The organism is Desemzia sp. C1 (assembly GCF_020882875.1).
Taxonomy (GTDB): Bacteria; Bacillota; Bacilli; order Lactobacillales; family Carnobacteriaceae; genus Desemzia; species Desemzia incerta.
The window spans coordinates 782,863-898,205 of sequence record NZ_JAJIZP010000003.1 but is presented as its reverse complement, the minus strand read 5'-3'; the positions used below and the strand labels follow the sequence as shown (position 1 = coordinate 898,205).

Annotated in this window: 112 protein-coding genes and 2 riboswitches (2 of these 114 only partly in view); of the genes, 80 read left to right on the top strand and 32 right to left on the bottom strand. The window is 37.5% G+C overall.

Features of this window, described 5'->3' with window-relative positions; genetic code table 11:
* The 3 genes in view from LMF32_RS04770 to LMF32_RS04760 are tightly spaced (at most 45 nt apart) and all read left to right on the top strand, a layout consistent with a single transcriptional unit that may run on beyond the window.
* Window positions 1-435 carry the 3' end of a carbamate kinase gene (locus LMF32_RS04770; protein ID WP_230524031.1) on the top strand. It extends 492 nt beyond the left edge of the window, so only the last 435 of its 927 coding nucleotides appear in the window; its start codon lies off the left edge, out of view; its stop codon occupies window positions 433-435.
* Window positions 436-480: 45 nt separating this feature from the next.
* The gene (locus LMF32_RS04765) at window positions 481-1,800 is read left to right on the top strand and encodes a solute carrier family 23 protein (protein ID WP_230524030.1); all 1,320 of its coding nucleotides are present in this window, start codon (window positions 481-483) and stop codon (window positions 1,798-1,800) included.
* A 12-nt stretch (window positions 1,801-1,812) separates the two neighbouring features.
* Window positions 1,813-2,685: an isochorismatase family cysteine hydrolase gene (locus LMF32_RS04760; RefSeq protein ID WP_230524029.1), complete on the top strand. Its 873-nt coding sequence runs from the start codon at window positions 1,813-1,815 to the stop codon at window positions 2,683-2,685.
* A 75-nt stretch (window positions 2,686-2,760) separates the two neighbouring features.
* Here the strand turns inward: LMF32_RS04760 and LMF32_RS04755 are convergent, their stop codons facing one another.
* Window positions 2,761-4,386 (bottom strand): PucR family transcriptional regulator, encoded by a 1,626-nt coding sequence (locus LMF32_RS04755; RefSeq protein ID WP_230524028.1) that lies wholly within the window; start codon window positions 4,384-4,386, stop codon window positions 2,761-2,763.
* 549 nt (window positions 4,387-4,935) lie between these two features.
* Here LMF32_RS04755 and LMF32_RS13585 point away from each other — a divergent pair.
* The 12 genes from LMF32_RS13585 (at window position 4,936) to LMF32_RS04700 (ending at window position 15,747) form a co-directional block, all read left to right on the top strand.
* A complete protein-coding gene (locus LMF32_RS13585) occupies window positions 4,936-5,247 on the top strand; it encodes a cysteine hydrolase family protein (RefSeq protein ID WP_278046263.1) in 312 nt (103 codons plus the stop codon).
* A complete protein-coding gene (locus LMF32_RS13580; protein WP_278046262.1) occupies window positions 5,232-5,597 on the top strand; it encodes an isochorismatase family cysteine hydrolase in 366 nt (121 codons plus the stop codon). Before LMF32_RS13585 ends, LMF32_RS13580 begins: the two co-directional genes overlap by 16 nt.
* Window positions 5,598-5,698: 101 nt before the next feature.
* Window positions 5,699-7,204: a hypothetical protein gene (locus tag LMF32_RS04745; protein WP_230524027.1), complete on the top strand. Its 1,506-nt coding sequence runs from the start codon at window positions 5,699-5,701 to the stop codon at window positions 7,202-7,204.
* An 11-nt stretch (window positions 7,205-7,215) separates the two neighbouring features.
* A complete protein-coding gene (locus LMF32_RS04740; protein WP_230524026.1) occupies window positions 7,216-8,106 on the top strand; it encodes a DUF2877 domain-containing protein in 891 nt (296 codons plus the stop codon).
* Window positions 8,096-9,649 (top strand): acyl-CoA synthetase FdrA, encoded by a 1,554-nt coding sequence (gene fdrA, locus LMF32_RS04735; RefSeq protein WP_230524025.1) that lies wholly within the window; start codon window positions 8,096-8,098, stop codon window positions 9,647-9,649. Before LMF32_RS04740 ends, fdrA begins: the two co-directional genes overlap by 11 nt.
* Complete coding sequence (locus tag LMF32_RS04730) at window positions 9,650-11,077, top strand: DUF1116 domain-containing protein (protein ID WP_230524024.1); 1,428 nt, start codon at window positions 9,650-9,652, stop codon at window positions 11,075-11,077.
* Entirely contained in the window at window positions 11,074-12,009 is a 936-nt protein-coding gene (arcC, locus tag LMF32_RS04725) for a carbamate kinase (RefSeq protein WP_230524023.1), read from the top strand. Before LMF32_RS04730 ends, arcC begins: the two co-directional genes overlap by 4 nt.
* A 277-nt stretch (window positions 12,010-12,286) precedes the next feature.
* Window positions 12,287-12,691, top strand: a complete 405-nt coding sequence (locus LMF32_RS04720) for a helix-turn-helix domain-containing protein (RefSeq protein WP_347401928.1) — start codon at window positions 12,287-12,289, stop codon at window positions 12,689-12,691.
* Between the two features lie 44 nt (window positions 12,692-12,735).
* On the top strand, window positions 12,736-12,990 hold the full coding sequence (locus tag LMF32_RS04715; RefSeq protein ID WP_230524021.1) for a hypothetical protein: 255 nt from the start codon (window positions 12,736-12,738) through the stop codon (window positions 12,988-12,990).
* A 160-nt stretch (window positions 12,991-13,150) separates the two neighbouring features.
* Window positions 13,151-14,389: an IS21 family transposase gene (istA, locus tag LMF32_RS04710; protein WP_230523700.1), complete on the top strand. Its 1,239-nt coding sequence runs from the start codon at window positions 13,151-13,153 to the stop codon at window positions 14,387-14,389.
* Entirely contained in the window at window positions 14,379-15,116 is a 738-nt protein-coding gene (gene istB, locus LMF32_RS04705; protein WP_047927680.1) for an IS21-like element helper ATPase IstB, read from the top strand. Before istA (LMF32_RS04710) ends, istB (LMF32_RS04705) begins: the two co-directional genes overlap by 11 nt.
* Window positions 15,117-15,201: 85 nt before the next feature.
* Complete coding sequence (locus LMF32_RS04700; protein ID WP_230524020.1) at window positions 15,202-15,747, top strand: IS3 family transposase; 546 nt, start codon at window positions 15,202-15,204, stop codon at window positions 15,745-15,747.
* A 256-nt stretch (window positions 15,748-16,003) separates the two neighbouring features.
* On the opposite strand, the gene LMF32_RS04695 is transcribed toward LMF32_RS04700, so the two are convergent.
* From LMF32_RS04695 to LMF32_RS04660, 8 genes are all read right to left on the bottom strand, one after another.
* Complete coding sequence (locus LMF32_RS04695; protein ID WP_230524019.1) at window positions 16,004-17,029, bottom strand: serine hydrolase; 1,026 nt, start codon at window positions 17,027-17,029, stop codon at window positions 16,004-16,006.
* A gap of 162 nt (window positions 17,030-17,191) precedes the next feature.
* Window positions 17,192-18,019, bottom strand: a complete 828-nt coding sequence (locus LMF32_RS04690) for a sulfurtransferase (protein ID WP_230524018.1) — start codon at window positions 18,017-18,019, stop codon at window positions 17,192-17,194.
* Between the two features lie 873 nt (window positions 18,020-18,892).
* Window positions 18,893-19,513 carry a hypothetical protein gene (locus LMF32_RS04685; RefSeq protein WP_230524017.1) on the bottom strand — a complete coding sequence of 207 codons (621 nt, stop codon included), beginning with the start codon at window positions 19,511-19,513 and terminating at the stop codon, window positions 18,893-18,895.
* Window positions 19,503-20,936 carry a 6-phospho-beta-glucosidase gene (locus tag LMF32_RS04680; protein WP_230524016.1) on the bottom strand — a complete coding sequence of 478 codons (1,434 nt, stop codon included), beginning with the start codon at window positions 20,934-20,936 and terminating at the stop codon, window positions 19,503-19,505. Before LMF32_RS04680 ends, LMF32_RS04685 begins: the two co-directional genes overlap by 11 nt.
* A gap of 94 nt (window positions 20,937-21,030) precedes the next feature.
* Window positions 21,031-21,771: a MurR/RpiR family transcriptional regulator gene (locus LMF32_RS04675; RefSeq protein ID WP_230524015.1), complete on the bottom strand. Its 741-nt coding sequence runs from the start codon at window positions 21,769-21,771 to the stop codon at window positions 21,031-21,033.
* 643 nt (window positions 21,772-22,414) lie between these two features.
* Entirely contained in the window at window positions 22,415-22,699 is a 285-nt protein-coding gene (locus tag LMF32_RS04670; protein WP_188205484.1) for a type II toxin-antitoxin system YoeB family toxin, read from the bottom strand.
* On the bottom strand, window positions 22,699-22,947 hold the full coding sequence (locus LMF32_RS04665; RefSeq protein ID WP_188205485.1) for a type II toxin-antitoxin system Phd/YefM family antitoxin: 249 nt from the start codon (window positions 22,945-22,947) through the stop codon (window positions 22,699-22,701). Before LMF32_RS04665 ends, LMF32_RS04670 begins: the two co-directional genes overlap by 1 nt.
* 292 nt (window positions 22,948-23,239) lie before the next feature.
* Window positions 23,240-24,277 (bottom strand): putative sulfate exporter family transporter, encoded by a 1,038-nt coding sequence (locus LMF32_RS04660; RefSeq protein ID WP_230524014.1) that lies wholly within the window; start codon window positions 24,275-24,277, stop codon window positions 23,240-23,242.
* 111 nt (window positions 24,278-24,388) lie between these two features.
* Between LMF32_RS04660 and LMF32_RS04655 the strand changes: the two genes are divergently transcribed.
* Together LMF32_RS04655 and LMF32_RS04650 are read left to right on the top strand one after the other, a co-directional pair.
* Window positions 24,389-25,273, top strand: coding sequence for a LysR family transcriptional regulator (locus LMF32_RS04655; RefSeq protein WP_230524013.1), 885 nt, complete (start codon window positions 24,389-24,391; stop codon window positions 25,271-25,273).
* A 585-nt stretch (window positions 25,274-25,858) separates the two neighbouring features.
* Window positions 25,859-26,638: an SPFH domain-containing protein gene (locus LMF32_RS04650; protein WP_230525078.1), complete on the top strand. Its 780-nt coding sequence runs from the start codon at window positions 25,859-25,861 to the stop codon at window positions 26,636-26,638.
* 211 nt (window positions 26,639-26,849) lie between these two features.
* Here LMF32_RS04650 and LMF32_RS04645 read toward each other — a convergent pair whose 3' ends face one another.
* Entirely contained in the window at window positions 26,850-27,644 is a 795-nt protein-coding gene (locus tag LMF32_RS04645) for a hypothetical protein (protein ID WP_230524012.1), read from the bottom strand.
* A gap of 410 nt (window positions 27,645-28,054) precedes the next feature.
* Here LMF32_RS04645 and LMF32_RS13575 point away from each other — a divergent pair, with 410 nt between their 5' ends.
* From LMF32_RS13575 to LMF32_RS04620, 7 genes are all read left to right on the top strand, one after another.
* On the top strand, window positions 28,055-28,186 hold the full coding sequence (locus LMF32_RS13575; RefSeq protein ID WP_262926741.1) for a hypothetical protein: 132 nt from the start codon (window positions 28,055-28,057) through the stop codon (window positions 28,184-28,186).
* A gap of 649 nt (window positions 28,187-28,835) precedes the next feature.
* Window positions 28,836-30,107 carry a group II intron reverse transcriptase/maturase gene (gene ltrA, locus LMF32_RS04640; protein WP_242597331.1) on the top strand — a complete coding sequence of 424 codons (1,272 nt, stop codon included), beginning with the start codon at window positions 28,836-28,838 and terminating at the stop codon, window positions 30,105-30,107.
* Between the two features lie 971 nt (window positions 30,108-31,078).
* Entirely contained in the window at window positions 31,079-31,213 is a 135-nt protein-coding gene (locus tag LMF32_RS13570) for a hypothetical protein (protein ID WP_262926740.1), read from the top strand.
* A gap of 230 nt (window positions 31,214-31,443) precedes the next feature.
* Window positions 31,444-32,511, top strand: a complete 1,068-nt coding sequence (locus LMF32_RS04635; protein WP_188205282.1) for an IS4 family transposase — start codon at window positions 31,444-31,446, stop codon at window positions 32,509-32,511.
* A gap of 398 nt (window positions 32,512-32,909) precedes the next feature.
* Window positions 32,910-33,797 (top strand): DegV family protein, encoded by an 888-nt coding sequence (locus LMF32_RS04630; RefSeq protein WP_072693701.1) that lies wholly within the window; start codon window positions 32,910-32,912, stop codon window positions 33,795-33,797.
* A gap of 1,247 nt (window positions 33,798-35,044) precedes the next feature.
* Complete coding sequence (locus tag LMF32_RS04625; RefSeq protein WP_188205276.1) at window positions 35,045-35,926, top strand: LysR family transcriptional regulator; 882 nt, start codon at window positions 35,045-35,047, stop codon at window positions 35,924-35,926.
* A 91-nt stretch (window positions 35,927-36,017) separates the two neighbouring features.
* Window positions 36,018-36,959, top strand: a complete 942-nt coding sequence (locus tag LMF32_RS04620; RefSeq protein ID WP_188205275.1) for an NmrA family NAD(P)-binding protein — start codon at window positions 36,018-36,020, stop codon at window positions 36,957-36,959.
* Between the two features lie 606 nt (window positions 36,960-37,565).
* Here LMF32_RS04620 and LMF32_RS04615 read toward each other — a convergent pair.
* Window positions 37,566-38,567 carry an NADP-dependent oxidoreductase gene (locus LMF32_RS04615; protein ID WP_230525077.1) on the bottom strand — a complete coding sequence of 334 codons (1,002 nt, stop codon included), beginning with the start codon at window positions 38,565-38,567 and terminating at the stop codon, window positions 37,566-37,568.
* A 210-nt stretch (window positions 38,568-38,777) separates the two neighbouring features.
* Here LMF32_RS04615 and LMF32_RS04610 point away from each other — a divergent pair, with 210 nt between their 5' ends.
* From LMF32_RS04610 to LMF32_RS04600, 3 genes are all read left to right on the top strand, one after another.
* Entirely contained in the window at window positions 38,778-39,119 is a 342-nt protein-coding gene (locus LMF32_RS04610) for a metalloregulator ArsR/SmtB family transcription factor (protein ID WP_188205274.1), read from the top strand.
* A 272-nt stretch (window positions 39,120-39,391) separates the two neighbouring features.
* A riboswitch (SAM riboswitch) is annotated at window positions 39,392-39,494 on the top strand.
* A gap of 77 nt (window positions 39,495-39,571) precedes the next feature.
* Window positions 39,572-39,793: a hypothetical protein gene (locus LMF32_RS04605; protein ID WP_230524010.1), complete on the top strand. Its 222-nt coding sequence runs from the start codon at window positions 39,572-39,574 to the stop codon at window positions 39,791-39,793.
* A 288-nt stretch (window positions 39,794-40,081) separates the two neighbouring features.
* Window positions 40,082-40,339: a hypothetical protein gene (locus LMF32_RS04600; protein WP_188205272.1), complete on the top strand. Its 258-nt coding sequence runs from the start codon at window positions 40,082-40,084 to the stop codon at window positions 40,337-40,339.
* Between the two features lie 93 nt (window positions 40,340-40,432).
* Here LMF32_RS04600 and istB (LMF32_RS04595) read toward each other — a convergent pair whose 3' ends face one another.
* From istB (LMF32_RS04595) to LMF32_RS04580, 4 genes are all read right to left on the bottom strand, one after another.
* A complete protein-coding gene (gene istB, locus LMF32_RS04595) occupies window positions 40,433-41,182 on the bottom strand; it encodes an IS21-like element helper ATPase IstB (RefSeq protein WP_230523475.1) in 750 nt (249 codons plus the stop codon).
* The gene (istA, locus tag LMF32_RS04590) at window positions 41,179-42,729 is read right to left on the bottom strand and encodes an IS21 family transposase (RefSeq protein ID WP_242597301.1); all 1,551 of its coding nucleotides are present in this window, start codon (window positions 42,727-42,729) and stop codon (window positions 41,179-41,181) included. The genes istB (LMF32_RS04595) and istA (LMF32_RS04590) overlap by 4 nt, the downstream gene beginning before the upstream one ends.
* 525 nt (window positions 42,730-43,254) lie before the next feature.
* The gene (locus LMF32_RS04585) at window positions 43,255-46,128 is read right to left on the bottom strand and encodes a DEAD/DEAH box helicase (RefSeq protein WP_230524009.1); all 2,874 of its coding nucleotides are present in this window, start codon (window positions 46,126-46,128) and stop codon (window positions 43,255-43,257) included.
* Complete coding sequence (locus tag LMF32_RS04580; RefSeq protein ID WP_230524008.1) at window positions 46,125-46,526, bottom strand: (deoxy)nucleoside triphosphate pyrophosphohydrolase; 402 nt, start codon at window positions 46,524-46,526, stop codon at window positions 46,125-46,127. The genes LMF32_RS04585 and LMF32_RS04580 overlap by 4 nt, the downstream gene beginning before the upstream one ends.
* Before the next feature lie 367 nt (window positions 46,527-46,893).
* Here LMF32_RS04580 and LMF32_RS04575 point away from each other — a divergent pair, with 367 nt between their 5' ends.
* The 7 genes from LMF32_RS04575 (at window position 46,894) to LMF32_RS04545 (ending at window position 52,804) form a co-directional block, all read left to right on the top strand.
* The gene (locus LMF32_RS04575) at window positions 46,894-48,627 is read left to right on the top strand and encodes a DUF262 domain-containing protein (protein ID WP_230524007.1); all 1,734 of its coding nucleotides are present in this window, start codon (window positions 46,894-46,896) and stop codon (window positions 48,625-48,627) included.
* Window positions 48,628-48,896: 269 nt separating this feature from the next.
* Window positions 48,897-49,289, top strand: a complete 393-nt coding sequence (locus tag LMF32_RS04570) for a DUF1398 family protein (RefSeq protein WP_230524006.1) — start codon at window positions 48,897-48,899, stop codon at window positions 49,287-49,289.
* 160 nt (window positions 49,290-49,449) lie between these two features.
* Window positions 49,450-50,049 carry a nitroreductase family protein gene (locus LMF32_RS04565; protein WP_230524005.1) on the top strand — a complete coding sequence of 200 codons (600 nt, stop codon included), beginning with the start codon at window positions 49,450-49,452 and terminating at the stop codon, window positions 50,047-50,049.
* Between the two features lie 183 nt (window positions 50,050-50,232).
* A complete protein-coding gene (locus LMF32_RS04560) occupies window positions 50,233-50,937 on the top strand; it encodes an FAD-dependent oxidoreductase (RefSeq protein WP_230524004.1) in 705 nt (234 codons plus the stop codon).
* A gap of 91 nt (window positions 50,938-51,028) precedes the next feature.
* On the top strand, window positions 51,029-51,358 hold the full coding sequence (locus tag LMF32_RS04555; protein WP_092480960.1) for a hypothetical protein: 330 nt from the start codon (window positions 51,029-51,031) through the stop codon (window positions 51,356-51,358).
* A gap of 222 nt (window positions 51,359-51,580) precedes the next feature.
* Entirely contained in the window at window positions 51,581-52,429 is an 849-nt protein-coding gene (locus LMF32_RS04550; protein ID WP_092480961.1) for an AraC family transcriptional regulator, read from the top strand.
* Between the two features lie 165 nt (window positions 52,430-52,594).
* Window positions 52,595-52,804 carry a hypothetical protein gene (locus LMF32_RS04545; RefSeq protein ID WP_092480962.1) on the top strand — a complete coding sequence of 70 codons (210 nt, stop codon included), beginning with the start codon at window positions 52,595-52,597 and terminating at the stop codon, window positions 52,802-52,804.
* Between the two features lie 54 nt (window positions 52,805-52,858).
* Here the strand turns inward: LMF32_RS04545 and LMF32_RS04540 are convergent, their stop codons facing one another.
* Together LMF32_RS04540 and LMF32_RS04535 are read right to left on the bottom strand one after the other, a co-directional pair.
* Window positions 52,859-53,797: a 2-keto-3-deoxygluconate permease gene (locus LMF32_RS04540; protein WP_230524003.1), complete on the bottom strand. Its 939-nt coding sequence runs from the start codon at window positions 53,795-53,797 to the stop codon at window positions 52,859-52,861.
* A 265-nt stretch (window positions 53,798-54,062) separates the two neighbouring features.
* On the bottom strand, window positions 54,063-54,245 hold the full coding sequence (locus LMF32_RS04535) for a hypothetical protein (protein ID WP_188205265.1): 183 nt from the start codon (window positions 54,243-54,245) through the stop codon (window positions 54,063-54,065).
* A gap of 475 nt (window positions 54,246-54,720) precedes the next feature.
* Here LMF32_RS04535 and LMF32_RS04530 point away from each other — a divergent pair, with 475 nt between their 5' ends.
* From LMF32_RS04530 to LMF32_RS04495, 8 genes are all read left to right on the top strand, one after another.
* On the top strand, window positions 54,721-55,242 hold the full coding sequence (locus LMF32_RS04530) for a GNAT family N-acetyltransferase (RefSeq protein ID WP_230524002.1): 522 nt from the start codon (window positions 54,721-54,723) through the stop codon (window positions 55,240-55,242).
* Window positions 55,243-55,260: 18 nt separating this feature from the next.
* A complete protein-coding gene (locus tag LMF32_RS04525) occupies window positions 55,261-55,557 on the top strand; it encodes a hypothetical protein (RefSeq protein WP_230524001.1) in 297 nt (98 codons plus the stop codon).
* A gap of 18 nt (window positions 55,558-55,575) precedes the next feature.
* On the top strand, window positions 55,576-56,184 hold the full coding sequence (locus LMF32_RS04520; protein ID WP_230524000.1) for a hypothetical protein: 609 nt from the start codon (window positions 55,576-55,578) through the stop codon (window positions 56,182-56,184).
* Between the two features lie 56 nt (window positions 56,185-56,240).
* Window positions 56,241-57,257 (top strand): hypothetical protein, encoded by a 1,017-nt coding sequence (locus tag LMF32_RS04515; RefSeq protein WP_230523999.1) that lies wholly within the window; start codon window positions 56,241-56,243, stop codon window positions 57,255-57,257.
* Between the two features lie 891 nt (window positions 57,258-58,148).
* Window positions 58,149-58,553 carry a hypothetical protein gene (locus LMF32_RS04510; protein WP_230523998.1) on the top strand — a complete coding sequence of 135 codons (405 nt, stop codon included), beginning with the start codon at window positions 58,149-58,151 and terminating at the stop codon, window positions 58,551-58,553.
* Between the two features lie 29 nt (window positions 58,554-58,582).
* Window positions 58,583-59,857 (top strand): Y-family DNA polymerase, encoded by a 1,275-nt coding sequence (locus LMF32_RS04505; RefSeq protein ID WP_230523997.1) that lies wholly within the window; start codon window positions 58,583-58,585, stop codon window positions 59,855-59,857.
* An 8-nt stretch (window positions 59,858-59,865) separates the two neighbouring features.
* The gene (locus tag LMF32_RS04500) at window positions 59,866-60,036 is read left to right on the top strand and encodes a hypothetical protein (protein WP_230523996.1); all 171 of its coding nucleotides are present in this window, start codon (window positions 59,866-59,868) and stop codon (window positions 60,034-60,036) included.
* Window positions 60,037-60,142: 106 nt separating this feature from the next.
* A riboswitch (SAM riboswitch) is annotated at window positions 60,143-60,246 on the top strand.
* Window positions 60,247-60,324: 78 nt separating this feature from the next.
* Complete coding sequence (locus LMF32_RS04495; RefSeq protein WP_230523995.1) at window positions 60,325-60,546, top strand: hypothetical protein; 222 nt, start codon at window positions 60,325-60,327, stop codon at window positions 60,544-60,546.
* A gap of 448 nt (window positions 60,547-60,994) precedes the next feature.
* Here the strand turns inward: LMF32_RS04495 and LMF32_RS04490 are convergent, their stop codons facing one another.
* Window positions 60,995-62,314 carry an IS1380-like element IS1678 family transposase gene (locus tag LMF32_RS04490; RefSeq protein ID WP_230523994.1) on the bottom strand — a complete coding sequence of 440 codons (1,320 nt, stop codon included), beginning with the start codon at window positions 62,312-62,314 and terminating at the stop codon, window positions 60,995-60,997.
* Between the two features lie 291 nt (window positions 62,315-62,605).
* Between LMF32_RS04490 and LMF32_RS04485 the strand changes: the two genes are divergently transcribed.
* The 6 genes from LMF32_RS04485 (at window position 62,606) to LMF32_RS04460 (ending at window position 69,569) form a co-directional block, all read left to right on the top strand.
* Entirely contained in the window at window positions 62,606-63,184 is a 579-nt protein-coding gene (locus LMF32_RS04485) for a YdhK family protein (protein ID WP_230523993.1), read from the top strand.
* Between the two features lie 423 nt (window positions 63,185-63,607).
* Window positions 63,608-64,081, top strand: coding sequence for a CopY/TcrY family copper transport repressor (locus LMF32_RS04480; protein ID WP_230523992.1), 474 nt, complete (start codon window positions 63,608-63,610; stop codon window positions 64,079-64,081).
* Window positions 64,082-64,084: 3 nt separating this feature from the next.
* On the top strand, window positions 64,085-66,544 hold the full coding sequence (locus LMF32_RS04475; protein WP_188204713.1) for a heavy metal translocating P-type ATPase: 2,460 nt from the start codon (window positions 64,085-64,087) through the stop codon (window positions 66,542-66,544).
* A gap of 16 nt (window positions 66,545-66,560) precedes the next feature.
* The gene (locus LMF32_RS04470; RefSeq protein ID WP_188204712.1) at window positions 66,561-66,824 is read left to right on the top strand and encodes a hypothetical protein; all 264 of its coding nucleotides are present in this window, start codon (window positions 66,561-66,563) and stop codon (window positions 66,822-66,824) included.
* Between the two features lie 75 nt (window positions 66,825-66,899).
* Window positions 66,900-67,103: a heavy metal-associated domain-containing protein gene (locus LMF32_RS04465; RefSeq protein ID WP_072695734.1), complete on the top strand. Its 204-nt coding sequence runs from the start codon at window positions 66,900-66,902 to the stop codon at window positions 67,101-67,103.
* Window positions 67,104-67,397: 294 nt separating this feature from the next.
* A complete protein-coding gene (locus tag LMF32_RS04460) occupies window positions 67,398-69,569 on the top strand; it encodes a copper-translocating P-type ATPase (RefSeq protein WP_230523991.1) in 2,172 nt (723 codons plus the stop codon).
* 78 nt (window positions 69,570-69,647) lie between these two features.
* Here LMF32_RS04460 and LMF32_RS04455 read toward each other — a convergent pair whose 3' ends face one another.
* Complete coding sequence (locus LMF32_RS04455) at window positions 69,648-70,250, bottom strand: TIGR01906 family membrane protein (RefSeq protein WP_242597330.1); 603 nt, start codon at window positions 70,248-70,250, stop codon at window positions 69,648-69,650.
* A 52-nt stretch (window positions 70,251-70,302) separates the two neighbouring features.
* Window positions 70,303-70,512: an adhesion protein gene (locus LMF32_RS04450; RefSeq protein ID WP_188204710.1), complete on the bottom strand. Its 210-nt coding sequence runs from the start codon at window positions 70,510-70,512 to the stop codon at window positions 70,303-70,305.
* A 326-nt stretch (window positions 70,513-70,838) separates the two neighbouring features.
* Between LMF32_RS04450 and LMF32_RS04445 the strand changes: the two genes are divergently transcribed.
* The 7 genes from LMF32_RS04445 to LMF32_RS04415 all read left to right on the top strand — a co-directional run bounded on the left by LMF32_RS04445 (window position 70,839) and on the right by LMF32_RS04415 (window position 77,069).
* Complete coding sequence (locus tag LMF32_RS04445) at window positions 70,839-72,158, top strand: IS1380-like element IS1678 family transposase (protein ID WP_230523990.1); 1,320 nt, start codon at window positions 70,839-70,841, stop codon at window positions 72,156-72,158.
* A 311-nt stretch (window positions 72,159-72,469) separates the two neighbouring features.
* Window positions 72,470-72,754, top strand: coding sequence for a hypothetical protein (locus LMF32_RS04440; protein ID WP_230523989.1), 285 nt, complete (start codon window positions 72,470-72,472; stop codon window positions 72,752-72,754).
* Entirely contained in the window at window positions 72,751-73,722 is a 972-nt protein-coding gene (locus LMF32_RS04435; protein WP_188204707.1) for a peptidoglycan DD-metalloendopeptidase family protein, read from the top strand. The genes LMF32_RS04440 and LMF32_RS04435 overlap by 4 nt, the downstream gene beginning before the upstream one ends.
* A 60-nt stretch (window positions 73,723-73,782) precedes the next feature.
* Window positions 73,783-74,616: a prolipoprotein diacylglyceryl transferase gene (gene lgt / locus LMF32_RS04430; RefSeq protein WP_223156055.1), complete on the top strand. Its 834-nt coding sequence runs from the start codon at window positions 73,783-73,785 to the stop codon at window positions 74,614-74,616.
* A gap of 47 nt (window positions 74,617-74,663) precedes the next feature.
* Window positions 74,664-74,897, top strand: coding sequence for an SHOCT domain-containing protein (locus tag LMF32_RS04425; protein ID WP_188204705.1), 234 nt, complete (start codon window positions 74,664-74,666; stop codon window positions 74,895-74,897).
* Between the two features lie 23 nt (window positions 74,898-74,920).
* A complete protein-coding gene (locus LMF32_RS04420; RefSeq protein WP_230523988.1) occupies window positions 74,921-75,352 on the top strand; it encodes a NusG domain II-containing protein in 432 nt (143 codons plus the stop codon).
* Window positions 75,353-75,545: 193 nt separating this feature from the next.
* Window positions 75,546-77,069, top strand: coding sequence for an IS1182 family transposase (locus LMF32_RS04415; protein ID WP_230523987.1), 1,524 nt, complete (start codon window positions 75,546-75,548; stop codon window positions 77,067-77,069).
* Between the two features lie 113 nt (window positions 77,070-77,182).
* Here the strand turns inward: LMF32_RS04415 and LMF32_RS04410 are convergent, their stop codons facing one another.
* Genes LMF32_RS04410 through LMF32_RS04400 form a run of 3 tightly spaced genes read right to left on the bottom strand, consistent with a single transcriptional unit; the run spans window position 77,183 to window position 80,793 of the window.
* Entirely contained in the window at window positions 77,183-78,580 is a 1,398-nt protein-coding gene (locus LMF32_RS04410; protein WP_230523986.1) for an ATP-binding protein, read from the bottom strand.
* On the bottom strand, window positions 78,577-79,260 hold the full coding sequence (locus LMF32_RS04405) for a response regulator transcription factor (protein WP_230523985.1): 684 nt from the start codon (window positions 79,258-79,260) through the stop codon (window positions 78,577-78,579). Before LMF32_RS04405 ends, LMF32_RS04410 begins: the two co-directional genes overlap by 4 nt.
* Before the next feature lie 30 nt (window positions 79,261-79,290).
* Complete coding sequence (locus tag LMF32_RS04400) at window positions 79,291-80,793, bottom strand: multicopper oxidase domain-containing protein (protein WP_230523984.1); 1,503 nt, start codon at window positions 80,791-80,793, stop codon at window positions 79,291-79,293.
* 648 nt (window positions 80,794-81,441) lie between these two features.
* Here LMF32_RS04400 and LMF32_RS04395 point away from each other — a divergent pair.
* The 3 genes from LMF32_RS04395 (at window position 81,442) to LMF32_RS04385 (ending at window position 84,128) form a co-directional block, all read left to right on the top strand.
* Entirely contained in the window at window positions 81,442-81,858 is a 417-nt protein-coding gene (locus LMF32_RS04395) for a YdhK family protein (RefSeq protein ID WP_230523983.1), read from the top strand.
* 147 nt (window positions 81,859-82,005) lie between these two features.
* On the top strand, window positions 82,006-83,379 hold the full coding sequence (locus tag LMF32_RS04390; protein ID WP_230523982.1) for an alpha-amylase family glycosyl hydrolase: 1,374 nt from the start codon (window positions 82,006-82,008) through the stop codon (window positions 83,377-83,379).
* A 92-nt stretch (window positions 83,380-83,471) separates the two neighbouring features.
* Window positions 83,472-84,128, top strand: a complete 657-nt coding sequence (locus LMF32_RS04385) for a class I SAM-dependent methyltransferase (protein ID WP_230523981.1) — start codon at window positions 83,472-83,474, stop codon at window positions 84,126-84,128.
* A 729-nt stretch (window positions 84,129-84,857) separates the two neighbouring features.
* Here the strand turns inward: LMF32_RS04385 and LMF32_RS04380 are convergent.
* From LMF32_RS04380 to istA (LMF32_RS04370), 3 genes are all read right to left on the bottom strand, one after another.
* A protein-coding gene (locus LMF32_RS04380) for an IS3 family transposase (protein WP_230523472.1) occupies window positions 84,858-86,371 on the bottom strand; the annotation gives its coding sequence in 2 pieces (ribosomal slippage) (window positions 84,858-85,753 and window positions 85,753-86,371; 1,515 coding nt in all).
* Between the two features lie 96 nt (window positions 86,372-86,467).
* Window positions 86,468-87,196, bottom strand: a complete 729-nt coding sequence (gene istB, locus LMF32_RS04375) for an IS21-like element helper ATPase IstB (RefSeq protein WP_188205306.1) — start codon at window positions 87,194-87,196, stop codon at window positions 86,468-86,470.
* 3 nt (window positions 87,197-87,199) lie between these two features.
* On the bottom strand, window positions 87,200-88,621 hold the full coding sequence (gene istA, locus LMF32_RS04370; RefSeq protein ID WP_230523980.1) for an IS21 family transposase: 1,422 nt from the start codon (window positions 88,619-88,621) through the stop codon (window positions 87,200-87,202).
* 385 nt (window positions 88,622-89,006) lie between these two features.
* On the opposite strand from istA (LMF32_RS04370), the gene LMF32_RS04365 reads away from it, so the two are divergent.
* Both LMF32_RS04365 and LMF32_RS04360 read left to right on the top strand, forming a co-directional pair.
* Complete coding sequence (locus tag LMF32_RS04365) at window positions 89,007-89,465, top strand: DUF305 domain-containing protein (protein WP_188204698.1); 459 nt, start codon at window positions 89,007-89,009, stop codon at window positions 89,463-89,465.
* Window positions 89,466-89,645: 180 nt separating this feature from the next.
* Window positions 89,646-89,972: a YdhK family protein gene (locus LMF32_RS04360; protein ID WP_223156051.1), complete on the top strand. Its 327-nt coding sequence runs from the start codon at window positions 89,646-89,648 to the stop codon at window positions 89,970-89,972.
* 158 nt (window positions 89,973-90,130) lie between these two features.
* Here the strand turns inward: LMF32_RS04360 and istB (LMF32_RS04355) are convergent, their stop codons facing one another.
* Window positions 90,131-90,868 carry an IS21-like element helper ATPase IstB gene (gene istB / locus LMF32_RS04355; RefSeq protein ID WP_047927680.1) on the bottom strand — a complete coding sequence of 246 codons (738 nt, stop codon included), beginning with the start codon at window positions 90,866-90,868 and terminating at the stop codon, window positions 90,131-90,133.
* Entirely contained in the window at window positions 90,837-92,096 is a 1,260-nt protein-coding gene (gene istA, locus LMF32_RS04350; RefSeq protein WP_230523979.1) for an IS21 family transposase, read from the bottom strand. The genes istB (LMF32_RS04355) and istA (LMF32_RS04350) overlap by 32 nt, the downstream gene beginning before the upstream one ends.
* Before the next feature lie 440 nt (window positions 92,097-92,536).
* Here istA (LMF32_RS04350) and gap point away from each other — a divergent pair, with 440 nt between their 5' ends.
* The 17 genes from gap to LMF32_RS04265 all read left to right on the top strand — a co-directional run bounded on the left by gap (window position 92,537) and on the right by LMF32_RS04265 (window position 110,085).
* Window positions 92,537-93,541: a type I glyceraldehyde-3-phosphate dehydrogenase gene (gene gap / locus LMF32_RS04345; RefSeq protein WP_188204697.1), complete on the top strand. Its 1,005-nt coding sequence runs from the start codon at window positions 92,537-92,539 to the stop codon at window positions 93,539-93,541.
* A gap of 31 nt (window positions 93,542-93,572) precedes the next feature.
* Window positions 93,573-93,767, top strand: a complete 195-nt coding sequence (locus tag LMF32_RS04340; protein ID WP_072695715.1) for a DUF308 domain-containing protein — start codon at window positions 93,573-93,575, stop codon at window positions 93,765-93,767.
* Window positions 93,768-94,059: 292 nt separating this feature from the next.
* Window positions 94,060-94,314: a hypothetical protein gene (locus LMF32_RS04335; RefSeq protein ID WP_188204696.1), complete on the top strand. Its 255-nt coding sequence runs from the start codon at window positions 94,060-94,062 to the stop codon at window positions 94,312-94,314.
* Window positions 94,315-94,816: 502 nt separating this feature from the next.
* Entirely contained in the window at window positions 94,817-95,707 is an 891-nt protein-coding gene (locus LMF32_RS04330) for a fructose bisphosphate aldolase (RefSeq protein ID WP_230523978.1), read from the top strand.
* Between the two features lie 561 nt (window positions 95,708-96,268).
* On the top strand, window positions 96,269-96,724 hold the full coding sequence (locus LMF32_RS04325; RefSeq protein ID WP_230523977.1) for a CopY/TcrY family copper transport repressor: 456 nt from the start codon (window positions 96,269-96,271) through the stop codon (window positions 96,722-96,724).
* Between the two features lie 12 nt (window positions 96,725-96,736).
* On the top strand, window positions 96,737-99,202 hold the full coding sequence (locus tag LMF32_RS04320; RefSeq protein WP_230523976.1) for a heavy metal translocating P-type ATPase: 2,466 nt from the start codon (window positions 96,737-96,739) through the stop codon (window positions 99,200-99,202).
* Between the two features lie 85 nt (window positions 99,203-99,287).
* Window positions 99,288-99,494, top strand: a complete 207-nt coding sequence (gene tcrZ / locus LMF32_RS04315) for a copper chaperone TcrZ (protein ID WP_002294571.1) — start codon at window positions 99,288-99,290, stop codon at window positions 99,492-99,494.
* Window positions 99,495-99,632: 138 nt separating this feature from the next.
* Complete coding sequence (locus LMF32_RS04310) at window positions 99,633-101,810, top strand: copper-translocating P-type ATPase (protein ID WP_230523975.1); 2,178 nt, start codon at window positions 99,633-99,635, stop codon at window positions 101,808-101,810.
* 131 nt (window positions 101,811-101,941) lie between these two features.
* Window positions 101,942-102,562 carry an adenylate kinase gene (locus LMF32_RS04305; RefSeq protein ID WP_188204692.1) on the top strand — a complete coding sequence of 207 codons (621 nt, stop codon included), beginning with the start codon at window positions 101,942-101,944 and terminating at the stop codon, window positions 102,560-102,562.
* Between the two features lie 71 nt (window positions 102,563-102,633).
* The gene (lgt, locus tag LMF32_RS04300) at window positions 102,634-103,479 is read left to right on the top strand and encodes a prolipoprotein diacylglyceryl transferase (RefSeq protein ID WP_230523974.1); all 846 of its coding nucleotides are present in this window, start codon (window positions 102,634-102,636) and stop codon (window positions 103,477-103,479) included.
* A 12-nt stretch (window positions 103,480-103,491) separates the two neighbouring features.
* Window positions 103,492-103,674 (top strand): hypothetical protein, encoded by a 183-nt coding sequence (locus LMF32_RS04295; RefSeq protein ID WP_002405058.1) that lies wholly within the window; start codon window positions 103,492-103,494, stop codon window positions 103,672-103,674.
* Between the two features lie 293 nt (window positions 103,675-103,967).
* A complete protein-coding gene (locus LMF32_RS04290; protein WP_230523973.1) occupies window positions 103,968-105,146 on the top strand; it encodes an IS256 family transposase in 1,179 nt (392 codons plus the stop codon).
* A 300-nt stretch (window positions 105,147-105,446) separates the two neighbouring features.
* Window positions 105,447-105,812 (top strand): arsenite efflux transporter metallochaperone ArsD, encoded by a 366-nt coding sequence (gene arsD / locus LMF32_RS04285; protein WP_072695138.1) that lies wholly within the window; start codon window positions 105,447-105,449, stop codon window positions 105,810-105,812.
* 15 nt (window positions 105,813-105,827) lie between these two features.
* The gene (arsA, locus tag LMF32_RS04280) at window positions 105,828-107,570 is read left to right on the top strand and encodes an arsenical pump-driving ATPase (RefSeq protein WP_188204689.1); all 1,743 of its coding nucleotides are present in this window, start codon (window positions 105,828-105,830) and stop codon (window positions 107,568-107,570) included.
* A gap of 134 nt (window positions 107,571-107,704) precedes the next feature.
* Window positions 107,705-108,049 carry a metalloregulator ArsR/SmtB family transcription factor gene (locus LMF32_RS04275; RefSeq protein ID WP_072695136.1) on the top strand — a complete coding sequence of 115 codons (345 nt, stop codon included), beginning with the start codon at window positions 107,705-107,707 and terminating at the stop codon, window positions 108,047-108,049.
* Window positions 108,027-108,356, top strand: coding sequence for an arsenite efflux transporter metallochaperone ArsD (arsD, locus tag LMF32_RS04270; RefSeq protein WP_072695135.1), 330 nt, complete (start codon window positions 108,027-108,029; stop codon window positions 108,354-108,356). The genes LMF32_RS04275 and arsD (LMF32_RS04270) overlap by 23 nt, the downstream gene beginning before the upstream one ends.
* 61 nt (window positions 108,357-108,417) lie before the next feature.
* A complete protein-coding gene (locus LMF32_RS04265) occupies window positions 108,418-110,085 on the top strand; it encodes an FAD-dependent oxidoreductase (protein WP_072695134.1) in 1,668 nt (555 codons plus the stop codon).
* A 163-nt stretch (window positions 110,086-110,248) separates the two neighbouring features.
* Here LMF32_RS04265 and LMF32_RS04260 read toward each other — a convergent pair whose 3' ends face one another.
* The 4 genes from LMF32_RS04260 to LMF32_RS04245 form a co-directional block, all read right to left on the bottom strand.
* Complete coding sequence (locus LMF32_RS04260; protein WP_188204688.1) at window positions 110,249-110,524, bottom strand: glutaredoxin; 276 nt, start codon at window positions 110,522-110,524, stop codon at window positions 110,249-110,251.
* Window positions 110,517-110,936: a MerR family transcriptional regulator gene (locus LMF32_RS04255; protein ID WP_072695132.1), complete on the bottom strand. Its 420-nt coding sequence runs from the start codon at window positions 110,934-110,936 to the stop codon at window positions 110,517-110,519. Before LMF32_RS04255 ends, LMF32_RS04260 begins: the two co-directional genes overlap by 8 nt.
* Window positions 110,937-111,049: 113 nt before the next feature.
* On the bottom strand, window positions 111,050-111,859 hold the full coding sequence (locus LMF32_RS04250) for an ABC transporter permease (RefSeq protein ID WP_230523972.1): 810 nt from the start codon (window positions 111,857-111,859) through the stop codon (window positions 111,050-111,052).
* Window positions 111,843-112,814, bottom strand: coding sequence for an ATP-binding cassette domain-containing protein (locus LMF32_RS04245; protein WP_188204686.1), 972 nt, complete (start codon window positions 112,812-112,814; stop codon window positions 111,843-111,845). Before LMF32_RS04245 ends, LMF32_RS04250 begins: the two co-directional genes overlap by 17 nt.
* Before the next feature lie 476 nt (window positions 112,815-113,290).
* On the opposite strand from LMF32_RS04245, the gene LMF32_RS04240 reads away from it, so the two are divergent.
* The 3 genes in view from LMF32_RS04240 to LMF32_RS04225 are tightly spaced (at most 28 nt apart) and all read left to right on the top strand, a layout consistent with a single transcriptional unit that may run on beyond the window.
* Entirely contained in the window at window positions 113,291-113,656 is a 366-nt protein-coding gene (locus LMF32_RS04240) for a metalloregulator ArsR/SmtB family transcription factor (RefSeq protein WP_072695129.1), read from the top strand.
* A 16-nt stretch (window positions 113,657-113,672) separates the two neighbouring features.
* Window positions 113,673-114,284, top strand: coding sequence for a CadD family cadmium resistance transporter (locus LMF32_RS04235; protein ID WP_072695128.1), 612 nt, complete (start codon window positions 113,673-113,675; stop codon window positions 114,282-114,284).
* A 28-nt stretch (window positions 114,285-114,312) separates the two neighbouring features.
* Window positions 114,313-115,343, top strand: partial view of a heavy metal translocating P-type ATPase gene (locus LMF32_RS04225; protein ID WP_278046260.1) — the 5' portion only. Its footprint extends 1,459 nt past the window's final position; only the first 1,031 of its 2,490 coding nucleotides appear in the window; it begins with the start codon at window positions 114,313-114,315; its stop codon lies off the right edge, out of view.

Genomic DNA, 115,343 nt, shown 5'->3' with positions numbered 1-115,343 from the left:
GAAAAAAAACTTATCCGTTCGTTATTAGATAAGGGTTCAGTTATTATAGCAGGCGGAGGCGGGGGGATTCCTGTTTTTGAAGATGAAGACTACTATGTTCCAGCTAACGGCATCATTGATAAAGATGCTGCCAGCTGTTTACTGGCGGACGCTGTGGACGCAGACTATCTGTTCATCTTAACACGTATTTCAAAAGTGGCACTTGACTATGGGACTGCGCAACAGAAAAATCTGAAGACTATGTCTATTCAAGAGGCTGAAGGTTGGATGAAGCAAGGGCAATTCAAAGAGGGAAGTATGCTGCCGAAGATACAAGCTTCTATTCAATTTGTCAAAGGCAAAACCGGACGTAAAGCGATTATTACGTCATTGGAAAAATCGCGGGAAGCTGTGTTGGGAGAAGCAGGAACCATCATTTATGACGCGTTTTTGTAATCGCATTCAGAATAAAAAACTCTTTTCTGAAAAGGAGTAGGTTTAATGGAAGAAAAAAAAAGCGGAATACAGCTGCTCTATGGACCTGAAGAACGGCCTAAATCAGTAAGGGATACTATTTTATACTCCTTGCAGTGGGTATTTATTATGTTTTACCCAGTCGTCTGGGGATACGCCATTGTAGGAGTAAGTGTCGACTTTAGTGAGAACGAGCTTTCAGCTTACATGGCACGCGTGGTACTGATGATTGGAGTATCTACGCTTGTGCATGTGTTATCTGGTCACAAACTTTCCATGGTTTCCGGACCTAGCGTTATCCCATCTCTTGCAATCGTTTCTGCATTTTCAATTGGGGGTAAGGAATATGCGCTGCATTCGTTTAATGCGTATATTATTGCAGGATTAATTGTGGCGATTTTAGGAGCTTTTGGTGTAATCAGTAAAATTAGTGCGGTTTGGACGCCTTTAGTACAAGGCGCTATGCTCTTAATGATTGGATTAACAACGAGTATTACAGGTATGAGTATGATAGCAGCCGATGGAGCTTCTTGGCCTTATTATGTGGGTCTTCTTTTAGCGCTGTTGTGCGGCTGGTTGTCTATAAAAGGTAAAGGACTGTTAAGTACGATTCCTGTTATGATAACGATTCTATTAGGTTACCTGGCTTTTATAGTTGGCGGAGATTTCAATTGGAACTTAGTAGACAGCATGCCGTTATTTGCAGTACCTCAGATTTTTCCATATGGATTAACTTTCCCACCCATGGATTTGATTCTGGTAATGGTCATCATCAATTTATTCAGTGCAGTCAACTTATATGGAAATATGCGCGGCTTTATTGGTCTTCTTGGCACTCTTCTTTCAACTAAAGATGAGAAGCGTTCCTTAGTCGTTTTTGGGCTAGTAGACGGAGTAATGACAGGAATAATGGGAGTACCTAGTTCTGTAGCACTTGGTGAAAATATGGGCTTTTTGCTGCTGACAAAAATAGCTTCTAAATTCTTATTGATCGTAGCGAGTGTTGTATTTATCGTTTTAAGCTTCTTCGGAAAAGTCGGCGGATTTATGGCTGCGATGCCCGAGCAAGTTGCAGGAGCCGTTTTGCTGGGAGTCGCTTCTACATTGATTGGGATTGGGATCAATTCTGTAAAAGAAGCATCAACTTTCGAAGCACGCGAGATTTTTATCGTTGGATTTGCAATTTTTTTCTCTTTAGGTACGCTCACTTTACCGCGGGAATTCTTCGAAGAATTCCCGCGCCTAATAGCTACTTTGCTAAATAATCCGGTCATCTTAGTGATTCTCTTAGTCATTATTTTAGAACAAACGCTATTCCGTACAGAACCAAAGAAAAATCCTTTATAGGAGGAATATATAATGGAAAAAAGTATTGAAAAAAAGAATCGCAGCTATGAATCTTATTTGACAAAAAACAGAGAAAATTATTTAGACAGGGTACAAAAAGACTATGAAGCGTTTCAAGAATCAAAAACATTTGCCTACCCTTCATGGTTGTATGGAGAGCCAAAAGGAAAATTATTCAAAGTAGAAGTGGAAGACAGTCCGAATTTTGGGGAAACAGCTTACTTGGAATTCGACTCTGGTCGTACGGCTTTCCTGATCATTGATATGCAGACAGACTTTTGTGGAGAGCAAGGGTATGTGGATGTGATGGGGTATGATCTTTCATTGACTGCAGCTCCTATTAAACCAATCAAAAAAATGTTGGATGCAGTTCGCGGAACGGACATTACGGTCGTTTATACACGTGAAGGGCATGAGCCTGACTTGTCTGATGCTCCTTACAATAAAGTATTGCGTTCCAAGATCATTGGAAATGGTACTGGATTAGGGGAAAAACCAGATGGCGGCTTAGGACGTCTGCTGGTAAGAGGCGAGGAAAACTGGGATATCATTGATGAGTTGTACCCAGAGCCAGGCGATTTTGTCGTGGATAAAGCAGGAAAAGGTGCCTTTGGTTCCAGTAATATTCACATGGTATTGAAAAATCTTGGAATCACACATTTGATTATTGCCGGTATCACTACAGATGTGTGTGTTCACACTATCATGCGCGAAGCTAACGACTTCGGCTACTGGTGTACAATGCTGAAAGACGGCGTTGGAGCTACAGATTACGGAAATCATTTAGCTGCGATCAAGTCTGTCAAAATGCAAGGCGGGGTGTTCGGTAATGTATCGGACTCAGAAAAAGTTCTATCCGCTTTAAAAGATTCTCAAATCAACTAAATGATGAACCTAAAAAAAGAAACCGCGGTGAGTGAAATAAATTCAGCAGCGGTTTCTTTTTTATTCAAAGTAAAGTTAATCTTCAGATCGTTTGCTGGCCTCGATCCAGAGATAAATATGATAAGCGACTGTGACATCAGCGATTCTCAATTCGTTGCGAATATCGATTCCCAAGTCTTTCAAGCGATTGACTCGATAACGTAAAGTGTTGTAGTGAATAAACAACTTGACAGCAGCTTCTTTTAGATTGAATCCAGTCTGAATCAGGACATAAAGGGTTTCTAGCAGCTGGCCATTATGTTCTTTGTCGTGCTGTATGACTTCGCCAAGAACATTATCAACAAAGTTTTCTAGGATGCTTTGATTTTTGATTTCTTTTAAGACACTGTAGATGAGGTTATCTTCAATATGGCTGACAAAAGAAGAGGTTTCTAATTTCCGTCCTATCCGAAGGCTAGTTTGAGCTTCTCCGTATGCTTCAGGGATGCTCTTGGTATCTAAAACAGGGCTGGAAATTCCAATGCCTGCATCGTAACTGGGACTTAAAATTTCTAAGATAAGCTGGCCGATTTCTTTCATTTTTTCTTTGCTGTCTTCTATAAAAGCAGCATTGACAAAGATAACCAGCGAGTCATCTAGAAAGGTCAGCATAATTTTATTGGGATCAGTAAACAACTTTCTGCTGATGATTTTTTGAATAGTCCTTTGAGTAAGAAGCTCTTCATAAGTAGAACGAACTAAAGAAGAATCAGAACTGTAAACTTTTAAAACAAGCAAAATCTGTGGGAACTCCATCTCCCAACCGTACAGTTTTGCAGTATGAAGGGCATCCATTTGAGAAATGTTAGAACCTTGCAAAAGATCCCGAACAAATGAATCTTGGAAGTTTCGTTCTTTCTCGGCAACTGCATAATTTTTGTAAAAAGCTGTCGCCAACAGTAACGATGCTTCTTCTACTACCATCATCAAATTCTTATTATTGTTTTCCGGCTGTAAAAGAATCAAGTAACCAAAGATCCGTTCGCTTGCTTCAATAGGATGTACAAGTAAATCATTGGGCAAATAATTATTTCCGTCTATTTCAATAGAAATCAATGAATTTCCGTGATAAGGAGTTTCGGTATGAATGTCCATTTTGCTTTCCTCGAGAGTTGGAGAAGTAGCGAGAACATTATATGTACTGTCTAATAGAAGTACAGGTGCTTGGATCAATCTTGAAAACTCGTTCACAAGACTGTCTATATCATGCCCTTTTAAGAATAATTTCATTAGTTGGTAGTGAACAGAATTAAGAAAAGAGATCTGATTTATATGCTCATCCAAAGAAATACTCAAAATGTCCATGGCAAGTGAGGATAAGTTGTCACTTCCATGTAATTCTACCAAAGGAAAATTCAATTCTTTCGCTTGCTGAATCATAGTTTCAGGAATTTTATCAATATACCGGCCAACTTTGATGCATAAACCTGTGGCATCTGACTGCAACAGACGAGGAATCAACTCATCGAGTGCTTCTTTATCGCTGCGGATTGGGTAAAGAGTCGTTAGAATAAAACTTTTTTCTTCAAGAAAAGGGAAGATATCTGGTACTTCCATTAGTGTAGCTTTTCTCACTTCATTGTCCATCTTCTTTTCTCCAGCTAATAGAATTGCATGTTCAAAGCCGTCCAGGGACAGAATATCTTTTATAGTGATTGCCATAGTATAGTATTTCTCCTTTAAAAAATGAGAGTGTGTCTATTGTAAGAGAAGAGACACACTCTTTTTTAACCGTTTTCAACATCATAACATATCTCTCTCAGCAAACATACCATGCTGTGTCTATTGTAAAAAAATAAGTATAAAATGAAATCGATCAATTTTCTGTTCTATTGCTTGTGGATTTGTAGACTCAAATAGACCGTCATTTTTTTAGTAATTTTATGATAAGGAAAAGTTTTTTTTATGTCACGTTTTGACAATGATAATCTTTTATTAGCGTGTTAATATTGCATTAACCAATAAATAAAGCGCTATCAAGGCTTGTGCATCAAGAGAAGTAAAATGATAGCGAATTTATGCATGATCCAGTTGGTTGTCAAAAAACTACTAACTGTTAGAGTACAGGTTGAAAGTTGGAGTCTCTGTTGCTGTTACAAAACAGAGAGAGAAAAAGAAAGAATAAATTGAGGGTGGTGAACAGAGAACGGTACGGACAGGTTTCAAAAGATGAGTGTTAAGTTCCAACAAAAAAGTGTGGGGGTAATTTTAATGTCAACTTATTCAGTTTCAGCAAAACCATATGCATTTGAATTTAATCTGGAGTCTACTGCATTAATGATTATAGATATGCAAAGAGATTTCTTATATCCAGGCGGATTTGGTGAAAAATTAGGGAATGACGTGTCTGCAACGAATTCCATCATTCCAAATATCGAGCAAGTATTAGAAGAAGCCAGAAAACAAGGAATGCTGGTTATCCATACAAGAGAAGGACATAGACCCGATCTTACAGATGTGCCATCAGTAAAGCTAAAAGAGGCGGAGGCATCGGTGAAGAAGGTCCTATGGGCAAAATATTGATTAGAGGAGAATACGGACACGGTATCGTAGATGAACTTGTGCCAAGAGAAAATGAAGTGGTGTTAGACAAACCTGGAAAAGGTGCCTTCTACCAAACGGATCTGGAATCTATCTTGAGAAACAGAAATATCAAGAGTCTTATTGTAACTGGAGTGACTACACATGTGTGTGTTCAAACAACTATCAGAGAAGCTAACGATAGAGGATACGAGTGCTTGATGTTGGAAGATTGTTGTGCAGCATTTGATCCAAGAGACCACGAAGATTCAATCCGTATGATCAACCAGCAAGGCGGGATATTTGGCTGGACTTCGCCATCTGAAAACTTGTTATCGGTTATAAAGAAATAATACTTGAAAGTATAAGGGGAGAAAGTAATGGAAAATCAACATTCAGGGACACCTTGGTTTGTAAAAGGTGATGTGACGGTTTCTTTGGATTGTTTAGTAACGTGCTGACTAATTTTCTGGCTGCAATCGGATTATTGGCAACGATAAATATGCCATCGGCGATTGTATATGGAAACATTGTTCCAGGAGCAGCGATTTCGATCGGATTGGGCGGAATTATTTTCGCAGTCCAAGCGAGAAGAGCATCCATCAAGCGAGGCGTATCTAATGTAACGGCTATGCCTTATGGGTTAAGCGTGCCTCACTACTTTATCGTGGCGTTCGGAGTCATGCTTCCAGTGTACGCACAAACGCAAGACTGGATGTTAGCTTGGGCAACAGGGATAGCCTGGAACTTTGTTCAAGGAATCATCATGACGATTGGAGCATTTGTAGGACCTTACATTCAAAAGTATATCCCAAGAAGTGCTTTGCTGGGATCTTTAACAGGATTAGCGTTGACGTATATCGCTATGAATCCGATGGGGGAAATATTTAGTACACCTTATATTGGAATGCTTACGTTAGTTATCGTTTTAGGCGGTTGGATCGCACACAAGAAATTACCGGGCAATATTCCAGCTGGATTGTTGGCCATTGTTATCGGAATGTTATTAGCATGGGGCACAGGGTATATGGATGTCGCAGCCGTACAAAGTGCTGCAAGCGGGTTCTCCATATCTTTACCATCTTTTGCCATTTCGCAATTGGTACAAGGATTTGCTTACTTATCTCCTTTCCTTGCCGCAGCTATTCCTTTAGCGATCTATGACTTTTTAGAAAGTCTGGACAATATTGAAAGCGCGGAAGTTGGAGGAGACAAATATCCGACTGGACTTTCTTTATTGGTTCCAGGATTGCTGACAATCTTTGGTTCTTTGCTAGGAAGTGTTTTTCCAACAATTTTATACATTGGTCATCCAGGCTGGAAAGCAGCTGGAGCTAGAGTTGGGTATTCTATGGCAACCGGAATAGGGGTATTGGTTTTAGCGTTTGTTGGATTGATGCCGTTAGTCATGTCAGTCATTCCGTTGGTAGCTTTACTGCCGATCTTAGTTTACATCTCTATGTCGATTGGGACACAAGCCTTTTCTACAGCCAAATCTAAGCATATCCCAGCGATGATATTAGGTTTGCTGCCTTTTATAGCTAGTTTTGTCACCTTGCAAGTAGACAATGCTCTAACAGCAGCCGGCACAAGTGCTGGAGAAGTTGGACTGAGTCTATTGAAAGATAACGGGGTTTATTACGAAGGTTGGAACACATTAGGAGCATCAGATATTTTAGTCTCTATGATGCTGATCAGTATCGTGATTTACTTGGTTGAGCGCAATTTCAAGACAGCCGCAGTGTATGCTCTAATTACAGCCGCGTTATCCTACTTCGGATTTATCCATGCAGGAGAAATCGGTCTGGGAACGGGTGCAAGTGCAGCTCTTGGGTACTTGACTATGTCAGCTGGATTGATGTTCTTCCACTTGTATAAACATCCTGAGGAAAAAGCTGCACTTGAACTAGAGTCTAAAGCTGTTGTTGAAGCCGATGAAAGTTTCGAGGCGAATAGTTAGAAGGGAACGTTATGGATATACGGATAAATCAAATGGACCATCAGCTGTTCGATAAAATCCGCGCACTGAAAGAACAAAACAGCCGGGGAAGAATCGTCAATAAATTCGATAAAGTCATCAATTTCGAATTTTCTTCTCCGCATTGTCTGATAGCTATTGCGATCGATAGTGTTGTGTCTTCTCCAGGGATGTTGAAAACAACCGACATGTTCTCTTTTACGCAATTGCGGGATTCATCGGATATAGGAGACCTTGTGTACTTTACACGAGGGGAAGGACTTCTTGTCGGGATGCATAAATTAAACTATGCAGATGCTGCAACTTGGCATTACCCGTTGCAGCCGATGTCCTTAGAAGTTCGTGAGATGGACAAAAAAGATCGTTCTTTACTAGCTTTTTTAAAAGAGAGTGGGAAATCCGATGGAATCTTAGAAGCTTTTTTAAAGCATCGGGATGTGCAGGGAAATACTGCTAAGCAAACGGTTTATGATCAGCACTACATTCAATTGCTAACGCAACTCGAAAACGAGCTGACCGTAGAAAATCTGTTGCGATTTATTGGATTGGGAATCGGTCTGACGCCATCCGGAGATGATTTTGCGACAGGCTTGTTAGCGGTATTGAGCTGCTATGGCCCGGGAGATGAAGGTGCAAAAAAGCTGCTCACTCAATTCAAAGCAGTGGAATTTGCGCACAGGACTACAACAGTGAGTTATTTTATGATCCAAAATATGTTGGAAAACAATATCAATCAAGCATTGTATGACTATCTAATCAGCTCTGGATCAGTTCAAGAGGTCCTCAAAATCGGTTCTACATCAGGAACAGATATGTTGTCGGGAGTAAGCTTTGGATTAGCCTATTTACTAAAAAGAAAAGAGGAAAAAGAATATGGAAACTAAAGTGATTATTGAAAAAAATGCTTACCATGACTCAGTTACACTGATGTCGTTATCTGGAAAAGTTTTGCAACAAGAAGGAGTTGTAGATGCGGTCGTATCTATGGCTACAGACATGAACAAAGATTTGCTGGAAAACGTAGGGATGAGCACAAAAGAAGCTCAAACTGCAACGGAAAATGACTTGATCATTGCTGTCAAATCAGAAGACGAAGATCACTTGGAACAAGCATTGGATTACATCAATGACCAATTGACATCTAAAAAATCTTCTAAGAACAAACAAGGAAATCAAAGTGTAACAACATTTAAAGCGGCTCTGAATGCATTACCTGAAGCTAACATGGCAGTGATTTCAGTTCCTGGTGAATATGCAGCCAGAGAAGCTAGACAAGCCTTGAACAACGGACTAAACGTTATGTTGTTTAGTGATAACGTTTCTATTGAAGATGAAAGAGAATTAAAATTACTTGGAGCAGAAAAGAAATTGCTGGTTATGGGTCCAGACTGCGGAACAGCGATGATCAATCAGACAGGATTGTGTTTTGCGAATGATGTAGAAAAAGGAGCTATTGGATTAGTAGCGGCTTCAGGAACAGGCTTGCAAGAAGTTGCTGTACAGATTGACCGCTTAGGCTATGGAATCACACATGCCATTGGAACAGGCGGTAGAGACCTGCACGAAAAAATTGGCGGTATCATGATGTTGGAAGGTTTGGAATTGTTGAATGAAGATGAAGGAACTAAAGTCATCACGTTGATTTCAAAACCGCCAGCTAAATCCGTTCAAGATAAAATCTTAAAGAGAGTCAAAGAAATCTCTAAACCAGTAGTAATTTGTTTCTTAGATGGAGACAAAGAAGCTATTGAGCAGTCAGGCGCTATTTTTGCACCAACACTAATCGAAGGAGCTCGTCAATCAATCTTAGCATTAGATGGAAGCGCTACGTTTGATACAGAGCTGCATGCAGATGAAAAAGCTTGGATCGACGAAGAAATCAAAAAATTAGCGGATTCTCAAAAATACCTAAAAGGACTATTTTGCGGGGGAACGCTGACAGCAGAAGCCTTATCATTGTTGAGAGAAGAAGTTGACGGCGTGAAAAGTAATGTAGCTAAACGCGAAGAAGAAAAATTAAAAGACGTCGGCACTAGTGACACACATATTCTATTGGATATGGGAGATGATGTGTTTACTAAAGGCAAACCGCATCCAATGATTGAACCAAACTTGAGAAACGAACGTATCTTACAAGAAGCAAGAAATGAAAATACAGCAGTTCTATTGTTGGATTTTGAAATAGGCTACGGTTCTCACGAAGATCCTGTCGGCGAGTCATTTAAAACGTTGAAGGAAGCACAAAAAATTGCTGAAGAGAATGGTCGTTCTCTACCGATCGTGGCGTACATTTGCGGTACGGATACAGATAAACAAGGACTAGCTGAGCAAGAAAGCAAACTGAGAGAACTTGGAGCATTTATTGCAGACAGCAATGAAAAAGCAAGTAAAGCAGCAGGAATGATCGCAAACAAGGAGGTTGTTTAAATGGGTAACAGCAAAGACATTTTAAATGAAGGATTACGCGTAATCAACATCGGAACATCAAAATTCAAAGAAGATTTAAATCTGCAGCAAGTAGAATCGGTGCAATATGACTGGAGACCGCCTGCAGGAGGAAATGCTAAATTGATTGATGCATTGGATTTCTTGCAAAATAAAGAACAAATCGAAGCAGCCAATCAAGAAGTAATCAAAATCATCAAAGATGCACATCCATTCTTGGTGGATATCGAACAAGCAATCAATGCGATTCCAGGAATGCACAAAAAATTGATCCTGCATGCTGGTCCTCCGATCAATTGGGACAGAATGGCTGGTCCGGTAAAAGGAGCTATCATCGGAGCTTTGATGTACGAGGGATTGGCATCGGATGAAAAAGAAGCTGAAGAATTAGCAGCATCTGGAGAAATCGAATTTTCACCGGCGCATCACTATGATGCAGTAGGTCCTATGGCTGGAATTATTTCCGCTTCAATGCCTGTACACATCGTTGAAAACCGCACACACGGAAATAAAGCTTTCTGTACAGTCAATGAAGGATTAGGAAAAGTACTTCGTTTTGGAGCTAACTCGCAAGAAGTACTAGACCGTCTAAAATGGATCGAAACCACTTTTGCGCCAGCGCTTAAGAAAGCCTTGGCTCTGACAGATGGAGTAGACTTGAAATCCATCACTTCCCAAGCTCTTCACATGGGAGATGAGTGTCACAATAGGAACAAAGCGGCTACCAGTTTGTTTTATCGTGAAATCAGCGATTACTTCTTGCAGACAGATTTATCAAGAGATGAAGTCAGAGACGTTACTCGCTTCATTCGTGAAAATGAGCATTACTTCTTGAACTTATCTATGCCAGCCAGCAAATCAGCTCTAGATGCTGCACAAGGTGTGAAATATTCTACAGTTGTGGCAACTATGGCTCGAAATGGTGTAGAATTTGGAATCCGCGTCAGTGGATTGGGCAAAGATGAATGGTTTACAGCACCTGCCAACTTTGTTAAAGGCATGTTCTTCCCAGGATACAGCCAAGATGACGCAGCACCTGACCTAGGAGACAGCACGATTACAGAAACGATGGGAATCGGTGGATTTGCAATGGGTGCATCACCTGCAATCGTTCAATTTGTTGGTGGTGAAGTGGAAGATGCTATCCAATACAGTGAACAAATGTATGAAATAACCGTTGGCGAAAACAGCAACTACTCTATTCCTACCTTGAACTTTAGAGGTGGAGCATACGGAATCGACATCATCAAAGTAATCGATACAAACATTCTGCCTGTTATCAATACAGGGATGGCTCATAAAGAAGCAGGAGTAGGACAAATCGGTGCAGGTATTGTTCACCCGCCATTTGAATGTTTTGAAAAAGCAGTTATTTCTTTCATGGAGACTTACAAGGGGGATATTAAATGAGTAAAATATTGATCGCTCTTGGCGGAAACGCTTTGGGCAATAACGCTGCAGAACAAAAAGCATTAGCCAAGAATGCAGCGGTCGCTATTGTTGACATGATCGAACAAGGTCATGAAGTAGTTCTTTCTCACGGAAACGGACCACAAGTTGGAGCCATCAACTTGGCGTTTAATGAGTATGCAAAAGTTAAAGGAGACGACAGTTACAGTATGCCGTTTCCAGAGTCTGGAGCTATGAGCCAAGGTTATATCGGTTACCATCTTCAAAATTCATTGAGAACTGAATTATTGAACCGTGGAATCCAAAAATCAGTTGTTTCTTTAGTGACACAAGTAGTGGTCGATAAAGAAGATCCTGCATTCCAAGCTCCATCGAAACCTATTGGTCCATTTTATACAAAAGAAGAAGCAGATCAACTAACAGAAAGTACAGGCGATACGTACATTGAAGATTCAGGCAGAGGGTATAGAAAAGTCATTCCTTCTCCTGAACCAGTAAGTGTGGTAGAAGCAGACCTGATGAAAGAATTAGTCAATAGCGGCCATATCATCATTGGAGCAGGCGGCGGCGGTATTCCTGTTGTTGAAGAGGGCAATGAATTGATTGGGATCGAAGCCGTAATCGACAAAGACAAAGCCAGCGAGAAGTTGGCAGAAGAATTGGATCTTGATTTCTTCTTCATCTTAACAGCTGTGGATAGAGTAGCCATCAACTTTGGCAAGCCGAATCAGAAAGAATTGGACCGACTAAGTGTTCAACAAGCTAGAGAATACGGAGCTGAAGGACATTTTCCAGCTGGCAGTATGCTGCCTAAAGTAGAAGCAGCTATCAAATTTGTTGAATCCAAGCCTGGCCGTCAAGCGATTATTTCTTCTCTGGAAAAAGCTAAAGAAGCGATCTTGAGCAATACCGGTACAGTGATCCATAATTAATATTTGTTAAACAGGTTAAAAGAAAAACAGTTCTTAAATAAGTATAAAAAGTTTTTTATGTTGGGGCTGGGAAAAACTCAGCCTCATAACAAAAAAAAACCTCTCAACTCTTTTAAAATGGACCCTATAGAATGGACACTAAAAAAAGTGCCCTCTATAGGGTCCATTTTTGTATACTTATATAGAGATTAATATGGCGATACTTAAAGTAACATTACCCAATCCGTTAAGACCATAGTTTATATCAACTGCACTACGTGCAGAAAGGAGCCGCTAAATATCAGAATTAACTTTTACGCTAGAACAAATCCAGATTTTGAAGAGAAATCCATATGTTAAAAATGTATCAGAGAAAAGCATTACTTATTCCGATGAATTCAAGCGTCATTTTGTTTCAGAATCATTGAACTTAAAAAGGGCTAAACAAATATTTATTGAAGCAGGATTTGGTCCGGAAATGATTGGTGAAACCAAGATAAAAGCATTCGCTAAGAAATGGCGGAAAAGATATCGTGATCATGGCGCTTTGGCACTGAAAGATACTCGACAAAGTCATTCAGGCAGACCGAGAAAGACAGAACTAACATCTGAGCAACAAATTGAGAAATTGCAAGCTAAAATTTCATTATTAGAACAAGAAAACGAATTATTAAAAAATCAGAATGGAGCGAAAGGAGGCTAGAAGACGACGAAAAGACTAGTGAAATTTTCGTAAGAATTTATAGTATGAAGACCGATGGTTCATATACAAGAACCATAGTAGATGCTTTTGGATTATTGGAAGTTTCTCGTTCAGGTTACTATAATTATTTAAAGGGAATAAACAGTAGAGCAGTACGTGAAGAAGCAGATCAGTTTTGGAGAATTCAAATTGAAGAAGCTTATCATTACCATGGTTACAAGAAAGGTTCTCGAGGCATTGTCATGTACTTCTGGCATATTTTGGGCATTACAGTAAATCTAAAAAAATACAACGTTTGATGAGAAAATTTAATATCTTCTGCCCCATCCGTAAAGCAAACCCTTATAAGAGTGTAAAGAACAGTTATAAAATGTAGGAAAATGACAATGTAAAATTGTTGGTTTTCCTACATTTTTTATATACTCTTCTTATCCCCTATAGAATTGGAGTGGAATAGGAATGAGAAGAGATATCAGAGAAGGAGTGAAAAAACATATGATTGATGGCATAAAGCCCAATTATACTGCGTTAGCGGAACAATACGGATGTGACTATCGTACGGTTAAAGCAGCGTATGAAGAAGCGTTACAAGGTAATAAACCTAAAACAAGGAGGACATATCCGAGTAAATTAGATTCATTCAAACAAATCATAGATATTAAGTTAGAAGATCAATGTACCGCTAAAAGTATCTTCAAATTCATACAAAAGAAAGGGTTCGATGGGAGTTACAGTCTTGTTAGAGACTATTGCCGAGAAGTGAAAAAAGAACGGATACAGAAAGCAACGGTACGCGTCGAATATACGCCTGGTCTTTCAGCACAAATCGATTGGAAAGAAGAAATGCGACTGATAAGCAGTCAGGGAGAAGTCTTCCGCTTTAATATTTTCCTTTATATATTGCCCTACTCAAAGAAGAAATTTATTACGCTTACCTTTGATCGTAAACAAGATACATTGTTTGAGTGCATGAATGATGCCTTTTATCACACCGGTGGTGTTCCAGAAGAAATATGGTTCGATAATATGAAAACTGTCGTCGACCGGTCACGAACTCAATTCTCTCAGGTTCATTTAAACGATCGCTTCTATTCTTTTAGTAAAGATGCAGGGTTCAGAACAATGGTCTGTCGTCCTTTTCGCCCCCAAACAAAAGGCAGCGTAGAAGCTCTCGCCAGAACAATGGACCGGTTACGGGTTTACAATCATGAATTTTATGATTCGACAGACCTCATTCGAATCGTTGACGAACTTTGTGATGAATTAAATTCGGAAGTGTCTCAAGCAACGGACGAGATTCCTGATATACTTTGGAAAATTAATGAAAAAGAGCACCTCCATAAGCTAAAAGATGACTTGTTAAATCCTTATTTTGAAGACTCTATTCGCCGTAAAGTCACAAAGGAAGCAATGGTCATTTTCCGCAAATGTAGGTACTCTGTAGACCCTCGTTATATCGGAAAAGAAGTTGACTTGGATCTTTCCGAAAACGAAGAGTACGTGCACATTTATTATAACGGAGAACAGATTCGTTCGCACCCACTTACCACAAAAAGATTGAACTATAACCAAGAAGATTTGGTTCAGATACTTAAATCAGATGTCATGAGCCACAAAGAAGAAGATGACATCCAAGAACATATTAAACGAAGTTTAAAGCAATATGATTTACTGGAGGTGCCTTCGAATGAGCAGTAACTATCAAAAGCTATTAAATAATCTAGAGGCCTTGAATTTAAAACATATGAGAGAATATGTGCCAAACTATATTGAAATTGCCAATCGGGATGAGCTTTCTTTAACAGAAGCTCTTCTAGAATTAACTAATCAAGAATTAGACTTTCAAACGAATCAGACTGTGGAACGTGTCATCCAGCGCGCACACTTTCCCAAACGGACATCACTTGAAGAATTTGATTTCAACTTTCAACCAAGCGTTAACAAAAAAGAGATTCTAGACTTGAAACATATGGCTTTTATGGAGAAAAAAGAAAACTTAGTTTTCATTGGAAACCCTGGTGTAGGGAAAACACACCTTGTCATTGCATTAGGCATTGAAGCATGTCATCAAGGCTACCGTACGCTGTTTATCAGTTGTCATGAATTACTTTTACGTCTTCGTTCTGCCTTTGAAAAAGGGACCGTCGATCGTGTTCTGAAACGATATGCCAAATATGATCTTTTGATCATTGATGAAATAGGTTATTTACCAATTCAAAAAGTTGAAGCTAACCTCTTCTTTCAACTATTAACGATGCGTTACGAAAAAAAATCAACAATGATTACGACAAATATTATCTTATCTCGATGGGGGGAGCTATTTCAGAATTCTGAAATAGCCGCCGCCATTCTTGATCGTCTGGTTCACCATGTTAAAGTCTTCAAGATTACTGGAAAATCATATCGTATGAAAGGGAAAATATAAATGGACTTCTAAATTAGACTGTCAAAAACCTACATTTTTATTCTGTCATAAACCTACAATTTTATACTGTCCTTGACATAAGAGAATGGCGAAAGCTACTAAAGAACACCAGACTGTTGAGAATAAGTTGGAACGTCATTTTGATCAAGGAATAGCTCATAAAGTTCTCTTAACAAATATCACTTATTTACCTGGAGTTGATGGGTTCATAGGTTATTTATCAACTATTAATGACGGTACGACAAAAGAGGTGCTCTCTCATTATGTGTCTGATAACCTAAAACTTGATATTTCTTTAAATTCTGTTGATTTATTAATGAGCGCCCACGGCGCAACGCTATACGCAGATGCCTTTATCCATTCAGACCAAGGTGTCCATTACACTAGTCCAAAGTTTCATAAAAAGTTGGCAGATAATCAGTTAGGCCAGTCCATGTCCAGAAGAGGTAATTGTTGTGATAACGCTCCACAAGAGTCGTTCTTTGAGCATTTGAAAGATGAAATAAAATATAAAGATTGTACAAATTTAGAAGAATTGCGAACAATTGTAGGTGACTACATTGACTATTATAATAATGAACGCGGACAATGGAATCTAAAAAAATTGCCCCCTGCTCAATACAGGAAGTAATTTTTTATGGGTGTTGCATAGGGTCTTTTTTTTTTAATGTCCTTGATATAGGGTCCATTTCAATATCTCAATAAAGACCAATCACCTTTATTCAACTTAAGGTGCATTGAAAGGAGTGTAATATTATTCCGTTAGGTTAAGTGCATTGTTATGAGGAATAAAACATTTGAAGGAGAGGGAACTGTATTTAAGTCCTTATTTTTGCCAACACATTAAAAAATCAGGACTAATCACAGAATCAGCCCTGATTGACACTCTAGTTATTCACTATTAAACGCTCTATTTCCTTCAGCATCTCATAAGCACCTTCTGAATGATTGGAGCAAACAATGATGGTAAGATCTTGATCTGGATAATAAACAGCACGATAATTTACTCCTGGGTCATAACCCATTTGTATATACTTTACGACGCCCTGTTCATTTGATTCCATGTACCCAACATAACCGTAAAAGATGTCTTCTACAACGTTTTCTTGAGGAGTCAATAACAGGCGAGTCATTTCTTCTGATAACAACTTCCCATTCATTAATGCTTCCCAAAATATGCCCATATCAGTTGCGGTAACATAGGCACCACCATCAGGTCCGCCTTTGGCAGGTAGAGAATAAATATTTGATTTCCACGTACCATCAGGTTTTTCTATATACCCGAGCGAAGTGCTTTCAGGCAGTTCATCCATTGAGAAGTATCCTGAACCAGTCATACCAGCTGTTTGAAAGATGTTTTTTTCGATATAGCCACTGAAACTCATCCCACTAACAGACTCAATAACAAGTCCCAAAATAATAAAGCCCGTATTATTGTATTCAAAAGGACTTCCTACTTTGTCTTGCATTTTTTCATACTGGAACATGGGCAAAAAATCTTCGGCACAGCGAACACGATACATTGGCACGCTTTCCCAAAGCACTTCATAATCATCCATTTCATCTTCATCGAAATAATCTGGAACACCAGAAGTATGCGTTAGTAGATGGTGTATGGTAATGTCTTTATCAAAATGCGGGAAATCAATATCCAAACAATCAATGATTTTCGTGTCAAACGTGAGTTTTCCTTCTTCGACCAACTTGCAAATCGCAATAGACGTAAAAATCTTACTGCCAGATGCAATTGAAAAACGAGTATGCGGTTGATTTGCAATTTTATCAGAGCGGTTAGCATGGCCAAAGCCCTCTGTAATGATTGTTTTACCACTCTTACGAACATGGATGCTCCCAGAGAATTGAAGTTCCTGTTGTTTTTCAATCAAACTAGTTCTGTTGATTTGATGAGCCATTATTTATTCCTCCTGAATGTGTTTTTTGCAAAAAATTCGATGCATGTTAAAACACATTCTCTTACCTTCTTCACAGTTGATAACGAATCATAGCTATCTCCTCCTTTATTATTTTGAGCATAGCATTTAGCTTAAGCGCTATCAATAATAAACCATTGTTTTTTAGTCTTTTACCACTTGATTGTTTTCGTAACTGACCCAGTCACTGTAGCCTCCTGGATATAACCTCGGTTTCAAGCCAGCTTCTTCCATAAACAACATATTTACTGTCCCGGTTATTCCAGATCCGCAATGAACAATAATATCCTCATACTCCTCCAGAGATTTGAACTTTTCATTTATATTTTTGATGTCTGCTATAGTACCTTCATTAACCAACTCCATCCAAGGATAGTTTAAAGCACTAGGAATGTGTCCAGGCAATCTATCTAAGGGTTCCACTTGTCCAGAATACCGTTCGTACGCTCTGGAATCGATTATGGCTGTTTGTTCTAAGTCAACAGCAGTCTTTACTTCAGAGAATTCTGCAATCATGGATTCATTTAAATTCAAGCTTAAAGTCCCAGAAGATTGCGGTTCTACAATATCAGTAGTCATTTCTAACCCATTATCGACCCATTGTTTTATACCGCCTTCTAATAAAAACACTTTAGCTTTGCCAGCATATTTTAACAACCACCACAATCTGCCTGCCATTGCCAGTTTCCCATCATCATAAATGATAACTGTGGAAGAATCAGAAATACCTAGCTGCATCATTTCCTTAATAAATACTTCCATATCTGGTAAAGGATGCCGACCGCCATGTTCGCTAACTTTTCCAGTCATTGTATCTTCTAAAGAGACGAATTGAGCTCTTTTGAGGTGTCCTTTTTTGTATTGATTATATCCGGCTTTTGGATCATTTAATTCTGCACGAGCATCAAGTAAGATTAAGTTATCATTTGAATAATTTTCTAATAACCATGATTGTGTAACGAAATTTTTCATAAAATCCTCCTGAATTAACAATTTTTTTAGAAAAAGAAGAGACATAGAATTTTCATTTTATTCCCGACTGCTTTTTTTATCAGGTTTAGCAGTAAATGTAAGTATCAAAACCATAAAAATAGGTAATAAACTCCATAAAAAGAATTTCCAATTAGATGTTAGTAAAGACAATACTAAAAAACCAACAAGTGTAGCAATTGAAATAGAAACAGTACGTTTTCGATATTTGTTCATCCTCTACACACTTTTCAAACAATTAGAGTATTTTGCATTCAGTTCAAACCTATTCTGATTAAGATTCCTCGCATCTCTATGATAACATCAATACTTTTTTATTTAAAATAAGGTTATTTTGAACCCAATCAAAAGCATTGTAGCCATCTAAATTCACTATGTTTAGTATGTTCACACAAATTATTGTCGTAGCTATTTTTAAATGTGTCAATTCGGCAGTTCAACTAATCAATGTGCAACGAACGATTAACTTCTCCAGATGGTTTACTGTAAGCAAATAAGAAGTACTCAGAATTTTGTGTGCCATTTGCATCTTAAACAAACCGTAAAGCTGATTTTTCATATAAGGCTGATACTGCTTCAAAATAAGATGAATAGCCTTTGCATTTTCATATTGAGCAAATTGGATAACTGAGAGAGATAAGAACTGATTAATAAAAAAACAGAAGGATAGAAGAGCTTATTCATGCTCTTCTATCCCTCTGTTTCAGTTTTTAATTCTTTTAATGCTAAGCTCCGTCTATATTGCACTGTACTTCGAATCATATTTAATGTTTATCCAATCTTTTGATCCATCATTTCTAGAAAGTAAGATAATAACATGATTTTTTGTTTAGTATCAGAAAATTTTTAAGCGCATTACTTAAATATCGTGTACTTACTCTTTTGTAAAGACGTATTAATTAAATTATACGTAGTGTTTAGAATGTAACCAATCAGAAATACGGAGATTAAAGGACCAATAATAAGATGCTGATTAAGCAACCAAGCAATAATAAAGAGACACAAATCTCCTAAACTTCTAATCAATCCAATTGAGCTGTTCGTGGCCTTACTAATCCAAAAAACACATGCATCATAAGGCACTTTCCCTAGATTTGCACTAGTATAGATACCGGCTCCAATCCCAAGTAATAAAATACCTATAATTAAGAAAAGAAAGTTGCCCGGATTACTGAGTCCTTGGTTTAATATATATTCGGCAGTTGCTCCAACAATATAAGGCTGGAGAATACTCCCAATACCTAATTGAGCGCGGTCATAAATTAAAGGTGGAATCAGCATTAGTAAAGTGATGATCATATTGGCTTGATTTAAAGATAAATTAGTATGAAGTGAAATACCCTGCCAGACCCAAGAAAGAGAATCACTCCCATAACCTGTTGATATGGATAATGAAACTCCCAAGCCCATGACTAAAGATCCGAATAAAAGAAGAAAGAAACGAAATAATGAGGTTAGATTAAATTTATTTTTCATTTAAATTTTCACCGTTATTTTTAATTACTTCTTGATACCAATAAAAAGATTTTTTCGGAATACGTCTGAATGTTCCTTTACCGGAATTATCTCGGTCAACATAAATAAAACCATAGCGCTTAGCCATTTCACCAGTTCCATTAGAAATAGAATCAATACATGCCCATGATGTATAGCCGATTAATTCGACACCATCTAGAGTGATTGCGTCAGACATGGCTTTGATATGTTCTTTATGGTATTCAATTCTATAATCATCATGAATCTCATCATTTTCTGTTAAATTATCGACAGCTCCTAAACCATTCTCTACAACAAACATAGGTTTGTTGTAACGATCATAAATTTCATTGATTGTAATTCGAAATCCTAGTGGATCAATCTGCCAACCCCATTCGCTAGTTTCTAAATAAGGATTGATTTCTGAAGCGAAAATATTGCTTTCAGTTTGATTCGCAGCATCAGGTTGGGCACTGCTTACTCTTGAAGAATAATAAGAAAAGCTGATAAAATCTACAGTGTGGTCTCTTAAAACTTCAATATCACCGTCTTTAATAGGAAGAGTGAGATTTTGTTGTTCGATTTGTTTTAAGTAATAATTAGGGTAGCTTCCTCTTACTTGGACATCTGAAAACATATAGCTTTCACGTGAATCTTGGATAGATTTCCATACATCTTCTGGACGCGGCGTCTGAGCATAATAACTTCCAGCAGCCAGCATACATCCAATTTGAAAATCTGGGTTTATTTTTTTAGCAAGCTGAGTTGCTTTAGAGCTGGCGACTAATTGATGATGGATCACATCAGTTGTAATCTGCTCTCTATTATCCTCTGGTTTAAAAGTTAAGCCCGTTGCTACAAAGGGGAAATGTAAGACCATATTGATTTCATTAAAAGTAAGCCAATATTTGACATAATCTTTATAATGATTAAACAACGTTTCGGTGAATTTTAAATAAAAATCAATAGTTTGGCGATTCTTCCATCCACCATATTCGTCAACCAAATGCATAGGGATATCAAAATGATTGATAGTTACTAAGGGTTCGATATTATATTTTCGACATTCTTTAAAGACATTCAGATAGTAATCAAGACCTAACGGGTTAGGTTTTGATTCATTTCCCTTAGGATAAATTCTTGACCAAGAGAGTGATAATCGATAGACTTTGAATCCCATTTGGGCCATCAGTGCAATATCCTCTTTGTAATGGTGATAATGGTCAATGGCGACTCTTGATGGAAAGAAAGCATCCTCTGGTAAAGATTTAGGGTCCAAGTTTCCTGTACCTACTTGGAAACGTAAATCCCCGTATGGCATATAATCTAGATTTGATGGGCCTCGTCCATTAATATCGTAAGCACCTTCTGTTTGATTCGCAGCGGTTGCTCCGCCCCATAAAAAATTGTTTGGAAATGACATGTATATTCCTCCTTGCTCTTATCACAAAGTATAAGGGATATGTTGCTAATCAAAAAGGAAGTTTCTTTAAAAGAAACTTCCTTGACGAACAAGCTTAATAGGTTTGCTTTAAATTGAGAATTAATAAATCAATAACGTATTTGAAGAAGTAGGCATTGAATTGTCCATATTGTATGGGAACATGCAACTGTTGCCCTTTGAATTTTATATTACTTTGACAACTTATGAGCCATTTTGTTCCATTCGTTTCCTCGAGTCTCTTCACTACTCGTTTGTCGTACTTGAAAGTATTGCCGTCAATACTGAGTACTAATAATAAATCATCGTCGCTAATATCGTAGGAATGTTGAAAATCAACATCGCAAATAATAACATTCATGTTAATCACTTGTAGTTCTGTTTGGATCTGATGGCAGAGGTAGCGCGCATCGCCTTGAGCAAATACAAATATAGTGCTTGCAGAAGTAAGCTGTTCAGTTAATAACTCCAGGTGATTATAGTCTAACAAACTTGTTAAAAAGTTAAGAAAGTGAATCATAGTATCTGTAAAGTTTAGAATAGTATCTTTCATATTATTAGATTCTTTCGAATCGTGACGGCGTCTCTCTAAGGATTCAAGGTATTCTAAGCAAGCGTCTTTAAAGTCAATGTAAGTTTTATAGTCTAAATATCTGACATATTTAGAAATTTGACTTTTTGATACAAAGGTTCTAATAGCAACCTCATCCATTGTAATATAAGGAATCTCATGAATATGCTCTTGAAAGAATAAGCTTAATATATAGAAAGTCGAATTTTTTTTATAGGAATTTGTCACATCATTTAGTCTATCCATTATCAATCGTATCAGTCCTTTATAAAGTGAAGTTAAAACAGAGAGAATAAATAGCTCAATAAGTGGCTAAGGGTTTATTCAAAAGTACATCAAAGGAATCATAATCGTGATGGTAAGCGTTGGTATCTTGAATTGTTCAGGATGGATGCGTTCTTTTCCTATAAATCAGACATTCTTCTTTGACTGAATTGATATTTTTTCGTGTACTGATTAAAGACCGCTATCGCTTAACGAGATGTAGGAGTGAGATTTTTTAATTTATAAACGGAAACTATTTATCTAGGATGATTTTTGTTTAATAAACAGCCACGTCGTTAGCCATTTTGTAATGGTCTTAGATATGTCATTCACTCCCATTATAAAGGCTTTTTTTATGCCATGGAACGGTTAAAATTTTAATGCTACGCCGGTGGTAATTAGCTACTTAAACGATAAAAATATGTTATAGGTTAAGAAAAAAGCTATTTATAACTTTCAACACACTATTTTATATAAAATCATGTATTGAGAATTTTATTAGTTTAAGGTTCTTTTTTTGTTTCAAAAGGGGAAACCCTAATAGAATCAGGAATACTCTCGTACATTACCCTACTCATATGATAGGATTCCAAATAAGTAATAATGAGAAGAACATACACCAGTATCAGATAGGTATGTTCTTCTCATAGTGAGACCATGCTGTCCATATTGTCACAGTCTTTTCCTTCTTATCAATTGTAAACACAACTCTATGCTGTCCATTGATTCTCATTGAATGGATTTTCTTGTGTTTTGGCTGAAGAACTTCATTTCTCCTGACCTGCTCAAAAGGATTCTTTCTTAGTATTTCAACTATTTCATCATAGTCACCTTTTAGACCAGCTTTTTCTAATAATGGAATGTGCTTCTTTTTGACTTCTTTATATTGTCTTATTTTCCAATCTGTCATTAAATTTCCTCGAAATCGTCTTCAGTTGAATTTTCCATTGCATCTAACACATAACTCAATGTGCCAGTTCTTTCCAAGTACAATTCTTCTTGCATTTTATCATATTCTCTTTTAGAGAGTAAGACTACACCATCATTTGAACCATTCTTCGCATTTAAAGTGATTTCTAAAGTTGCGTTTTCAGTTGATATCTTGTTTAAAGTGTTGAACATGTCTTTTCTGAAGTTTGTTGGTGTGATTATATCCATCTTTTCTCAACTCCTTTTTCTCTATATGTACATTATAGTGTACATATAGAGAAAAATCAACTAATACTCTTAAATAAGTATCGACTTTGATACTATTAGTATAGTCGGTTAATAGGTATCAAATAGTGTTCTAATACTTACTCTCCCAATGGTTGCAGCTACTTTATAGAGTGAGAAATGAATACTTATTATTACTCTTGTTAGATACTTGGGGTAAGACTCGGTGCACTGTATGCTTTCTAGAGAGTATCATCAATCAGCCGCTGCTTTTTTTGAAATATTGTATTCTAAACTAGAACAGCCAAAAAATCAAACTAATTGCTAGAATAACTTGGAAGCAGCCAATCAGTAAGCCATATAACATGGTACGAGGCCCTTCTTTCAAGATATCAGAGAACTTGACCTGAAGACCAATTGCAGCTAAAGCGGTAATCTCAAATTGATTACTGATGACTTCGGAACTATGGATCATAAAGGAAGGTAAGGGTAGAAAACTTCTAAGCAAGAACAAAATGAAAAATCCTGCAATAAACCAGGGAATAGTCATTAGGCTTGCATTTTTTTCCAAATCAGCAGATATTGGATCAACTGCTGATTTAGAAAATAGCGGTTCTTCCTCTTTAGTGTTTAATTTACTGAAAGATAAGGCTACTCCGATGATAAGGAGGACTCTCATAAGTTTGAATACTATAGACAAATTAGTAACGTCCATACTCACCAATTTAGCTGAAGCAACGACTTGTCCTATGGATTGGACCGTTCCTCCAATCAAGGCTGATGTTTGAACGACTTCGTTGTGGTACAGAACAGAAGCGAGAATAGGCAGTGAGACCATCAATATGGTTCCTGTTACATTAACTATAGTGATGGACATAGCTTTATCTTTCTTGTCAGCATCGATCACTGGAGAAACGGTCCCGATAGCAGAAGAACCGCAGACTGCATTGCCGGCACCCATCAACAAAGACATTTTTTTATTAAACTTCATAGTTCGACCGATCCAATAAGCGAATAAAATCGTCAAAACCATTTGAAGAATAATAAAAACCAATCCAGTAAAATCAACTTGCTTGATGATTTGAAAATCTAAAATTATTCCATTTAACACGATCGACCATTCTAAGAGAGATTTTTCAGAAAATTTAGTTCCTTTTTTAAAATAAGGCTTGTTTAAAAAAGTATTTCCTAACAAAATTCCTAAAAAAATTGCGATCAGTGCTGCGCCTAAATTTGGCAGAAGGGCAGATAAATACTGGCTTATTAATGATATCAAAACACTGATTAGTAGCCCGGGCAAAATAGAATAGCTTTTTTTTAATTTTGCGAGCATGTTAAACCTCCTCCAAATATTTATAGTATTATAATATATCGAAGATTGTATAAAATAAAATAATCATTTATTATATAATTATAAGAAATTCTTATTTAGGAGTGGCATTAGATGTTAGATTATCGGTACCGAACGTTCCTTACTTTGACAGAAGAAATGAATTACACGACCACAGCCAAAAGATTGCACATTACCCAGCCGGCTGTCACCCAGCATATTCAGTCTTTGCAACAGGAGTTAGGGGTTGAACTGATTCATTATGAAAAGAGAAAATTATCGTTAACCGCTAAAGGAAAAAAGCTGCAAAAGGATCTTTATTTGCTCCAAAGAGAGATCGCTAAGGTCCAAGAACAATTAACTTCTACTGTAGAGCACAATACCCTTGTATTTGGAGCCTCCTTGACGATTGGGGAATACATGATGCCTGGACTCATTGAGTCGTATTTGAACCAGTATCCAGCGCATGATATCTCGATGGTAACAGATAATACCCAACATTTGATCGAATTGATGGAACATGGAAAAATTGATTTTGCGTTCGTAGAAGGAGAATTCAATCAGTCTGTATTTGAATTCCAGAAAATCGTTGAAGAACCGTTTATCGCTGTCTGTTCAGAAAAAAGTTCTTTATGGAAACAAGAACAAAGCATTAACGACTTATTTTCTACACCTCTTCTAGTCCGTGAAGAAGGATCAGGATCACGGCTGATTTTCGAAACAGCCATAAAAAGTAAAGGGATCCACTTAGACAGCTTTTCGAAAGTTATGATGATCGGGAGCATTGGTGCAACTAAAAAATTAGTCGAAAAAAATTTAGGGATCAGTTTTATTTATCAGAGAGCTGTTGAAGAGGAACTCAACAAAGGAATATTGAAAAAGATACCTTTAAGTGATTTTAATGTAATTCATCCGTTTTATTTGATTTATCTAAAAAGGATCCAAGTGAGAGGGATGGAGACAATAAAGAACTTTTTAAAAGTTGCAGAATCAAACTAGACATACCTGATGTACAAGGCAGGTTGAGTTTAACCGCTTTTTTGATTCTAAGCAGCAGAGTTAAAAAATTCAGGTCTTAACAACTTTATGATCAAAGAGTATGAAATTAACCCAATAGGAATTGGGAGTGATGTAGATATCAAAGGCTATATACATAATTCCTTTAATTCTGATTTAGGAAGCAAACATTTATGAAAGAACTAGATTTATATAAAAATGGCTTTCTAGAATCGCGGTAATTAAATTAATTGTTATAATTAATGTTAGATATTTATGGAATCCAGCGTTTTGCTCCATTTCTTTGGTATAATGATTGAGATGATTTTTTACGAGAAGAGACGTGTATATAGAATCAACTCGTAAAAGAGAAAGTATGGCGAAAAGAATACACAGGCTTACAGCAGAAAAGCCTGTGTATTTCTTTTTGTGCATGGCAGTAAACAGTTACACGGGGTGGTTTTGCAAGGGAATAAGTAAGAAGTAGTAATTATTAGATTAGTGATTTAGTTGAAAAAGAGAAAAGAGGACATAGAATTGAACGAGAAAATATACGATAAGAACAGCATCAAAAAAATCAAAGGGTTAATGATTGGTCTTTTAGTCATTATCTTATTAGTGGGCGGATTTTTAGTGTTTTTTGAAAAGATTGAAAATGGTTATGTTGGGGTCCGTTACTCAATGAATGGCGGAGTAAGAGATCAAACGCTAAGCCAAGGGGTTAAATTTGTCGGTTTGGATAAAGTAACACAGTACCCAATTCGCTTACAGACGGTTAAAGCAGAGAAATTGAACTTGGCTACGGAAGATGGAAAAGCTACTCATGTATCGATTACATATGCTTACAAAGTAGATTCAAAAAAGGTTTCTGATGTGTTTAAAGAATTTGGAAGCATTAGTGTAGAAGATATTGAAGCTAACTGGTTGAAAGCCCAATTGTTGAAATCATCGCGTAGTGTTGTTGCTAGATACAGCTTGTTGGATGTGACGGGATCGAAATCGACAGAAGTTCAGCAATCAATTTTAGAAGATTTCACTAAAGCAGTTGAGCCTAAAGGATTCTTGGTAGAAGATGTTGCTTTTGGAGTTCCGGATGTTGATGCGGAAACGCAAAAATCCATTGATGAGATCATCAAAGCTGGTCAAGAAAAAGAAAAAGCTCTCTTAGAAGCTGATACAGCAAAAACAAAAGCGGACAGTTTAGCTTACCAAAAAGTGAAAGCTGCAGAAGCAGAGGCGGAAGCCAATAAAAAATTATCTGAATCAATCACAGAAGAATTGATCAAATTAAAAGAAGTAGAAGCTCGCTTGGAACATGGTTGGGTTGAAGTACAAACGGGTCAAGCAATTGTAGATACTAACGAGTAGGTGATAAAATGGTTTTCTTTTTAGCAAAACTTATTTTCGCAGCGATAGTGGTCCTTTTGATAGGCAGTTTAGTTTCGTTGCTGTTTAAAAAAGAACCTAAACAGGAAGATGATGATTTAGATTTCTAACGGGACTAGCTATAGGACAATTTCATTAACTTAAGAAACCAGCACCCATGTGTCTGATTAGTCGCATGGGCGCTGGTTTAACGTTATTTAATTTTAGACTTAAGGATAAGAAAATGAAGGACGACACCGATATTAGCAGACAAATAAATCATTTGATCGCTAAAAGAGATGTCGCTGAAGAAAAATAAAAGCAGCACTGCCATATTGTACAACAGTTGACTGGAAAATATTCTAGATTGAGCGACACTGTTCCCTTTGTCGTCTTCCATTTTGATACGGGACAATGACCGAAATACGATCAGTGAAAAACAGGGTCCTGCTATCATGAGCAGATCAAACAAATTCAAGAAGTTGACTGGGTTGAAAGATAAGCCGGACATCCAAGTACTTTGGACGATAAACAAGATGAAAGCCAGAATTCCAGCTATCCCTGCAGCTTTTGGTTTCGTTCTCGTTTGCCGGATAAACATCATGGCTAAAGCAAAGAGAAACAAATAGATGCTGTTCTGATAATTGAAAGAGAGAAAAACAGTGAGACCCATTAAGGTGAGTACATCGAAAAGGGTCAAATCTTTGCCTGTGATGCCATTTACTGCTCTCATGTGAAGCACCAGCCATAAGGCGTTAAGGAAGTGAATGGCTTCAAAATCAATTAGCATCGAAAGAGACAAAACAGCCGCTAAGTAGGCGGAATAGTCATATGCCGGATCCAATTCTCTAGAGAATACCCAAGTCAAAAAGAATCCCCCGCCTAGTGAGATTCCTAAGGGGAACTCCCCAAATATTAACCATCCTGCCGCAACTACGATCAATGAAGCGAGTACGATTATGAGATTGGGTTTATAACGCAAATCGATTTTTCTGCCTAATGTAAACATAACAACACTCCGTATAGTGAGAAAATGTACCAAACCAACAGTTAGTAAACAATAGAAAACTAGTGGTTCTTTTCCTTACTATAACAGAATGCACTCCCAATATCCTTAATGGCAGTTACAGGGAGTACATTTGAAATATAAAAAGTGTGAGTTATTCTTGTGCGACATTACTGACATTTCTTAGACAATTTATCTGTTCAGTAAATGAAAATATGTTGTCACATCGCGGTTTATCCTGTATGATTTAGGGAAGAATGTAAACCGGATATTGTGAAGTTGGGCAAAGGATATGGGAAATAATAATGGATGCAAGAAGAAGGTAGTCATTTCTAAAACTTCCATTCATGTAGTTGCCGCTCCTCTTATCTCACTGAGAGTATTTAGTGTTACACCAATGAGGTGGTGGGAAAATGAATTCAAAAGAAAAAATGTTAGAGTTGATCAAAAAGAAACAAGCAGGCGGTGGGAAATCTAAACAAACGACCGATCCAAAAAACGATATGAAAAACATGCGCAAAGGTCCGAAGATCTTTAACAAGTAGTCTGATTTACAATACTTTGAAGATATTAGTCGGTAATTTTATACAATATTTTTTATGAATTGTGATTATTTACAGTTCTGTGGAATATTACAATATTGGGTATCAAGAGAGAATTGCTTATTGCAGTTCTCTTCTTTTGTTCGCCCAGCATGGGCGAACTCTAACGGGTGCAAGTCCCGAATGCGACCTGACAGTGGTAAGCATATAGCTGACGGCAAGGGTGTCCACCGTGAGGTGGAATCTGAAGGAAGCCTAAGGCAAAACTCTGGTCTGACGAACAGAAATCACATAAGAGGTGAGTCGAGTGGATAAGGCTGCGAAAGAAGCTAAAGTCCGATAACTGTCCTAACTCGAAGCATAAATGTGGCAGATAGATGGAGTGAAAGAGTTCGCACCTTAACTGGGGAGGTCTCATGACGTTATACCAAATACACTTAGTGATAAGTGCTTGACTCATGAGAAGTCAGCAGAGGTCGTAGTAGTGAAGACAGCTAGTGAAAGCTAGAAAGAGCGAAGGACCGAACAATTTTATCGTTACAAACATCTTTATTGGAGGCCGCCAAAGACTATTGGCTACGACAGCGTAAAAGTAGATAGCTGCCTTACGAGAGCAGAAAAGGAGTAACAAGCATGCAAGGAAAACAGGACACTGGATAGAATCCTATCCAGAAATAATTTAAACGAAGCCTTTCGACAAGTGGAACGGAATAAAGGTGCCGCAGGCATTGACGGTATGTCTATCGAAGAGGCTAAAGAATATCTTCGTCAGCACAAAGAAGAGCTTATTCAGACTATTCGTCAACGTCACTATCAACCTAAACCTGTCAGAAGAGGAGAAATACCTAAACCATCGGGTGGGGTCAGACTACTGGGTATACCGACAGTGGTTGACCGAGTTATTCAACAAGCGATTGCACAAGTTCTCACACCCATTTTTGACGAACACTTCCACAACAGTAGTTATGGATTCCGTCCAAACCGCAACGCCCATATGGCTATAGCGCAAGGGCTAAGAGATATGAACGAAGGTTATCACTGGATTGTCGACATTGATTTAGAGAAGTTCTTTGACACTGTTAACCATGATCGACTGATGAATCTAGTTTCTCGGAAAATAACCGATGGTGATGTGATATCATTGATTCGGAAATATCTCGTGAGTGGCATTATGGTAAACGGAGAATATGAGGAAAGTCCAGTTGGCACTCCCCAAGGGGGAAACCTCTCGCCATTATTGAGTAATATCCTCTTAAATGAACTCGACCAAGAACTAGAGAGAAGAGGTCTACACTTCGTGCGATACGCAGATGACTGCATTATCCTCGTTAAGAGCGAATTCGCAGCAAGGCGCGTAATGCGTTCGGTTACACGATATATTGAGGAAACTCTGGGTTTAACTGTGAACACGAGTAAATCGAAAATCATTAAACCTAATGACCCAACCTTTAAATTCTTGGGATTTGGATTCTATTGGTCGAAAGCAGATAAAGGCTATCAAGCAAAGCCTCATGCCATATCAATCGAGACGTTTAAATATAAGCTTCATCAGCTAAGCAAGAAAAGCTGGGGCATTGATATGGCTTACCGCATCGTTAAATTGAATCAAGTCATCAGAGGATGGGTGAACTATTTCAAAATAGGAAATATGCACACAAAACTCAAGAAAATAGCGAGTCATCTTCGTTATCGACTGAGGATGTGTATCTGGCACCAATGGAAAACAGCCAAAAATCGAAGAAGAGCCCTCACTAAACTAGGGATGAGCGACTACAACGCCTACATGAATAGCCACAGTTCCAAAGGAACTGCCCGAATAGCCCTGTCCTGGGTTATGACAACCACAGTAACCAATAAGATACTAGCCTTCAAAGGTCTAGTATCTCCAGATAGTTACTATTTAAAACAAAAGCATGTTATATGAAATTGAACCGCCGTATACCGAACGGTACGTACGGTGGTGTGAGAGGACGATAAATAAATTAATTATTTATCTCCTACTCGATTGTATACGAAAGTTGTGGATCTCAATTTTTTGTAACTGTAAGGATATAGTTATTTCTGGATGTAGTATGAAGCTAACGTAGAGAGAGTTATTCAAAATATCAATTCTTTGCTACATTAGTGTAACTCAGAGATGTTTTTGATAGTGCATTATTATTACACAATATATGCGTGACTCCAGTATGGACAAGTGCAAATTCACAAGCTTTGATTCAAGCAGTAAAACAGAATTTAGGAATAAGTGTTTTGCCAAGACAGAAGGTTGAAAAGGAACTTAATAGTGGAGAGATAGTAGAAATAAAAGGAAACCATTTAGAGCTGATAAGTGTGAATCATATTATTTTCAGTAAAGGTAAGTATCAAACAAAACCCTTTAAGAAGTTAATTGAAATTCTTCGCAATGAAGAAATACTTAAAACTCAGAGCAAGAGAATAATGCTATAATTTTATTATTATCTAAGTTATTAATACAAATTAAGGGGAATATAAATGATCCAGATATTTGGTAATGAAAAAAAACAAGTGGCCTATTAATAAAGGCTAATACATTTACTCAATGTTACGTTTTAATTTTTTTATAAATCCATAGTTAAACATAACTTGGAAAAGAAGATGGTTTTATTGACGAATTATAGGCAGCCGATATAATGAATATACAAATGCATGAGTTGTTGCGAAATAAAATTCTTTTGCTGGAAAAACTCCATTCCCAATCGTTCAACTAACAGCGGAAAGAACCGAAAATTAATTAGCAGAAATTGCCGATGTCTACTTGACGTCAACAGTTGTTGTACACAGGTCGTTTAGAACTATTCTGATTTACGAAAAAAATAAACGACTTGGTATCTACTTTAATGTACTGTACAGGTGTTAATTGGATATTTTAAAGTAATGGATAAAATTTTTTTTTTTAGAAAAGTCATGGAAATGGAAAATGCTGAACAATTAGGAATAGATGAAGTTGTCGTTAATGTGATGCTTAGAGATAAATCTAACATAATAAACAAACAAAAAGGAAAAATATAGAGTAACAGCCATAGTGGGAAATAAAATAGTACTGATACAGCAGTAGAAGTGGCTGATTTATTTTTAATGCAGAGTGATTTATCTAAATTAGTAGCATATCATAAAGCCTCTTTAAACTTTTTTCTAACTGTACGCGAAAACCTCATTAATTATTTCATCACTATTGCTAAAATGAATGTATCACATTAGAGTTTATCTAATCCAATGTTGGCGTCAAGTAAGAATCGGCAATTTTTGCGGTTTTTTCCAAACAATTAAGTTTTAACTCACGTCAAGCGATTAAAAACTTTAATCGATACGCAAAGAAATTAACTTTTGATAAAACAATCAGACTCTTTCTCTATGCGATTAATGATGAAACAGAAAGTTTGCGTCATCTTGATCAACAGCTGGTCAATCCACATTTAAAGAAGGCAATAGGGATTGATTCAATAAGTTATTCTCAGTTATCTCGCGCAATAAAAGCATTGGAACCTTCTGTTTTAATGGAGATATTTACTCATTTACTTTCATTTGTGCATAAAAAGACGGCGGTCAAATCAAAAGAAAAGCTGTATTTGATTGACTCATCTACCTTTTCATTTAGCCAAACTTCCTACCCTTGGGCACGTTTTAGATCGACAAAGTCGGGAATAAAATTGCATCTAAAACTTTGTTTTATGAATGAAGGATGGGTTCATCCAGAAGAATTTAAGTTATCTCATGCTTCCGAACACGACCATGATTACTTAGATGTCTTCGTTAATAATACTTTGGCAACCTATGTTTTCGACCGAGGCTATCTTGATTTCGCTCAATTTGATCAGATGAAATGGGACGGGTACTTCTTCGTTTCTCGTATTAAAAAGAATACCGTTGTTCATGTTCAAGCCCATCAAAAAGTGTCTAAAAAGTCTGGTGTAATTAGCGATCAATTGGTTCAATTGGGGAGCACAACCTACCTCACGAGTCTTTTTCGCTTGGTAACGATTGAAAGAAAAAACCAGTCAAACTTACGTATCATAACCAACAGATTTGATCTTTCAGCCGAAGAAATAGGTGAAGTGTATCAGTCAAGGTGGCAGATAGAGCTCTTTTTCAAGCATATCAAACAACACATGACGATTAAGACTTTTTTCTCAAAGTCTGAAAAAGGAGTAGAAAATCAAGTCATTCTGGCTATGATCACCTATTTATTGACGTTACTCGTTAAGCTTGAATTAGGCTTAAAACAGACCCTTTTTCAGATTCTGAGGCATTTACGTGCCCTTTATTATGAATCATTTGATATATTTAAGGAAATCTTCGAGCCGGATTAAGTGAAAGAAGTCGCAATAGGAGTTATCCACAACTGAATACCCACTAAAAATTCTGGAAAAAAGTCATCAGCTGCGCCAGCATTTGAGTCTTTTGTAATTTTTAGTGAAAACCTTTTGTGATAATCGTAACAATTAACAGAAATGGTTATTAAGAAGTTTTATGCAACACTATTGATCTATAACAAACTATACATAAAAGAATTGTTGGAAAGGGGATATAGACCAGCACCTGAATTTGAAGTAGCTGTTTCAAGTTACGTTAACAGTTGAGAACTTATTATTTAGAGCAATACATATAGGAAAACAGAGTAGATGCGTCTACTCTGTTTTCATTTTCACTTTACTTTTTGGGTAGGTTAGATTAGTATGACAGAAAGAAGTTAAAAGGAGAGCTGATTATGAGCAATTATATTATTACAAGCAGTTCTACAGCAGATATGCCATTAGAATACTTTGAAAAAAGAAATATTCCATACGTTCCCTTTCATTTTATGATAGATGGAAAAGAATATCCCGATGACTTAGGTCAATCCATATCATTTGAAGATTTCTACCAAAGAATATCTGAAGGATCTATGCCTACGACATCTCAAGTAAATGTGGGCCAGTTTGTAGATTTCTTTACCCCTTTCTTAGAAGAAGGTAAGGATATTCTTCATATTGAGTTTTCATCTGGCTTATCAGGTACGTATAACTCAGCCACAATAGCTAGAGAACAATTATTAGAAGACTTTCCAGACCGAAAGATTGAAGTCGTTGACTCTTTGGCTGCATCCGGGGGATATGGATTATTACTTGACTATGCAGTGGACAAAAAAGAAGAAGGGGCCACACTGGAAGAAGTGAGAGACTGGGTGGAAGAAAATAAATTAAATGTCAACCACTGGTTCTTCTCTACAGATTTAACTCACTACAAACGTGGGGGACGTATATCTGCAACCTCTGCCTTTTTCGGTGGCATGCTAAATATTGCTCCTCTTTTAAACATGAATAACAAAGGGGAACTGACACCTCGTAAAAAAATTCGAGGTAAAAAACAGGTCATCAAAGAAATGGTTAAAAAGATGGAAGAACAAGCTGTTAATGGGACGGATTACGATGGGAAATGCTTTATCACCCACTCCGCAGTGTACAATGATGCCTTAAAAGTAGCCGATGCAATCGAACAATCCTTCCCTGCACTTATAGGAAAAGTGGAAATCAATAGTGTTGGAACAGTTATTGGTTCTCATACAGGGCCAGGAACAGTTGCTTTATTTTTCATGGGAGATAAACGAGTAGACTAATCCAATCGAAACACCTTCTTTATTTTAAGAGGGTGTTTTTCTCAATAAAAAGGAGATTCTATAGAAATGACAGCATACGGAGAGTATATTACACTATTTAACCTGGATCATCTTCTATACATAGGAGGTCTCATTGGACTGAGCATGGTTCTTTTTCTAAATAAACAGGCAATAAAGGAAAAAAAGAGACTATATCTACCTCACTAGTGTTGCATTAAAATTTTAACTATTCCATGCCAAAAAAAAATCCTTTATACTAGTACTTGGATGACTTATCCAAGACCAATACAAAGGACTCCAACATGGATAAGTATAAAACAAAAATGACCATAAATAAATGGTTTTCGTACATTAATTTAGAACAATTAAGTTTGGTGTGTTGCAATTCATTTTACAACACACCGTTTTTTCCAAAGTTAGTTGAACTATTGAAATGGAATTTTTCCAGCAAAAGATTTTTATTTCGCAATAACTGAAATGAAAAACGCAATTGAAGAAAGAAAAGGAATTTTATAGTATTTATCGGACTGTTTTTTGCCGTAGCGGTAACTGAATTAATATAAAGTCCAAAGAGACTATCCTTTCTGGTTAGGATTTTTTTATCTAGCGTTATGAAGAAATAGTATGTGTAAAATAGTTCTCGAGAGTTAATAATTTTACTGGAAAAAAGAAAGAAGGCACTTTATACATAAATGTATGCTGTGTAGGGCAAATACATAAATGAAAGAGGCCTTCTTATGAATAAGATTATATCAAATGTTTACCAAATAATAAAGGATTCAAGCAATTTGAACGTGTAAAAAAAGCAAGTTAAAGAAATAGCTTCAGATAAAATGTTATGCGAACATTGCAGAAAATGAGAGATGAAAATAGATAAAGCTTGGTACAGGTGCAATAAGTTCAACAGGAACTGTACTTCTCAGAGTAGTCACAAAAAGTAAAAAAACAACATTATACTACATCGATTTTTGACATATGTCAAAAAAGAGGTTTGCATAGAAACGAACAAACTAGTAATAAGATTTGTTTAAAAGACTGCAAGCAAATTTTTGTTGGCTAACGGTCTTTTGTTTTAGCATTTTTCTTACAGGAGTACTTATGCTTCTTATTGCTATCGAATTGGTTGGTTTATAGGAGCCGTTATGGTTGTACCAGTGTACAAAAGTTAAACGGATTGAGATAAAGCAGGACAACTTTTTGAGAGTGATTTACATTAAAAATGATGAAGAGTTAGAAAAGGTGAAATTATGAACTTACTAAAACTACAGTACTTTGTTGATTTGGTTGAAATCGGTAATTTTTCAAAAGTGGCGGAGAAAAATTTTGTGTCGCAGACAAATATTAGTCAGCAAATACAATCTTTGGAAGAATATTTTGAATGCAAATTAATTGATCGATCCAGCAAGCCGGTTCGACCCACTAAAGTGGGAGAGGTCCTGTATGAAGAGGCTGTAAAGATATTAGCTCAGTTTATTGAGTTAAAAAAAAGGATTGTTGATTCAAGGGATGAACAAACACGGATTAAAATAGGATATACTTCGATTCTGGATATTAACTTATTGGCTAGAATGGTCAATTCTATGAAACAAAATTCTAATTACTTATTTGACATGCAACATTTGCAGCTGAAAGATGTGTCGGATAAATTACTGAACCAAAAATTAGATTTAGCTATCAGCTTTGATTCAGAGTTCCAAGACCACTCTTCAATTGAAACCATCACTCTTTATGAAGGGGATTATGTAGCTGTAGTTGGGAAGGGACATCCTCTATTTAATCGAAAAGAGATTACTATGTCTGAATTATATGATTATCCGCTGGTGATGCTCTCTCCGCAATCCATCGGAAAATCATATTACATGATGATCAGCAAAGCGCAACATTATGGTTTTATTCCTAACATTGAAAAATTAGTAGATGATGTGGAAACCGAATTATTTATATTGCAAACACAATCACTATTAGGGTTCTTTCCTGAAAATTATCCTATTCCAATAGACAGAGGCGAAATGAAAATGTTGTCCATTAAAGATAATCATCACAAGTATAAAATCGTTGTTGCATATAATAAAAATAATATAAACCCACAAATATCGGCTGTTTTACGGTATGTAAAGTCACTGGTATAACAAAAAGTTATCATTCATCACTTTAATGTATTTGTTTATGTTCGTTTATTCACATATACTAACAGTAGAACAATACAAGGAGGAATTAAGGATGAGCAGATTAATTTTAACCGGTGTCGATGGAAATTTAGGTAGTGCAGCAGCAAGCTTTTTATTACAGTTAGTGGATAAAGAAAAAGTTATCTTTTGCGGTTATAATCCAGAAGTGATTAAAAACTATAAAAACGAAGGTATTGATGCAAGAGAGGCTGACTTTAACAATAGCGAAGGATTAGCAGAAAAATTTACAGGCGGAAAAACGTTAGCATTGATTTCTATGCCGTTTGTAGGTGAAAAAAGACAACGCGCACATAAGAATGTTGTAGATGCAGCTAAAGAAGCAGGCGTGGAAAAAATTATTTATACTTCTTTAGTTAATGCTCAAGATGAAACAAACCCTAGTGTAGAGAAAATTGATCATGCTTATACTGAAAGCTATATTAAAGCATCAGGACTAGATTATATTTTCTTGCGTAATTCTCAATATGCTGAAGCAATGATCACTAATTACTTTACTTTTGTAAAAGCAGATGGTGTTTTAAAAAACAGCCAAGGTGATGGAAAAATGGCTTATATTTCAAGAAAAGATTGTGCCAAGGCGGTAGCTCATGCATTGATTGCGGAAGATCTTCACCATACTGTTTTAGATATCAATGGAAAAGAATTATTAACGATGAGCGAATTTGTGGAAATCGGTAATCAAGTGACAGGCAACAATGTCACTTATCAAGCCATCACAGACGAAGAAAATTACCAAATATTTGATGCAATGGGTGTTCCGAGAACGACTGAAGGGAAATTCAAAAAAGGTTCTGAAGCACCATACTCTTCAGATGGCATGGTCACTTTTGCTCAAGCCATCCGGGAAGGTAAAATGAACAACTTTACAGATGATTTTAAGAAACTGACGAATGATGAACCTATTTCAGTTCAATACATGTTTGAACATGCGGACAAATTTCAAGTTGGAGAACGTCATTCTAAAGATGATTAAATTTTTCAGAAAAATCAAAAGACTAACAACCGCTAAATAGTTGTTAGTCTTTTGATTTTGGGGTTATTTCCCATGATAATGTTTGTATTTATTACCGTTGCTGCACGGTTAAGGGTCGTTGCGACCAAATGTTTTTCGCTCGGATAAATTGATTAAGATTAGCGGGTTGTTCCATAGCCAAAGGTATGTTTTCTGGAGTAGAAAATGGACGTGGTTACGTTCCCTAATGCTCTAGGGTAGTACTACCACCATTTATCCATTTGCGGGAATGGTTGTTCAATATCTTTATACAACTGGCTAAATAGCATGATATCGTCCATATCGTCAAAAATATTATCATAGAAGGTATTTAAATCGTCAATAAGAAATTGCATTCTGAGACTTAATTTTATATGTGTTGCAATCAAATCCATCCCATCGTCAATATCTTTTGTAGCTGCTTTTGTTGGCTGATAATACTCGTGCTCGGAGCTTTCTTTTATGGCAAGAAGAACTTCGCTTTCGTCAACAACAGATTCATCATAAAGAAATTTTAAGTCGTGTTTTTTAAAGAAAACTTCTTCAAGTATATCTATGTTTGAGAAACCGCCCGCTAAGAAAGCTCGCCTATCCTTTTAACTTCACAATTATTTTTCCTTTAGCTTTGCCAGACTCTGAATAGTCCACCGCTTTTTGTATATCATCAAAAGGAATGACTCTATCAATGATTGGAATAATTTTTCCAGCTTCAATAAGTTCTCGAATGATTTCTAACTGTTTGCCACTCGGCTTCATAAATAAAAAGTGGTACTCAACTTGATGCTTTTTTTCTAGTTTAGTAAGTTTGCTGGAGGCAATTCTGAAAAGAAGAGATTTTATAACGCCTGGTTTATATTCTTTTGCAAAACGTGCATTAGGTAATCCAGAGATAGAAACGATTTTTCCACCTGGTTTTAGTATCTTAAACCCATCTTCTAAACTTTTTCCGCCTAGTGTATCATAGACATAATCATAGTCAGTTAATTCTTCCTCGAATTTTTGGTTTCGATAGTTGATAATCTGATCTGCCCCTAATTCTGAGACTAAGTTTTTTCCTGCATCACTAGCTGTTGTTGCAACATAGGCTCCTAATTCTTTCGCGAGTTGAATCGCAAATGTACCAATACCTCCAGCCCCTGCTTGAATCAAGACTTTATTACCAGGTTTTACTTGCATGATGTCATGTAAAGCTTGATAGCTGGTCAATCCAACAAGTGGGATTGAGGCAGCTTCCTCAAAAGAAAGATTTCGGGGCTTTAATACGATTTCCTCTTCATGAATAGCTAAGAATTCAGCAAAAGTTCCTATTTTTGATTTACGAGGACGCCCATAAACTTCATCCCCAACGTTAAACTTCTTGACCTCTTTACCTACTTTTACGACTTTACCTGAAAAATCATTTCCTAATACAAGCGGCATATTGTATTTTAATAACATTTTTAACTTTCCATCTCGAATTTTAAAATCGATCGGGTTAAGACTGGCAGCATAAATTTCCACTAATACCTCTTTGTTAGAGATTTCTGGAATTGGAAGAGTCAATGGTTCTAAATGCTTTTGTTTATAATGGGAAATACCCATTGCTTTCATTTGTTGAGTCAAAATATATTCCTCCTGAACCGTTCTATGGTTTAAACATTTAAACTAATGAACATAATAGAGATTATTTTTAAATTTGTCAACACTAAACTTTTGAAGTAGCAGTTGAAGCTAGCAACTAGCGTATGGACAGGTGCGTTGACAGGAACTATGTTAGATGGTTTAATAGTTTAGACTATTGAACAGAAAGAGAGCATAAAAATGAATAAACAGGATTATCACAGACTTAAAGTTGAATTTGATGACATAAAAGATTTTCTTTTAGCGTTGGGCGATGAAAAAAGACAATTGATTCTTATTGCATTATTGCATCAAGAATCATGTGAAGGTTTACGCGTAACCGATTTAACAGATATTACAGAACTGTCACGGCCTGCAGTGTCTCACCACCTAAAGATTTTGAAACAAGCGGGCATTGTTGATATACGCAGTGAAGGTACGAAAAATTATTACTATCTTTCAAATATGGCAAAAGAAGTAAGCAAACTAAAAGAACTGACCGAACATGTCTTGGTGCTTTTAAAAGAAAAGGAAAAAAACTGAGGGAAAATTCTTCTTGTTTTGACAAATAATTAATAAGGAAAGGGTAGGAATAAGTAGTTTTGTTAAGAATAACTTATTCCTACCCTTTTTGTTGTATAAAAACTGGTGTACTAGATTAAAACAAATTTGGCTGGTGTGTGGCAATACAAACTTAGAGACTTTAGTAAACATTGAGTTTGAAAATATGTGTTGACGTCAAGTAGAAATTAGTACTATCTTAAACTTGAAACATAAAAAGTTTATGTTATACTAATTTTACAATAGAATAGTAAAGCTTATTAAGAGCAAGTGGAGGGAATTGGCCCGTTGAAGCTTCAGCAACCGACCTTAAGGCACGGTGCTAAATCCAACAAGTGTGAACTTGGAAAATAAGACCATCATTCAAGCGAACACTTCTTAATTACTAAGTGACGCTTTTTTTATTGCAAAAAATAAAAGGAGATGTTGTTGTAATGGAAGTAACACCAGTTGAAGTAAAACAGTATTTTAATGATTTTAAGAAAGAAGTTTTGGAACGACAAACCCATTGGGAAGAAATTGATCCTAGACCACACGCTGTAGGAGTTTTTGTACGTTTACGGAGATTGACTTGGTATGAAGAGATTCTTCCTAAAATCGAAGAAGCTATCGCGCTAATAGAGGATATTGAAGAGAAACAACTGTTTATAAAATAATAAGTGTGAAAAGCGAGAGTGGAAAAAAGCCGCTTAGCTCATACCACTTCAAGAATCATGCTCGGATGCTCGTAGATCATCCGAGCATGATTCGTAAAAATTCAGGAGTTGAGAGTTGTTTCCCTGCTCTACTTTTTTCATTGCGGCCCATATTTTTTATTGTCCTTTCTGTGATGGTTGAGAAATGAAAGATAGACCGTTGATATTGATAACAAAATCGACTGTGGTATTACATTCTGCTAAGTTATTAAAATTGGACGGATGACTTAATTATAGCCACTAATTGTAATGAAGTATTTGACGCTGACCAGAAAAAAACTGCTAGAGAATAATCAGATTTACCTGATAGAAGAACGGATCGTTGGACTGGAAGGCACAGATGAAGAGCTTCAAGGCGTTATCTTCGAAAGCGGAGAAAAAATCAGCATATCCCGTGATTTCTGTACGATACTATTAGATAAACACTTTTCATTTATCGACTCATTAGATATCAAATTAGGTGAAGCAGGATTCGTTATTACAGATTTTTGGATCGAACGAATGTAAAAGGCATTTATGTGTTGACGTCAAGTAGAAATCGGCAATTTATGCTAATTAATTTTCCACACATTCTGCTTGATAAGTTTCGGCACTTTTTTGTTACGTAAACATGCTTTGACGGTTCTTCATTCGATAACTCTCATCATTCATTTGAACAACCTCTACGCGATGAAGGAGACGGTCTAGTATAGCCGTCGCAATCCCCTCATCTCCCAGTAGTTCTCCCCACTGATCTGGACTTTTGTTGGAAGTGAGAATAATTGAACTTCGTTCATATAAGTGATTGATTAAGTGAAAAAATTGGTTCGCTTCTCGTTGATCCATAGCCATATACATCAAATCGTCAATAATAATTAAATCAGCTTTCTTAATTCGACCTAATGCCAATTGAGATTTTCGAGTATACTCGCTTGTTTTCAGTATTGTCATCAGTTCTCCCATTGGGAGAAACATCACTTGATATCCTTTTTCAATAGCTTCTAATCCCATTCCTATTGCCAAATGCGTTTTTCCTACACCAGGGGGACCAAGCAGGATAAGGTTATATTGCTGTTCAAGCCAATTCATTTCTTTTAGCTGTTTCATTTGGCGCTCTGTGAGGCTTGTTTGTTCACTTAATTCATAAGCCTCAAGTGTTTTATGATAAGGGAATTTAGCCCATTTTAATCGCTTTACTTTGTTTTTCTCTTCGCGTTTAGTCAATTCAAAAGTAAGTAGATGATCTAAAAATTCATGGTACGTCCAAGACTGTTGTTCTGCTTCTCGCATAAGAGTGGGAAGCTCTAGCGATACTTCAGCTAAACGAAGTTGCTTAAAGGCTAGCTGAAGAGGTTCGAGACCTGTGCTCATCTTGTTTCACCTCCTAAAAGTTTTGTGTACTCGTTAATGGAGCGAGTCGAAACTGTGATAGGTGGAGTAGAGGGATTCAGAGAAGTCAGAGGCTCTTCTAGTGTCGTTTGGCGAATAGTAGGCGGTTTTTGACTAGCTATGTATGCCGCGACATCTCGGAAGTCATTCGCACTCCATAATTTTTCTACAATACATTTTTCTAAAGTGGTTTCTCGTACTTCAGGAAAGTCTTGAATGGCTTTTTCCAAGACAAGAAACTGGTCTCGAGCGTATCTCTTATGACTGGCAATGACTTTGTCAATAAAAAAAGCGGCTCTTTGCTCATCCTCAAATAAATGAATCATAGCTTCTCGATACTTTTTGATGGTCTTTGAACGATCTCTTCCATGGTTCCTTTTCTTAATCAATTTCCCTTTCTCCAACGAAATCGAGTGTCTAGTAATTTCTTCTCCACTAAGGTCATTTAAAATCACTAATTCTTGGTCATGAACACTCAAGATAACTTCATTAGAACCAACGGTTTGATAGGTTCCTAGAGGAACTGAATAACGATTTCCTTTGAAGCGAATCGTATTGTCTTTCCCGATTTTTGCTGTTATACTGGCATCAAAAGAAATTTCTTTGCTTTTAAGAGGAGAGACTGGTTTCAAGTGTGCTTTTTCCAGAAGGAACACTGAATCGGGTCTCTTTTTTGTCGTTCCATGCACTTTGTGATTTCCTGTTCGGTCTAACCATGCCCGACATTTCTCGTTCCAATCATCCAGTCCGTTGTACCGTCTATTTTTTGCGAAGTTCGTTTTTACATAACCGACTACACGCTCAATTTTTCCTTTTGTTTCAGGATCCGCTGCTCGGCATAAGTAAACTTCAAACCCACGGGTTTGTTGGTATGACTTAAATTCATGCGTTAATAACAGATCGCCAGCATTTTCATGGACGGCAATGATGTTGTCTTGATCATACATAATTTCTTTTGTTATACCGCCAAAAAAACGAAAAGCTTGTTCATGACAACGGATCGCATCGGTTGTTTTAAATGGACGATCTAACCACTCTACATATTTGTAGCGGCTATGACCCAACACAAAACAGATAAAGTATAACTTTACTTTTTCATTAGTCACTGTTTCTTGCCATATCTCGCCCCAATCCACTTGGATTTGCTCTCCCATCTCTACTTCAGGAATAGCCTCATATTGACGGACTTGTTTCTGTTTCGGTAAAGAGTACCGGTCTCTCAAGTCGGTTACGAAGGACCGTACGGTACTGGATCCAATATTCAGTTTGGGATACTCTTCTAATAACCAGTCTTCCACTTGTGCTGCAGATAAGTCGGGGTGTTCTTTTAACCAATCCACAATAGTCGTTTCATAGTGGTCCAACTTTTTTTTCCTATTTTGAAGAGAGTGGGTCCACTGGACCATGTCTTCAAAATCCATAGTTAAGTATTTCCTGACAGTATCTCTATGAACCCCAACCTTTCTTTCAATCTGGCTTTTATTGAATCCTAATCGATTCAATCGGTGTATCTCATAGTATAAGTTCATTTTTGTTTTGTTCACCTTTCATCCTCCAATTCAAGTTATACCATTCTAGTATAATCGAACTGGGTGTTTTTCTGAATAAAAAGTGCCGAAACTAATCAAGCAATAATTGTTGATTCTAGTTTAGCATTCACATTTATGCTGCAGGAGAAATCACGGGACCCACTCAATTGATTGTTTCTGCCAGCCAAGGGCATATGGCAAGTTTATGCATTATAAATGAATCAAGCGAAATAGCTTTTCATAGTAAATAAAGACGTCTGATATTTATTCAGCGCAAAAAGAATGGCTTTATGCTATTCTTTTTTGTGTCTAAAAATCGAATCCATCGGCTAGTCATTCAGAGTTGATAAAATAATGCAGGGCAGCAACCCTCTAAAAACTTAAACTTTTAGAGGGTTGCTGCCGTTTGGCAATTCTTTTATATTTAGATACATTAAATGAGCATCACTAATGGCTAAAATAGCAAAAAACTACGGTATGAGTTAGTAAATACTAAGATAATAAACGTATTTTTTAATTACTCTATTACTCCTGACCAGCCTCTAAATACCGATAAAGATTAACATCAATCGGTACTAAAAACTTCAAAAACATTTCTACCACTTTCTTCTTTTCGCCGTTTTGTAGAGGTTTTTCTAATTCAATGATGGAATCTTGTACAGGTTTTACTTCTCCAAGGTAATAAAATTCTGTTCCTTCGTTGTCTGATTTCTTCGCAAATACACGAATGTGCCATTTTTCAGCTTCCTTTAGCTTCTGTACTTCTGGAGAAGTCATCGTTCTAGGAGACTTCGTAAACCACTTCATCGTGGAATAATCGATCAACTCATCTTCGTAAGCCATTTGGGCACCTGAGAAGGTTTCGCCTTTTTTCAGAGTGACGAAAATGACAAATTCATCTTTGCTTGAGGTATATCCACCCACATTTTGATCCACCATTTGTTTCTCCCAGTTCAACAAACGCAAAACATCTTTTCGTTTGTATTTTTGGTAACGCGTTAAGGGTTCGGTAGAAGAATACTCTTTAGATTTTAGTAATCCTGTTTCAAGAATATCATTCATCAAATGTGTAAAATAGTTGTTTTCCATCGCTTCTTTAAATGAAGGCGACAAAGATACTCCTGTTTCTACTCGCTCAATAAAAGCTTGTTGTTTATATAGAGCGGCTGCAGAACCAGTGTAAAAGCTTAAATCTAAAGTATTAAGGACAGAATGGACTGTTTCTTCATCTGCTAGAATTCCGTGCTTTGTAAATAACTCTTTGATCCTTGTTAATGAGGTACTTTTTGCTGGATCCCTCATCAATCGTTCTAACAAAACCAATTCTTGCTTTCTCTTTCCTGGTAACAGTTCCCTTGAAGCGATCATTAAGAATCGATTTTCTATCTCAGAAAGGCTTCCTTCGTTTTGTTTGATGTTGACTAGAAAATCGTAATAACTATTTTTCTTATTGGCAACCAGCAAAGGATCAATTGTGTGTTGCTCTTCGAAATCTTTCAAGTACGGTACCCGTCCAAGGCGATTATAAAGCAATTGGAATGATTTTCTTAATTCGTTCATGCTGTCCATAGAAGTTTGATTGATGGACGAGAAGATCTGTTGTTTGGCGATTTTTTCAAAGTTAATAGAAGAAACGCCTGAAATAAAATTCGTATCAAAGGTGTCTTTGCGCAAATTATTCTTATCTCTAGACACATCACCAGATAAAGCCATTGGAATCATGTAATTATTTTTGTAGTTACCAATAAAATCAATCACCGTGACGAATTCTTTCGAAGGATCTTTTCTTAATCCACGTCCCAATTGTTGGACAAAGATAATACTTGATTGAGTGTTCCGAAGCATGACTACTTGGTTGATTTTCGGAATATCAATTCCCTCATTAAATACATCTACAGTAAAAATGTATTCAATCTCGCCATCTTCTAACCGTTCGACTTGTCTTTCTCGTTCTTCTAACGAGTGTTCTCCAGTTAAATAGGAACTAGGATGTCCTTTTTGTTGGAACAAAGCAGATAACGTTTTAGCTTCTTCTTTGCGGCTACAGAAAACCAACCCTTTAGGGATATTGCCAGAACATCCATAATAGTCAAGTTTTTCTAGCAAATAAGTGACGCGTTCTTCTTCAATCAAATACTTCAGATCTGTCGACTCAGAAATCAGTTCTCCATCTTTTACATAATCGGTTACTCCAAAATAATGGAAAGGAGACAGCATATCTTCTTCCAATGCTTCTTGAAGACGGATTTCATAAGCGATGTTGTAATCAAACAATTCAAAAATATTGAAGCCATCTGTTCGCTCAGGAGTTGCTGTCATGCCTAATAAAAAGTCTGGTTGAAAATAATTCATTACTCGATGATACGAAGGAGCGCCAGCTTTATGGACTTCATCAATTAAGATGTAATCAAAGTGGTCCTTAGCAAATTGTTGTAAGACTAGATCTTTAGAAATAGTTTGGATTGTAGCAAATAAATAAGTGGCTTCTATTTCTTTTTTGTTTCCAGAGAGAATACCGTAGTCTTCATTTTTTCCACCAAGGATCTTTTGGAAATCACTTTTAGCTTTATTCAATATTTGTTCTCGATGAACAATAAATAAAACCCTTTTAGGCTTAGCTTGTAACACATCAAAAGCGGATAAGTACGTTTTTCCCGTTCCTGTAGCAGAAATGACTAATCCTTTTTTAGCGCCTGTAGCTCGTAGTTCTTTAAGATTAGATAGAGCGGTTTGTTGCATGCTATTTGGCACGATATAGGAGTTCGACTCATCAATAAGAGTTGGGTCTTGGATAATGTTGACTTCTTTATAATAGGTTGTTGGTTGATAAGTCCGTTTATAGTTGCGAAGCCAATCATCATTTAATACTAGAGCCGCTTGCCATTCTTGTTCCATATGTAATTGAATCTCTTGGATCATTTGACCGTGGTCATAAGAAGTTAAGCGCACATTCCACTCATAGTTGACCTTTAAAGCGCTCATGGTCAAATTAGAACTCCCGATAATGAAAGAATGATATCCCGATTGCTTAAATAAATAGCCTTTGGAGTGAAAACCTTCCTTTTTGGAAATGCGAACTTCTACATTAGGAATTTTCATTAAGTCTTCAAAGACAGCAGGTTGATTAAAGGCTAAGTAGATAGAAGTCAAAATTTTCCCTTTGATTCCACGGAGATGAAGGTCGGCTAGTTGTGTTTTTAGTGCTGCAAGACCGCTTTGAGTTAAGAAAGCTACTGAGAAAAAGAATTCTTCGCAGGTATCCAATTCATTTTGTACTACATTCAGCATATATTGCTTTTTCTTTGTATCATTGATGATGATTTGAGGATCATATAAAGATCCTTCAGTTTTTTGATCTATAAAGGCTTTTTTTAATGAACGCTCTAACATATCTGTCATTCTACTATTCCCATTTCCATTAATTTTTCAACAGCTGGTATATCTGCTGGTGCCCATTCTAATTGATTTAATTCTTTAGGTTCTAACCACTCTACAGCAATGTGTTCAGTCAACTGTGGCGTCCCTTTTTTCAAGAAGCAAATAAAAGTGGTTAAGTGGACTAAACCAAAGTCATATTGGTAACTGGTTTGTTCAAACACATCAGGTTGTACATCCACTTCAATAAGGAGTTCTTCTTGAAGTTCTCGTATCAAGGCCTCTTGAGGGGATTCCCCAGCTTCTATTTTCCCACCAGGAAATTCCCACAAATAAGCTAGCGATTTGCTTTCGCCTCTTTGTGCACACAGGATTTTCCCGTTTTCTATTAAAACAGCGCCTACAACAGTAATTTCCTTCAATGGATTCACTTCTTTCTGTTCATTTCATATATCTATTTTATCATATTACTTTTGATCTTAAGTATGAAGCACTGAAATCAATTTAAATCAGACATACTTAGGGAAGAAAAAGTATGATTTATTGTTATACAAAGCTGTACTTCATGTTACTAAAATTAGTCGATATAAAAGAGAACACCGATGGAATTTGTATCATTTTCTATTGGCGTAAAGAAAATTACATATAAAGATGGTATAATCTTTATAAAATAAAAGACATAATCTTTCAATTTTACATCAGAGAATACTGAATCTATACGTTTATAGGACAAGATAAGTAAAAGATAAGGAGCTGTATTACCAAGTGAGTACATATGAGACAAAAAATATGGCGATTTCATCATTGCTAACAGCAATTCGAGACGGCAACATTGCCATTCCAGAAATTCAAAGACCTTTTGTATGGAATAACATAAAAGTACGTGATTTGATGGATTCAATATATAGAGGTTTTCCAATTGGTTTTATTATAACTTGGAAAAATGCTGATACTCGTTTAAAAGATGGCAGTATGTCAATAGGTAAGAGCGTCATTATTGATGGACAGCAAAGGATCACAGCCATTACTTCAGCTATGATTGGACAAGAAATCTTGAATAAGAAGTATCAAAAAAGGCGGATTAAGATCGCTTTTAATCCTATTGAAGAAAAATTTGAAGTTTGGACACCTGCTATTGAAAAAAGTAGCAAATGGATTCCTGACATCAATGTTTTATTTTCAGAAACCTTCAACCAATGGCAATTCGTCAATGATTTTGTTGGGAAAAATAGTGATGTAGATGGGAATCAAGTTGGGAATGTTCTAGCAAAATTAATAAACATGAAGAACATGCAAGTCGGTGTAATTGAACTCAGTAATGAGATCGAGATTGATGTAGTGACAGAAATATTTACACGTATTAATTCTAAAGGAGTTAGTTTGTCTCAATCAGACTTTGTAATGTCTAAGATTGCATCGAACGATGAATATGATGGCGTAAATATTCGAAAAGCAATCGATTATTTTTGTCATGCTATGGAAAGCCCGAAAGACTTTGCAAATATTAAAAATAATGATACGGAATTTGTTCAAAGCTCGTTATTTGATAAAATACAGTGGGTAGAAAAACAGAAATCTTACGCATATATACCAAAATATGCAGACGTAATAAAAGTTGTTTTTGCCTATAAATTCAAACGTGGGAAAATTGGTCAGTTAGTTCAGCTATTGTCAGGAAGAGATTTTGAATCTAAAGAAAATCGTGAAGAAATCGCAGAAGAAACCTTCTTAAAATTCAAAGATGGAGTAGTTGATTTTTGTAACAAAAATAACTTTGAAAATTATACGATGATTCTACATTCAATGGGAATTTACAATTTTAACTACATACGATCAATCAATTCCTTAAACTTTGGTTATGCTCTATATCTATTATTGAAAGAAAAAGGGATAGAAACAGAAAAAAGAGATAGAATCATACGTCGTTTTATTATGCTGTCTCTACTAACACAGCGTTTTTCAGGTTCTAGTGAATCACAAATGGATTATGATATAAGACGATTTAACGAAAATAATGCTGAGAAGCACTTATCAAATATTGAAGCAGCAGAATTGTCTGATGCATTTTGGCAACATACTCTTATTCAAAGACTGGAAACCAATCAAATAGGACCAATTCATTATATCTATTTGTTTGCTCAAATTAAGAAAAAAGATAACGGTTTTTTGTCAGCACCAATAAGTGTTCAATCGATGTTAGAAATGCATGGGGATATACATCATATTTTCCCTAAGAACTACCTGCGTAAAAATGGAATCAATGATAAAAAAGATTACAATCAAATAGCAAACTACGCTATGGTTCAAAAAGAAATTAATATTCGAATCAGTGATAAAGCGCCTAAAGACTACTTATCCTTATTACAGATGCAAAAAGATTCAGCGGAAGTTAAAGAAAATTTCAAGGAAAATGCAGTCCCATTGACGTTGTTCGATATGGACGTGAAGGATTATCATCAATTTTTAGAGCAGCGAAGAAAATTGATGGCAAATAAGATAAGAGAATACTATAAAGATTTATAGTTAAGAGAGTTCGTTTTTGAGTATAGATGATATAGAGAAATATACTCAAGCTACTTAATAAAAAGTTTTTAAATATGAATTGCTCCTGTTAAGTAGGTAAACAAATAAATAAAATATTTTTTGCCATGCATGACAGGTGTCATGCATGGCTTTTTGTGCAGATACAGAATAGTAAATGTTATTTTTGATATCAATTTTTTAGTAAGCTATGATGAAATTAAACTAGTATCATCAAAACTTTGATGGTCCATTAAAAGGAGCGTATACAAATGAGTCTGGACTATAAGGAGATTGAACGGGTAGTAGAGGCAGAATCTAACGCCGGTGAATTTGCTCAGGTAATGCAAGGACTCAAAAGGTTAGGTGTTCAACGATACGACTATTTTGTTGCTGAAGGGGTATATCATTATTATGATGAAAAGAGTTTTGTCGAGCTGAAAATGAATGGAGTACCAAAAGAAGTGGCTGATCGAAGCGATATTGAAGCCCTCAAGTCGGCTGTGAAAACCGCACAATCAGGAGCAATTGATTTTGAACGGTTTTGTGAGCTAGCTGGAAAAGCAGGCGTTCCATTTTGGACGAGCAATTTAGTAACGAAAGAAGTAACGTATTTTGACAACCAACATCATTTACTACATCTAGAACCAATCCCAGGAGTGTAAGATAAAAGGGATAAGTCTTATCAATTTGTGAACTGAATAAAAATAGTTAAATATTATTTCGAATTCGATATATTCGGTGTTGACTTACTTCTTTTTGTTTGTTAAACTTACTATTAATAAGTGCTAAACAAGCAAATAAACTTTTAAAGGAGATTTATACATGACTCAATTTACAGATTTAATCAAACAACGCCGTACGGCTTATGCAATTGGAAAAAACACGGAATTATCAAACAAAGAGATCGCTGACCGCATTCGCGAAGTAGCACAACAAATCCCAACGGCTTTCAACAGCCAAACAACTCGTTTAGTAGTTGTATTTGGAGAAGACAACGTTAAATTATGGGACCACATCTTAGACGTTCAAAAAGACGTTATGGAAGGCGACATGTGGGAAATGATGTCAGGAGTAATGCAAGGCGCTAAAGCTGGCGTTGGTACTGTATTATTCTTCGAAGACCGTGATGCAGTTACAGGAGCACTAGGCGAAAACGAACGCGCAACTGTATACAAACACCACCACAGTGCAAATGCACAATACGGTATCTGGTTGGCATTGACTGACTTAGGTCTAGGTGGAAGCTTACAACATATGAACATTGGCTTTGAACAAGGCTTTGACAAATCAGTAAAAGACATGTTCAACTTACCAGCATCATACGAAATGATCGCTCAAATGCCATTTGGTTCAATCGAAGCAGAACCAAATCCAAAAGAATTCATCGACAGCAGCGAACAAGTTCGCGTAGTTGGAGAGTAATCAAACGATTCGCTCTTTGATACTTAAAGCATCTGGCTCCTTTAAAAAGGGGTTCAGGTGCTTTTTTTCGTAGTCATTTAGTTAAATCACCCAGAGTTGACAGCACATAAGACTGCGCCTACAATCCGTGTAAGAGTTGCTTACATACTAAGTATTCATCTGATTCATTGAGGAGGAAAGATGATGGACTTCAACGATGTAAAAGGCGTGGTCAGACAAGGCGAACTTCCGATTGAAAGTGTTGAAAATCCTTATGGTGATTACTATATCGTCAAGATCAAAAATGATGCCGGATTAACATGGGTTCCGGGAGAACACGGCGTTTATACATTGCCCAACAAACAAATCGAAGGCAGGAAGTACCGCTTGTTTTCAGTAGCTTCGATACCAGAAGAGGGATTCTTATTGATTGGGACACGAACGGGAAAAGAGATCAGCAGTTTCAAGAAAGCGTTAGTGAGTATGCAGCCAGGAGAAAAGATTACGATACGAGGTCCATTTGGCTGGATGAAAGTGAAAGACGAGAAGTCTCCCATCGTGATGTTCGCGAGCGGAGTCGGGATAACGCCATTTCGTGCATTGTTGAAGCAGCTGGAATTCGATACTCGTCGTCCAATTGAAGTCGTTTATTCCTCCTCAAAATATTATCTCTTTGGTGAGGAAATTGAAAAGATTGTCCAGAACAATCCGGTGATCCATTTGCACAAAATGACCTCGCGAGAAGAAACTACTGCAAAATTGGATGAACTCGCTTTAAAATACGGGGATACCGCCTATTATTTCAATTCAGGATCACCTGCTGTATTGAAGTTCGTCAAAAAACGCTATCGAGAAAAAGGAATCTCTAAAAAGCGTATTGTTTCGGATACATTTTTTGGAGCGAAGTAACGAAACTTTCACTAGTTCTTTCTCTAAAAAAGATTATAATAACAGAGTAAGTACCGAAAGCAAATCAGCGATCAAGGAGATGGATTTCAGGATGGGACTAGAAGACAAAGACTTTATTTTGCGCCAAGTGCAAGAGTTAGCAGAAGGGATCGGCAAATTTCTTGGAAAAGAGTCGATCAAAGAATTGATCAATTACGATCAGTCACAAGAAGGCGCCTTGTCAGATGAGGATATCGAAGCGATTTTACTGATTACGACTATTAGGGATATCCAAGAGAGTGAAGGGCTGTCGGACGAAGACCTGTCAAATGAATTAGGTATGCCGGAAAACGGCTTAGAGAAGTTGTACAATAATGAGCGGTCCGTCACACCAGATGAACTTAACGCATTGCGAGATTTTGTGGAAGAGAAGGAAAGCTGATAGTAAGAAGACGCAGACGCAAGAGTAAAAGCACCATTCTATTGTGGTGCTTTTGATGATCCCGCTGGTAAAGTAAAACTAATACAAATAAATGAAAGCGGTATCTTGTCCGAGGGCTCAACAAATGTTTCAAAAAGAATAGAGCACCCGACAATTTTTGAGCAAGTATTGTCGGGAGAAAAAGTTCTGTATCCTATAGTATGTATACGAGAGGAGAAGAAAATGGACTGGCTGGAGAGAATAAATAGAGCAATGGACTATATAGAGCAGAATTTATCCGATGAAATTGATGGGAGAGAGGCAGCCCGACTAGCCTGTTGCCCTGAATATCATTTTCCCAGGATGTTTTCTGCTCTGACCGGAATATCACTGTCAGAATACATTAGAAGGAGGCGATTGTCACAAGCCGCATTTGAGTTGCAAAATGTTCCTGATGTTCGGATCATTGATCTTGCTCTCAAGTACGGGTACGACTCCCCAGATTCTTTTACTCGGGCTTTTAAAAGCCTTCATGGAGTTACTCCAACGACAGCCCGCAGCAAAGGGGTCGAATTAAAAGCTTTTCCAAGACTTTTCTTTCAAATGACGATCAAGGGAGAGAGTGAAATGGATTATAGGATAGAAGTGCTAGATGCTGATATTGAGATTGTCGGGGTCAAGCAAGAAGTCGTTACACAAGAGGCTTTTCATACTATTCCTAAATTATGGGAAGAAGCGACTGCTAGTGGATTGGTACCGCGTATCATTGAGATGTCTTGGGAAAATCCGCAATGCAAAATGGAAGGAATCTTAGGAGTATGCGGAAAACAAGCCGCAATAACAGACGAAAAATTTGATTATCTTATAGGGTGCCGCTATACTGCTGAATACCCTGGTGACATGGAAAAAACAGTAATCCCTAAAAGTACTTGGGTTGTCTTTCCTAATATCACTGAAGCTTGGAAACGCCTATATACGGAATGGATGCCGACTTCCGGTTACGAATTAGCAGATTTGCCGTGTATTGAGAATTACTTGGCTCCTGACAGAGTTCCAAATAATGAGCTTTGGGTCCCTGTAATAGCAAAGTGATCCATGATTTCAAAAACTATGTTCACAAAGTTGCGAACAACTTTTCCATCATCTGTTTAAATCCATCAAAACATGCTATAATGAGTAGCTTAAGATCACTACGATAGTAATAAAGAACGGATGCCGAAAAGCCTCCGCTAGTGATATATATGGAGGTGTAAGAGAATGCAAAAACGATGGACGATCGGTGAAATCAAAAAGTTTGTTGAAACCAATTCAGACAGCAAATTATTGACGACAGAATACCAAGGCTTTTCTCAAAAGTTGGAATTTGAATGTGCATGCGGCAATAAATTTGAAAAGACTTTTAAGAAATTCAAAAACAATCACCAACGCAAATGTGATGTTTGCCAACCGCCAAAAGCTTCACGCTAAAGCATAAATAAAAAGCCGATTTCTCTTTAAGAGAAGTCGGCTTTTTTAGCATCATTAACTAGTAATTTTATTATTCTTTGTAGATAATTTTGCAACAATAAACGGTGTGATAACACTTGTGGCAACTACGACCAGCAATACTTGAGAAGCTGCTGCAGATACGTATTCACCTAAAACCTCTGGATAAATAGCACCCAATAACCCCGCACTAGAAACAGATAATCCGGCAACTGTCATAAAAGTCGCGCCGACTGAACCGTCGTTTTTTAATACAAATTTGTCAATAAGAAGCATAGTGATATTGATAGCGTAAAAGACGATAGCCAAGATCAATCCGCCGCCTCCAGCTTTCAAAGCGTCGATTAGATTCAATCCATAACCTAAGTTCCAGCCCATCAAACACGTCAATGCTGGTAAAGCAGGCATGAAGAATCCTTTAAAATTTGCATCCAAATTTCCAAAAATAACTCCAGCAGCCATTGGGATCAGTGTACTGATGACTGGTGTCCAATCCATTCCGCCACCACTGGCGATTCCGTACACGATCATCGGTACAGCTGCAATACTGAAAAGCCCAGTAACGCCGTATACCGCAGTATCTTGCTCGCTTCCGTATTGCTGCATCAAAGATAAGTAAACAGCTGGATTGATTGAGCAAATAGTGATCGTAAAAGCTAATGCACTGATACCTAAAACGCCCGCTTGTCCAAAAGTTGAAATGTATAATAAGCTGATTCCTGCTCCGATAATAAATTTCGCTAAAAGCAGAACACCTTGTCGTTTTAAGGCATAGCTGATTTTTTTGAGGTCGATCCCGGTTCCGGAACAAAAACAAATCGCTCCAATAATTCCATTTGTACCGTCTCCTCCAAATATGTGCTGCGTTAAGCCGCCGATTTGGAACAAATTAGGCCAAAACGCATAAATAAAAGCACTAACCAACATCGGTACCAAGAACGTACCGGCTGGGATTCTTTTGATTGCATTTAACATAAATTTTCCACTTTCTTTTTAAAACTGTACCTCACAGCTAATTGTCCATTGTGTAATATACTAGTATAAATTGAAAAAGAAAGCCAATTTGTTATGAGAAGCGATGAGTGTGTTTATAAATTAATCTTCCATACTAATTGTAACATCGAGCTTGAGGACTGAGAAACCATACGCGCTCCGTATAGTCTTTGATGATAATATTTAGTGGAATGTTAAAGGATATAAAAAATGACTGCCTCGAAATGAAGCAGTCATTTTTCGTTATCTAGTTGGACTCCGATTTTGAGTAAAAGCTAAGAAAAAATTTTTGCATCGAGAGCATGAATAGCACAAAACTGATTAAAGAAATGATCATGCTCCATGCCGCATCATCAGCATAAGACATTGTTGCAGCGAAGATCATAAACGAAAGGATAGCTAAAACGATCCATTTGATTTTTTTGTTCATAAATAAAACTTCCAATCTAAGATTTAGCTTTTGTTACTGCTTTTTCTACAAGGGTATGTACAACCAAAATAAAAAGAAATAGAAAAACAATAAGCGCTAAATAATTAATTATTTTATTTGAAATTAACGGGTCCAGAAAATAGTTGAAGATAAGCACTCCAACAAAAACACTGAATCCATATGTAAGGGCACTTTGTAGGTCAGACAAGGGTATTCTCCTCTAAATAACTTTTTTTATAGTAAATTAACTATAGCAATAACTATAGAACTTTAAAAGACTTCGATTATAAACATAGTTATATAGTTACTAGAAATGATAAAGAATAATAAGTGGGATCAAAAACAAGTGAAGTTTTGAAAGCGATTAAAAATCCCTGTGTTATAATTAGCTCAAACAAACGTTTTCAAAATATTAGACTTTTGTATTAAAGTTTAAACTATTTAATAACTACAATCTATAGAGAGGGATTATTCTATGTTGATCAGAAAAGCGACTTACGATGACATCAAAGGTAAGGCTAAAGTAAATGTGGATTCATGGAGGACAACTTATAAAAACATTATCCCTGAAACATATCTGGATAGTATGAGTTATGGTTTAAGAGAAAAGTCTTTTCAAAAGGCATTAGGTGATGAGCAAATCATTGTGTATGCAGCAGAAGAGAACGAAGAAGTAGTCGGGTATATTACAGGTGGAAAAAATCGGGAGATAGAAGAATTTCCAGCGTATGAAGGGGAATTATATGCGCTCTATATTTTAAAGGAGTTCCATGGAAGAGGCATAGGAAAAGAGTTGGTTTCTAAATTATTCGGTGAACTGAAAGCACGTGAGATACAACATGTGATGGTTAAAGTGCTAAAGGGTAATCCTGCTAAACTCTTTTATCAACGATTAGGTGCCAAGTATGTTGATGTGACTTGTTTTGAAATTAGTTATAGTAAATTGGCGGAAGAAGTTTATGGGTGGGAAAGCGCACCATTTGACATCAAAAAATAATATTTATAGGAGTAGATGATGAATAATATACTTGCATTAGCAGCTCTCTTAATGATTTCTGTAGTAACGGTCTCTCTTGCTATAAGAATGGACAAACTAGAAAAAGACATCCTTAATATGAAAACAAAACTGAATAGGATTAGTGAGCATATTGGTTTACCTGATCCAGTAAGCGATGAGTTGAAAATAGTTCTTTTAGAACTCGTCTCAAAAGGGGAGGCAATTAAAGCTGTTAAAGAATACAGAAAGGCTACTGGAGCAAGCCTGCTCGAAGCTAAACAATACGTTGATGAGTTAAGCAATTTTAAAAATTAGACTTAGGGGGATAAGAAGATGAAACAAATGCCATTTGAACCGCCGGTAGATCACTATGATGAAAGAATTGCAGCAGTAGACGAACAAATTTGCCAGTTGATAATACAGCGGAAAGAAATCTCAAATAACAATCCAGGATTTCCAACCCAGCAATATATCCATGACTGGTCAAAAAAATACGGTTTTTACGAGGAATTCTTAAATAGTGTTTTTTCCAGTTTTTTATATGAAGAAATACACAGACCTGCTGTAGAGCCAAAAGGTTTTCTTAAAAATATCCCTATTTTAAAGTCATTTGATAAAAACGACGAATTCTATACGGTAACTTTCGTGCGTCAATTTGAGAATGCGAGTGTGGTCCATTTGAATATCAACAGCAACATTACTGATGACGACACGTCTGAATGGTATCAACGAGATCTGAGTCATTTTGAACTTTCAATTTTGGGAGAAGACGGCATTAAATACGATTGCCGAAACGAAGGTGGCGGCGGAACTATGGGAAACGAAACTTTTACCTTTGTGGTATCTCCTGCTCTGCCTGACGATAAATCTGAGTATCAATTGGTTTTTAAAGAATACCAAACTCCGTTTCAGAAGGAAACAGGGGTGGAGTTTACTTTCTAAATATGTTAGTCAGAGAATTATTAGAAAATTGATGAGTTTATGGATAGGACAAAAAAATGAAAACACGGACATCTTATAGCATGTTGTTTCTTTCTCTTTTGTTGCCAGGATGCAGAAACGAAAGTGAAGAATCTCATAACAAATCAATTCAAAACGAAGAGGGTACTCAAGAAGAAATTACTAACGTCAAAGGCGAGGAAGAAGCAGAAGTTGACGATGAAGGTACTAATAATGAAGAAAAAACTATAGCTTATACATACGATAACTTCAAAGGAACGTATGCCTTTTTTGAAGACGTTCCTTATGAATCGCCTATTCAATATGCCTTTACATTCATGGACGATTACTATGTAGAAGGCTTAAAAGATTCCAGTTATTCTGTTAATGAAATTTCAAACAAAGAAGTAATAGAAAATGTGCTGCAATTTGATTATTTCGCTCCTGAAGGCGGTGGTAATGGAGCTGTAAATGGAAATCTAGAACTTGAGTTAGTAGAAAAAAATAGTGAACAGACTCTGTTTTTTCCTGAAACAGGCAGCGTAATTTACCCGATTACAGAACAGGATCTTATTGAAGAAGGGTGGAAATGGCCATCAGAGTTAGAAATTCTTCAAGCTGAAAAAGAGACACAACAAGAATCTGTAGAAGATTCATCAAGCTCAGCAGATATTATAGAAGCCTATAACGAATTGGATATTGCTTTAAAAGTATTATTAGCTGCGACAACAGTAGACGAGAGAGCCATGACACCAGAACTTTTAGGTTTCAATTTATATTATAATTTTGATGGAGATACTTTACTGGTGAATATTCATTCGGGAGCAGGTGTAGGGCATCCTTGGTATGCTATTAAATACGATAAGGAAACAATCACACCTGTTGAAGGAGTCGTTTACAATGGATCTATGGGTTATGAAGATGCTTCTGTTGACCCAACGTCCGTATCCAAGATTGATTTATACAATCGTTATATCGAATCAAAGCAATCATATGATTTAGCTGTAGAGAATAATGTAGAATATCCAGAAATGACGTTATCTGAGTACGAAGACATGCGTTCTGAAATAGAATAATAAGACGTTAATTATAAATCCGTACTTTTTGAAGTAGTGCGGATTTTTCATTTGAATGTCTATTTAAGATGTAGTCAAAGGCAACACAAAAAGGAAGCTTGGTTTGTGGTCATCTTTATGCAGTCTAGAAGTCTAGATCAATAATGATTTCTGAGTTTTTTTGTTTACTTCTCCACACATTGTAAAAGAATTCCAATCTGCTATGATTAGAATGTCTAAAATTAATCATGAAATTAATTTTTCAAGTATCAATGGAAAATTTAAACTATCAAATAATTTATAGATTACAAATAGAACGGAGTTTTTACTTTTGTCTATTTTCATGGTCAAAACTTAAGGATTAAGACAGATTGTTTTGAAGAAACTGATTTTAGTAGCACTAGTAAGAAAATGCTTGAACTTGCATTTAATTTATACAATGGCAATCCATCACCAGACCCGCTTAGAATATTTAGTGGACTTGATGATAATAACTTCCAAATCTGCTTAAACGCTATTTTATTACGTTTCAGCCGATTTGACACACTTGAAAAATAGGGCTACTTCTTTGTAATTAAAAGGTATAAATAATAGTTTTCACTCAAGAGTGGTCTATAAAAAAGAATATTAGATTTTTATCTACAGAAAATTGGAAAGATATAAAAAAATAAGTGCTACTTTCAAAGTGGCTCTTATTTTTTTTATATCTTATTAGCTATACGCTGAAAAAATTATATTGATTTTCCAGATTTTGTGAGTGAAGTAGTAAATAAAACTATTCTAAAAAATTGGGCGTCACACATTATCGTATTGCTAAACGATGTATTTATGCAAACGCGAGTTCGTTATTTCTTTACATATCGAACATACGTTCGTATAATAGGGTTAAAAGAGAACAAGAAGGTGTTTAAATTGGAGAATAAATCGAAAGAGAAAAATAGACTAATCAATCCAAATACCACTGGTTATAGAGATAGGAAAATGGCTAAGTGGCAAGGTTTGATACTGTCGGAGCATAGTGAACTCATAAAAGAAGAAAAACGTAAGCGTGAAAAAGTAATTATAAAAAAAGAGAAACAAACTGTAGAAGTTATCTATCACTTAATAGATAACTCTTATAGTCAAAAAAAAGTAATAGCCATTCAATTAGACTGCTTATTTAATGGTAGATATGAAGATGATATCGTAGGCGTCGTTGCTGGTTACTATGAGAATTACGTTTATATACAAACGAGAGAATCAGGAATTGTAGTGTGTGAGTTAGATTTGATACGAAATGTGGAAGAATATGAATCGACTAAATGGTTTAGAGTATAAAATGAGGAATGAAGTGGGGTGCATGAATCATGATCAAGATGGACTATACCTACCAACCAAGGCGCGATATTCTGTGCATTGACGTTAAGTCTTTTTTTGCTTCAGTGGAATCAGTTAAGCGGAAAATACATCCTTTAGACTCCTATATAGTCGTCATGAGCAACCCCGATTTAGAAGGAGGGTTAGTTTTAGCTGCTTCGCCACGAGTCAAAAAAGAATACGGCATCCGGACCGGTTCAAGACGTTTTGAAATACCAAAAAACTCAAAAATCCAAATTGTTGAGCCTCGTATGGCTTTATATATAAAAGTTAATCGGATGATTAACCAGATTTTTCAAGAGTTTGTAGCTGAAGAAGACATACATATTTATAGTATTGACGAAAGTTTTTTAGACGTGACCAAATCACACGCACTGTACGGATCAACAAAAGAAATAGCGCGAAAAATACAATTCACTATTTTTCAGCGGTTAAAACTAGTGACGGCGATTGGAATTGGTGATAATCCCTTACTAGCCAAGTTAGCGTTAGATAATGAAGCGAAAAAAAATAAGTCGCAAATAGCGGTTTGGCATTATGAAGATGTTTCAGAAAAGGTTTGGAACATTCACCCAATAACAGAAATGTGGGGAATTGGAAAAAATACAGCAAGTAATCTTTATCAATTAGGGATAGATTCTGTTTATAGACTCTCTCAGTATGATGTGAAAGCTTTGAAACGAATTCATGGTGTTGTTGGAGAGCAGCTCTTTTATCACGCTCATGGAATAGATCATAGTATTATTTCTGAAAAATATATTCCAAAGGCTAAAGGATTTGGTAAAAGCCAAATCTTAAAAAGAGATTATATAAATCAATATGAAATTGAAGTAGTTATCAGAGAAATGGCTGATGAAGTTGCAGCGAGGTTAAGAAAACATCATGTGGAAACAGGAGTTGTTCATTTATCTATAGGCTATTCTAGAGAGATATTAGATAAAGGATTTAGTCACCAAATGAAAATTTATCCCACCTCTTCAAACACTAAAATCATAGAAACCTGTTTACAGATATTCAGAACCTATTATAAAAAACAACCAGTACGTCAAATAGGAATACGATGCGGGAAAATTGATTATAAAAAAGAATTGCAGTTGAATTTGTTTGAAGACGCTGAAAAAACGATTCTTGCAGAAGATTTAGAACTAGTTGTAGATAGAATTAGAGAAAAATACGGTTTTAGCTCTTTAGTCCATGCAAGTAGCCTAACTAAAGGAGGGACAGCTATCCAGCGAAGTGGACTTGTTGGTGGTCATAAAGGATAGCAAAAGACATGGAAAAATTACACGAAATGATACAAGATTACGAAGAAAACAGAATAGTTTTAGAGGAACTACAAGAATTTATATGGGGTCTATCGGAGAGTATGTTAGAAACTATACCTGAAGATAGATTAATCTATTATTTATCTTTGAGTTACAAAATAGCTGTACAGGGTAAATAAGCTAACCACGAGACTTAATAGTAAACCAATAAACTACACGTTTAGTGATCATAGTATTGACATTTTAAAAAATGTGTGTTATTGTATCTTGACAATAGAATAGCAAAACTTATTAAGAGAAAGTGGAGGGAATTGGCCCGATGATGCTTCAGCAACCGACCTTAAGGGAACGGTGCTAAATCCAACAAGTGTAAACTTGAAAAATAAGTAAAACATTCAGGCGAACACTTCTTAATTACTAAGTGGCGCTTTTTTTATTGCAAAATAATAAAAGGAGATGTTGTTGTAATGGAAGTAAGTGCAGTTGAAGTTAAAGAGTATTTTGAGGATCTTAAAAAAGTCGTATTGGATCGACAATCCTATTGGGAGGAAATTGATCCAAGGCCACATGCTGTAGGTGTTTTAATCCGTAGGAAAAGATTGTCTTGGTACGAAGAAATTCTTCCTAAAATTGAAGAAACTATTGAAATGCTAGAAGATATTAAGGATAAAAGAAATTATATTGAATAAATCTGAAGAGAAACTAATGTACTTGTTTACAACAGTTTCTCTTTTTTATTTGTCTAGCTTAATTTTACAATCGGCGCCTATAAAAAACAAGGTAGGAGCGCTCAATATTTATACGTTAATAGTCATAAGTCAAACTATTGAATCTGATACTCAGGCTAATTAAAGATCAGAAGCAGATTCCTTTTACTATTCTTGATGGAATATAAATAAGAAAAAACATTATATTCTTAACTTATTTTTACTGTCCTGAATAATTCATAGCTTTAATTCTTTGGCACATTTTATTGAAATATGTATCACTAATATCCCTATCAACTGATTTTGACTAAAAAGTTACTTCAAACATTCACTGTTCAAAAATATTGAGGAATAAATTTTGGGTGTAAGGCATTTTGAGCATACTTCTCCCTGGATAACTTCCCAGTAAAAAAATCGTTAGATTGTTGGATTAGATCCATTGACTGGCTCGCCTCAGGCGAGCAAAGACCCTGTAGAATTCATTCTGATACACATGATAACTAGATAATTTGAGATAGACTCGTCTACCCGTTTGGACTAATTTCCCAGCAACTTTCAGAAACTTCAATCGAATAGAATGAATGGTCATTCCCTTTTGGACTTCTTCAAAGCCAATCGTTCTTAAGAAGTTGACTAAGTTGTAAGCTATCAAGCTGAGCATCATTCGGACATGATTCTCCAAAAAGCGAGGACTGTCTGTTTTGTCAAAGTAAAAGCCAGCTTTCGCTTCTTTAATGAAGTTCTCCATTGTGCCACGTTTGGCATAGAGAGAAAAGATGGTATCAGGAGAAACATTTTCTGATAGATTCGTCACGATAAATTCATGTCGAAAGAGTAGTTCGCCCGCTTCACGTGTTGAGCGTATACACACGCGACGACTTTGTGACCAGGATTGTGCTTGATAAGTGGTCGAGAAGTACTGAACTTCTCGTTCTTCCCACTTTTGATTATCGCCATAAAGTACTGATTTCTCAGCTATTTGACCTAGTCTACGATTATTCTTCAGTCGAATAACATAATGACTCTTTTTTGATTCACACGAATCATACACACCAGGTGTAGCGAACCCGCTGTCTCCACGAACCAAGATGTCAGTGTTTGGTAGAGAGTGATTATAGTGCTCTAATAAAGGTGTGAGAAACTCCTTTACGCCTTTTGATGTATATTGATTTCCTGAACGTAGTTCAGCTTTTAAGAAGTCACCAGTCAATCCGTCAAAAGCTACCAATGGATGGTAACCATAGGTTTGGTAGTGTGTATTATAATCCGTTTGTTCTTGGTGACCAAATGTATCTGAATGGGTCGAATCTAAATCAATGATTAATTCCGTATCATTACGGATGAGGCGTGCTTTATCGATAAGTTCTTGGTTCAAAGCTTGAAGTTCATGGATATTCTCCTCAGATAGTCGATCTAAAAATCGGGAAAGTGAAGATTGAGAAGCGAGTTCTTTCCTATCTAAAACAGCTTTAAACACGGGATCTTGTCTCAGGAGATTAGCTGCAGAATCAGCTGAGTAACCAGCAATTAATTGCATAATGAACTGCTCAAGTATGGATAAGTTGTCATGAGTAAAATACGCTCGTTCGTCTTCAATGTGAATGTGTTGCTTAGCCAGTTCAGAAAAACCAAAGATGTTCATCAGCTCTTTCACTAGGACGAGACCCGAATCACTCGATAATTGACCACCTGTATGAGAAATAGTGATATTTGAATTGAATTTTACTTGGTTTTTGTGTAAGCTAGTCATGAAAAGAACTCCTTTCCTTTGGTTGGTTTAGTCACTTTAACCATAGCAGAAAGGGGTTCTTTTTTCATCACTTAACGGGTGAAGATGAAAAAGTAATTGTAAGCTGCCGTGAGGCAGTTTCACATGGTTTTAATTAAAAGTATGAATTATTCAGGAATAATATCATCTTTTGATTTAGGAGAGGTTTGATTTAATAACTCACTAGGCATAAAGGCACTTAAGCGCCAAGATAAATTGTTTGACTTTATAATTCGCTCACATTACGATGTTGTTAAAGAGGAGGTCGCATAAATGACAAAACAATTATTTTTAAAAGGACTATTAACGGTTTCTTCAATAGCGCTTCTGAGTGCTTGCTCATCTGAAGAAAACGATACTCCTAATTCAGATTCTTCAACTATGGAATCCAGTATGAATATGGAAGAAATGGAGGGCATGGAACATGATGATTCAGGAGAAATCCCAGAAGGACTAGAAGAAGCCGAAAATCCGACGTATGAAGTGGGTGAAACAGTTATTCTTCAACAGGGACACACGGAAGGCATGGAAGGGGCTGAAGCTACTATTGTAGGCGCCTTTGATACAACAGCCTATGAAATCTCTTATGATCCAACCAATGGAGGAGAACGCGAGGAAAATCACCGTTGGGTCATCCACGAAGAAATTGCTGATGCAGGTGAAGAGCCCTTCGAACCTGGAGCAGAAGTGACGCTAGAGGCTAAACATATGGAAGGCATGGAAGGAGCAACTGCTACAATCGAAGACGCTGTCACCACAACTGTTTACATGGTAGACTATCAGCCAACAGATGGTGGAGAAGTTGTTCGCAACCATAAATGGCTTACTGAAGAGGAATTAGCTCCAAAATAACTAATTTGAGAAAATCATTTATATAAAAGATACGATTTTTCAAGTTTGTAGAAAATAATCAAAGTTTAAATAGAACCATTGTGTAGAGATGCTTTAAGCATTTTTATACAATGGTTCTTTTTTCTAAAATATAAGTATTTAGGTTAGTCATACTATGTTAGAGGTAGCCAACACTTCTTTTTATTTTACTCTTGATCCAGCCGTTTCTTCTGACAATGGGTAAATTTATTTTTGATGCAACCTAGATAGCGATAATGGAGCGGGACGGGATTCAATTAGTAAAAATAGTAGCACAGTATGATGGCGAACACGGTTTTTTAGAGAATTAAGTACAATAAAAATAAGTTGTTGACAAATTACATTTACACATGTAAACTAATCCTGTAATAAACAATTTACGAATGTAAATGAGGAGGGTGAAAGATGGTTGCTACAGTCTTACCGCCCCACGTAACGGATGCTGAATGGGAAGTCATGCGTGTGGTATGGGCAAATAAAAAAGTCACCAGTAAAGAAGTTATCGCTATTTTGGAAGACAAAATGAATTGGAAACAGTCTACAATCAAAACGCTATTAGGCCGATTGGTAGAGAAAGGTGCATTGTCCACTGAGCAAGAAGGGAAGAAGTATATCTATTCCGCAAAAATTGAGGAAAATGAGACCATAAAAGATTACACAAATGATGTTTTTAGTCGGATTTGCAATAAAGAGGTAGGTTATGTAATTGAAGGTTTAATTGAAGATCACATCTTGAGTTTCGATGATATACGACGCTTGGAAAAAGCTTTGGAAATGAAAAAAAAATCTGCTGTAGAAGAAGTTAGTTGCCACTGTGCGCCAGGGCAATGTGAATGCAATATGAAACACCATGGAATGAAGATGAGAGGAATGGAATAAAAGATGGAAAATAAAACATTTACCATAGAAGGAATGACTTGTGCTTCTTGCGCCCAAACAGTAGAAAAAGCGGCACAGAAGTTATCAGGCGTAAAAATCGCTAATGTAAATCTTGCAACGGAAAAAATGAGCATTCAGTTTGATGAGGCGTCACTTTCGGAGGCTGACATCCAAAAAGCCGTTTCAGATGCAGGATATGCTGCAATACCTAATACTGTAAGGAAGACTTTTAATCTTGAAGGAATGACTTGTGCTTCTTGTGCTCAAACCATTGAAAAAGCTACCCATAAACTTACCGGAGTAAATACATCGTCTGTAAACTTAGCCACGGAAAAAATGGTGGTAGAGTATGATCCAAGTAGGTTAAATATTTCCGATATCACTCAGGCCGTATCCGATTCGGGATATGAGGCACATGAAGAGATCGCAACTGCGGACACGGTGGACTTAGACCAAGAAAAGAAACAGAATGAAATCAAGAGCCTCTGGAAGAGATTTGTGATTTCGGCCATCTTTACTGCCCCATTACTCTATATCGCAATGGGTCATTTGGTAAAAGCGCCCCTACCTGCTTTTATCGATCCGATGATGAATCCGGAAAATTTTGCTATCATTCAACTCCTGCTGACGCTTCCGGTTGTCGTGGTCAATAAAAAAATTTACCAGACTGGATTCAAAGCGTTGTTTAAGGGACACCCCAACATGGATTCATTAATCGCTTTGGGAACAAGTGCCGCTTTCCTTTACGGTGTATTTGCCACGGTCATGATTTTCTTAGGAGAGGCATCTTATGCCAATGAATTGTATTACGAAACGGCGGCCGTTATCCTAGCATTGATTGTTCTAGGTAAGTATTTGGAAACCCTGACCAAAGGAAAAACATCTGAAGCCATTAAGAAACTGATGGGATTAGCACCAAAAACAGCATTGGTAGTACGAAACGGAAAAGAAACAGAAATTTCCATCGACGAAGTGGCAGTGGGAGACATTGTTGTTGTACGCCCAGGAGGGAAAATGCCTGTGGACGGTATTGTAACAGAGGGGTTGACGTCGGTAGACGAATCCATGTTAACTGGTGAAAGTATCCCCGTAGAAAAATCGGTAGGGGACGCGATTATTGGAGCAACTATCAACAAAAACGGTACGATTCATTATCGAGCCACAAAAGTTGGGAAAGATACCGCACTATCTCAGATTATTAAACTAGTAGAAGACGCGCAAGGATCTAAAGCTCCGATTGCTAAGATGGCAGATATTATTTCCGGTTACTTCGTACCAATCGTTATTGCGATTGCAATCCTTTCTGCGCTTGCGTGGTACTTTGCTGGACAAACAGGGGTATTCGCGTTGACCATAGCCATTTCGGTACTGGTGATTGCGTGCCCATGTGCACTCGGGTTAGCTACCCCTACAGCAATCATGATTGGAACAGGGAAAGGTGCCGAACATGGCGTATTGATTAAGAGTGGGACAGCATTGGAAACAACTCATAAACTGAAGACCATCGTTTTTGACAAGACAGGAACCATTACAGAAGGAAAGCCTAAGGTAACAGATATTATTACTGCAAAAGGGATCTCTCAAGAGGAACTCTTGATGTTGGCGGCTTCCGGTGAGAAAGGTTCTGAACACCCACTAGGGGAAGCAATAGTTAAGGATGCAGAAGAAAAAGGATTGTCTCTGAAGAAAACTGAAGCTTTTGAGGCGATTCCGGGTCATGGAATCGAGGTAAAAATCGACGGAGCTACCCTTTCGTTGGGTAACCGAAAACTGATGGATGAGCGAAATGTCCAACTAGGCAAGTTGGCGAAGGTATCCGATGAATTGGCTAGTCAAGGTAAAACGCCAATGTACATTTCCAGAGGTAGTGAAATTCTCGGAATCATTGCGGTCGCCGATACGGTAAAAGAGAGCAGCCTACGAGCCATTGAAAAGTTGCATAAGATGGGCATTGAAGTAGCCATGATTACTGGTGACAACAAACGAACGGCAGAAGCAATTGCAAAACAGGTGGGAATCGACCGTGTATTGAGCGAAGTTTTGCCGGAAGATAAAGCTAACGAAGTGAAAAAGTTGCAGGATGAAGGCAAAAAAGTAGGTATGGTAGGCGATGGAATTAATGATGCTCCTGCACTTGCGCAAGCCGATGTAGGAATTGCCATTGGATCTGGTACGGATGTAGCGATGGAATCAGCAGATATTGTCCTAATGCGTAGTGACCTCATGGATGTCCCTACGGCTGTGGAATTGAGTAAATCTACCATCCGAAACATTAAGGAAAACCTGTTTTGGGCATTTGCGTACAATATTTTAGGTATTCCCTTCGCGATGGGTGTAGTTTATGCCTTTGGCGGTCCATTGCTTAGCCCGGTTATTGCGGCAGGGGCAATGACTTTTAGTTCTACTTCTGTTTTATTAAATGCATTACGCTTAAAACGATTCAAACCATCTGTCATGAAATAAAAAATGAGGCTATAAGATGAGCATGAATTTAACGGTTAAAGGAATTACTTGTTTGACTTGCTTACAGTTAGTAATGGAAAAAACGGGACAACATCCATTGGTTGAAAAAGTAAAAATTAATAAAAGCACTAAAACGGCTCTTATCCAAGCAGAAAAACAGGCAAATCAAGAAGATTTTCTAGACGTATTGTCTAGTACACCAGATATTTTGACAAGCGTCAGTGAATCAGCTAACTGTCATTGCTGCACAGAGTTTTATTTTAACCTGGTGTTAGACTAAAAAAACGGTTTAAAACTTCTTCTGAAAGAGTGAAGAAGAAATTAAATAAAACAATAAAGAAAAGAGGAAATAATGATGAAACAAGATATATTAGTAGAAGGCATGAAGTGTCAAGGATGCGCCAACACTGTAATAGATAGGTTTGAATCCTTGGAAGGAGTAGAATCAGCTTCTGTAGATTTAGAGAACAAAAAAGCTACTATTCAAACATCGGTTGCTATTGATAGAACAGAATTGGACTCTGTACTAGAAGACACAAAATACTTTGTAGCAGAGTAGAGCAGTTAGTAAATAGCATATAACTTAGAAAAATTTTAATAGGTTTGTTTTATGGGTCTCAGCTTTATCCTTTTCAATTAGACATTAGGATTATAAGCTGGGACTCTATTTTTTTAAGAGGTGCAGTTATCTATAGTATAATAGCGGTGTAAATAAAATAGGTTGATTGGTTGCAATGTAGCTGTTTATTTGGATTCAAACTCTATTCGGTGAACTTCAGTTTTATGACTTCATTAAAAACAGAGGAAAAAATGTAAATTATCCCTTTAGCGAAGGCACAAGGAGGAGAGATTTATGAACACCAAGCAGCATAAAGAAAGAAACAAAGCAACGGACCATAGCAAGATGGATCATGGTGACATGGACCATAGTAAGATGGATCATGGTGACATGGACCACAGCAAGATGGATCATGGTGACATGGACCATAGTAAGATGGATCATGGTGACATGGACCACAGCAAGATGGATCATAGTGACATGGACCATGGTGGAATGAACCACGGCGATATGGGACATGGCAATCACCACGAACACATGGTAGCCGATTTCCGGAAACGTTTTTGGGTAGCCTTGGTCTTTACCATTCCAATTACACTTCTTTCTGAATTCATGATGATGCTTTTCAATTATGAAATCAGTTTTGTAGGAGATAACATTCTACTGTTTCTCATGTCCTCTTTCGTCTTCTTTTATGGTGGAAAGCCATTTCTAACAGGTGCGTGGAGCGAGTTCAAGTCTCGCACACCGGGAATGATGATGTTGATTTCACTAGCCATTATTTCCGCATATATTTACAGTAGCTTAACTACTTTTTTCATTCAAGGAATGGATTTCTATTTTGAATTAGCTACGCTAATCCTTATTATGTTGCTAGGTCACTGGATTGAAATGAAGTCGCAGATGGGGGCTTCCCGAGCATTAGAGGAACTCATTAAGCTGATGCCCAAAGAGGCGCACAAACTTGATAAGGCAGGCAACATTGTCGAAGTCTCCGTCGAGGACCTGGTTCCCGGAGATCGCATTCTGGTAAAATCTGGTGAAAAAGTTCCCTTGGATGGAAAAATTTATGAGGGCCAATCTACCGTAGACGAATCCATGTTGACCGGAGAGTCCGTTCCAGTTGAAAAGGGCTCAGGATTAGATGCCATCGGCGGATCTATTAATGGTAGCGGAGTTCTAAAAATCGAAGTAGAAAAAACAGGTGGGGAAACGTATCTGGCTCAAGTCATTCAAATGGTAAATGCTGCACAGCAGCAAAAGAGCCGCTCCCAAGGACTCGCTGATACCGCTGCAAAATGGCTCTTCTATATTGCTTTGGTAATTGGAGTCATTACCTTTGTTTACTGGATATTCGCTGCGGACTTACAGTTTGCCTTAGCTCGAATGGTGACCGTATTTGTCATTGCCTGTCCACATGCTCTTGGATTAGCCGTTCCGTTGGTAAATGCTGTCTCTACCTCCATCGCTGCCCGTAAAGGCTTGCTTATCCGTAATCGGACCCAATTTGAAGATGCCCGAAGAATTGACCGGATTGTCTTTGATAAGACCGGCACTTTGACCGAAGGAAACTTCGGCGTAACAGATATTATTGCTACTGATGGGACCACAGAAGAGTCAATCCTTTCCTTAGCTTACTCGGTAGAGAGCCAATCGGATCACCCGATTGCGAAAGGGATTGTTCGCGAAGGGGAGAAACGGCGCGTCGATTTAAAATCCATCAGCGATTACCAGAATCTCACTGGAGAAGGCCTGCAAGCAATAGTAGATGGATCCGAGGTGGCAGTAATCAGCCCAGGTGGTATGGAAAAACGAGGTCTTGAATATGATCATGAGCGTTTTGATTATTTGGCTCAGCAAGGAAAGACGGTAGTTTTTGTGTTAAAAGATGACATCCTGCAAGGAGTCATTGCTATTGCCGATATCATACGGGACACTTCCTATGAAGTCGTTCGAGCCTTGAAGGAACAAGATATTGAGTCTATCATGATGACAGGTGACAACAAGCGTGTCGCTAATTATGTGGGTGATAAATTAGGATTAGCACAAGTCTTTGCAGAAGTACTCCCTGACGAGAAATCCAAAAATGTCCGGTCTTTAAAAACGGATAACAAGAAGGTGGCCATGGTAGGTGACGGTATCAACGACGCCCCCGCCTTGGCGGAAGCTGACTTGGGTATCGCCATTGGTGCCGGTACAGATGTGGCAATCGAAACAGCTGATGTAATCTTGGTGAATAGTAATCCGAAAGATGTGCTGAACATTATCAAACTATCCAAGGCAAGCTACCGTAAAATGGTGGAAAACTTAATTTGGGCAGTAGGTTATAACGTAATCGCCATTCCGTTGGCTGCAGGTGTCTTAGCTGATCAAGGTTTTTTGGTTACTCCAGCCATGGCGGCAGTGGTAATGTCCATTAGTACAATAGTATGTGCTGTGAACGCTAGACTCTTAAAAATTGATTAGTAGCAAAAGAATAACGTAGATGCAAAATGGCTCCTATCTTTTTCAGATAGGAGCCATTTTTAAAGATACGTGATTGTATTATTCGCTCACCAAGAGTAGCGATTCTTTTTTTGTAATAAAATAACCTATAAGGAGAAATACTTCAATCAATCCAAAGGCAAGAATAAAGCTATGCATAAAGAACTCAGCTGGTAACGCTAAAATGATAGAATCTGTTGCTGGATTGAAAAGCCAAGCATCGTTGTTAAAGAATACCTGATGAAATAACACAAACAACGTGTCAAAACTGATCAAGAGGGCAAAAAGTATAGCAAGTGGGATAAGCATTCCCCACTTAAAGTATCGATTAAGTTTCTGATATTGATTCGTTTTTTTCATATACCGTGAAAACCAGAAGACACAGATTCCAGAAACGATTAGAACCAGATAGTCCAGCATAAATAACTTCTTCACTTCAAAGAAGTGGAAAAGCCCACTAGCTGAGCTAGGGAAATTAGGCATGTTTAATTGGTTTATCCAAGGGAAGTTTAAGTAGTCCAATAAAATACGATAATTAGTTAATAGTTGTTCTTTTGGCATGTTGACGTATTCTGTTATATTCAAATAATTAACATCGAATGAATATAAAGGGGAAAAGTTAATAGTGATAGCTATTGCTAAGGATAAGATGAAAAGGGACAAGGCGATAAAACCAGAAAAGTGAATAATTTTTTGTTTCAAAGCAGATCAGTCCTCACCATTCGTTTCGATTTGAATTTGACTTGAGTATGTTTAAATCTTCTTTTAATTGCTTGTTTTCCTCTTCAAGAGCTTCCATCTCTTTAGAATTGTTTTTTGTATGACTGTGTTCCTTATGGTTGTGTCCTCCATGCATACCGGGCATAACAAACATCATGAGCATGTGTCCTACGACCATAAGCACTAAAAATAGAATTGATTCCATCTCCATTCCTCCTTTTTCTTTTTTTATTAGGCATCGAAATAACATATTGGCTATCGATAAGATAAAAAATACTGAAAATGCTATTTTAACTCTGGAAGTGACCGCTATTTTTTACCTTTCTGTAGCGATAATAAAGAAAAATTATGTAGATTTTATGTAGATTAAATAACTCCTGAATAATTCATACTTTTAATTAAAACCATGTGAAACTGCCTCACGGCAGCTTACAATTACTTTTTCATCTTCACCCGTTAAGTGATGAAAAAAGAACCCCTTTCTGCTATGGTTAAAGTGACTAAACCAACCAAAAGAAAGGAGTTCTTTTCATGACTAGCTTACACAAAAACCAAGTAAAATTCAATTCAAATATCACTATTTCTCATACAGGTGGTCAATTATCGAGTGATTCGGGTCTCGTCCTAGTGAAAGAGCTGATGAACATCTTTGGTTTTTCTGAACTGGCTAAGCAACACATTCACATTGAAGACGAACGAGCGTATTTTACTCATGACAACTTATCCATACTTGAGCAGTTCATTATGCAATTAATTGCTGGTTACTCAGCTGATTCTGCAGCTAATCTCCTGAGACAAGATCCTGTGTTTAAAGCTGTTTTAGATAGGAAAGAACTCGCTTCTCAATCTTCACTTTCCCGATTTTTAGATCGACTATCTGAGGAGAATATCCATGAACTTCAAGCTTTGAACCAAGAACTTATCGATAAAGCACGGCTCATCCGTAATGATACGGAATTAATCATTGATTTAGATTCGACCCATTCAGATACATTTGGTCACCAAGAACAAACGAATTATAATACACACTACCAAACCTATGGTTACCATCCATTGGTAGCTTTTGACGGATTGACTGGTGACTTCTTAAAAGCTGAACTACGTTCAGGAAATCAATATACATCAAAAGGCGTAAAGGAGTTTCTCACACCTTTATTAGAGCACTATAATCACTCTCTACCAAACACTGACATCTTGGTTCGTGGAGACAGCGGGTTCGCTACACCTGGTGTGTATGATTCGTGTGAATCAAAAAAGAGTCATTATGTTATTCGACTGAAGAATAATCGTAGACTAGGTCAAATAGCTGAGAAATCAGTACTTTATGGCGATAATCAAAAGTGGGAAGAACGAGAAGTTCAGTACTTCTCGACCACTTATCAAGCACAATCCTGGTCACAAAGTCGTCACGTGTGTATACGCTCAACACGTGAAGCGGGCGAACTACTCTTTCGACATGAATTTATCGTGACGAATCTATCAGAAAATGTTTCTCCTGATACCATCTTTTCTCTCTATGCCAAACGTGGCACAATGGAGAACTTCATTAAAGAAGCGAAAGCTGGCTTTTACTTTGACAAAACAGACAGTCCTCGCTTTTTGGAGAATCATGTCCGAATGATGCTCAGCTTGATAGCTTACAACTTAGTCAACTTCTTAAGAACGATTGGCTTTGAAGAAGTCCAAAAGGGAATGACCATTCATTCTATTCGATTGAAGTTTCTGAAAGTTGCTGGGAAATTAGTCCAAACGGGTAGACGAGTCTATCTCAAATTATCTAGTTATCATGTGTATCAGAATGAATTCTACAGGGTCTTTGCTCGCCTGAGGCGAGCCAGTCAATGGATCTAATCCAACAATCTAACGATTTTTTTACTGGGAAGTTATCCAGGGAGAAGTATGCTCAAAATGCCTTACACCCAAAATTTATTCCTCAATATTTTTGAACAGTGAATGTTTGAAGTAACTTTTTAGTCAAAATCAGTTGATAGGGATATTAGTGATACATATTTCAATAAAATGTGCCAAAGAATTAAAGCTATGAATTATTCAGGATAACTCCATAAAATCTACATAATTCATTGTTATATTGATACACGATAAAGGAAGAAATAAGTTGTTTCAAGCAGTCAATACTAACTATATACATAGGAGAAGGAAGAATGAAGAAAAAGTACCTCTTTCCTATAGCAACGACAATCTTTTTGATGACACCGATGTTTAGTTCTTTAGAAGTAAAAGCCGCTTCCGAAAAAACGGAAGAATTAAAACAACAAGAGCAAGAATTAGGTAAACAATCAGAGTTGCTAAACGAGGAAATTAAAAGTAAAGAACAAGAGATGGAATCTTTAGAAGAAAAAAAAGAGCAGATAGAAGGAGAAGTGGCAGGATTACAGAAGGATATTTCTACATTGATAGAAAAATTAAGCGCAAGGAAGAAGAAATGAATCAAATTGAGGAAGAGATTAAGAAACTGCAAAAAGAGACGGTTCAATTACAAGATAAAATTAACAGCAGAACCGCTCGTTTAGAATCCCAAGCAAGATCGGTTCAAACGCAGGCAAATCCTCAAGATATTGCTAGTCTATTAGCTTCTTCAGAAAACTTATCTGATTTTCTTGGACGTATTAATGTAATAGGTCAGTTGATGGATGCAAATCAAGATATTATGAAAACCCAAATAGATGATAAGCGAACATTAGAAGATAAAGAGCGCCAATACAAAAATAAACAAGAAAAAATGCAAGCCATCAGAAATCAGTTGGAAGTAGACCAAGAGAAATTGTCCACTCAACGTAGTACATTAGAAAACAAAATTATACAAATAGTCGAACAATACAATTTAACTGCTACTGAAAGAGAAGGAATTATTAACGAACAAACTATTATTGCAAAACAAACGACCGCTTTAACCCAAAAAATTCAAGAAAAAAATCAAAAAGTACAGGTTGAAAAAAAAGTTCAAGCAAACAAGGACTTAAAGACTGTTAATCCGCCAGAACCAAACAATGATAAGGAAACGAATGTTAACTCTAGATGGATTTTGCCAGCAAATGGAATAGTCACTTCTCCATATGGATGGCGGACACATCCCGTTTTTGGTAATCAGAGGTTCCATAAAGGCATAGATATTGCTGGAAGCGGATCTATTATAGCTTCGCGTTCAGGTAAAGTGATTACCGCATCTTACAATAACGGCTTAGGATATTACATAGAGATTGATCATGGGGATGGATATAAATCAGTTTATTCTCATCTACAACCGAATAGGTTGGTTTCATCGGGACAAGAAGTTGCTCAAGGGCAACCAATTGGAGTCATGGGGACAACAGGCGTTTCGACCGGTGTACATTTGGATTTTCAAATCTATAAAAACGGCTCGACGGTGGATCCTTCTCAGTACCTAGGAATATAAAAAATGAATCCACTCACAACCAGAAGATAAATATATATTTATAAGGAGAAAAACATGAACATGACAACAGAAACAATCGATCGCGTCGCCTTTTCGTTTGGTCCATTTACCGTCTATTGGTATGGAATTATTATTGGTGTAGCTATGCTTCTCGCTATCTCATTAGCGTCAAAAGAAGGGAAAAAGAGAGGCTTTGAAGAGGATACGCTAATAGATATGGCACTATGGGCTATTCCTATTGGATTAATAGGAGCCCGAATTTACTATGTACTATTTGAGTGGGATTACTATATACAAAATCCCCTTGAAATCATCGCCATTTGGAACGGTGGTATTGCCATTTATGGAGGCTTGATTGCGGGAGGATTAACCGTTTACTGGTACGCCAAGAAAAAGGAAATTCCAGTTGCTTTAATGCTTGATGTATTAGCTCCATATGTTCTCTTGGCGCAGGCCATCGGTAGATGGGGAAACTTTATCAACCAGGAAGCTCATGGAGGAGAAGTAACTCGTACCTTTTTAGAAAACTTGTATCTCCCAGACTTTATCATTAACCAGATGCAAATTAATGGCGTGTACTATCATCCGACATTCCTATACGAGTCCTTGTGGAGCCTTTTAGGCTTCGGTCTAATCATTTTTATTCGGAACCGCAAAGGTTTATTGCGGCAAGGTGAAGTGGCACTTAGCTATGTAATCTGGTATTCAGTAGGAAGATTTTTTATAGAAGGCATGCGAACCGACAGCTTATGGATTGGTGATTTACTCCGGGTGTCACAAGGGCTATCTTTACTTCTATTTATTGGTGCCATCGGCATTTGGATATACCGCAGAAGGGATTACCCCGCTAAATCTTACTATTTAGAAGGATGGCGACTCAAAAAGGAAAAATAATAAATAGAAACCGGCATAGATGAATTATAGAAAAGGGAGTGTTAAGCATGTGGAACTGTGCGAACTTATTTACACAAGGAGGAATGGGTTGGATGATGTTGATGGGACTATTTTGGATTGTACTGATTGTTGTAATAGTGTACCTTGTTATTAAGCTCCTTTCTGACCGGACAGATAATCGAAGTGGAAAAGAGACTCCCTTAGAACTTCTTCAAAAAGAATTTGCTAGAGGAAATATCACGGAAGAAGAGTACTTGAAGAGAAAAAAACATTTGGAGTAACCTTTAAAAACAGAGGATAACAAATGAGGAGGTCATTCCCGATAAAAAAGTATCTGAAAATGGTAAAACCTTTTGATATTATTATTGTTTCTCTGTTGATTGTTCTTTCTTTTTCCCCAGTTGTGGTCTTTGCGATGAAGAACACAAGCAGTGAGAGCAGTGATTTGTATGCAGTAATCTCGATTAATGGAGAGGTAGTAGATCGGTTTCTCCTGACAGGAAATAAGGAGCATCAGCTCATTACCTATTACCCCGCCCCAGGACGGTATAATATTATTGAGATTGATGGTGAGCGGATTCGTAATAAAGAAGATAACAGCATGCACCAAGTTGCGGTGAGGACAGATTGGATTCAATCTCCTGGAGAAACCAGTCTTAACTTGCCTCATCGCTTGCTAATCGAAATTGTATCAGACAATCCAAAACAGACAGAGATTGACGTCCTGGTGCAATAATAGTAAAGATGGATAATATTATACTGCGTGTATGAGACTATGATTAACCACTCAAAAAGAGGCTGGGACAAAACCTAGTCCAAAAAAGCATCCAAAAAAGTCGTAATGACTTTTTGGATGCTTTTTAATACAAAAAGAAACCCCTCTGCTATAATGTAAATAACGACAAATACAATCATAGGAGGGATTTCTAATGTACAAAAACTATACCATGAATCAAACGAGCTTGCCACTAGAATGGTCTTGTTTCTTGCCTTCGACTCACATTATTTTTGAGATTCATGAGTTTATTGAATCTAGGGACGATAGAGTATTTACTCTCTTTGAGTCTTCCGATGGAAGACCAGGTTATCATCCGCGACTGCTAATAAAAGCTTTACTCTTTGCTTATTCTGAAGGGGTTTATTCGGGGAGAAAAATAGAAAAAATGATGACAGAAAATATACCCATGATTTGGGCAATGAGCAGTGAAATCATTTCCTATCGAACGATCAATCGATTCCGTGCTTCGGAATATTGCCAAAAATTATTACCGGAACTCTTTGTTGATTTTACGGTTAAGTTAAAAACAGAAAATTTTATCACGATGAACGAGCTATTTATTGATGGGACTAAAATAGAAGCCAACGCCAATAAATATTCTTTTGTATGGAAAAAAGCGGTCGATAAATATGCTGATTCTCTTAAAATAAAGACAAAACAATATTTTCAAGATGAAATTCAACCGATGGTTGAAGAATGTATGCACATGGATGATGTAGCCGAATTATCTATTTCTGACTTGGAAAACATTGCTACTTTAATAGAAAAAGAAATCACTGAATTAAGCGCGGATATTGAAGAAAAACCTATTCAAGGTAAGAATCCCAAAAAGCAAAAAAGACGACGTTTGAAAAAACACTTACGCAAACTAAGAGATGATTTTTTACCCCGTAAGAAAAAATACGAAGACTACGATCAACTATTTAATGGACGGAATAGCTTTTCTAAAATCGATACAGATGCTACTTTTATGAGAATGAAAGACGATCATATGATGAACGGTCAATTGAAAGCTGCTTATAATATCCAAATCGGTACAGAAAACCAATTTGTACTAACGTACGATATCTTTTCAAATCCGACGGATACACGGACACTCATTCCATTTGTTGAATCAATCAACCAATTACCACAAACCATTGTTGCTGATGCAGGTTATGGGAGTGAAGAAAACTTGGATTACTTAGATAGTATTGGTGTAAACCACCTCATAAAATACAATCTCTTTGATAAAGAACAAACACGATCGTATAAAAAATCTCCAAGAAACCGAAAGAATTGGTCGTATCATTCCGAAGGAAATTATTTTACGGATCGAAACAACAATCGCTTTGACTTCAGCCACATCAGTCACAGGAAAAACCGTAGTGGCTTTTGTCAGGATATTCATGTGTACAAACCAGACTACCCTGAGCAGACTGAACAAAAAACATTCCATTATAATTGGCACTATGAATCACTAAAAGAAATAGAATCCAACAAGCTTTTATCTCCTGAAGGTTCTAAGATTTTTGCGAGACGCAAAATCGAAGTGGAGCCAGTTTTCGGGCAGGTAAAAGCTAATTTAGGTTTCGCCCGCTTCCACTTACGTGGAAAAGAGAAAGTAAAAGTCGATATCGGCTTGGCCTTTATGGCCAATAATTTCAAAAAATATAGAAAAATGAAGATTAGCTGAGCTTAAAATCTTACAGATATATTTGAAATAGACAAAAAACGGTAATTGCATTTTTGCAATTACCGTTTTTTCAGTTACCAGGAGATTTTGTCCCAGCCTCTTTTTGTACGCTTCTATTTATTTTTAGGAAGAGTAATCGTAAAAGTTGTACCCTTTCCATAGACACTATCTACAGAAATAGTACCATGATGGGCATGGATAATACTTTTTACAATGGAAAGCCCAATTCCCTGTCCACCCAGCTGACTATTTCGAGATGGTTCCGCCATATAGAAACGTTCAAAGATTTGACTTACCTCGTCCGGAGGGATTCCTTGTCCATTATCCCCTATTCGAAAGGAAACAGTGGCTCTACTTTGCGAAACATGAATGTCAATTTTCCCACCAGAAGGAGTAAATTTAATAGCATTGAATAAAAGATTGGTTATGACCTGATGCATTTTATCTCGGTCTGCGGAAACAAGAACAGAATTCCCACTAATGGAACAGTGAATCTGTCTCTCGATTAGTAACGCCTGAAAATTGTCCACAATTTGTTGGGATAGTTCCTTTAAGTCAAAGGTGGACTTTTGTAGCTGGGACTCCTGACTTTCAATCTCATTGATTCGATCGATTTCTCCAATTAGACGAGTGATGCGGTTCACTTCCTCATAACAACGGTAGAGACGCTCTTCTGATACTTCCCAGACACCATCTATCATGGCTTCAATATTTCCCTTTAACGTCGTCAAAGGGGTCCTGATTTCATGGGCAATATCGGAAGACAAACGGTTTCGAATCTCCTGCTGTCGTTGAAGTTGCAGTGAGAGCTCATTTACTGAATCTCTAAGATCGTCAATCTCTCGGATTCCTGATTCTTCCAAAGGGAGACTACTGTAACGACCTTTCGCAATTTCTGTGGTGAAATCATTAATTACGACAATGGGTGCACTTAGTTTTTTTGCCACTAGTACCGCAAAGATGAGAGAGATAAGGAGAGAGATAAGGGTCACCATAATCAAGATATTTCTCATATTGGAAATGAAGAAAGCTTCATGTTCCGTATAAGCGAACGGACCTCCGAACTGTATCTCTACCAAGCCCACTTCTTTGCTACCATTATAAAGCGGCATACGGGATTGCACATAGTCACTTTCCACATTTTCCATCATTTGCTCCATATACAGTAGATGATTCTGAATCTTGTCCTTGGCTTCTTTTTCCTCAGAGGGAGACGGGCTCCATAATAGCTGTCCATCTTCGTCATATATCTTCAGAATCACGGCGTGTTGAAGAGCATTTCGACCCAAACTTTGGATTGCTTGTGAGTCCTCTTCCCAGGTGTCATCTTCTCGATAAAGAGCCTCTAATTCAGAAGTGTATTCTTTTAACTCTGATTCCTGCCTTTCCTTCACGTAGTCAGCAAAATGGCTTTCCATTAAGTTCAATGTTATCCAGCTAACCCCCCCTAAAAGAATAAAAGAGAGAGAAATAAAGGAAAGGAGGAGTTGCCATTTTATCGTTCGCTTCATTTCTGACCACCAAATCGGTATCCCGTTCCATATGCTGTCAGAATATAGTGAGGGTTTCTTTTATCGTCCTCTATTTTTTGTCGTAAATTCTTAATGTGCGTGTCTATGATTCGATCCGTTCCGTCAAAATCTAGCCCTTTGACCGCATCTAGCAGCTGGTCGCGGGAAAATAATTGTTTAGGATGAGAGGCTAATAGGAATAGCAAAGCATACTCCGTGGGCGTAAGGTCGACCTCTAGGCCTTTCTTTAGTACTTGTTTCCTACCCGGATAGATTTCCAACAGGCCTCCCTCAAACGATAACTTTTCTTCTTGTGGTTCCGGTCGTGCACGTCGCAACACGGTTTCTACTCGAGCTACTAGTTCTTTAGGGCTGAAGGGTTTCGTCATATAGTCATCCGCTCCTAATTGTAAGCCTTTCAAGATATCTTGTTCTGCTGTTTTAGCCGTTAGCATGATAATGGGGACGTTGGAAGATTCTCTGATTTTTTGACAGACTTCGAGCCCAGATATGTCTGGAAGCATGAGGTCCAGGACGATGAGGTCCGGTATTATAGTTTTGGCTTTACGCAAGGCTTCTTCCCCGTCCATGGCTCGGAATACCTGATAATTCTGGGTAATCAAGTATGCCTCCACAATTTCCAAAATGTTGCTCTCGTCATCCACAATCAAAATCTTCATACATTTCCCTCCGTCTGTGCACTCTAAATCTTATTCTACCAAAACTTGTCCCATCATTCCATTGTCTTCGTGCTCCAAGATATGACAGTGGTACATGAATATTCCCTTTTCTGGAAATTCAACTTCAATCTCAACGCTCTCTCCAGGATAAAGAGCAATGGTGTCTTTCCAGCCTTTTTCATTTTCGGGAGAGATCTCTCCGTTCCGGTTTAGCACTTTGAATTGGACACCATGAAGATGGAAGGGATGAATCATGCCTCCCATCATATCGGGAGCATTGTCAATTTTCCAAACCTCTTTTGTTCCGACCTTTGCTCGCAAATCCATTCGGTCCATATCAAACTGTTTACCGTCAATCGCCACCATGTTCCCCATACCACTGAACGTGATTTCTTTATCTGGTGTTTCTTTCTCTTCTCCGCTAGAGATGCTATTCAAAGTATTTGGCAAAGGAGGAATATCTTCTGTTGTTTCCTCGGTCACATTAAGAGTCAGGACGGAAACATTTTCTTCCATTAGCTGGATGCTCTCTCCAATAGAGTAGCTGCTGAGATCGACAATAATTTCAGCACGTTCCCCTGGAACAAGCTGCAAACTTTCCATCGGAATAGGTTCATTCAGAAATCCGCCATCCGAAGTAATCTGATAGAAGGAGTTGCCATTTGATAGACGAAATTGGTAGTTACGGGCATTAGAGCCATTGAGGAGTCGCAGCCGAACTTTCTCATTCTTAACGTCTATATAAGGGTTAAGGGTGCCATTCACGACCAGTGTATCCCCAAATGTTCCGTCAGGGCTATAAGCTGTAGAATAGTTGAACTGGTTATTCGTCTCGAAGATACGATCTTGGACAATAAGTGGAAAATCATTGATTCCGTATTCCTTAGGGATAGCTAAATGATCGGAATTCTCGTCTTCGATATAGATAAGCCCCGCCAATCCCTGATAAACTTGCTTACCGGCATTCCCTGTAGGATGGGGATGGAACCATAAAGTAGCTGCTTCTTGCTTTACTGTAAATTCTAATTCGGCAGTCTTGCCAGATTCAATAGGAGTATGCGGACCTCCATCTACATTGGAAGGAACTTTCAATCCATGCCAATGGAAAGAAGTAGCAGTATTCAACTCGTTTTCCGTTCTGATAGTCACTCTTTGATTTTTGCGGATACGAATGACTGGACCAAGGAAAGAACCGTTGTAGCCGTATGTTTGGGTTGGCTTGCCTTCTTTCAGTTTGGTGTCGCCTTCTTGAGCAGTAATTGTATAGGAGATGCCACCATCTGAAGAAGTGTTGCCTTCTAGGACAGGAGGCAACACTAGTTCCTTAGACTCTTGGTTAGAAGGAACCAACTCGGTAGTCACTTCTCCACCCATACCCATGTTGTTAGTCATTCCCATCTGAGGAGTTCCATTTTCTTGGTTAGAACGAGTATTTGTTGATGGCATGGACATTTGTTGGATTAAGAGAAAAGATACAACGGCAAGTAAGAGTAAGGAAATTCCCAAAAAAATAGATATAACCCGCTTTTTCATAGTGCTTCCTCCTTGTTTTTCTTATCTGATATAGTTTACCATTTAATTGTGTAGGTTTTATGGATAAGGAGGGAGGCTTATTTTTTAAAATAGTATAGAAGACCGACCTCCTTAGGAATACTAATTAAAGCCTTCAAAAAACTAGTATAAACTTTTTGTTTTCTCTATATTCTCTACACAATGATGCGTTATCTTGATAGTATAGATTTATAGAAGCGGAGGGGTGCCCAGTAGTAAAAAGTAGTAGGTACTATTTTTTCGTTCAGCGCGCAAATCGACAATTCGTATGCTCTGTAAGGCAAAAATAACTAAAAAAGGATGGCTTTTGCTAACTTAGCTTATCTCTTAATCAAGTTAGCATAATTAGAAAGGATGTAAGCAAAAATGAATAAGAAAATAATTGGAACTGGAATACTTTCCCTTGTTTCTCTAACGATGATCTCCGCGTATACTCCAGTTCAAGTAGAAGCAAAATCGGAGGCCTCTGTTCAGGCACATCAAATGAGACATCATGAAAAGCATGGTCAACATATCAGCGAATATGCATCTCAAAATAAGGGAAGACGTACTAACCATCACGGTTTAGCTGTCAGTAATTACAACAAGCTATACAAATCCGGCATTATCCCCGCCGACATAGAGCCGGCCATGGATCCAACGTACCAGCCTGGTGAAGAAGCCGTCATTACGGAAGGCCATATGCCTGGAATGATGGGCGCTTCCGCAGAAATCGTGGGTGCTTTTGATACCTACGCGTATTCTGTAACCTACTATCCAACCGATGGTGGGGAACCGGTCTATGACCATAAGTGGGTTGTACAGGAAGAAATTGCAGACACCGGAGAAGAGCCTCTGGAAATTGGAACTGAAGTTACTTTGGAAGCTGATCACATGCCTGGTATGGAAGGGGCAACTGCAATTATTGAATCGGTAGAGGATACAACTGTGTACGTGATTAATTACCAACCAACTGATGGTGGGGAAGTGGTTCGAAACCATAAGTGGATGACCGACAGTGAATTAGCACCTGCTGGCGTCGAAGTAGAATCTGGTATGGAAGAATAACAAACGCGGTTGAGGAAGGATAAGAATAAAGAAAGCACACAGGCTAATTCATAGGTGAATAGCCTGTGTGCTTTTCTTTGATAGGATTTTTTGATAGATAGAAAGTAGAAGCAGCAGATGATTAGCATAAAAGAAGGTGGAGAGAAGATGGCCAGAGATACAGATACCAATTTGCGCAATAAGGTATTATATAGTATTTTTGTTCGTAACCATACCAATGAGGGAACATTGAAGGCGCTTGAGGATGACTTGGATCGTATTCAAGAGTTGGGCACTGATTATGTTTGGTTACTGCCCATCCATCCTATTGGGGAAGTAAACCGGAAAGGGGACCTGGGCAGTCCGTATGCCATTAAAGACTACCGATTCATTGACCCCACTTTGGGGACCGAAGAAGATTTTCGACACTTGGTTGAAGAAATCCATAAACGAGGGATGGGAATTATAATGGATGTGGTCTATAATCACACCTCCCCTGACTCCTTATTGGCCAAAGAACATCCGGAATGGTTCTACCAAGATAGGACTGGAAGTCCTACTCACCGATTTGTAGAATGGACAGATGTCATAGATTTGGACTACAATAATGTTCGTTTATGGGATTATCAAATCGAAACTCTAAAATATTGGGCAACTATGGTGGATGGATTTCGTTGTGACTGTGCTAGCATGATTCCAATCGATTTTTGGTTATTGGCCCGTAAAGAGGTCGAAGAAGTTAATCCAACATGTATTTGGGTTGCAGAAACCATGTATCCTGACTATATTTTTGAATTACGGGATGAAGGTTTTTATGCTGCTTCTGATAGTGAAGTCTATGCTGCTTTTGATGCCACCTATGATTATGATAGCCGTTATTTGATGGAAGGCTATCTAAACGGAATTGTCTCTTTTGAGTCTTTCCTAATGATTAAGCAGCGACAAGAGGTCCAGTATCCAGAAAATTATATAAAGCTTCGTTTTTTAGAAAACCATGATCAAAAGCGAGTCCAAACACTGGTGAAGAGTGAAAGAGCATTATTAAATTGGACAGCATTCCTCTATTTCGAAAAGGGAATGACACTCATACAAGCAGGACAAGAAAAAGGTATTCTCCATACGACAAGCCTTTTTAACAAAGACCCTTTAGTATGGGAGAAAAAAGAGGGAATTGATTTAACTTGGTTGTTCAAAAAACTTGAACAGTTAAAAGTAGAGCCTACATTCTCCTCAGAACACTACCACTTAACTGGTGACAAAGATTGTGCTAGTTTATACGGATATTACCAGAAGGGAGAAGAGAGATGGGTTGGCATTTTTTGCTTACGAGGTGCTGATGCCAGTATGTTCGTGGATATTCCAGATGGAACGTACAGGAATATCCTCAACAACGAGGATATATTTGTTGAGGAGGGGAGAGTGAGGATTCATGGTATGCCGCTTATTTTCAAAGCCAAATCCCCTCCGAAACGATCGGAGTTGGTCTACTCTCCATACAAGGAGCAAGTTAGTCTGTCAGTAAGGGAACAAACAGGCGTATAGCCACCGTAGTAAAGGAAGTTCAGCTTCTTGACAACCGCATAAATTTTCTATATTTATGGATAAACATTTAAAAGTTAGAGAGGAGGAAGAGATTGACTCGAAAATCCAGTAAGTTGGTCCCTGCACTTCGCTTCCGTTGTTTAACTGTCCTCTATGATCCGCTCATGAAATGGGCGCAAGAAGAGACATTCAAGAACCGTTTTATCGCGCAAGAAGAGCTCCTGCCTGACCAACGGGTTTTAGATGTAGGCTGTGGAACCGGGACACTGGCTTTAATGCTGAAAGACACACAACCGAGAGCAACCGTTATGGGGTTGGATGCAGATCCTGAAGTATTGAAATTGGCTCAAAAAAAGGCACAGAATAGTAATATAGATATCTCCTTCCATCAGGGACTGTCCTCCCACTTGCCTTTCGATGCTGCTGTATTCGACCATGTTTTTTCCAGTCTACTCTTTCACCACTTAACGTTGGAAATGAAACATAAAACGCTGCAAGAAGCTTTTCGGGTGTTGGCACCAGGCGGAAGCTTGCATATCCTTGACTTCGATAAGCCGCAAAGTTTCTGGATGCGATTGGCCTTCTATCCTGTTCAAGTATTGGATGGATTTGAAACGACAAGAGATCATGTCACGGGTATTATTTTGGAAGCGCTTCAAGAAGAAGGGTTTGAAGGTATCCGTGAAACAAATCAGTTTAATACAATAGTAGGGACTCTTCATATGTACTCTGCCGATAAACCTTACTAAGACCTTTTTTAGGAGACGTATTTAAATACTGGGGTCGAATACTATATTCATGACAAAGTGATATTAAGAATTATCTGGAACTTTTTGAAGTCCGGTCTGTTTTGGGATCGGACTCCTGAATTTTTCCCATTTCCGTCCATACTTGGTCAAGAACTGTTCTTTATCCGTCTCTCTTAAAGATCTCCATAATTCGGGCAGTACATCGTCGAGCTGATGAATGATGGATTGGCATTGTCCATTTCATTCAGGCTCTCCATGTCACGTTTTTATCTTTTAATGGTTCCTTCTCCGTAAGTGTGCCACATTTTTTTGAGCGCAATTCCATGCAGTTTCACTTCTTTCTTAGACCAGTCCAACATTGTTTCCAGAGGAATAAATCCATAGTATTTTACACAAGATTATGGGCTTGACTGAACTTGTAAAAGAAGCCCTCTAAAACAATTAAAATAAAACTTAGTGAGATTAATAAACGATTTAAAGACGATCTAACGAATAATTACTCTGTTTTTAATTTCTAGGACGGTCTACTTCTTTATTGTAGAACCGCTTCTCAACTATTGAAAAAATGGTAAACAGACATAAGTCTTTACTTGTAATTAATAAAAAATCGAAATGTTTGACAATGTAGATAGACAGCCATAAACTAAGAACATAGTCTATATCTATATCTGTTGTATTTTGCAAGACTTTTCTACACAACAGGAGGTGCGGATGTTTTTTTGGACTTTTTCAAGCAATTAAACCTAGTTTCTTTCTGTAATCAATCGGACTGAGACCGCCTAGAGACAATTTTATTCTTTTGTTATTGTACCAATGCAGGTAATCATCAAGTAGTTCAATGAATGCGTCAATTGAAATATTGTCCCATTTAAAGCCATAGAAGAACTCATTTTTAAGTCTACCGAAAAACCCTTCGCAAGCCGAGTTATCCGGTGAACATCCTTTTTTAGACATGGACTGTGTCAAACCGTTGGTTTTAATCCTTTCAATCCAACCTGGCCATCTGTAGTGAGCTCCGCGATCAGAGTGTATGATTGGCTTTGAATTATCAGCGAGTGTATCAAGTGCCTGATCAAACATACTATTAACGAGCTCCGCATTTGGTTGTGTACTGATAGTCCAACTAACTAAGGCCCCGTCAAAACAATCGATAATGGGCGATAGATAGACTTTTCCGGCGGGAATACGAAATTCTGTAATGTCTGTCAACCACTTTTTGTCAGGTGCTTCAGCTTTGAAATTTCGTTGAATAAGGTTAGGTGTCGCGGGAGTAATTTCACCTGCATATGAACTATATTTCTTTTTAGTTACTGAATGAACAATGAGTTTTTCTTCCTTCATAAGCCGTCTAACAACTTTCTCGGAAACAACAATATTTTGCTTTTTTAGAACGTCATGCATACGACGATAGCCATACGTACGACGACTTTCAATAAAAATATCTTTAAGCATTACCCTTAGATCAGCATATTTATCCGGAAGCTTAGCCTGACTTCTGTGGTAATAATAACTACTCTTAACTAAATCCAAATTCTCTAGTAAAAGTGCCAATGGATAAAAGGTTTTTAATGCATCAATCACTCTTGTTTTTTCCTTGTTGGAGAAATGTTTTGGATTGATGCCCCATTCTTTTTTACAAGTTCGGCAGACTTTTCCAAGATATCTTTTTCCATTCGTAGTCGATAAACTTCTTGTTTTAAAACATCAACTTCATTTTTCAACCCTTCTAGTTGAGGGCTATCAGGCATATTCGTCATATTAGGTGGAAGCTCCTCTCCGATGAGCTCCTCTTTCCAATCATAGAGCGTTTTACGGGTGACCTGCAGGCGCTCAGCAATTTTGTGGACAGAGGTTTCTCGGCTCACAAGATGGATAACGGCCTCTTTTTTCTGCTCTTGAGAATAGTTTAACTTACTTCGCCTGATTTTACGAGCTTCAGGTGCAAGTTCTTTACACCAATCGCTAAGAATGTTTCTATCTGGATAACCCAACATGCGAACAGTTCTAGAATAATTGCGACCGTATTCGATATAGTGATTAACAGCAAACTGCTTTTCTTCTTGCGTAAATTCACGTTTTCTTTTTGAAGTCTTAGAAAGATCACCATTCTCTTCATATTCCTTAAACCATTTGTATAAAGCTTTTGAAGAAGGATAGCCTAATTCATGAATGACTGACGCCAAAGAGTGTTCGTATTTGATGTAAAGTTTTACAGCTTTCATTCTTTCTTCGTAAGAGTACATGGACATTCTCCTGACTTATAGTTGTCCAAGATTATGTCCGCACCTCCACATTGCAGCGATAAACTACACAATTTTGCACCTGAAAGATTCTTTTAGTTATTTGTGTTTGGATAGTGCATTCTTTAGTCGAAAACTCTCTCCGGTAAAGCTTAATATGTGAGCATGGTGAATCAGTCGATCAACCAATGCGGCTGTCAGACGAGCGTCAATGAACACTTTATTCCATTGACTAAATTCTAGATTACTGGTGATGATGACGCTTTTCGTCTCATACCAATCACTAATTAGCTGAAATAGAAGTTCCGCTCCTTCTTTCGTAAACGGAACATACCCCATTTCATCTAAAATAATCAGTTTAACCTTGTCAAAACGTTTTTTAAAAGCATCTAGTGTGTTATTTTTCCATTGACGTTCTAGTTCGCTGACTAGGTCAGATACGCGCCAGAAGCGTGTATCTATGCCGTTTTCTGTAGCTAATGTGCCTAAGGCACATGCCAAGTGAGTTTTTCCTGTACCAGGTGTTCCTACGAAAACAGCGTTTTGGCATTGTTTGATAAAAGACAGACTAGTCAGTTCCTCTTTAGTTGTCGGACTGGGAAGCGATATCTGGTTGTGCCATTCATAAGTGGATAGCGTCCGCCTACAGGGCAGCTTTGATTGTTTATAGAGCCGTATCGTTTTCGCTTCTTCACGACTTCGAAGTTCATTTTTCAAAAGAAAAAGTAACCAGTCCTCTTTAGAATCAAATCCATCCGTATCAATGACTTTTGGTATATGAGAGAGCCGGAGGCTTTTACACAGTTCTTCTAAGTAAGCTTGATCCATTACTTATACTACCTCCTTGGGAAAAATTCCTAATGCGTCATAACTGTTCCAATCCACATTGTAAGAATCCGAACTCGGTTCGACCCCTATTAATTCATAGAATCTTTCGTTGATTTGTTTCATATCTTTAGTGACGAGTAAATTAATAAGGATATCGACACGTTCAGCTTGGACTTTCCAGTCATTATGAGTTAAGTATAATTTGATCCGCTCCGGTAAATATTTCCAGTAACGTGAGTACTCCATTGAACGGAGTTTTTTACGCCAGTCTAATAAGATAGATAACCAGTCAATCGGTCGTTTTTTAAACATATAAGGGCGATCACCTTCAGCTATTATGTCACCAGATCCACTGTAGAATGTGTAAGTCTCAGCTGTTAATACACCAAATATCTTAGTGTGATTTCGTGCCTTAGGCACGTGAATGAGTGTTTGATCGAGTTTGATTTCGTTATACTTGTTTGCCTTGCATTCGATCTCTTTAAAGACGGGATAAGGTACATCCGGAAGAGCCAGTAGTTCAGTTTTTTCTTCTTCCCATAGCTCAATGATGGAGACATTTTTTTCATAATGATTTCGATCTCTATCTTCAATTAGTTGTGTTCTCAATTTCTCATTTAAAGAAGCATAATCTTTCATTGACGGGCTTGTAGGGAAAAAGTTATAGCGTATATACCCAACTTTGTTTTCAACACTTCCTTTTTCATTTCCGCTGCGCGGATTACATACTTGCGTGTTGAAACGGTAATGAGTGGCGAATCGAAGATAAGCCTCAGTTAGTACAGCAGGTTTATATTTAGATTTTCTCTCCGTTACGGCCGTTGACATATTATCAATTCGAATGACTTTCGGCACACCCCCGATTTGATGAAACAATTGAGTCATGCCTTCAAATAAACACTCCTGATTCTCTGCAGGTAACGCAACCGCAAAACCTACATTACTAAACGGGAAGGTCATTACCAAGGTTTTGACATCTTTAAATGCCCCCTCATGTTCGACTTCCATCGTTCCAAAGTCCAGCTGTGCATCTGCTGGGGGATGTTCCAGACGTTCAAATCCTTTATCTACAGCGCCTTTATCGTTGTGAGTAGAACGCCAGTCTTGAACAAATACACAAACAGTCCGATAGGACCCCGGGAAATCAAGTTCTTTCAATTCACGGTGATAAGCTACGTTAGTACGTCGTTTTTTCTTCGGCAACTTGGCATCTTCGTCCAGCCATAAGGTTAAAATATCTCCCCATTTTTCTTCATACATCATGCCTGTTTTTTCTATTTTCTTCTTCTTTGGAAAGTTATTGCCATCAGCGTATTTTTTAGCTGTACGCCAATTCACTCCAAGTTCTTTTCTTATGTGATCAATCGATTTATCGTGATTATTCCTTAAATTTTTGATAGTATTAATATCAGTCATTGTGAGCATACCTTTCATACCTCCAGTTAAAGTGTAGGAACTCTAACTTTAGAGGATTTTCAGGTGCCTTGCAATGGCTTTTTATATTGCATTTTGCCGTCCGCAGAGTTGTGTACTTTCACCCTGCAATCTTATGTATTTTTATCTTGCCATAAACATCTGTAGGTGAAACTTATTATTGGAGGAGATAAATTGCTGAGTCAATTGAAGTTAAACTGTAACAACGAATATTTATATGGTGGATTATCAGCCAACAGATGGGAGGGGGTCGCTCTTTATCATAAATGGTTTGTTGAAGAGGAATTAGTTCAATAATCACGATTGGTACATTAAAATACTTGTCGATTTTAAAATTTTTTAATAATAAAAAATTACTAAGAAAGGAAGTTTAACTGTGAATAAATATATACGTTTCGGATTAATGATTTTAACTTCTACTGTTGTGATGTACTTTCTAATGTTTGTGAATGTTAATGAATTTGCACATATTTACTTGAGTCAAACCCGTGTTTATATGGCTATTCTAATGGGGGCTATCATGGCAATAATTATGATGGGTTTTATGTGGAAAATGTACGACAACAAAAAATTAAATACCGTCATAATGGGACTTTCGGTTTTACTCGTGGTGGGATCGTTTGGGCTTATTCAAAACCAAGTTGGCGTAGATGATACTGCTTGGATGAGAGCTATGATTCCACACCATTCTACCGCTATTATGACGAGTGAAAATGCCAATCTCACAGATTCACGGGTGCAGCAATTAAGCGAAGAAATTATCCAAGCCCAAGAAGAAGAAATTGCTGAGATGGAACAATTAATTGAAGATATAGAAGAAAACGGAGAAGAATAAACATTCAATCAATTTAAGAAGTAAAAAGATCCCTATACACAAGAAGTCTATGATAACTTCCGTGTGTATAGGTTTTTTTCTATTTTTCCGCTTTTTCTCAATTATTGATTTCCTAAATACGATAAACAATTAAATTGCTCAATAGTGTTCATCATATTTAGAAAATATAATTTTAAAAATATGGAAGGTGCCGAAGCAACTGTTTCTGGCGTATTTGCTACGACGGCTTATGAAGTTTCTTTCAATCCAACCAATGGTGGAGAACGAGAGGAAAATCATCGCTGGGTTATCCACGAAGAAATTTCTGAGTCAACCAAAGGCGCATTTGAACCTGGAGAAGAAGTGACATTAGAAGCCAACCATATGGAAGGTATGGAAGGAGCAACTGCAACAATTGATGATGCTGTTACATCAACTGTATATATGGTAGATTATCAACCAACCGACGGCGGAGAAGTAGTTCGTAACCATAAGTGGCTGACTGAAGAGGAACTAGGTCAAGAATAATAATCCAAAAAATGTGCGATCAATTAAATATAGAAAAAATCCCTGTATATGAGAAGACTTAGTGATACCTTCTTATGTATTGTCAAGGACAGTATAAAATTGTAGGTTTATGACAGAATAAAAATGTAGGTTTATGACAGTCTAATTTAGAAGTCCATTTATATTTTCCCTTTCATACGATATGATTTTCCAGTAATCTTGAAGACTTTAACATGGTGAACCAGACGATCAAGAATGGCGGCGGCTATTTCAGAATTCTGAAATAGCTCCCCCCATCGAGATAAGATAATATTTGTCGTAATCATTGTTGATTTTTTTTCGTAACGCATCGTTAATAGTTGAAAGAAGAGGTTAGCTTCAACTTTTTGAATTGGTAAATAACCTATTTCATCAATGATCAAAAGATCATATTTGGCATATCGTTTCAGAACACGATCGACGGTCCCTTTTTCAAAGGCAGAACGAAGACGTAAAAGTAATTCATGACAACTGATAAACAGCGTACGGTAGCCTTGATGACATGCTTCAATGCCTAATGCAATGACAAGGTGTGTTTTCCCTACACCAGGGTTTCCAATGAAAACTAAGTTTTCTTTTTTCTCCATAAAAGCCATATGTTTCAAGTCTAGAATCTCTTTTTTGTTAACGCTTGGTTGAAAGTTGAAATCAAATTCTTCAAGTGATGTCCGTTTGGGAAAGTGTGCGCGCTGGATGACACGTTCCACAGTCTGATTCGTTTGAAAGTCTAATTCTTGATTAGTTAATTCTAGAAGAGCTTCTGTTAAAGAAAGCTCATCCCGATTGGCAATTTCAATATAGTTTGGCACATATTCTCTCATATGTTTTAAATTCAAGGCCTCTAGATTATTTAATAGCTTTTGATAGTTGCTGCTCATTCGAAGGCACCTCCAGTAAATCATATTGCTTTAAACTTCGTTTAATATGTTCTTGGATGTCATCTTCTTCTTTGTGGCTCATGACATCTGATTTAAGTATCTGAACCAAATCTTCTTGGTTATAGTTCAATCTTTTTGTGGTAAGTGGGTGCGAACGAATCTGTTCTCCGTTATAATAAATGTGCACGTACTCTTCGTTTTCGGAAAGATCCAAGTCAACTTCTTTTCCGATATAACGAGGGTCTACAGAGTACCTACATTTGCGGAAAATGACCATTGCTTCCTTTGTGACTTTACGGCGAATAGAGTCTTCAAAATAAGGATTTAACAAGTCATCTTTTAGCTTATGGAGGTGCTCTTTTTCATTAATTTTCCAAAGTATATCAGGAATCTCGTCCGTTGCTTGAGACACTTCCGAATTTAATTCATCACAAAGTTCGTCAACGATTCGAATGAGGTCTGTCGAATCATAAAATTCATGATTGTAAACCCGTAACCGGTCCATTGTTCTGGCGAGAGCTTCTACGCTGCCTTTTGTTTGGGGGCGAAAAGGACGACAGACCATTGTTCTGAACCCTGCATCTTTACTAAAAGAATAGAAGCGATCGTTTAAATGAACCTGAGAGAATTGAGTTCGTGACCGGTCGACGACAGTTTTCATATTATCGAACCATATTTCTTCTGGAACACCACCGGTGTGATAAAAGGCATCATTCATGCACTCAAACAATGTATCTTGTTTACGATCAAAGGTAAGCGTAATAAATTTCTTCTTTGAGTAGGGCAATATATAAAGGAAAATATTAAAGCGGAAGACTTCTCCCTGACTGCTTATCAGTCGCATTTCTTCTTTCCAATCGATTTGTGCTGAAAGACCAGGCGTATATTCGACGCGTACCGTTGCTTTCTGTATCCGTTCTTTTTTCACTTCACGGCAATAGTCTCTAACAAGACTGTAACTCCCATCGAACCCTTTCTTTTGTATGAATTTGAAGATACTTTTAGCGGTACATTGATCTTCTAACTTAATATCTATGATTTGTTTGAATGAATCTAATTTACTCGGATATGTCCTCCTTGTTTTAGGTTTATTACCTTGTAACGCTTCTTCATACGCTGCTTTAACCGTACGATAGTCACATCCGTATTGTTCCGCTAACGCAGTATAATTGGGCTTTATGCCATCAATCATATGTTTTTTCACTCCTTCTCTGATATCTCTTCTCATTCCTATTCCACTCCAATTCTATAGGGGATAAGAAGAGTATATAAAAAATGTAGGAAAACCAACAATTTTACATTGTCATTTTCCTACATTTTATAACTGTTCTTTACATGTATAGGGATTTTATGTTCCTTGTTAAATTAAAATATATATCAATAACAATATCAGAAGGAATTATTATAATTCACTTGTTCATTTATATAACTTCTATCAGATATTTTAAGAATCTCGAAGACTTGTAAGAGTAAGATCACGAAAAAAACTATTTTAAAAATACTCTTGACAACCATCATTTACTAATGTAAACTCAAGTCAGCTTATAGTTTACATGAGTAGACGTAGAGGGGGGGTTAATGTTAAACTTTGGCTGCTAATTAAGGATAACCAGCACATATTCATCAAGAAAAATAGTACAAAATTAAAAAATTAAATGGAGGAATATAATGACTACTAAAATAGCTATTAATGGGTTTGGTCGTATTGGACGCTTAGCATTTCGCCGTATTAAAGAGTTGAGGGACTCAGAACTACAGGTTGTTGCAGTAAATGATTTAACAAATAATGAGGATTTAGCCTACTCTTTAAAATACGATACTGCATATGGGATTTTCCCTTATGATATCGAGGTAAGAGGCGATTCAATTCTGGTTGATGGCAAAGAAGTTAAAACATTCGAAGAAAAGGATGCCAAAAAACTACCATGGTCCGATTTGGACATTGATATCGTTTTGGACTGTACAGGCTTCTACACAACTAATGAAAAAGCACAGGCACACATAGACGCTGGAGCTAAAAAAGTAATTATTTCAGCACCAACTAAAGATGAAGAAACGAAAGTCGTTGTCTTTGGTGTCAACCAAGAGATTTTGAGTCCAAGTGACAAAATTATTTCCGCCGCTTCCTGTACGACAAATGGTTTAGCCTTAATGACAAAAATATTAGTGGACGAGTTTGGGATTAAACGAGGCCTGATGTCAGGATCGCGTGCCTATACAGCGACACAAAACATGCAAGATGCTTCCGGGGGACGTAAAAGTCGCGCAGGTGCTCAAAATGTCATTCCTGTTACGACTGGCGCTGCCAACGCATTAGGAAAAGTCATTCCAGAGGTTAAAGGGATCATTACGGGTACCACCACACGGGTTCCTGTCATTACTGCGGGCTTTGTAGAACTGTTCTCGGTTTTGGATAGAGAGGTAACCGTTGATCAGATTAACGAAGTGATGAAGGCAGCCGCGAATGATTCATATGGGTACACTGAGGATGAAATTGTTTCCTCCGATGTCGTGGGGGATACACATGGATCCGTTTTTGATGCAACGTTAACAGAAGTATTAGATGCAAATGGGGGACAATTGGTTAAAACAGTTGCTTGGTACGATAACGAATATGGTTTTGTTTCTAATTTGGTGCGTTTAACAGAATATGTTTCTCGATTAAATAAATAATTAAAAAATATGCCTAAGGAGAAGATAAATCATGAGTAATACAACTGGGCAATGGTTAGGATGGATTGGAATTCTTGTAGGGATAATCGCTTTCTTTTGGCAACCGGTATGGATGGGAGTAGCTGCAGTCGTTCTAGGAATCATCGGGTTATTTTCCCCACAGAAAGGACTCAACTGGACAGCGATTATTATTGGGGCAATTGCGTTAGTCCTGCCACTTTTATAATCAGAAAATGTAATAACAGCGATAATAGGCAAAGAAGACCTGTTATTTAGAATGTTTACCCCTTGAGCCTGTAAGGCTCAAATTTGTAATAAAAATGAAATCAGCGGATAGAAACCCTCTACAATGGAATTTCTATCCGTCGATGTTCTGAAAAAGCTTATTTTTTGGTATTTTTTTAAAAAAAGAGAAAAGTCCGACGAACCAATTCCTAATTAATGAACTAAAACGCCATCCATATTTGCGTCAGGCGTGTCGCATCGAACCGAAAGTTAAAAAAGATGGAACGAAATAATTGGCTCCGGATAAATCTGTTTTTACTCGCTTTAAACAGCGATTGGAAAACCATATGGAATTCTTAGTAAACATATTTGAGGAGTTACGAGAAGAGCTTAAAGAGACTTTGCCCAATTTTGGGGAAAACCTCGTTCTAGACGGTAAAATCATCGAATCTTATGCCAATCGTCCAACAAAAGAGCACAAAAAAGACGGGGTAGGTATTCAAAAAGTAGCCATTAAAAGGGACACGAATCCCCGAGTGTTTAACTAAGTGGCACGAGATTCAATGAAGTTCAAAAGACTACACAACAAACGAACAGCTGTTGAACGCGTAAATGGTCGATTAGATTGTGATTATGGCTATGAATTTAATATTCGGGGGTTAAATAAAATGTCTTTGTACGTGACCACAAGTTTTTTTATGATGCTGGCAAGAAAAAAGCAGAACTCCATCGGAGTAATCAAAGTAAAGTAGCATAATGAACTTACACCATACGTCAAAAAAATCTCGAATTGATAGTTTTTTAGTGTACCTTCTTTTAGCATGTGATTAAGACAAAGGATTAAAACTACGTTTTTAAAGATGGAAAACCTCACAAAATAAGTTTGTTTTGTATATATATTTGTGTTTGAAAGTTAAAAAGTTATAAAAAATAACATATCGCAAATTATTTATAATGACTATCGGTGGTATAGGATGAAAATTTTTATTAAACTAATTAGTGAAGGATAACTATGGGAATTTCAGAAAATCTATGGAGGAGAATTTATCAATGAATCAAGAACATTTTGATACTATAAAGAATAAAGACGGCTTTATCGCGGCACTTGATCAAAGCGGTGGTAGTACACCAAAAGCTCTGAATGATTATGGGGTCAGTGAAGACCAGTATTCAAATGACGATGAAATGTTTGATCTTGTTCACAAAATGCGTGCACGAATCATCACATCTCCATCTTTTACTCCGGATAAAATTATTGGCGCGATTTTATTTGAACATACGATGAATAATAGGATAGAAGGTCAGTATGCTGGAGATTATTTAAGCGATAAAGGAATTGTTCCGTTTATTAAAATAGATCAAGGACTTGCAGATGAAGAACATGGTGTACAATTAATGAAGCCAATTCCAGGACTTAATAATTTACTTAAACAAGCAAAAGAACAAAATATGTTTGGTACAAAAATGCGTTCAAACATTCTTTCATATAATGAAAAAGGCATCGATGATGTAGTCACCCAGCAGTTTCAAGTTGCTCAAGAAATAATTGATGCTGGCTTAGTTCCTATCGTTGAACCTGAAGTGAATATTCATTCTGAAGATAAAGAACAAATCGAGGAATATTTAAACCAATCCATTAAAAACCATTTAGATGCATTAGCTACTGATGATTATGTGATGTTGAAATTAACTATCCCAACGAAAGCTAATTTATATCAAGAATTAGCCGATCATTCACAAGTTTTACGTGTTGTTGCTTTATCAGGTGGTTATGAAAGAGACGAAGCGAACGAAATACTTAGTCAAAATGACAATGTTATAGCAAGTTTTTCACGGGCGCTTACGCAGGACTTATCTGTTAATCAAAGTGATGCAGACTTTGATGCAAAACTAAAAGAAGCAGTGGATTCTATTTATGAAGCTTCTGTTGTAAAAAACTAAATCTTTGCAAAAAAACTTCCAATATTCATATACCAGAACTTACATTCGAATTATAGTATAGACAGAGAGTAGCATATCATTCTCCTAGATTTTAAGATGGTACTCCCCAATGAGCTACTCATACAATTATAGTCCGATAAAGACGCAAAAAGGCAGGGCTCTCACCTTGCTTTTTTTGTGTTTAAAGCTGAAATAGTTTGTAGATGAATAATTTGCGATGCTGTGACCCCTTGAGCCTGTTAGGCTCAAATTTGTAATCAAAATGAAATCGGGGGATAGAAAACCCGTACAGTGGGATGTCTATCCGCCGACATTCTGAAAAAGCTTATTTTCGGTGTTTTTTTAAAAGAGAAGTGTCCGACGAACCAATCCCTAATTAATGAACTAAAACACAATCCATATTTTCGTCAGGCGTGTCGCATCGAAACGAAAGTTAAAAAGTTATAAAAAATAATACATCACAAATTATTCATTTACATAAACTCTTGACAATAATCGTTTACTAGTGTAAACTCTATTTAACATTAATGTTTACGCGCGAAAACGAAAGAGGGAGAGAATATGAGTACTATAGCTGTAGACCTTCATATAACCGATGCTGAATGGGAAGTCATGCGTGTAGTCTGGGCGAATACCCAAGTGACTAGTAAAGAAGTCATTTCTACATTGGGAGAGAAAATGGACTGGAAACAAGCGACAACCAAAACGCTCTTAGGTCGACTCGTGGAAAAAGGCGTACTGAATACAGAACAAGAAGGTAGAAAATATATTTATTCGGCAAATATCGAAGAGAAAGAAGCGGTAAGAAATTTTACAAACGATATTTTCGATCGTATTTGTCGAAAGAATGTCGGGAATGTAATAGAGAGTATCATTAAGGATCATACTTTAAGTTTCGATGATATCCAACGGCTAGAAGAAATATTAGAGATGAAAAAAGCTTTCGCAGTAGAAGAAGTTGATTGTCAGTGTGCAGAAGGGCAATGCGATTGCCATTTACATCATCATGGAGAATAAGGAGCGAAAAAATTGGAGAATAAATCATTTGCCATAGAAGGTATGACCTGTGCGTCTTGTGCACAGACAGTAGAAAAAGCAGCAAAAAAGGTTCGTGGGGTCACACAGGCTTCCGTAAACCTAGCAACAGAGAAGTTAAGTATTGAGTACGATGAACCAACTTTTTCGGTAGAAAATCTACAAAAAGCGGTGGATAATTCAGGGTATGAACTGATTGCCCAAGAGGGAAAGACGCAAACCTTTGCAATTGAAGGTATGACCTGCGCATCCTGTGCACAGACAATTGAAAAAGCCGTCGGAAAGTTGTCGGGCGTAGATAAAGCTTCCGTCAATTTAGCGACAGAAAAAATGCAAGTTTCCTATAACCCGTCGGCAATTTCAGTATCTGATGTGACTGGTGCTGTATCCAATAGTGGTTATGCAGCCGTATTAGAGACTACGGATACTCAAGATAATTCACGAGCAGAGAAGCGTGAGAAAAAAGAAAAAAGAATGAAGCAACTTTTAAATCGTTTTGGGATATCCATTATATTTACAATCCCTGTATTAATTATATCCATGGGTCATATGGTAGGTATGCCTCTACCAAATATCGTTGACCCAATGATAAATGCATTTAATTTTTCTCTTTTACAACTTATTCTGACTTTGCCGATAATGGTAGTAAGCTGGGAATATTTCCAGAAGGGATTTAAAAGTTTATTTAAAGGTCACCCAAATATGGATTCCCTGATTGCGCTTGGTACGGCGTCTGCATTTGTTTACAGCCTTGCTGCGACAATCGGGACAGGCCTGGGTTACGGCAACTTTTCCGATTTACTTTATTATGAAGTAACTGGAGTTATCTTGGCGCTCCATACATTAGGGCTATTTTTAGAAGAACGCTCAAAGGGGCAAATGTCCTCAGCTATTGAAAAATTAGTTAACTTGGCTCCTAAAACAGCTCGAGTAATACGTAATGGTGTGGAACAAGAGATTACTGTGGACGAAGTCGCTTTAGGAGATGTTATTCGAGTTCGTCCGGGAGAAAGTATGCCTGTAGATGGTGTTGTTGTTGAGGGACGCACTTCAGTCGATGAATCAATGCTGACAGGAGAAAGTATCCCCGTGGAAAAGAAAAGTGGAGACGAGGTTATTGGGGCTAGTATCAATAAAAATGGTTCCATTGATTACCGCGCGACTCGAGTGGGAAGTGATACAACTCTATCTCAAATCATAAAATTAGTAGAAGATGCTCAAGGGTCTAAAGCACCCATTGCTCGAATGGCCGATATCATTACCGGATATTTCGTACCGATTGTTATAGCATTAGCCGTTTTAGCAGGTATTGCTTGGTTAATTGCAGGTCAATCTGGTATATTTGCTTTATCCGTTATCATAACAACCCTTGTCATTGCTTGTCCATGTGCCTTAGGTTTGGCGACTCCAACAAGTATTATGGTTGGAACCGGAAAAGGGGCAGAACATGGTGTCTTGATAAAAAGTGGTGAGGCGTTAGAAACCACTCATAATTTAGACACGATTGTATTTGATAAAACAGGGACACTGACAGAAGGTAAACCTATCGTGACGGATATTTTGGTAACTCCTCTTATTACTAAAGAAAATCTTTTATATTATGCAGCTTCCGGTGAAACAGGTTCTGAACACCCATTAGGCGAAGCCATCGTACAGAAATCAAAAGAAGAGAACATGACATTAGCTAAACCAGATCATTTTGAAGCGATTCCTGGACACGGGATTCGAGTTGAAATTGAGGGCAAAGATATGTACATTGGAAACCGTAAACTGATGCTAGAGCAAAAGATTGATTTATCAAGCATGGAAAAAGAATCCGATCGTTTAGCAGACGAAGGAAAAACACCGATGTATCTCTCTGTTGATGGAGAACTAGCTGGAATTATCGCAGTAGCTGACACACTCAAGGAAAATAGTATGAAGGCTGTTAAAGAACTTAGAAGACGCGGTGTTGAAGTAATCATGATTACTGGAGATAACAAACGTACAGCCAAAGCGATTGCTAAGCAAGTGGGTATAGACAGTGTATTAAGTGAAGTATTACCTGAAGATAAAGCAGAGGAAGTCAAAAAACTACAAGAGGCAGGCAAGAAGGTAGCGATGGTTGGAGACGGCATTAACGATGCACCCGCATTAGCTCAAGCAGATGTCGGAATTGCAGTTGGGTCAGGTACGGACGTGGCGATAGAATCAGCTGATATTGTCCTAATGCGTAACGATTTAACGGCTGTATTGACTGCGATTGATTTAAGTCATACAACGCTACGAAACATTAAACAAAACTTGTTCTGGGCTTTTGCTTACAACCTTGTAGGTATTCCAGTTGCAATGGGTCTCTTGTATATTTTCGGCGGCCCGCTGATGAGCCCGATTTTTGCGGCAGTCGCAATGAGTTTCAGTTCGGTGTCGGTCTTGCTCAATGCTTTACGGTTAAGACGATTCAAACCAGCAGTTGTTTAGAAAACACGTAGCTTATCTGGGATTTAAACTTCTTCCTATTCTATATAATAGGAGAAGATAAAAAAAAAAAAAGGGGAATAAAATAATGAAAAAAGAAGTCTTATTAGATGGCGTAAAATGTGCAGGTTGTGCGAACACGGTACAAGAAAGATTTTCAGCTATTGAAGGGGTTGAATCTGTAGAGGTTGATTTAGCGACTAAAAAAGCAGTACTTGAAAGTCAAACAGAGATTGATACCGAAACGCTCAATGCTGCTTTAGCAGAAACTAACTATTCAGTATTAAGTGCATAAAGTACGAATACCATTTATTCATAGATAGTAGATAGAGATAAAGTATAGAACCCTTTTCATGAGAATTATATGCAGTGTTAGATGAGAAAGTTCTAAAACTTTAAAATCAGTCTCTAATATAATAAGGAGGAATTAAAAATGAGGAATAACAAAAAACATTCGTCACATAGTCATCATAATCACGGCGACATGGATCACTCAAAACACGACCATAATGAAATGGACCATAGTCAGATGGATCACAGCAAGATGGATCACAGCAAGATGGATCATAGTCAGATGGATCACAGCAAGATGGATCATAGTCAGATGGATCACAGCAAGATGAATCATAGTGCGATGGATCACAGTGAAATGGATCATGGCGCAATGGGAGGGCATGCCCACCACCATCACGGTAGCTTTAAGGAGATTTTCTTGAAGTCACTCCCATTAGGAATTGCAATCTTACTCATTACTCCTTTGATGGATATTCAGTTGCCTTTCCAAATTATCTTTCCTTATGCAGACGTTGTAGCAGCTGTATTGGCAACAATTCTATACATTTATGGCGGAAAACCATTCTACATGGGTGCGAAAGATGAGTTTAATTCAAAAGCTCCAGGCATGATGTCCTTGATTACTTTGGGAATAACGGTTTCTTATGCCTATAGTGTTTACGCAGTGGCCGCTCGATATGTGACCGGAGAACATGTCATGGACTTCTTCTTTGAGTTTGCAACGTTAATTTTAATCATGTTATTAGGACACTGGATTGAAATGAAGGCATTGGGTGAAGCAGGGGATGCGCAAAAAGCTCTAGCAAAATTAGTGCCAAAAGACGCTCATGTTGTTTTAGAAGACGATTCGATTGAGACTCGTCCTGTGTCTGAACTTCAGGTTGGAGATGTTATCCGTGTTCAAGCAGGAGAAAATGTTCCAGCTGATGGTATCATTATTCGCGGAGAATCCCGTGTAAACGAGGCCCTCTTAACAGGTGAATCTAAGCCAATCGAAAAGAATGTTAAAGATCAAGTCATTGGTGGATCAACAAATGGTAGTGGTGTCCTATATGTAGAAGTAACAGAAACAGGGGATAAGTCCTTTATCTCACAAGTACAATCATTAATTAGCCAAGCACAAAGCCAACCTTCTCGAGCAGAGAACATGGCTCAAAAAGTCGCTAGCTGGTTGTTCTACATTGCCGTTGTAGCAGCTTTAATCGCTCTAATAGCCTGGATGATCATTGCGGACCTACCCACAGCCGTTATCTTTACTGTGACTGCGTTAGTTATTGCCTGCCCACACGCTTTGGGTCTTGCTATTCCCTTGGTAGTATCACGTAGTACTAGTTTGGGTGCAAGCCGAGGATTACTGGTTAAAAATAGAGAAGCTTTGGAATTAACTACTAAAGCGGATGTTATGGTATTGGATAAAACAGGTACTTTAACAACTGGTGAATTTAAAGTGTTGGACGTCACTGTTTTGAGTGATAAATATTCTGAAGAAGAAATTACAGGCTTGTTGGCGGGTATAGAGGCGGGCTCCAGTCACCCGATTGCCCAATCGATTGTGAACCACGCTGAAGCGAAAGGCATTAAGTCAGTTTCCTTTGACTCCATTGAAATCGTTTCGGGAGCAGGAATAGAAGGGGAGGCGAACGGCCACCACTATCAATTAATCAGCCAAAAGGCATACGGAAAAGCATTGCGTATGGATACTCCGAAAGGCGCTACTTTAAGTATCCTTGTAGAAAACAATGAAGCAATCGGCGCTGTCGCATTGGGAGATGAATTGAAAGAAACCAGCAGAAACTTGATCGAGGCGCTGAAAAATTACGGAATTGAACCACTCATGGCTACTGGTGATAACGAGGAAGCTGCACAAGGAGTTGCAGAAATTCTAGGGATTCAATATAGAGCCAATCAAACTCCAGAAGATAAGTACAAGCTGGTCGAGTCCATGAAAAACCAAAACAAGACAGTTATCATGGTGGGAGACGGGGTCAATGACGCACCTTCCCTTGCCTTGGCAGACATAGGTATTGCAATCGGAGCTGGAACGCAAGTAGCTTTGGATTCTGCGGATATTATCCTTACTCAGTCTAATCCAGGGGATATTGAAGCCTTTATCGAGTTAGCACACAAGACGACACGTAAAATGAACCAAAACTTGGTATGGGGAGCAGGCTACAATTTTATCGCGATTCCAATTGCTGCTGGCCTCCTTGCTCCTATCGGCATTACCTTGGGTCCGGCCTTCGGCGCCGTCCTCATGTCCTTATCGACCGTTATTGTTGCCATCAATGCTATGACATTGAAATTAGAGCCAAAATAAACAGTCATTTGGCACATGAAATAATTGAATGACCTTATCGTGTAAAAATACAATAGTTTCACAGGAAAGGAAGAGATGGAATAATTTAAAAAATCATCTCTTCCTTTTTTAGTTTATAAGGAGGAAAAATTATGAGGCTGGTCCTTTTAGGGTTACCCGGCGCTGGGAAAGGCACTCAAGCTAAAAGAATCGCAGAGAAGTACCACCTGACGGCTATTTCAACTGGTGAAATGTTACGAGAAGCAGCCAAGGAGAAAGATACATTCGGACTCAGAGTGCAGGAATATATGAATAAAGGAGAGCTAGTTCCAGATGAGTGGATAAACTCATTGGTTAAGAGTCGCTTACAAGCAAAAGATGTTGAAAATGGCTTTGTTCTGGATGGTTACCCACGTACCCTACAGCAAGCAAAAATGCTCGAAGCTTACCTACAAAGTCAGAAACAGAATTTAGACGCTGTTTTCTTTTTAGATGTAAGTCAGGATACGTTAAGACATCGGTTAGCGCAACGAGGGAATCTTCGTTCAAAAGAAAAACAAGGAAATTCCCAAATCGAAGCAAAAAGCGAAAAAATTCGACTGGATGACAAACCAGAAGTGATTGAAAATAGGCTACACATTAATAAGGAATTAATGGAATCACTTATTCACTTCTACAAGGAGCGAAATCTGCTTTACGTTATCAATGGTGAAGGGGATTTTGACAATGTGTTTGACAATATAAATGAGGGTTTATTGTCTGTAAACAAATAACTACACAAATTGAACTTAAATTATGTGATTTAAAACAATTAACTAATGTAAGCTATGAAGGGGATTGAAGAATGAATGTTTTACTTAGTGTAATCGATCCAGTTGCTATTTCAATTGGCCCGATAAAGATTTATTGGTACGGAATTATTATTGCTCTAGCGATGCTGATTGGCATTTCATTAGCTACAAAGGAAGCTCAAAAACTGGGACTTGAAGAAGATACCATGGTAGATATGGCATTATGGGCCATACCAATTGGCTTTATCGGTGCCCGACTTTATTACGTCTTATTCAAATGGGACTACTATATACAGAATCCGAGTGAAATCATCGCAATCTGGAATGGTGGAATTGCCATTTATGGGGGGCTAATTGCGGGTGGTCTCACAGTATACTGGTTTGCAAGAAGAAAGAAAATGACGCTAAGTCTTTTACTAGACATACTGGCACCTAGTGTCCTCCTAGCTCAATCGATTGGTCGCTGGGGAAATTTCATCAATCAAGAGGCACATGGCAGTCCAGTCACCCGACAATTTTTAGAAAACTTGTACTTACCGGAATTCATCATTAACCAAATGAATATCAACGGAACCTATTACCATCCCACTTTTCTTTATGAGTCTTTATGGAGTTTAGTTGGTTTCGCCTTGTTGCTCCTTTTGCGGAACAAGAATCAATTCCTTCGCCAAGGAGAAGTGGCGCTCAGCTATGTCATTTGGTATTCAGCAGGAAGGTTTTTTATTGAAGGCATGCGGACAGACAGCTTATGGATAGGCGATTTCTTACGAGTTTCACAAGGCTTGTCCCTCGTTTTGTTCGTAGCAGCACTGGGTGTTTTGATGTATCGCAGGTACTATACCTATCCGCCAGTACCCTATTATAAGGATGAGCCCAAACTGTCCAAAGCAGCAAAGTAAGGAGTTGAAGATATGCTAGACAGATGGCAGTTAATTAACAGAGAGACCGACAAAGTGGAAATGGAAGGAGCATTGCAAGAGATTCTGGAAGAATTGGATGTGCCCTCTCCTGAAGAGATTTCAGATCAATACACACTAACGAAACCTCAAAATCACTCCACAGGAGATCATGAAAAAAGAAGAGTCAATGAATAAAACTCTTTTTAGGTTAAATGCAAAAGCTGAATCAGAAAAAGTTTACGACTTTTTGATTCAGCTTTTTTGTCGATTATGAGTGTACCCAAAATCGGCGTATATAAAATATTATATTTTCGCCCCTTTTAGTGTGTATTATAAGTGGAGATTAAGTACATTGATAATTTGATGTTTTTCTGACGAAATGAGAGTGTAAAATATTTTGTGTAAATGAGTAAATCCATACAAAAAAGGAAGTCCCTTCTGTAGAATTAAGTTAACGACAACCAATTCACAGAAAAGAGGACTTCCCTATGAATGATTTTACTACAGAAATTGTACAAACTCTAGTTACTAAAGGTGATTTAAATGAATTATTTCGTTCACACTTAGAAAAAGCCCTTAATACACTCCTTCGGACTGAACTAACAGCTTTCTTAGAGTATGATAAGTATGATCGAATTGGGTTCAATTCTGGCAATTCCAGAAACGGGACCTATCATCGAACGATCAAAACGGAGTATGGCGAATTAACGTTGGAGATTCCAAGAGATCGCAACGGAGAGTTCAAACAACAAACCTTACCAGCCTACAAACGGACCAACGACACGTTGGAATCTACGATTATCCATCTGTTCGAAAAAGGTGTTACGATGTCTGAGATCGCTGATCTGATTGAAAAAATGTATGGTCACCACTATACTCCACAGACAGTATCGAACATGACGAAAGTATTGACTGAAGAAGTGAATGCATTTAAAGCCAGATCATTAAACAAACAATATGCAGCTATTTTTATGGACGCTACTTACATTCCGTTAAAACGTCAAACGGTATCTAAAGAAGCTATTTACATTGCTATTGGTATTCGAGAAGACGGAACGAAAGAAGTGCTGAGTTATGCGATTGCTCCTACTGAATCAACACACATTTGGAATGAATTGCTACAGGATATATACTCCAGAGGAGTTCATGATGTCTTACTGTTTATTACCGATGGCTTAAAAGGCATGAAAGATACGATTCACCAGATTTATCCTAAAGCTAAATACCAACATTGCTGTGTTCACGTTTCCCGTAATATTGCTCATAAAGTACGTGTCAAAGATCGAAAAGAAATCTGTGATGATTTTAAGGCTGTTTATCAAGCTGGCTCTAAGGAAGAGGCCAATACCTTTTTATGGAGTATGATTGAAAAATGGCAGAAAAGCTATCCCAAAGTGACGCAGTCACTGAGAGAAAATCAAGATTTATTGACTTTTTATGAGTTTCCGCCTGGTATCCGTCGAAGCATTTACTCAACTAATCTGATTGAATCTTTCAATAAGCAAATCAAAAAATACAGTCGCAGAAAAGAGCAATTTCAAAATGAAGAATCACTAGAGCGTTTTCTAGTCTCTATCTTTGATACATACAATCAAAAATTCTTAACCAGAAGCCATAGAGGCTTCCAACAAGTGGCAGATACATTAGCTTCAATGTTTACAGAGTAACCTATTATTTTGCAGAAGGACGATTTATTTACACAAAATTATTGACGCTCCCCTTTACATTAGGAATCAATAAACAAACTTGCGAGTACATTTATAAGTGTACTTGCAAGTTTGTTTTATTATTTCTTGTTTAAATACATAAAATTGAGTAGAATCCTGTATCAAATGAACTGATAGTCAGAATTCGGACAAAAAATCTGTTTTTTATTGACTATACATAGATGAAGGTCTATATTACTTACATAGATACTTATCTATGTACGCTTATTAAATTAGTTATATAAAAGGAGCGAATAGAAGATGACAGAATTAGCAATATATGAACCAGCAATGTGCTGTGCTACTGGGGTATGCGGACCATCCGTAAACGAGGATTTATTACAAATTACTTCAGTTATTAATGCTTTAGATACACTAGATGGTTTTCAAGCAACAAGATACAGCTTGTCTAGCAACCCTCAAGCATTCGTTGACAATGCGTCTTTGAGCACGCTATTACAAGAAAAAGGTGCGGAAGCTTTACCAGTCACTTTATTAAACGGTGAAATTGTTAAAGTTGGCGATTACCCTTCAATGGAAGAAATAACAGCCTTTACAGGAGTACAGTTTGTGCCAATGGATTCAGATACTGGTGGCTGTTGCGGACCCAACTCAGGATGTTGTTAGGAGGATTTAAAAAAAATGAGAAATTATCAACCAGAACAATTAAATCTTACAAAATATCTTTTCTTTACTGGTAAAGGCGGCGTAGGAAAAACGTCTACGGCTTGTGCTACAGCGGTATCATTAGCGGATAACGGAAAAAACGTTATGTTGGTTAGTACGGATCCGGCTAGCAACTTGCAAGATGTTTTTGATAAAGAATTAACCAATAGCGGTCTAGAAATTCCAGAAGTCAAAGGGTTAACGGTTGCCAACTTTGATCCGGTAACTGCTGCGAATGATTACATGGAAAGTGTAGTAGGTCCTTATAGAGGAGTACTACCAGAATCAGCTGTAGCCAATATGGAAGAACAATTATTAGGTTCTTGCACTGTAGAAATTGCTTCTTTTAATGAATTTGCAGGATTTCTGACCAATCCAGAAGTAGAAGCTAAATATGATTACATTATTTTTGATACAGCACCAACCGGACATACATTAAGAATGTTGCAGCTTCCTTCTGCTTGGAGTAGTTTCTTGGACGAAAATACTACTGGAGTTTCCTGTATGGGACAACTATCAGGGTTAGGCGATAAACAAGAGATGTACAAACATGCAGTAGATACATTAGCCGATGGGGCAAAGACAACTTTAATGTTAGTGAGTCGCCCACAAAATGGACCGCTTATTGAAGCCAATAGAGCGTCAGAAGAATTAAAAGAAATTGGTGTTTCAAACCAACAACTCATTATCAACGGGCTATTAGAAAGACCGACGGATAGTATTTCTCAAAAGATATATGATGAACAACAATTGACTTTAAAAAATATGCCTGAAAATTTGAAACAATTCCCAGCATTTATGGTTCCACTACGTTCTTATAACGTTACAGGTGTGGAAAATCTCCGATCGCTCTTAAAATCAGATCAAGCAAATGTCGTAGTAAAAGCGCAAGAAGTAAATGCCTACCCTAAATTGCAACACATTGTAGATGAGTTAAATTGGACGCATAAAAAAGTTATTTTCACTATGGGTAAAGGCGGCGTTGGTAAAACGACGATTGCGGCTGCTATCGCTACAGGTTTGGCCGCTAAAGGGAAAAAAGTTCATTTAGCCACAACAGATCCTGCGGCACATTTGGGTTTTGTTATACAAGAGTCGGACTCGATTAAAATGAGCCATATCGACGAGAAAAAAGAACTAGCGGATTATAAAGAAGAAGTGTTGTCTAAATCTCGTGAAACGATGTCTTCTGAAGAGTTAGATTATGTTGAAGAAGATTTGCGTTCTCCTTGTACCCAAGAAATTGCTGTTTTCAGAAGATTTGCAGAAATCGTGGCTACAGCTGACTGCGATGTAGTGGTGATTGACACTGCGCCAACTGGTCACACGCTATTACTATTAGATTCTTCCCAAAGCTATGCGAAAGAAGTAGAAAGAACTTCTGGTGAAGTGCCTGAGGCAGTTCGCAGATTGTTGCCAGTTTTACAAGATCCAAAACAAACTGAAGTGGTTATGGTAACTTTACCGGAAAATACCCCCGTTTATGAATCAATGCGTCTACAAGAAGATTTAGACCGTGCAGGAATCGCACATACGTGGTGGTTATTAAACAATAGCATGTTAGCGAGCGGTACGACCAATGAAATTTTAATGGCTCGTGCTCAAGGCGAAGTGACTTGGATTAATAAAGTAGCAGAATTATCTGACAATCATTTTGCGGTGGTTGAATGGAGTCATACAGAAGTAAAAGGTTCAGTAATAGAAACTATTTTAAATTAGCAATAATAATTATCCTATACATAGACAATAGGCTTCTATGTATGGCTTTTTCTTTTTTGAAAAAATATTGTGTATATATAGAATATCGTCTATATTAAGAATTAAGTAGAACAAGGATGAAAGGAGTTCTAAAAGTGGACTATGAATCTTATGCAAGAACGATGAAAGCTTTATCTGACCCTAAGAGAGTGAAAATATTAGATATGCTTTCTTGTGGAACAATGTGTGCTTGTGATGTGCTGGAACATTTTGATTTTACTCAACCCACTTTATCCCATCATATAAAAATACTGGTAGAGGCAGGCCTGGTGACTACTGAAAAAAGTGGAACTTGGCACAATTATTCCATTAATCAAGAAAGCGTAGAACAATTAATTGAGAATACAGCAGCTGTCTTTTCTCCTTCGGAAAGATGTGTATGTATCATTGACTCTAATCTGGAAGGAGAGAGTGGATTTGAAAAAATTAATTCTTTATGAGCCAGCAATGTGTTGTAGTACGGGAGTGTGTGGTCCTTCAATAGATAAAGATTTGATACGAGTGACTTCCGTTATTAAAGAATTAAAGAAAGTAGAAGGCGTTCAAGCTGTACGCTATAATTTATCCAACAATCCGAACTCTTTCGTTCGCAATAGCAAGGTCAGTGAAATGCTACAAGAAAAAGGCATGGAAGTTTTGCCGATAACTGTAGTGAATGACGAGATTGTTAAGACAAATTCATATCCTTCCAATAAGGAAATCGAAAGTTATCTCGACGTTCCTATAGGAACGTCAGTGAGCAACTAATTTTTGATATGAAAGAAAATCATGAGTTACGAAATTACTTTAAAGAAAAGAGCTGGGAAATATGAGAATTGTAATAATCGGATCAGTGGCTGCGGGCACATCTGTAGCGGCAAAAGCAAGAAGAAACACAGAAGAAGCAGAAATTGTAGTATATGATCAAGGGAAAGACATTTCTTATTCCGTTTGCGGAATTCCTTATCAAATGGGTGGGGAAGTTGAAAGTATCGATTCTTTAACACCACGTAATGCAGAATGGTTCAAAAAAAGATATGAAGTAGATATCTTTACAGAACATAAAGTAACTAAAATAAATCACGAGCAGAAAACACTCGAAATAAAAGATTTAGCTTCTGGAGAAACCAAAGAAGACCATTACGATGTCTTAGTTTTGGCCACTGGAGCCTCACCATTCACGCCACCTCCATTTAATCAAAATCAATATGATAATGTCTTCCAAGTGCGTAATATTCAAGACGCTCAAGACTTTGCTGCTTTTTCAACGAAACAGCCTAAAAAAGCTTTGATTATTGGTGCTGGATTTATCGGTTTAGAAATGACAGAACAATTAGTTCACAAAGGATTAGAGGTAACGGTCGTCCAGTTGGAAGACCAAGTAATGCCACCCATGGACGCGGATATGACTTTCCGAGTGGAAGAACATATGCGTGAAAAAGGAGTTCATCTTATCCTGAATGATACGGTAAAATCCATTGAAGGAGAATCCTCAATAGAGAGAGTAACAACTACAAATGGGGTTACGATTGAAACAGATATCGTCATCTTGTCTGCAGGTATACGTCCAAACACTGAACTAGCTAAAGAGATTGGTGTGGAAATTGGAGCTACAAGAGCGATTGCGGTGAATAAAAAAATGCAAACCAATCTTCCAGATATTTATGCCGTTGGAGACGTGGCAGAAAGCTTCTCTGTGATTACAGGAAAACCCATCTACCGTCCATTAGGATCAACGGCCAATAAAATGGGTCGAATTGCTGGAGATGTGATTACTGGCGGAAACCTAGAACATCGCGGCGTATTAGGTACCGGAATTTTCCGAATTTTTGATTTGCATGTTGGGCAAACAGGTCTAACAGAGAAAGAAGCCAAAGCAGAAGGTTATGAAGTTGAAGTTCTATATAATATCAAACCAGATCATGCTGAATATCTTGGTGGGAAAGAATTAACGATTAAAGCTTTAGCTGATAAAGAAACGAGTCGCATTTTAGGTGCACAAGTGATTGGAAAAGGCGGAGTAGATAAACGAATCGATGTACTTGCAACAGCCATTACATTTGGAGCCAAAGCAGAAGATCTCTTCCACCTGGATTTAGCCTATGCGCCACCATTTGCAACTACGAAAGATCCAGTCCTCTACACGGGTATGGCATTGGACAATGCGCTTCACAGAAATCCATTGATTACCCCAGAGGAAATTTTAAGACGTCAAGAAAATGGCGAGAAAATGCAAATAATTGATACGCGTTCGAAAAAAGATCATGAAAAATCTCATGTTAAGGGAGCTGTTCACATTGGCTTATATGATTTGAGAAGCCATTTAGAAAACCTAGATAAGAATGTCCCTACTGTAACGTACTGCAATAAAGGCACGACGGGCAATGCTGCACAAAATGTGTTGCTAAACCATGGTTTCAACGAAGTTTATAATCTTTCTGGCGGAAACAAGAACTACCAAAGTTATGTAAAAATGTTAGAATCGAAGTCGAAATAGATAAAAAAAACCAGACAGCATATTTTAGCTGTCTGGTTTTTTTATTATAAGCAATAGCGAATGAGCTAAGGAACATTAAACGGCTTGTTGCAGTTGATAACGGGTATTTAGACTTTATAAAGAAATACAGTCTCGTGTTAGTACGGAAAATAGATTAAAGAATTTAATCTATTTTCCCCAACCCTGCGTTCTTCAAAACCTCGAAGTCAATCCCTCTGTTGCTACAACAGTTGGCCAACTGGTCGTTCACTGCAACTGCTGGAATAGTTTCTATTCCGTATTCCTTTGCTTTCGTTTCGCATTCTTTTGTTTCACACTTTTTGTTCAAATCATATATTACGACTTCACAATTCTGGCATGCTTGCTCTTTTACTTGTTGAACCGCATTGTCACATAGATAGCAACCTGCAGTGAAAACTTCGACTATTCTTTTAGCCATTATTATCTCCTCCTGTTAAACTCTTAATGATTGGACACCCGCATTGAGAACTACCTGTTCCAGCGCATTGAGCGGATAAATCTTGTAAAACTACTTTTATTTTTTCTAAGTCTTTTATCTGTGCTTCAATCTCATTAATTTTTTGGGTAGCAAACTGAAAGACTTCTTCAGAATCAAATTGAGTTTCATTATCCGTAATAGAAATGAGTTTCTTGATTTCATTGAGCGTAAAACCTAGCTCTTGTGAGCGTTTAATAAATTTGATGCGATCTACATCTTCCAAAGAAAAAATGCGGTAACCTGCCTCGGTTCTTGGAGGCTCAGGAATAAGCTGACGTTTTTCATAATACCGCACTGTTTCAATATTGACATGGGACTTTTCGGCAATCTCGCTTATTTTTAAGCCATTCACTCTCTCACCCTCTTCTTCATTTATACACCCTGTACCTAGGTATAAGGTCAAGACCAATCAGTTAATTTTTTATACTCTCATATGTCTCTATTTTAACATGTGAATGGACGACTTTACTTACCGTTCGCCATCTTAATAAATCTCTTTCTCCCCCAATATCCCATAATCAAAATGCTAACTACTATACCAATAATGCTAATATCTATAGGCATATGAGGGATTTGAGGGGTTAAAACAAATCGCAGAGCCTCGTTCACATAAACTAACGGATTTATCAATACGACCATTTGTATAATGGGTGTCACATCTAATGTGTCCCAGGAAAAGAATACAGATCCTAAAAAAACTAAGGGAATTAAAAATCCTGGAAACATTGCAGCAACTTGGCTTGGTTTTATTATAGTCCCAACGAGTAACCCAAGCGTTGCTGAAGAGATAGACGCAAGCAAAATGATCAGGAGCAACATGAGGATACCTTGTAATGTAAGGGTCAAGTCTAAGGAGTTCCTCATAAAAATCAAAGAAAGAGGTAAGACAATTAATCCGCCTATCCAAGCCTCTATAATACCTACGCACATTTTGGCTAAAGCAACGACCCCAACATTCACTGGTGCCATTAACCGATCTTCAATTTCCCTAGATACATTAAAATCCATAGTTAACGGAATCGCTGTTCCGTGTATACCAGTGACTAGAATACTCATTCCCACGATCCCAGGAAACATTTGAGTCGGGAATGTGCTGGGAAGAAGTCCTATTCTCGGTAATATATATCCGTACAATAGAATAAGCATAAAAGGCAACATCGCCACACGAAAAACGAACTCCCACTTATCCCGACTCTGAACGACCAAATCTCTTTTCACCATGGCTTTAAATGTTACCCAGTAATTTGTTGAGAGTCTGTTATTCTGTTCTGCCATTCTCAGTGCCTCCTTTGCTTGTTAAATGAATAAATACATCTTCCAAAGTACTTCTGCTCAAGCTGATTGTCTCTAATGAAGTATCTAATGTCTTTATCCATTCCATAATTCGATTGAAATTTGGATGGGCAGTCCTTATATATAGTAGTAATTCATTTTCTTTCACCACTATATTTTCGACCTCTGGTAACTCTTTTGCTTGTTTAGCAATATCAGAAGAAAAATTAGAAAATGTAATGGAAATGATGTTATTAGCTGGAATTAATTCTTTTAGCTCTTCAGTTGTTCCAATTGCCTGTATTTCTCCTTTGTCCACTATAGCAATTCGGTCACATAATTGTTCTGGCTCTTCCATATAATGGGTTGTCAGAAAGATAGTCGTGCCTGCTTTATTCAATGTTAATATTTGTTCCCAAAGAATAGCTCGGTAAGCGGGGTCTAACCCTGTTGTCGGTTCATCTAAAAATAAAATATCTGGCTGGTGAATGATTGCTCGAGCAATTTTTAAACGTTGTGCCATTCCACCGGAATAACTTTTGACATAATCATGTTGGCGATCTTTCAATCCAAACTTTTCGAGATATTCATCTGCTCTTTGATTGGCGGTGGAATCATCTAACCCGAAATACTTAGCATGGTAAGTGAGATTTTCTCGTGCTGTCAGTCCTTTATCAAGATTATTATGTTGAGCAACGACACCAATTTTTTTGCGAGCCCGAGCAGGATTTTCTAAAATCTGTTGATTATTAATGAATATCTCTCCAGATGTTGGTTTACTCTGGGTCGTCAGCATACTAATCATGGTACTTTTCCCTGCACCATTAGGTCCGAGAAACCCAAATATTTCTCCCGCTTGAACTTCTAAATTGATTCCTTTAACGGCTTCAATCTTTCGAGATTTAGAAAGAACAAAATCTTTTTTTACATTTATTGCTTTGAGTATAGTGTCTGCCATTCTGTTCTCACCTTCCTATTTTAAATTCTACTTCATTATATAGTCTGCAGTTAGGTACGGGGTCAAGTGTTATAACTCTTCTATATAAAAAACGTATTTTAGAATGATAGAAAAAGATAAAGAAACAACTAAATAAACTGGTCCCTATGAAGAGGACTTTCTTTTAAGAGCTCTCTTCATAGGGGTCAGTTTATAGGAACTCCTAATTGTCTTCTGTATATTAAGTTATGCAATTTGCTTTATCCTGCTCCACTTCTGGGCCACAGTTTTGATATCTAAAAGATATTTGGCCGGAAAAGCTACTAACGGGAAGTTGTTCCTCTGGCTAGAATCAAGGCAATTAACGTCAAGCCACTAATGAGTTCTGCCTGAAATTAATAAAAACTAACTGTTAGAAATAAGGATATTGACAAGAGGGGATCTAACTAGATATACTTCATTCAAAAGGTCGTTTGAATGAGTAGGGGTGAAATTAAATGGATACAGATGTGTGTGCAACGAATATTATACATAAAGAGAAAGTAGCAATTATCAAAAATAATTTAAATGATAAGGACTTATCCAGTTTACTTGTGTTAGGAAAATGTTTTGTAGACTCTTCTCGAATTAAGATTTTTTATGCTTTAGAGACGTACAAGGAGATGTGTGTCTGTGATTTAGCTGCAATATTGGATGCTAGTATCGCTACAACGTCGCACCATTTGCGTTTTTTAAAAAAACACGGAATGACAAAGTCACGAAAAGACGGGAAAATGGTTTATTACTCTTTAGCAAATGAAGATGTACTTTCCGCTATTCGTGCTTTTTTAAAGTTGTCAGAAAGTTTATCTGTGAAATCTTAGTTTGGAGGAAATTAACTTGTTACAAAGCATTATTTCAGCTCTCGCTGTTTACATTTCTACGAGCATTGATTATTTATTTATCTTGCTGATTATTTTTTCTCAAAGCCATACTAAAAAAGGTCTCCGTCAGATTTTTTTGGGTCAATACCTCGGAACAGGAATCTTGGTAGCCATAAGTTTGTTTGCAGCATACGTGCTGAATTTTATTCCTCAAGATTGGATCATTGGTCTTCTGGGATTAATTCCTATTTACTTAGGGATTCGTGTGGCTTTTGTAGGCGAAGAGGAGGAAGAAGAAGGGGAAGTCATCGAAAAGTTAGGATCTAGAGGAACGAATCGTTTGTTTTGGACCGTTTCCTTAATAACGATTGCTTCTGGTGGCGATAACTTAGGAATCTATATTCCTTACTTTACCTCGTTATCTTTTCCAGCGATTGTCACTGCTTTAATCGTATTTGCTATCTCTGTTGCGGTTCTTTGCTATATCAGTTATAAATTGGCGAAAATTTCTTTTGTCTCTGAAACGCTAGAAAAATATGAACGAATCATTGTACCTATCGTATTTATTGGATTAGGGATTTTTATTATGATAGAAAATGGAACCATCCAAACTATATTAGGTTTGTAGAGGTCCTATTTAGGAAAGGAAGCAAACGATGAGTGAAAATAAAAAGTCCCATGAATGGATATTAGAAGGAATCGACTGTGCAAACTGCGCAGCCAAAGTAGAAAGAGGCGTCGCCAAGGTTGCAGGTGTCGCCAATAGTAGTGTGAACTATATGACAGAAACCTTGAGTTTCGAAGTGACAGAGGAAAAAGAACATCTTGTTTTATCCAATGTGCAACAAAAAGTTAAAAAATTGGAGCCTGATGTTACTTTAAAAAATAAAGTGGACGGCAGGTTGATTGAAATAAACCCGCCATTAATCAAGGTAAGTCATTTAAAAGATGATAGAAAGAACTACGAATGGATATTAGAAGGAATCGATTGTGCAAACTGTGCCGCCAAAGTGGAAAGAGGAGTTGCTACAGTTCCTGGGGTTACAAGCAGCAATGTCAATTTTATGACAGAGACACTGAGCTTTGAGGTAGCAGGTGGAAATAAAAACGACGTATTGGCTAGTGTAAAACAAACAATAGGAACTTTAGAACCTGACGTCGTTCTGCGAAAAAAAGTGGACGGTACATTGGTTGGAAATGGAACTGATTCTCATAAAAATTCGACTTCTATCGAATCAATTTCTGCTAAAGATGAGACTAGCCACAAACAGACGAATAGAGCTTCTCTGGTCAATCTGTTTGGAAACAAAACTAAAGTGACCATTATTCGTTTAATACTAGGATTAGGAATATTAGTGACCGGAATGTTTCTTCCTATGGCTGGACAAGCCTCGCTTGGGTTGTTCATACTGGCTTATTTGATCACTGGTTATGATGTTGTAGGGCGTGCCATTAGAAATATTTTTCGAGGCCAAGTATTCGACGAAAATTTTCTAATGACCATTGCAACGTTAAGTGCTTTCTATATTCAAGAGTACCCCGAAGCTGTGGCAGTCATGCTTTTTTATCAAGTCGGAGAACTATTCCAAGATATTGCTGTTTCAAAATCCCGTCGCTCCATTGCGGATTTAATGGATATTCGACCTGATTATGCCAACTTAGTCACAGGAAACAACGTAGAAAAAGT

What these genes read in the sequence shown, in the direction of transcription:
- LMF32_RS04765 (WP_230524030.1), top strand. Translation starts at nt 481, where the DNA reads ATGGAAGAAAAAAAAAGCGGAATACAGCTGCTCTATGGACCTGAAGAA.
- LMF32_RS04760 (WP_230524029.1), top strand. Translation starts at nt 1,813, where the DNA reads ATGGAAAAAAGTATTGAAAAAAAGAATCGCAGCTATGAATCTTATTTG.
- LMF32_RS04755 (WP_230524028.1), bottom strand. Translation starts at nt 4,386, where the DNA reads ATGGCAATCACTATAAAAGATATTCTGTCCCTGGACGGCTTTGAACAT.
- LMF32_RS13585 (WP_278046263.1), top strand. Translation starts at nt 4,936, where the DNA reads ATGTCAACTTATTCAGTTTCAGCAAAACCATATGCATTTGAATTTAAT.
- LMF32_RS13580 (WP_278046262.1), top strand. Translation starts at nt 5,232, where the DNA reads ATGGGCAAAATATTGATTAGAGGAGAATACGGACACGGTATCGTAGAT.
- LMF32_RS04740 (WP_230524026.1), top strand. Translation starts at nt 7,216, where the DNA reads ATGGATATACGGATAAATCAAATGGACCATCAGCTGTTCGATAAAATC.
- fdrA (WP_230524025.1), top strand. Translation starts at nt 8,096, where the DNA reads ATGGAAACTAAAGTGATTATTGAAAAAAATGCTTACCATGACTCAGTT.
- LMF32_RS04730 (WP_230524024.1), top strand. Translation starts at nt 9,650, where the DNA reads ATGGGTAACAGCAAAGACATTTTAAATGAAGGATTACGCGTAATCAAC.
- arcC (WP_230524023.1), top strand. Translation starts at nt 11,074, where the DNA reads ATGAGTAAAATATTGATCGCTCTTGGCGGAAACGCTTTGGGCAATAAC.
- LMF32_RS04715 (WP_230524021.1), top strand. Translation starts at nt 12,736, where the DNA reads ATGAAGACCGATGGTTCATATACAAGAACCATAGTAGATGCTTTTGGA.
- istA (WP_230523700.1), top strand. Translation starts at nt 13,151, where the DNA reads ATGAGAAGAGATATCAGAGAAGGAGTGAAAAAACATATGATTGATGGC.
- istB (WP_047927680.1), top strand. Translation starts at nt 14,379, where the DNA reads ATGAGCAGTAACTATCAAAAGCTATTAAATAATCTAGAGGCCTTGAAT.
- LMF32_RS04700 (WP_230524020.1), top strand. Translation starts at nt 15,202, where the DNA reads ATGGCGAAAGCTACTAAAGAACACCAGACTGTTGAGAATAAGTTGGAA.
- LMF32_RS04695 (WP_230524019.1), bottom strand. Translation starts at nt 17,029, where the DNA reads ATGGCTCATCAAATCAACAGAACTAGTTTGATTGAAAAACAACAGGAA.
- LMF32_RS04690 (WP_230524018.1), bottom strand. Translation starts at nt 18,019, where the DNA reads ATGAAAAATTTCGTTACACAATCATGGTTATTAGAAAATTATTCAAAT.
- LMF32_RS04685 (WP_230524017.1), bottom strand. Translation starts at nt 19,513, where the DNA reads ATGAAAAATAAATTTAATCTAACCTCATTATTTCGTTTCTTTCTTCTT.
- LMF32_RS04680 (WP_230524016.1), bottom strand. Translation starts at nt 20,936, where the DNA reads ATGTCATTTCCAAACAATTTTTTATGGGGCGGAGCAACCGCTGCGAAT.
- LMF32_RS04675 (WP_230524015.1), bottom strand. Translation starts at nt 21,771, where the DNA reads ATGGATAGACTAAATGATGTGACAAATTCCTATAAAAAAAATTCGACT.
- LMF32_RS04670 (WP_188205484.1), bottom strand. Translation starts at nt 22,699, where the DNA reads ATGACAGATTGGAAAATAAGACAATATAAAGAAGTCAAAAAGAAGCAC.
- LMF32_RS04665 (WP_188205485.1), bottom strand. Translation starts at nt 22,947, where the DNA reads ATGGATATAATCACACCAACAAACTTCAGAAAAGACATGTTCAACACT.
- LMF32_RS04660 (WP_230524014.1), bottom strand. Translation starts at nt 24,277, where the DNA reads ATGCTCGCAAAATTAAAAAAAAGCTATTCTATTTTGCCCGGGCTACTA.
- LMF32_RS04655 (WP_230524013.1), top strand. Translation starts at nt 24,389, where the DNA reads ATGTTAGATTATCGGTACCGAACGTTCCTTACTTTGACAGAAGAAATG.
- LMF32_RS04650 (WP_230525078.1), top strand. Translation starts at nt 25,859, where the DNA reads ATGATTGGTCTTTTAGTCATTATCTTATTAGTGGGCGGATTTTTAGTG.
- LMF32_RS04645 (WP_230524012.1), bottom strand. Translation starts at nt 27,644, where the DNA reads ATGTTTACATTAGGCAGAAAAATCGATTTGCGTTATAAACCCAATCTC.
- LMF32_RS13575 (WP_262926741.1), top strand. Translation starts at nt 28,055, where the DNA reads ATGAATTCAAAAGAAAAAATGTTAGAGTTGATCAAAAAGAAACAAGCA.
- LMF32_RS13570 (WP_262926740.1), top strand. Translation starts at nt 31,079, where the DNA reads ATGGATAAAATTTTTTTTTTTAGAAAAGTCATGGAAATGGAAAATGCT.
- LMF32_RS04630 (WP_072693701.1), top strand. Translation starts at nt 32,910, where the DNA reads ATGAGCAATTATATTATTACAAGCAGTTCTACAGCAGATATGCCATTA.
- LMF32_RS04625 (WP_188205276.1), top strand. Translation starts at nt 35,045, where the DNA reads ATGAACTTACTAAAACTACAGTACTTTGTTGATTTGGTTGAAATCGGT.
- LMF32_RS04620 (WP_188205275.1), top strand. Translation starts at nt 36,018, where the DNA reads ATGAGCAGATTAATTTTAACCGGTGTCGATGGAAATTTAGGTAGTGCA.
- LMF32_RS04615 (WP_230525077.1), bottom strand. Translation starts at nt 38,567, where the DNA reads ATGAAAGCAATGGGTATTTCCCATTATAAACAAAAGCATTTAGAACCA.
- LMF32_RS04610 (WP_188205274.1), top strand. Translation starts at nt 38,778, where the DNA reads ATGAATAAACAGGATTATCACAGACTTAAAGTTGAATTTGATGACATA.
- LMF32_RS04605 (WP_230524010.1), top strand. Translation starts at nt 39,572, where the DNA reads ATGGAAGTAACACCAGTTGAAGTAAAACAGTATTTTAATGATTTTAAG.
- LMF32_RS04600 (WP_188205272.1), top strand. Translation starts at nt 40,082, where the DNA reads ATGAAGTATTTGACGCTGACCAGAAAAAAACTGCTAGAGAATAATCAG.
- istB (WP_230523475.1), bottom strand. Translation starts at nt 41,182, where the DNA reads ATGAGCACAGGTCTCGAACCTCTTCAGCTAGCCTTTAAGCAACTTCGT.
- istA (WP_242597301.1), bottom strand. Translation starts at nt 42,729, where the DNA reads ATGAACTTATACTATGAGATACACCGATTGAATCGATTAGGATTCAAT.
- LMF32_RS04585 (WP_230524009.1), bottom strand. Translation starts at nt 46,128, where the DNA reads ATGACAGATATGTTAGAGCGTTCATTAAAAAAAGCCTTTATAGATCAA.
- LMF32_RS04575 (WP_230524007.1), top strand. Translation starts at nt 46,894, where the DNA reads ATGGCGATTTCATCATTGCTAACAGCAATTCGAGACGGCAACATTGCC.
- LMF32_RS04570 (WP_230524006.1), top strand. Translation starts at nt 48,897, where the DNA reads ATGAGTCTGGACTATAAGGAGATTGAACGGGTAGTAGAGGCAGAATCT.
- LMF32_RS04565 (WP_230524005.1), top strand. Translation starts at nt 49,450, where the DNA reads ATGACTCAATTTACAGATTTAATCAAACAACGCCGTACGGCTTATGCA.
- LMF32_RS04560 (WP_230524004.1), top strand. Translation starts at nt 50,233, where the DNA reads ATGGACTTCAACGATGTAAAAGGCGTGGTCAGACAAGGCGAACTTCCG.
- LMF32_RS04555 (WP_092480960.1), top strand. Translation starts at nt 51,029, where the DNA reads ATGGGACTAGAAGACAAAGACTTTATTTTGCGCCAAGTGCAAGAGTTA.
- LMF32_RS04550 (WP_092480961.1), top strand. Translation starts at nt 51,581, where the DNA reads ATGGACTGGCTGGAGAGAATAAATAGAGCAATGGACTATATAGAGCAG.
- LMF32_RS04545 (WP_092480962.1), top strand. Translation starts at nt 52,595, where the DNA reads ATGCAAAAACGATGGACGATCGGTGAAATCAAAAAGTTTGTTGAAACC.
- LMF32_RS04540 (WP_230524003.1), bottom strand. Translation starts at nt 53,797, where the DNA reads ATGTTAAATGCAATCAAAAGAATCCCAGCCGGTACGTTCTTGGTACCG.
- LMF32_RS04535 (WP_188205265.1), bottom strand. Translation starts at nt 54,245, where the DNA reads ATGAACAAAAAAATCAAATGGATCGTTTTAGCTATCCTTTCGTTTATG.
- LMF32_RS04530 (WP_230524002.1), top strand. Translation starts at nt 54,721, where the DNA reads ATGTTGATCAGAAAAGCGACTTACGATGACATCAAAGGTAAGGCTAAA.
- LMF32_RS04525 (WP_230524001.1), top strand. Translation starts at nt 55,261, where the DNA reads ATGAATAATATACTTGCATTAGCAGCTCTCTTAATGATTTCTGTAGTA.
- LMF32_RS04520 (WP_230524000.1), top strand. Translation starts at nt 55,576, where the DNA reads ATGAAACAAATGCCATTTGAACCGCCGGTAGATCACTATGATGAAAGA.
- LMF32_RS04515 (WP_230523999.1), top strand. Translation starts at nt 56,241, where the DNA reads ATGAAAACACGGACATCTTATAGCATGTTGTTTCTTTCTCTTTTGTTG.
- LMF32_RS04505 (WP_230523997.1), top strand. Translation starts at nt 58,583, where the DNA reads ATGATCAAGATGGACTATACCTACCAACCAAGGCGCGATATTCTGTGC.
- LMF32_RS04500 (WP_230523996.1), top strand. Translation starts at nt 59,866, where the DNA reads ATGGAAAAATTACACGAAATGATACAAGATTACGAAGAAAACAGAATA.
- LMF32_RS04495 (WP_230523995.1), top strand. Translation starts at nt 60,325, where the DNA reads ATGGAAGTAAGTGCAGTTGAAGTTAAAGAGTATTTTGAGGATCTTAAA.
- LMF32_RS04490 (WP_230523994.1), bottom strand. Translation starts at nt 62,314, where the DNA reads ATGACTAGCTTACACAAAAACCAAGTAAAATTCAATTCAAATATCACT.
- LMF32_RS04485 (WP_230523993.1), top strand. Translation starts at nt 62,606, where the DNA reads ATGACAAAACAATTATTTTTAAAAGGACTATTAACGGTTTCTTCAATA.
- LMF32_RS04480 (WP_230523992.1), top strand. Translation starts at nt 63,608, where the DNA reads ATGGTTGCTACAGTCTTACCGCCCCACGTAACGGATGCTGAATGGGAA.
- LMF32_RS04475 (WP_188204713.1), top strand. Translation starts at nt 64,085, where the DNA reads ATGGAAAATAAAACATTTACCATAGAAGGAATGACTTGTGCTTCTTGC.
- LMF32_RS04470 (WP_188204712.1), top strand. Translation starts at nt 66,561, where the DNA reads ATGAGCATGAATTTAACGGTTAAAGGAATTACTTGTTTGACTTGCTTA.
- LMF32_RS04465 (WP_072695734.1), top strand. Translation starts at nt 66,900, where the DNA reads ATGAAACAAGATATATTAGTAGAAGGCATGAAGTGTCAAGGATGCGCC.
- LMF32_RS04460 (WP_230523991.1), top strand. Translation starts at nt 67,398, where the DNA reads ATGAACACCAAGCAGCATAAAGAAAGAAACAAAGCAACGGACCATAGC.
- LMF32_RS04450 (WP_188204710.1), bottom strand. Translation starts at nt 70,512, where the DNA reads ATGGAATCAATTCTATTTTTAGTGCTTATGGTCGTAGGACACATGCTC.
- LMF32_RS04445 (WP_230523990.1), top strand. Translation starts at nt 70,839, where the DNA reads ATGACTAGCTTACACAAAAACCAAGTAAAATTCAATTCAAATATCACT.
- LMF32_RS04440 (WP_230523989.1), top strand. Translation starts at nt 72,470, where the DNA reads ATGAAGAAAAAGTACCTCTTTCCTATAGCAACGACAATCTTTTTGATG.
- LMF32_RS04435 (WP_188204707.1), top strand. Translation starts at nt 72,751, where the DNA reads ATGAATCAAATTGAGGAAGAGATTAAGAAACTGCAAAAAGAGACGGTT.
- lgt (WP_223156055.1), top strand. Translation starts at nt 73,783, where the DNA reads ATGACAACAGAAACAATCGATCGCGTCGCCTTTTCGTTTGGTCCATTT.
- LMF32_RS04425 (WP_188204705.1), top strand. Translation starts at nt 74,664, where the DNA reads ATGTGGAACTGTGCGAACTTATTTACACAAGGAGGAATGGGTTGGATG.
- LMF32_RS04420 (WP_230523988.1), top strand. Translation starts at nt 74,921, where the DNA reads ATGAGGAGGTCATTCCCGATAAAAAAGTATCTGAAAATGGTAAAACCT.
- LMF32_RS04415 (WP_230523987.1), top strand. Translation starts at nt 75,546, where the DNA reads ATGTACAAAAACTATACCATGAATCAAACGAGCTTGCCACTAGAATGG.
- LMF32_RS04410 (WP_230523986.1), bottom strand. Translation starts at nt 78,580, where the DNA reads ATGAAGCGAACGATAAAATGGCAACTCCTCCTTTCCTTTATTTCTCTC.
- LMF32_RS04405 (WP_230523985.1), bottom strand. Translation starts at nt 79,260, where the DNA reads ATGAAGATTTTGATTGTGGATGACGAGAGCAACATTTTGGAAATTGTG.
- LMF32_RS04400 (WP_230523984.1), bottom strand. Translation starts at nt 80,793, where the DNA reads ATGAAAAAGCGGGTTATATCTATTTTTTTGGGAATTTCCTTACTCTTA.
- LMF32_RS04395 (WP_230523983.1), top strand. Translation starts at nt 81,442, where the DNA reads ATGGATCCAACGTACCAGCCTGGTGAAGAAGCCGTCATTACGGAAGGC.
- LMF32_RS04390 (WP_230523982.1), top strand. Translation starts at nt 82,006, where the DNA reads ATGGCCAGAGATACAGATACCAATTTGCGCAATAAGGTATTATATAGT.
- istB (WP_188205306.1), bottom strand. Translation starts at nt 87,196, where the DNA reads ATGGATCAAGCTTACTTAGAAGAACTGTGTAAAAGCCTCCGGCTCTCT.
- istA (WP_230523980.1), bottom strand. Translation starts at nt 88,621, where the DNA reads ATGCTCACAATGACTGATATTAATACTATCAAAAATTTAAGGAATAAT.
- LMF32_RS04360 (WP_223156051.1), top strand. Translation starts at nt 89,646, where the DNA reads ATGGAAGGTGCCGAAGCAACTGTTTCTGGCGTATTTGCTACGACGGCT.
- istB (WP_047927680.1), bottom strand. Translation starts at nt 90,868, where the DNA reads ATGAGCAGCAACTATCAAAAGCTATTAAATAATCTAGAGGCCTTGAAT.
- istA (WP_230523979.1), bottom strand. Translation starts at nt 92,096, where the DNA reads ATGAGAAGAGATATCAGAGAAGGAGTGAAAAAACATATGATTGATGGC.
- gap (WP_188204697.1), top strand. Translation starts at nt 92,537, where the DNA reads ATGACTACTAAAATAGCTATTAATGGGTTTGGTCGTATTGGACGCTTA.
- LMF32_RS04340 (WP_072695715.1), top strand. Translation starts at nt 93,573, where the DNA reads ATGAGTAATACAACTGGGCAATGGTTAGGATGGATTGGAATTCTTGTA.
- LMF32_RS04330 (WP_230523978.1), top strand. Translation starts at nt 94,817, where the DNA reads ATGAATCAAGAACATTTTGATACTATAAAGAATAAAGACGGCTTTATC.
- LMF32_RS04325 (WP_230523977.1), top strand. Translation starts at nt 96,269, where the DNA reads ATGAGTACTATAGCTGTAGACCTTCATATAACCGATGCTGAATGGGAA.
- tcrZ (WP_002294571.1), top strand. Translation starts at nt 99,288, where the DNA reads ATGAAAAAAGAAGTCTTATTAGATGGCGTAAAATGTGCAGGTTGTGCG.
- LMF32_RS04310 (WP_230523975.1), top strand. Translation starts at nt 99,633, where the DNA reads ATGAGGAATAACAAAAAACATTCGTCACATAGTCATCATAATCACGGC.
- LMF32_RS04305 (WP_188204692.1), top strand. Translation starts at nt 101,942, where the DNA reads ATGAGGCTGGTCCTTTTAGGGTTACCCGGCGCTGGGAAAGGCACTCAA.
- lgt (WP_230523974.1), top strand. Translation starts at nt 102,634, where the DNA reads ATGAATGTTTTACTTAGTGTAATCGATCCAGTTGCTATTTCAATTGGC.
- LMF32_RS04295 (WP_002405058.1), top strand. Translation starts at nt 103,492, where the DNA reads ATGCTAGACAGATGGCAGTTAATTAACAGAGAGACCGACAAAGTGGAA.
- LMF32_RS04290 (WP_230523973.1), top strand. Translation starts at nt 103,968, where the DNA reads ATGAATGATTTTACTACAGAAATTGTACAAACTCTAGTTACTAAAGGT.
- arsD (WP_072695138.1), top strand. Translation starts at nt 105,447, where the DNA reads ATGACAGAATTAGCAATATATGAACCAGCAATGTGCTGTGCTACTGGG.
- arsA (WP_188204689.1), top strand. Translation starts at nt 105,828, where the DNA reads ATGAGAAATTATCAACCAGAACAATTAAATCTTACAAAATATCTTTTC.
- LMF32_RS04265 (WP_072695134.1), top strand. Translation starts at nt 108,418, where the DNA reads ATGAGAATTGTAATAATCGGATCAGTGGCTGCGGGCACATCTGTAGCG.
- LMF32_RS04260 (WP_188204688.1), bottom strand. Translation starts at nt 110,524, where the DNA reads ATGGCTAAAAGAATAGTCGAAGTTTTCACTGCAGGTTGCTATCTATGT.
- LMF32_RS04250 (WP_230523972.1), bottom strand. Translation starts at nt 111,859, where the DNA reads ATGGCAGAACAGAATAACAGACTCTCAACAAATTACTGGGTAACATTT.
- LMF32_RS04245 (WP_188204686.1), bottom strand. Translation starts at nt 112,814, where the DNA reads ATGGCAGACACTATACTCAAAGCAATAAATGTAAAAAAAGATTTTGTT.
- LMF32_RS04240 (WP_072695129.1), top strand. Translation starts at nt 113,291, where the DNA reads ATGGATACAGATGTGTGTGCAACGAATATTATACATAAAGAGAAAGTA.